At 69.9% G+C, this 112587-nt stretch carries 99 protein-coding genes and 9 tRNA genes (2 of these 108 cut by a window edge); 34 read left to right on the top strand and 74 right to left on the bottom strand.

The annotated features are described in order from the left end of the window. A protein-coding gene (gloB, locus tag ABE505_RS05415) for a hydroxyacylglutathione hydrolase (RefSeq protein WP_346442364.1) crosses the window boundary here: on the top strand, positions 1-481 show its 3' portion. Its footprint begins 287 nt before the window's first position; only the last 481 of its 768 coding nucleotides appear in the window; its start codon lies off the left edge, out of view; the stop codon is at positions 479-481. Further along, complete coding sequence (locus ABE505_RS05410; RefSeq protein ID WP_346442363.1) at positions 478-1701, top strand: transglycosylase SLT domain-containing protein; 1224 nt, start codon at positions 478-480, stop codon at positions 1699-1701. Before gloB ends, ABE505_RS05410 begins: the two co-directional genes overlap by 4 nt. A 342-nt stretch (positions 1702-2043) precedes the next feature. On the opposite strand, the gene ABE505_RS05405 is transcribed toward ABE505_RS05410, so the two are convergent. Then, positions 2044-4023 (bottom strand): SurA N-terminal domain-containing protein, encoded by a 1980-nt coding sequence (locus ABE505_RS05405; protein WP_346442400.1) that lies wholly within the window; start codon positions 4021-4023, stop codon positions 2044-2046. Between the two features lie 247 nt (positions 4024-4270). On the opposite strand from ABE505_RS05405, the gene ABE505_RS05400 reads away from it, so the two are divergent. The 4 genes from ABE505_RS05400 (at position 4271) to ABE505_RS05385 (ending at position 5382) form a co-directional block, all read left to right on the top strand. After that, positions 4271-4549 carry an HU family DNA-binding protein gene (locus ABE505_RS05400; protein ID WP_047136197.1) on the top strand — a complete coding sequence of 93 codons (279 nt, stop codon included), beginning with the start codon at positions 4271-4273 and terminating at the stop codon, positions 4547-4549. A gap of 20 nt (positions 4550-4569) precedes the next feature. After that, positions 4570-4644: transfer RNA gene (locus tag ABE505_RS05395), tRNA-Val, on the top strand. Positions 4645-4663: 19 nt separating this feature from the next. Then, positions 4664-4740 (top strand) — tRNA-Asp (locus ABE505_RS05390). A 565-nt stretch (positions 4741-5305) separates the two neighbouring features. Continuing rightward, positions 5306-5382: transfer RNA gene (locus ABE505_RS05385), tRNA-Asp, on the top strand. Between the two features lie 198 nt (positions 5383-5580). On the opposite strand, the gene ABE505_RS05380 is transcribed toward ABE505_RS05385, so the two are convergent. Then, positions 5581-7152: a serine hydrolase domain-containing protein gene (locus tag ABE505_RS05380; RefSeq protein WP_346442362.1), complete on the bottom strand. Its 1572-nt coding sequence runs from the start codon at positions 7150-7152 to the stop codon at positions 5581-5583. Positions 7153-7155: 3 nt separating this feature from the next. Beyond that, a complete protein-coding gene (locus ABE505_RS05375) occupies positions 7156-9939 on the bottom strand; it encodes a TonB-dependent receptor (RefSeq protein WP_346442361.1) in 2784 nt (927 codons plus the stop codon). A gap of 235 nt (positions 9940-10174) precedes the next feature. Between ABE505_RS05375 and ABE505_RS05370 the strand changes: the two genes are divergently transcribed. The 5 genes from ABE505_RS05370 (at position 10175) to arsC (ending at position 14983) form a co-directional block, all read left to right on the top strand. After that, a complete protein-coding gene (locus tag ABE505_RS05370) occupies positions 10175-11602 on the top strand; it encodes an SH3 domain-containing protein (protein WP_346442360.1) in 1428 nt (475 codons plus the stop codon). Between the two features lie 23 nt (positions 11603-11625). After that, the gene (locus tag ABE505_RS05365) at positions 11626-12726 is read left to right on the top strand and encodes a dipeptide epimerase (RefSeq protein WP_346442359.1); all 1101 of its coding nucleotides are present in this window, start codon (positions 11626-11628) and stop codon (positions 12724-12726) included. A 55-nt stretch (positions 12727-12781) separates the two neighbouring features. Then, complete coding sequence (locus ABE505_RS05360) at positions 12782-13261, top strand: GNAT family N-acetyltransferase (RefSeq protein WP_346442358.1); 480 nt, start codon at positions 12782-12784, stop codon at positions 13259-13261. 67 nt (positions 13262-13328) lie between these two features. After that, positions 13329-14630 carry a cation:dicarboxylase symporter family transporter gene (locus ABE505_RS05355; RefSeq protein WP_346442357.1) on the top strand — a complete coding sequence of 434 codons (1302 nt, stop codon included), beginning with the start codon at positions 13329-13331 and terminating at the stop codon, positions 14628-14630. Next, positions 14627-14983, top strand: a complete 357-nt coding sequence (arsC, locus tag ABE505_RS05350; RefSeq protein ID WP_346442356.1) for an arsenate reductase (glutaredoxin) — start codon at positions 14627-14629, stop codon at positions 14981-14983. Before ABE505_RS05355 ends, arsC begins: the two co-directional genes overlap by 4 nt. A 30-nt stretch (positions 14984-15013) precedes the next feature. Here the strand turns inward: arsC and ABE505_RS05345 are convergent, their stop codons facing one another. The 10 genes from ABE505_RS05345 to ABE505_RS05300 all read right to left on the bottom strand — a co-directional run bounded on the left by ABE505_RS05345 (position 15014) and on the right by ABE505_RS05300 (position 22090). Next, a complete protein-coding gene (locus ABE505_RS05345; RefSeq protein ID WP_346442355.1) occupies positions 15014-15994 on the bottom strand; it encodes a GGDEF domain-containing protein in 981 nt (326 codons plus the stop codon). Between the two features lie 145 nt (positions 15995-16139). Continuing rightward, positions 16140-16226, bottom strand: a tRNA-Leu gene (locus ABE505_RS05340). A gap of 117 nt (positions 16227-16343) precedes the next feature. Further along, positions 16344-16419: transfer RNA gene (locus ABE505_RS05335), tRNA-Gly, on the bottom strand. Positions 16420-16464: 45 nt separating this feature from the next. Then, positions 16465-16538: transfer RNA gene (locus ABE505_RS05330), tRNA-Cys, on the bottom strand. Between the two features lie 80 nt (positions 16539-16618). Further along, positions 16619-16694, bottom strand: a tRNA-Gly gene (locus tag ABE505_RS05325). A 36-nt stretch (positions 16695-16730) separates the two neighbouring features. Then, complete coding sequence (gene pgsA / locus ABE505_RS05320) at positions 16731-17330, bottom strand: CDP-diacylglycerol--glycerol-3-phosphate 3-phosphatidyltransferase (RefSeq protein ID WP_346442354.1); 600 nt, start codon at positions 17328-17330, stop codon at positions 16731-16733. 16 nt (positions 17331-17346) lie between these two features. Next, entirely contained in the window at positions 17347-19230 is a 1884-nt protein-coding gene (uvrC, locus tag ABE505_RS05315; RefSeq protein WP_346442353.1) for an excinuclease ABC subunit UvrC, read from the bottom strand. After that, positions 19227-20654, bottom strand: coding sequence for a hypothetical protein (locus ABE505_RS05310; RefSeq protein WP_346442352.1), 1428 nt, complete (start codon positions 20652-20654; stop codon positions 19227-19229). The genes uvrC and ABE505_RS05310 overlap by 4 nt, the downstream gene beginning before the upstream one ends. A 73-nt stretch (positions 20655-20727) precedes the next feature. Beyond that, positions 20728-21531: a 3-deoxy-manno-octulosonate cytidylyltransferase gene (gene kdsB, locus ABE505_RS05305; RefSeq protein ID WP_346442351.1), complete on the bottom strand. Its 804-nt coding sequence runs from the start codon at positions 21529-21531 to the stop codon at positions 20728-20730. 187 nt (positions 21532-21718) lie between these two features. Further along, positions 21719-22090, bottom strand: coding sequence for a hypothetical protein (locus tag ABE505_RS05300; RefSeq protein ID WP_346442350.1), 372 nt, complete (start codon positions 22088-22090; stop codon positions 21719-21721). A 503-nt stretch (positions 22091-22593) separates the two neighbouring features. Here ABE505_RS05300 and ABE505_RS05295 point away from each other — a divergent pair. Further along, positions 22594-24225, top strand: a complete 1632-nt coding sequence (locus ABE505_RS05295) for an FMN-binding glutamate synthase family protein (RefSeq protein ID WP_346442349.1) — start codon at positions 22594-22596, stop codon at positions 24223-24225. A 24-nt stretch (positions 24226-24249) separates the two neighbouring features. Here the strand turns inward: ABE505_RS05295 and lpxK are convergent, their stop codons facing one another. The 7 genes from lpxK to ABE505_RS05260 all read right to left on the bottom strand — a co-directional run bounded on the left by lpxK (position 24250) and on the right by ABE505_RS05260 (position 33390). After that, on the bottom strand, positions 24250-25239 hold the full coding sequence (lpxK, locus tag ABE505_RS05290; RefSeq protein WP_346442348.1) for a tetraacyldisaccharide 4'-kinase: 990 nt from the start codon (positions 25237-25239) through the stop codon (positions 24250-24252). Continuing rightward, on the bottom strand, positions 25236-27026 hold the full coding sequence (gene msbA / locus ABE505_RS05285) for a lipid A export permease/ATP-binding protein MsbA (RefSeq protein WP_346442347.1): 1791 nt from the start codon (positions 27024-27026) through the stop codon (positions 25236-25238). Before msbA ends, lpxK begins: the two co-directional genes overlap by 4 nt. Positions 27027-27030: 4 nt before the next feature. Next, positions 27031-27483: a biopolymer transporter ExbD gene (locus ABE505_RS05280; RefSeq protein ID WP_346442346.1), complete on the bottom strand. Its 453-nt coding sequence runs from the start codon at positions 27481-27483 to the stop codon at positions 27031-27033. A 3-nt stretch (positions 27484-27486) separates the two neighbouring features. Next, entirely contained in the window at positions 27487-28128 is a 642-nt protein-coding gene (locus tag ABE505_RS05275; RefSeq protein ID WP_346442399.1) for a MotA/TolQ/ExbB proton channel family protein, read from the bottom strand. Positions 28129-28187: 59 nt separating this feature from the next. Further along, positions 28188-30626 (bottom strand): DNA internalization-related competence protein ComEC/Rec2, encoded by a 2439-nt coding sequence (locus ABE505_RS05270; RefSeq protein ID WP_346442345.1) that lies wholly within the window; start codon positions 30624-30626, stop codon positions 28188-28190. Between the two features lie 180 nt (positions 30627-30806). Continuing rightward, positions 30807-31670 carry a DUF4431 domain-containing protein gene (locus ABE505_RS05265; protein ID WP_346442344.1) on the bottom strand — a complete coding sequence of 288 codons (864 nt, stop codon included), beginning with the start codon at positions 31668-31670 and terminating at the stop codon, positions 30807-30809. Positions 31671-31791: 121 nt separating this feature from the next. Further along, positions 31792-33390, bottom strand: coding sequence for a TIGR02594 family protein (locus ABE505_RS05260; protein WP_346442343.1), 1599 nt, complete (start codon positions 33388-33390; stop codon positions 31792-31794). Positions 33391-33538: 148 nt separating this feature from the next. Between ABE505_RS05260 and ABE505_RS05255 the strand changes: the two genes are divergently transcribed. Together ABE505_RS05255 and ABE505_RS05250 are read left to right on the top strand one after the other, a co-directional pair. After that, entirely contained in the window at positions 33539-34045 is a 507-nt protein-coding gene (locus tag ABE505_RS05255; RefSeq protein ID WP_346442342.1) for a DNA-deoxyinosine glycosylase, read from the top strand. 183 nt (positions 34046-34228) lie between these two features. Then, positions 34229-34678, top strand: coding sequence for a hypothetical protein (locus ABE505_RS05250; RefSeq protein ID WP_346442341.1), 450 nt, complete (start codon positions 34229-34231; stop codon positions 34676-34678). A 22-nt stretch (positions 34679-34700) separates the two neighbouring features. Here ABE505_RS05250 and ABE505_RS05245 read toward each other — a convergent pair whose 3' ends face one another. Both ABE505_RS05245 and rlmKL read right to left on the bottom strand, forming a co-directional pair. Further along, the gene (locus ABE505_RS05245; RefSeq protein WP_346442340.1) at positions 34701-35552 is read right to left on the bottom strand and encodes a pirin family protein; all 852 of its coding nucleotides are present in this window, start codon (positions 35550-35552) and stop codon (positions 34701-34703) included. Between the two features lie 185 nt (positions 35553-35737). Next, positions 35738-37945, bottom strand: coding sequence for a bifunctional 23S rRNA (guanine(2069)-N(7))-methyltransferase RlmK/23S rRNA (guanine(2445)-N(2))-methyltransferase RlmL (gene rlmKL / locus ABE505_RS05240; RefSeq protein ID WP_346442339.1), 2208 nt, complete (start codon positions 37943-37945; stop codon positions 35738-35740). 316 nt (positions 37946-38261) lie between these two features. On the opposite strand from rlmKL, the gene ABE505_RS05235 reads away from it, so the two are divergent. Next, a complete protein-coding gene (locus tag ABE505_RS05235; RefSeq protein ID WP_346442398.1) occupies positions 38262-38909 on the top strand; it encodes an oxidoreductase in 648 nt (215 codons plus the stop codon). A gap of 58 nt (positions 38910-38967) precedes the next feature. Here ABE505_RS05235 and ABE505_RS05230 read toward each other — a convergent pair whose 3' ends face one another. Together ABE505_RS05230 and ABE505_RS05225 are read right to left on the bottom strand one after the other, a co-directional pair. Further along, complete coding sequence (locus ABE505_RS05230) at positions 38968-39492, bottom strand: YqiA/YcfP family alpha/beta fold hydrolase (RefSeq protein ID WP_346442397.1); 525 nt, start codon at positions 39490-39492, stop codon at positions 38968-38970. Between the two features lie 17 nt (positions 39493-39509). Continuing rightward, a complete protein-coding gene (locus ABE505_RS05225) occupies positions 39510-40013 on the bottom strand; it encodes an MOSC domain-containing protein (RefSeq protein ID WP_346442338.1) in 504 nt (167 codons plus the stop codon). Positions 40014-40108: 95 nt separating this feature from the next. Between ABE505_RS05225 and ABE505_RS05220 the strand changes: the two genes are divergently transcribed. The 4 genes from ABE505_RS05220 to ABE505_RS05205 all read left to right on the top strand — a co-directional run bounded on the left by ABE505_RS05220 (position 40109) and on the right by ABE505_RS05205 (position 43777). After that, a complete protein-coding gene (locus tag ABE505_RS05220; RefSeq protein ID WP_346442337.1) occupies positions 40109-40681 on the top strand; it encodes an N-acetylmuramoyl-L-alanine amidase in 573 nt (190 codons plus the stop codon). A 76-nt stretch (positions 40682-40757) separates the two neighbouring features. After that, complete coding sequence (gene tesB / locus ABE505_RS05215) at positions 40758-41645, top strand: acyl-CoA thioesterase II (RefSeq protein ID WP_346442336.1); 888 nt, start codon at positions 40758-40760, stop codon at positions 41643-41645. A gap of 1 nt (position 41646) precedes the next feature. After that, on the top strand, positions 41647-42480 hold the full coding sequence (locus tag ABE505_RS05210; protein WP_346442335.1) for a hypothetical protein: 834 nt from the start codon (positions 41647-41649) through the stop codon (positions 42478-42480). A 115-nt stretch (positions 42481-42595) separates the two neighbouring features. Continuing rightward, positions 42596-43777 (top strand): RNA polymerase sigma factor, encoded by a 1182-nt coding sequence (locus ABE505_RS05205; RefSeq protein ID WP_346442334.1) that lies wholly within the window; start codon positions 42596-42598, stop codon positions 43775-43777. 155 nt (positions 43778-43932) lie between these two features. Here ABE505_RS05205 and ABE505_RS05200 read toward each other — a convergent pair whose 3' ends face one another. Then, entirely contained in the window at positions 43933-44595 is a 663-nt protein-coding gene (locus ABE505_RS05200; RefSeq protein WP_346442333.1) for an EF-hand domain-containing protein, read from the bottom strand. A gap of 147 nt (positions 44596-44742) precedes the next feature. Here ABE505_RS05200 and ABE505_RS05195 point away from each other — a divergent pair, with 147 nt between their 5' ends. The 6 genes from ABE505_RS05195 to ABE505_RS05170 all read left to right on the top strand — a co-directional run bounded on the left by ABE505_RS05195 (position 44743) and on the right by ABE505_RS05170 (position 51714). Further along, positions 44743-45495, top strand: coding sequence for an arginyltransferase (locus tag ABE505_RS05195; RefSeq protein ID WP_346442332.1), 753 nt, complete (start codon positions 44743-44745; stop codon positions 45493-45495). Positions 45496-45503: 8 nt separating this feature from the next. Then, entirely contained in the window at positions 45504-46730 is a 1227-nt protein-coding gene (locus ABE505_RS05190; protein ID WP_346442331.1) for an endonuclease/exonuclease/phosphatase family protein, read from the top strand. Between the two features lie 144 nt (positions 46731-46874). Then, entirely contained in the window at positions 46875-48131 is a 1257-nt protein-coding gene (locus ABE505_RS05185) for an HlyD family efflux transporter periplasmic adaptor subunit (protein WP_346442330.1), read from the top strand. After that, positions 48131-50239 carry a peptidase domain-containing ABC transporter gene (locus ABE505_RS05180; protein WP_346442329.1) on the top strand — a complete coding sequence of 703 codons (2109 nt, stop codon included), beginning with the start codon at positions 48131-48133 and terminating at the stop codon, positions 50237-50239. Before ABE505_RS05185 ends, ABE505_RS05180 begins: the two co-directional genes overlap by 1 nt. A gap of 136 nt (positions 50240-50375) precedes the next feature. After that, positions 50376-50534, top strand: a complete 159-nt coding sequence (locus ABE505_RS05175) for a hypothetical protein (RefSeq protein ID WP_183426482.1) — start codon at positions 50376-50378, stop codon at positions 50532-50534. Between the two features lie 73 nt (positions 50535-50607). Beyond that, on the top strand, positions 50608-51714 hold the full coding sequence (locus ABE505_RS05170; RefSeq protein WP_346442328.1) for a hypothetical protein: 1107 nt from the start codon (positions 50608-50610) through the stop codon (positions 51712-51714). 865 nt (positions 51715-52579) lie between these two features. On the opposite strand, the gene pnp is transcribed toward ABE505_RS05170, so the two are convergent. The 30 genes from pnp to tpiA all read right to left on the bottom strand — a co-directional run bounded on the left by pnp (position 52580) and on the right by tpiA (position 84809). Beyond that, positions 52580-54688 (bottom strand): polyribonucleotide nucleotidyltransferase, encoded by a 2109-nt coding sequence (pnp, locus tag ABE505_RS05165; protein WP_346442327.1) that lies wholly within the window; start codon positions 54686-54688, stop codon positions 52580-52582. A gap of 121 nt (positions 54689-54809) precedes the next feature. Then, on the bottom strand, positions 54810-55073 hold the full coding sequence (rpsO, locus tag ABE505_RS05160; RefSeq protein WP_183426485.1) for a 30S ribosomal protein S15: 264 nt from the start codon (positions 55071-55073) through the stop codon (positions 54810-54812). Between the two features lie 150 nt (positions 55074-55223). Continuing rightward, entirely contained in the window at positions 55224-56195 is a 972-nt protein-coding gene (truB, locus tag ABE505_RS05155) for a tRNA pseudouridine(55) synthase TruB (protein ID WP_346442326.1), read from the bottom strand. A gap of 160 nt (positions 56196-56355) precedes the next feature. After that, positions 56356-56718, bottom strand: a complete 363-nt coding sequence (gene rbfA, locus ABE505_RS05150) for a 30S ribosome-binding factor RbfA (RefSeq protein WP_346442325.1) — start codon at positions 56716-56718, stop codon at positions 56356-56358. A gap of 124 nt (positions 56719-56842) precedes the next feature. After that, positions 56843-59446: a translation initiation factor IF-2 gene (gene infB / locus ABE505_RS05145; RefSeq protein ID WP_346442324.1), complete on the bottom strand. Its 2604-nt coding sequence runs from the start codon at positions 59444-59446 to the stop codon at positions 56843-56845. A 225-nt stretch (positions 59447-59671) separates the two neighbouring features. Next, complete coding sequence (nusA, locus tag ABE505_RS05140; RefSeq protein WP_346442323.1) at positions 59672-61183, bottom strand: transcription termination factor NusA; 1512 nt, start codon at positions 61181-61183, stop codon at positions 59672-59674. Positions 61184-61191: 8 nt separating this feature from the next. Beyond that, positions 61192-61815 (bottom strand): ribosome maturation factor RimP, encoded by a 624-nt coding sequence (gene rimP / locus ABE505_RS05135; protein ID WP_346442396.1) that lies wholly within the window; start codon positions 61813-61815, stop codon positions 61192-61194. A 222-nt stretch (positions 61816-62037) separates the two neighbouring features. Then, a tRNA-Met gene (locus tag ABE505_RS05130) sits at positions 62038-62114 on the bottom strand. Between the two features lie 98 nt (positions 62115-62212). Next, complete coding sequence (locus tag ABE505_RS05125; RefSeq protein WP_346442322.1) at positions 62213-63538, bottom strand: cupin domain-containing protein; 1326 nt, start codon at positions 63536-63538, stop codon at positions 62213-62215. Then, the gene (locus ABE505_RS05120) at positions 63535-65868 is read right to left on the bottom strand and encodes a DUF4135 domain-containing protein (RefSeq protein ID WP_346442321.1); all 2334 of its coding nucleotides are present in this window, start codon (positions 65866-65868) and stop codon (positions 63535-63537) included. The genes ABE505_RS05125 and ABE505_RS05120 overlap by 4 nt, the downstream gene beginning before the upstream one ends. Before the next feature lie 135 nt (positions 65869-66003). Further along, positions 66004-67206 carry a hypothetical protein gene (locus tag ABE505_RS05115; protein ID WP_346442320.1) on the bottom strand — a complete coding sequence of 401 codons (1203 nt, stop codon included), beginning with the start codon at positions 67204-67206 and terminating at the stop codon, positions 66004-66006. A gap of 68 nt (positions 67207-67274) precedes the next feature. After that, entirely contained in the window at positions 67275-67454 is a 180-nt protein-coding gene (locus ABE505_RS05110) for a hypothetical protein (protein WP_346442319.1), read from the bottom strand. Between the two features lie 196 nt (positions 67455-67650). Further along, positions 67651-67830: a hypothetical protein gene (locus tag ABE505_RS05105; RefSeq protein ID WP_346442318.1), complete on the bottom strand. Its 180-nt coding sequence runs from the start codon at positions 67828-67830 to the stop codon at positions 67651-67653. Positions 67831-68150: 320 nt separating this feature from the next. Beyond that, positions 68151-69614, bottom strand: a complete 1464-nt coding sequence (nuoN, locus tag ABE505_RS05100; protein WP_346442317.1) for an NADH-quinone oxidoreductase subunit NuoN — start codon at positions 69612-69614, stop codon at positions 68151-68153. Positions 69615-69642: 28 nt separating this feature from the next. Then, on the bottom strand, positions 69643-71154 hold the full coding sequence (locus ABE505_RS05095; protein WP_346442316.1) for an NADH-quinone oxidoreductase subunit M: 1512 nt from the start codon (positions 71152-71154) through the stop codon (positions 69643-69645). A 13-nt stretch (positions 71155-71167) separates the two neighbouring features. Then, positions 71168-73231, bottom strand: coding sequence for an NADH-quinone oxidoreductase subunit L (nuoL, locus tag ABE505_RS05090; protein WP_346442315.1), 2064 nt, complete (start codon positions 73229-73231; stop codon positions 71168-71170). A gap of 7 nt (positions 73232-73238) precedes the next feature. Next, positions 73239-73565, bottom strand: coding sequence for an NADH-quinone oxidoreductase subunit NuoK (gene nuoK / locus ABE505_RS05085; protein ID WP_337245097.1), 327 nt, complete (start codon positions 73563-73565; stop codon positions 73239-73241). Then, a complete protein-coding gene (locus ABE505_RS05080) occupies positions 73562-74215 on the bottom strand; it encodes an NADH-quinone oxidoreductase subunit J (protein ID WP_346442314.1) in 654 nt (217 codons plus the stop codon). Before ABE505_RS05080 ends, nuoK begins: the two co-directional genes overlap by 4 nt. Positions 74216-74218: 3 nt before the next feature. Beyond that, complete coding sequence (gene nuoI, locus ABE505_RS05075) at positions 74219-74707, bottom strand: NADH-quinone oxidoreductase subunit NuoI (RefSeq protein WP_183426500.1); 489 nt, start codon at positions 74705-74707, stop codon at positions 74219-74221. Further along, on the bottom strand, positions 74707-75837 hold the full coding sequence (gene nuoH / locus ABE505_RS05070; RefSeq protein ID WP_346446130.1) for an NADH-quinone oxidoreductase subunit NuoH: 1131 nt from the start codon (positions 75835-75837) through the stop codon (positions 74707-74709). Before nuoH ends, nuoI begins: the two co-directional genes overlap by 1 nt. 2 nt (positions 75838-75839) lie before the next feature. Then, positions 75840-78071, bottom strand: a complete 2232-nt coding sequence (nuoG, locus tag ABE505_RS05065; protein ID WP_346442313.1) for an NADH-quinone oxidoreductase subunit NuoG — start codon at positions 78069-78071, stop codon at positions 75840-75842. Between the two features lie 103 nt (positions 78072-78174). Beyond that, positions 78175-79542 carry an NADH-quinone oxidoreductase subunit NuoF gene (gene nuoF / locus ABE505_RS05060; RefSeq protein WP_346442312.1) on the bottom strand — a complete coding sequence of 456 codons (1368 nt, stop codon included), beginning with the start codon at positions 79540-79542 and terminating at the stop codon, positions 78175-78177. Positions 79543-79556: 14 nt separating this feature from the next. Further along, positions 79557-80084, bottom strand: coding sequence for an NADH-quinone oxidoreductase subunit NuoE (gene nuoE / locus ABE505_RS05055; protein ID WP_346442311.1), 528 nt, complete (start codon positions 80082-80084; stop codon positions 79557-79559). Beyond that, positions 80081-81373 (bottom strand): NADH-quinone oxidoreductase subunit D, encoded by a 1293-nt coding sequence (locus ABE505_RS05050; RefSeq protein WP_346442394.1) that lies wholly within the window; start codon positions 81371-81373, stop codon positions 80081-80083. Before ABE505_RS05050 ends, nuoE begins: the two co-directional genes overlap by 4 nt. Before the next feature lie 20 nt (positions 81374-81393). Then, a complete protein-coding gene (locus ABE505_RS05045) occupies positions 81394-82167 on the bottom strand; it encodes an NADH-quinone oxidoreductase subunit C (protein WP_346442310.1) in 774 nt (257 codons plus the stop codon). Continuing rightward, positions 82160-82738, bottom strand: a complete 579-nt coding sequence (locus ABE505_RS05040) for an NADH-quinone oxidoreductase subunit B (RefSeq protein ID WP_183426506.1) — start codon at positions 82736-82738, stop codon at positions 82160-82162. The genes ABE505_RS05045 and ABE505_RS05040 overlap by 8 nt, the downstream gene beginning before the upstream one ends. After that, positions 82729-83085, bottom strand: coding sequence for an NADH-quinone oxidoreductase subunit A (locus ABE505_RS05035; protein ID WP_183426507.1), 357 nt, complete (start codon positions 83083-83085; stop codon positions 82729-82731). Before ABE505_RS05035 ends, ABE505_RS05040 begins: the two co-directional genes overlap by 10 nt. Positions 83086-83430: 345 nt before the next feature. After that, positions 83431-83515: transfer RNA gene (locus ABE505_RS05030), tRNA-Leu, on the bottom strand. Between the two features lie 61 nt (positions 83516-83576). Further along, the gene (secG, locus tag ABE505_RS05025; protein ID WP_346442309.1) at positions 83577-84017 is read right to left on the bottom strand and encodes a preprotein translocase subunit SecG; all 441 of its coding nucleotides are present in this window, start codon (positions 84015-84017) and stop codon (positions 83577-83579) included. Positions 84018-84056: 39 nt separating this feature from the next. Then, positions 84057-84809, bottom strand: a complete 753-nt coding sequence (gene tpiA, locus ABE505_RS05020; RefSeq protein ID WP_346442308.1) for a triose-phosphate isomerase — start codon at positions 84807-84809, stop codon at positions 84057-84059. A gap of 173 nt (positions 84810-84982) precedes the next feature. Here tpiA and ABE505_RS05015 point away from each other — a divergent pair, with 173 nt between their 5' ends. Continuing rightward, positions 84983-85696, top strand: coding sequence for a DUF481 domain-containing protein (locus tag ABE505_RS05015; RefSeq protein WP_346442307.1), 714 nt, complete (start codon positions 84983-84985; stop codon positions 85694-85696). Between the two features lie 676 nt (positions 85697-86372). Here the strand turns inward: ABE505_RS05015 and ABE505_RS05010 are convergent. From ABE505_RS05010 to trpB, 5 genes are all read right to left on the bottom strand, one after another. Next, positions 86373-87311, bottom strand: coding sequence for a 2-oxoglutarate and iron-dependent oxygenase domain-containing protein (locus tag ABE505_RS05010; RefSeq protein ID WP_346442306.1), 939 nt, complete (start codon positions 87309-87311; stop codon positions 86373-86375). A 17-nt stretch (positions 87312-87328) separates the two neighbouring features. Then, positions 87329-88678 (bottom strand): phosphoglucosamine mutase, encoded by a 1350-nt coding sequence (gene glmM, locus ABE505_RS05005; protein WP_346442305.1) that lies wholly within the window; start codon positions 88676-88678, stop codon positions 87329-87331. Next, positions 88675-89556 carry an acetyl-CoA carboxylase, carboxyltransferase subunit beta gene (gene accD, locus ABE505_RS05000; RefSeq protein ID WP_346442304.1) on the bottom strand — a complete coding sequence of 294 codons (882 nt, stop codon included), beginning with the start codon at positions 89554-89556 and terminating at the stop codon, positions 88675-88677. Before accD ends, glmM begins: the two co-directional genes overlap by 4 nt. 79 nt (positions 89557-89635) lie before the next feature. Beyond that, a complete protein-coding gene (gene trpA / locus ABE505_RS04995; RefSeq protein WP_346442303.1) occupies positions 89636-90466 on the bottom strand; it encodes a tryptophan synthase subunit alpha in 831 nt (276 codons plus the stop codon). Beyond that, on the bottom strand, positions 90463-91680 hold the full coding sequence (gene trpB / locus ABE505_RS04990) for a tryptophan synthase subunit beta (protein WP_346442302.1): 1218 nt from the start codon (positions 91678-91680) through the stop codon (positions 90463-90465). The genes trpA and trpB overlap by 4 nt, the downstream gene beginning before the upstream one ends. A gap of 97 nt (positions 91681-91777) precedes the next feature. Between trpB and ABE505_RS04985 the strand changes: the two genes are divergently transcribed. Beyond that, the gene (locus ABE505_RS04985) at positions 91778-92662 is read left to right on the top strand and encodes a LysR family transcriptional regulator (RefSeq protein ID WP_346442301.1); all 885 of its coding nucleotides are present in this window, start codon (positions 91778-91780) and stop codon (positions 92660-92662) included. Positions 92663-92702: 40 nt separating this feature from the next. Here ABE505_RS04985 and ABE505_RS04980 read toward each other — a convergent pair whose 3' ends face one another. From ABE505_RS04980 to prmB, 7 genes are all read right to left on the bottom strand, one after another. Next, positions 92703-93332: a phosphoribosylanthranilate isomerase gene (locus tag ABE505_RS04980; RefSeq protein ID WP_346442300.1), complete on the bottom strand. Its 630-nt coding sequence runs from the start codon at positions 93330-93332 to the stop codon at positions 92703-92705. Beyond that, the gene (gene truA, locus ABE505_RS04975) at positions 93329-94117 is read right to left on the bottom strand and encodes a tRNA pseudouridine(38-40) synthase TruA (RefSeq protein ID WP_346442299.1); all 789 of its coding nucleotides are present in this window, start codon (positions 94115-94117) and stop codon (positions 93329-93331) included. The genes ABE505_RS04980 and truA overlap by 4 nt, the downstream gene beginning before the upstream one ends. A 7-nt stretch (positions 94118-94124) precedes the next feature. After that, positions 94125-95927: a FimV/HubP family polar landmark protein gene (locus ABE505_RS04970; RefSeq protein ID WP_346442298.1), complete on the bottom strand. Its 1803-nt coding sequence runs from the start codon at positions 95925-95927 to the stop codon at positions 94125-94127. 77 nt (positions 95928-96004) lie between these two features. Continuing rightward, a complete protein-coding gene (locus tag ABE505_RS04965) occupies positions 96005-97033 on the bottom strand; it encodes an aspartate-semialdehyde dehydrogenase (protein WP_346442297.1) in 1029 nt (342 codons plus the stop codon). Between the two features lie 75 nt (positions 97034-97108). Then, entirely contained in the window at positions 97109-98125 is a 1017-nt protein-coding gene (locus tag ABE505_RS04960; protein WP_346442296.1) for a D-glycerate dehydrogenase, read from the bottom strand. After that, entirely contained in the window at positions 98118-99236 is a 1119-nt protein-coding gene (gene aroC / locus ABE505_RS04955; protein ID WP_346442295.1) for a chorismate synthase, read from the bottom strand. The genes ABE505_RS04960 and aroC overlap by 8 nt, the downstream gene beginning before the upstream one ends. A 78-nt stretch (positions 99237-99314) precedes the next feature. Then, positions 99315-100286, bottom strand: coding sequence for a 50S ribosomal protein L3 N(5)-glutamine methyltransferase (prmB, locus tag ABE505_RS04950; RefSeq protein WP_346442294.1), 972 nt, complete (start codon positions 100284-100286; stop codon positions 99315-99317). A gap of 134 nt (positions 100287-100420) precedes the next feature. On the opposite strand from prmB, the gene ABE505_RS04945 reads away from it, so the two are divergent. Together ABE505_RS04945 and asd are read left to right on the top strand one after the other, a co-directional pair. After that, a complete protein-coding gene (locus ABE505_RS04945; protein WP_346442293.1) occupies positions 100421-101086 on the top strand; it encodes an SCO family protein in 666 nt (221 codons plus the stop codon). Next, positions 101083-101931 (top strand): archaetidylserine decarboxylase, encoded by an 849-nt coding sequence (asd, locus tag ABE505_RS04940; RefSeq protein ID WP_346442292.1) that lies wholly within the window; start codon positions 101083-101085, stop codon positions 101929-101931. The genes ABE505_RS04945 and asd overlap by 4 nt, the downstream gene beginning before the upstream one ends. Positions 101932-101982: 51 nt before the next feature. Here the strand turns inward: asd and ABE505_RS04935 are convergent, their stop codons facing one another. Further along, the gene (locus ABE505_RS04935; RefSeq protein ID WP_346458265.1) at positions 101983-103542 is read right to left on the bottom strand and encodes a transglycosylase SLT domain-containing protein; all 1560 of its coding nucleotides are present in this window, start codon (positions 103540-103542) and stop codon (positions 101983-101985) included. Positions 103543-103620: 78 nt separating this feature from the next. Beyond that, a complete protein-coding gene (locus ABE505_RS04930; RefSeq protein WP_346442290.1) occupies positions 103621-104934 on the bottom strand; it encodes a hypothetical protein in 1314 nt (437 codons plus the stop codon). 117 nt (positions 104935-105051) lie between these two features. On the opposite strand from ABE505_RS04930, the gene ABE505_RS04925 reads away from it, so the two are divergent. The 3 genes from ABE505_RS04925 (at position 105052) to ABE505_RS04915 (ending at position 107646) form a co-directional block, all read left to right on the top strand. Then, positions 105052-106542 (top strand): helicase HerA-like domain-containing protein, encoded by a 1491-nt coding sequence (locus ABE505_RS04925; RefSeq protein ID WP_346442289.1) that lies wholly within the window; start codon positions 105052-105054, stop codon positions 106540-106542. Next, the gene (gene greB, locus ABE505_RS04920) at positions 106539-107045 is read left to right on the top strand and encodes a transcription elongation factor GreB (protein ID WP_346442288.1); all 507 of its coding nucleotides are present in this window, start codon (positions 106539-106541) and stop codon (positions 107043-107045) included. Before ABE505_RS04925 ends, greB begins: the two co-directional genes overlap by 4 nt. Positions 107046-107133: 88 nt before the next feature. Then, entirely contained in the window at positions 107134-107646 is a 513-nt protein-coding gene (locus ABE505_RS04915; protein ID WP_346446125.1) for a hypothetical protein, read from the top strand. A 44-nt stretch (positions 107647-107690) separates the two neighbouring features. On the opposite strand, the gene ABE505_RS04910 is transcribed toward ABE505_RS04915, so the two are convergent. After that, positions 107691-108095: a hypothetical protein gene (locus ABE505_RS04910; protein WP_346442286.1), complete on the bottom strand. Its 405-nt coding sequence runs from the start codon at positions 108093-108095 to the stop codon at positions 107691-107693. Then, entirely contained in the window at positions 108092-109444 is a 1353-nt protein-coding gene (gene rimO / locus ABE505_RS04905; protein WP_346442285.1) for a 30S ribosomal protein S12 methylthiotransferase RimO, read from the bottom strand. Before rimO ends, ABE505_RS04910 begins: the two co-directional genes overlap by 4 nt. 176 nt (positions 109445-109620) lie before the next feature. Between rimO and ABE505_RS04900 the strand changes: the two genes are divergently transcribed. Both ABE505_RS04900 and ABE505_RS04895 read left to right on the top strand, forming a co-directional pair. Continuing rightward, positions 109621-110298, top strand: coding sequence for a dienelactone hydrolase family protein (locus ABE505_RS04900; protein WP_346442284.1), 678 nt, complete (start codon positions 109621-109623; stop codon positions 110296-110298). A gap of 13 nt (positions 110299-110311) precedes the next feature. Beyond that, positions 110312-110740: an HIT family protein gene (locus tag ABE505_RS04895; RefSeq protein ID WP_346442283.1), complete on the top strand. Its 429-nt coding sequence runs from the start codon at positions 110312-110314 to the stop codon at positions 110738-110740. 7 nt (positions 110741-110747) lie between these two features. On the opposite strand, the gene ABE505_RS04890 is transcribed toward ABE505_RS04895, so the two are convergent. The 3 genes from ABE505_RS04890 to apbC form a co-directional block, all read right to left on the bottom strand. After that, complete coding sequence (locus tag ABE505_RS04890) at positions 110748-111257, bottom strand: RDD family protein (RefSeq protein ID WP_346442282.1); 510 nt, start codon at positions 111255-111257, stop codon at positions 110748-110750. Positions 111258-111292: 35 nt separating this feature from the next. Beyond that, positions 111293-111868 (bottom strand): dCTP deaminase, encoded by a 576-nt coding sequence (gene dcd, locus ABE505_RS04885; protein ID WP_183426014.1) that lies wholly within the window; start codon positions 111866-111868, stop codon positions 111293-111295. Positions 111869-111944: 76 nt separating this feature from the next. Continuing rightward, a protein-coding gene (gene apbC / locus ABE505_RS04880) for an iron-sulfur cluster carrier protein ApbC (protein WP_346442281.1) crosses the window boundary here: on the bottom strand, positions 111945-112587 show its 3' portion. The gene runs 212 nt beyond the window's last position; the window shows 643 of its 855 coding nt (coding positions 213-855); the start codon falls outside the window, past its right edge; it ends in the stop codon at positions 111945-111947.

Genomic DNA, 112587 nt, shown 5'->3' with positions numbered 1-112587 from the left:
CGGCCCCTGGGCCTTCGACGTGTTGGCCGTCCCGGGCCATACCCGCAGCCATATCGCGTTTGTTGGCCACGGCCACCTGTTCTGCGGCGACACGCTGTTCAGCCTCGGCTGTGGGCGGATGTTCGAAGGTAGCGCGGTCCAGATGCTGGCCTCACTCGACCGCCTGGCGGCCCTGCCCGTCGATACGCTGGTCTGTTGCGGCCATGAATACACCCGGTCCAACGCGGCGTTCGCCCGTGTTGTCGATCCGGACAACGCGGCGCTGCGGCGTCGCGAACAGGAGATCGTCTCGATGCGCAGTGCCCACCGGCCCACGCTTCCCGTTCCCCTGCAGGCCGAGCTGGCCTGCAATCCGTTCCTGCGCGTCGACGCCCCGGCCGTCCGGGCCGCGGCCTGCGCGCATGCCGGCCTCGCCCCTGGCGCTAGCCGCGCCAACGTGTTCGCCGCGCTGCGGCACTGGAAGGACGGCTTCCGCGCATGAGCGCGGGTCCTCGTTTGCGGCTCGTGGCGGGCCTGCTGGCCGCCGCGGTGTCGGCGCTGTGCCAGGCCGGCAACGCCTCGGGCCCGGCCCAACCGCCGCCCACCGCGTCCGCCGGCCAGCGCGCGCATCTCGCACCGCCGGCCACCTCGCCGGCTCCGGCGCTGGATCTGGCGCCGCCCACCACCCGCACCGGACGGGAGATCTACCTGCGCTTTCGCGACGGGCTGGCCGAGCAGGACTGCAGCGACGATGCCAGCGAACGCTGGCGCTCGCATTTTGCGCATGTCCCGCGCCAGCTCGTCTCGCGCAATACCGATGTCCTGCCGCTGTTCGGCTACGTGGTCGATGCGGTGCGCCAGGCGCACCTGCCGACCGAGTACGCGCTGATCCCGTTCGTCGAGAGCGGCTACCGCCCAGGCGCCCGCAGCGCGTCGGGACCAGCCGGGCTGTGGCAGTTCATCGCGGTCACCGCACGCAACCACAAGATCCCGATCCGCGCCGGCTACGACGGCCGGCTGTCGCCCGCCGACTCCACGCGCGCGGCGGTGCGCTATCTCAAGACCCTGCACGGCATGTTCGCCGGCGACTGGCGGCTGGCGGTGATGGCCTACAACGCCGGCGAGTACCGTGTCTTCGGTGCGCTGGAACGTGCCGGCCAGGTTGCCGCGAACGCCGATCCGCAGGCGCTGCCGATGCCTGCGCTCACCCATGCCTACGTGCGCAAGCTCCATGCGCTGTCGTGCCTGATCAAGGAAGCCGAGAAGCGCGAGGACTGGATGGCCGCGCTCGATCGCGAGGTGCCGATCCTGCAGGCGATCCCCGTGCCCGACGGCATCCGCGACCTCGATGGTCTCGCATCGCGGCATGAGACCGACGCCGCCCAGCTCAAGCGCCTCAACCCGGCGCACACCGACGGCCGCATCGCGCGCATCGGACAGCCGACCCAGGTCCTGGTGCCGCAGGCCGCAGCGACACCGCCGGTATTCCTGGCCGAAGCGCCGCCGGAATTCGAACCCCTGCCGCCGGCCGGGGGCACGTCGCGCGCGGCCCCGACACGCGGCGCCACGCCGTCGGTGCATACCGTGACGCGCGGCGAATCGGTCTGGTCGATCGCACGCCGCTATGGCCTGAGCAGTCAGGAACTGCTCCGCCGCAATGGGCTCGATCCCCGCAGCATCCTGCGGCCAGGAATGGAACTGCACATCGGCGACGCGCACTAGGCGCGAAGGCGCGGCCGGCGCGCAGCTGCCGCCGGCTCGGATGCGCGCGCAGCACGGCGTCGATGCGCATGCGCGCCTGCGTGCGGCTCCGCGGTCGAGGCGTGCGGCGGGATACAACGCTCCCACGTTTCCGCGGCTGCGCGAACGGGCGCCCCACTCCGTATCGAGCAACCGCCTGCCCGCCGGACGCCGTCTGCACTGTGCACTGACGGCATCGCAATGCACAGGCGCGCCCGCGTGAGCTTGCGACGCGCATACCAAAACGCCCGGCATCGCCGGGCGTTTTTCGCTGGATCCAGGAGGCCTCGGCGGCGCACGCGCCGCCGGCCCCGAAGGACGGCGTCAGAGCCGCTCTTCGTTGACCGTGATCTTCATCTGCCGGCGCAGGGCGCGCTGCAGCACGTCGGCATCCTCGTTGCCGAGCAATGCGCCGAGCTGCTGCTTGAGCATCGCCTGCTGCTGCGGCGGCGCCTGTGTCGGATCGCCCGGCACCACGCGCTCGACCACGAACACCACGGCGCTGCCGTCAGGCCGCAGCGTGCGACCCGGCGCAGTCTTGCCCTCGGCAGGCGGCATCGTCTGGAAGTACGCCGTGTTCGACGCCGGGTCGGGCACCGGCGCGCCGCGCGGGATACCCGGCACCGACTCCGGCTCCAGTCCGTGCGCCTGCGCCACCGCCTGCAGGGTCTTGCCGGCCTTCAGCTCGGCGACCATCGCATCGGCGGCCTGCTCGGCGCGCTGGCGCGTGCGATCGGCGCGGACTTCGGCGGTCACGCGCTCGCGGACCTCGTCGAGCGTCAACGCGCGCTCGGGGGTGTGTGCGGTCACGCGAATGAAGACGGTGTGGTTGGGCGCGATCTCGATCGGGTCGCTGACCGTGCCGTCCTGGGTCAGCGCTTCGGAGAACGCCGCCTGCTCCACCGCTCGGTTCGCGGCGATGCCGGTGCCGGCACCACGCGCGAACGGCGCGAGCGTGCGCACCTCGACCTGCCCCGCGGCCGCAGCCTGCTCGAGCGACATCGGGTGGCGGTTGATCTCGTCGACGATCCGGCCGATCTGCTCGTTGTAGGCACGCGCGCCTTCGCCGTCGCGCACTTCGCGCTCCATCTCCTCGCGCACATCCTCAAACGCAACCGGCTTGCCGGCCTCGATCTCGCGCAACTGCAACACGTGCCAACCGAAGTCGGTCTTCACCGGCTGGCTGACCGCGCCGGCCTGCATGCCGAACAGCGCGTCCTCGAACGGACCGGTCATCATGCCCTTCTCGACCCAGCCCAGATCGCCGCCGTTGTCGCGCGAGCCCGGGTCGTCGGAATGCGCACGTGCCAGCGCGGCGAAGTCGGCGCCCGGCTGAGCCGCCTTCGCGGCGAGGTCCGCGGCTTCTTTCTGCGCCGCCTGCTGCGTGGCCGCATCGGCATCGGCCGGCACTTCGACCAGAATATGCGAGGCGAGGCGACGCTCGGTGGTCGCGAACCGCGACTTGACCTGCTCGAAATGCGCGCGCGCCTCGGCTTCGTCGACGTCGCCGCCACCGGCCTGCGGCTGGGCCACGACTTCGATGTATTCCAGCGCGACCTTTTCCGGATCGCGGTAGCGGCCGGCGTTCTTCTCGAACCACGCCTGCAGATCCGCATCGGCGACCGGCGCCGCATCGGCCGCCGGCGGCGGCACGACCACGAAGGCGACGTCGCGACGCTCGTCGAGCAGACGCATCATGCGTTCGGCTTCCGACGGCGTCACGAACGCCGATTCGGCGATCGCCTGCGGCACCAGCGCACGCTGCAGGTCGAGGCGGATCGAGGCTTGGAACTCGGCCGGGGTGCGCGGCGGCTGCCCGGACTGCAACGTCATCTGGTAGCGCTGCGCATCGAAACGGCCATCGACCTGGAATGCGGGGATCGACGCGATGATCTCGCGCACCTGCGCATCGCCGACGACGATGTCGGCGCGCTCGGCGGCCAGGCCCAGCACCGCGCGGTCGATCAACTGCTCGAGCACTTCGCGCTTGCTGTCCAAGGTCTCGAACGCGCGCGCGTCGAAGTTCTCGCCTTCGGCCTGACGGCGCTGCTCACGGACCGAGTCGAACGTCTGGCGGAACTCCTCGGGCGTGACCTCGGTCGAGGTCCATACCAGCTTGCGCACCAGCCACATATCGGGCGCCGAGCGCCACCAGGTCGGCGGCGCCTCGACCTTGGCCGCATAGTCGGCATTGTTCTGGAACAGGTAGTGCTCCATCCCGAAGAACGCGAACGGCACCGCCAGCAATGCGACGATGGCGATGGCGATCCAACCACTGGTCTTTTCTCGAAGCGCTTGCAGCATGAGTCGGGGCACGGGATGGGCGAGCCGGGCAGTTTACCCGCAAGCACGGACCCGCGCAGGACCGCGCCGCCAAGCGCTCGCGGCAGCCTCGTCGGGCAGCCATTCAGGCCCGGACCCGCAAGGTCGTAATCGACCGGGGGATGGCGTACCATGCGCGTCCGACCGGCGCCGCCCGGCCGGCGGCGCCGTGCATGCCGGCTCAGCGTCCAGACGCTCAACGTCGAATAATTAAAAGAGGAATTCACTGATGGCCCTTAGCAAGAACGATGTCCTGGCTTCCGTCGCCGAGAAGGCCGGTCTGTCCCGCGCCGACGCTGGCCGTGCGGTCGACGCGCTGCTCGACACCATCACCGAAGCGCTGAAGAACGGCGACGCGGTGAACTTCGTCGGCTTCGGTTCGTTCGTCGCCCGTCCGCGCGCCGCGCGCACCGGCCTGAACCCGCAGACCAAGGAAACGATCCAGATCCCCGCCTCGACCGTCCCGGCATTCAAGGCTGGCAAGGCGCTCAAGGATGCGGTAAAGTAAGCGGCTCGGCTGTTCCGCATGGGTGCTTAGCTCAGCGGTAGAGCGTCTCCCTTACAAGGAGAGGGTCGGGGGTTCGAAACCCTCAGCACCCACCAAGCAACAGGTTTCCAATGTGGAGCGGTAGTTCAGCTGGTTAGAATGCTGGCCTGTCACGCCGGAGGTCGCGGGTTCGAGTCCCGTCCGCTCCGCCACTGGTTGAAAAAAACCCCGCTCTGGCGGGGTTTTTTTTTGCATGTGGGTGCGGGTGTGGCGCGCTGTTGAACATGGGCGTCGAGTCCTACGTCGCGAGCCCTGCCCCCCACCCAACCCTCCCCCGCATGCGGGGGAGGGCTTTTTGCGGTTCGATCAGAGGACGCAGTCGTCGAGCAGCGCACCACCTCCCCCGCTTGCGGGCGGAGGTCGACGCCGGAGGCGTCGGGTGGGGGCGCGGGCTTTTCGCGCTGTGGCAGCTCGAGACGTGCACTCGCATGACGTCACTCTCGATGCGCGTGCCGGTGTAGCGCCCCCGTCACTGTGGCGACCTCGACACGCGGGCCGACGATCCACGCGTGCAGTGACATCGCGCATCGCATGTCGCTGGTCGTCCCCACGTAGCGATCCGGCGACACACCACGCAGCCACGCACGTCGACCGATGCAGATCGCGCGCCTCGCGAACGCGCCGATTCGGGGAGCGCACGCACCGACGAAGGCGAGATGAAAAAAAATCGCGCACCCCCTTCCCAAACGGGCGAATTCGCGTAGAATCTCGCGGCTCGGAGCGGTAGTTCAGCTGGTTAGAATGCTGGCCTGTCACGCCGGAGGTCGCGGGTTCGAGTCCCGTCCGCTCCGCCAGTGTTACGAAAAACCTCTGCAGCAATGCAGGGGTTTTTTCGTTCTGCACGCAGCCGCCCTGCCCCAGCCCAACCTTCCATCCGTAACGAGCGCAATGCCCCGCACGCGAAGGGAAGGAGCAACGCACATCGCACGCATCTCCCAGGCACGCGGGGCCGCGCAGATGCGCCATCGCCGCCAACGGCGACGCTGCATCGCTCAGTCGCAGTCGCCGACGCGCGTCAGTGCCAGGTCTTCGAAGTCGTAGCTGAAATCCGCGTCCGGATCGACCTTGGCCATTTGCAGCGAGACCGTGCGGCCAGCCGCTGGCGTGGGCCACAGCCAGGCATCGACGTCGACATCGGGCGCGCGCCAGCGCACCTGCAGCCCACCATCGACGGCGACGACATCGCCATCGAGTTTGGGCGAACGCGCCGCGATCCAGCGCAGGCCTCCGTCGCGCGGACACAACGCCACGTCACCAAACCAGGGATCGCGGTAACGACCGGCAAGCGAGGCGGCGACCGCGGCCGAGACGGCGACCGCATCGTGGGCGTCCGGCAGTGCGGCATGCGCTGTCGTGCCGCGCTCCGCCTCCAGCCGTCCGGCATAGGCGTCGATGTCGTGCGGACCACCGTCGGTGGCGACGAACTGCTTGACCAGCGCCTGGGTGAGCACCGTGCGCGCGGGATCGGCATCGCCGTTGATCAACACCACGATGCCCACGCGCTGCTCGGGCAGCAGCACCAGCGAGGACACCATGCCCGCCAGCGTGCCGGTGTGCGACACCTTCGCGGTGCCGTCGACATCGGTCAACCGCCAGCCGTAGCCGTAGGCCGAGAAATGGCTGCGGTCCCAGGCGCGCATGCGCGCAGTCAGCGGCATCGGCATCTGCGCGGTCCAAGCGGCCTCGCGCTGCGCAGCCGACAGCCAGGGCTGGCCGGGCGTCCCGGCGTCCGGGTCGAGCCAGGCCTGCGCCCATCGCAGCATGTCGTCGAGACTGCAGCGCAAGCCGCCGGCCGCCATCATCGGTTCGTCGGGAATCGTCGCCTCGTCCCCACGCACGACCGTATTGCGGCCATCGAAGCGGGCGTGCGGCTGGGCGACGTTGCCGACCGCATCGCGCTGCCAGGCGCCGGCCTGGCAACGGTGCATGCCGAGCGGCTCGAAGACCTCGCGGCGCACCAGCGTGTCGTATGGGGCGCCGCCCGCCGCAGCCGCGACTTCGCCAGCGACGATGTAGAGCGTGTTGTCGTAGGCGTAGCGTGACCGGAAACTCCAGCGCGGCCGCAGGTGGCGCAGCCCTTCGATCACCTGGGAGCGGGTGAAGGCGTTCGGCGACGGCCACAGCATCAAGTCGCCGGCGCCCGGGCCCAGGCCGCTGTTGTGGATCAGCAAGTCGCGGACCTGCATCTCGCGCGTGACCCAGTCGTCGTACATGCGGAACTGCGGCAGGTACCGCACCACCGGATCGTCCCAGCGCAGCTGCCCGGCATCGACCAGCCGAGCGAGCACGGCAGCGGTCATCGCCTTGCTGTTGGAGGCGATCTTGAACAGCGTCGCGGGATCGACCGCCTCGCCCTCGCCCGCACGCAGTTCGCCGCGCGTATGCCGCAGCACGACCTCGCCATCGACGACCACGCCGACCGCGATGCCGGGCAGCGCGTAGCGCTCGGCCGCAGCGTCGACCAGCGCCGCCAGGCGCGCAGGCGCGACGGGGGTGGCGGCGACTGCGGGCAGGCCGGCGACCAGCCAGCCCGCCAGCGTCCAGGCCAGGCAAGTGGCGCGCATGCCTCAGAAATCGAACGTGATGTTGGCGAACACCTGGCGACCGATCGCACTGTAGGAACTGGCGAAGTACGGCCACGCAGTGTGGGAATCGTCGCGCGGCGGCGTCTCGTCGAGCAGGTTCAGTACGCTCACGCCGAGCGTGACGTGGTCGGTGATGCGACGCGACACGTCGGCGTTCCAGATCACATAGGCCGGTGTGCGGCCGGGGCGCAGCGTGCCGTTGTAGTTGGGGCGCCCGCCCCAGCGGTAGCCGTAGAGGCTCGTGGTCCAGTCGCCGACCGCCCAGTTGGCGCGCCAGTTGGCGCGGCTGCGGAAGGCGTTGTACTCGACCGTGCTGCGGACGTCGCGCGGCGCCTCGTCGCCGAACTGCGCGACCTCGAACGCGAGCACATGCGTGTAGCCCAATTGCACGCCCAGATCGCCCCAGCGGCCGAGGTCCTGCGCCCAGCGCAAGGTCGCATCGAGCCCTTCGGTGCGCATCAGCGAAGCATTGATCGGATAGGTCGCAAAGCGGGTAATGCGGCCTTCGGGATTGAGATCGGAGACCGTGCGCTCGACCGCCCCGGCGTAGAACTGGCACGCCTGCGAGGTCGTATCGACCGCATTGCCGGCGCGGTCGACACCGAGCCGGCAGTTCGCTTCCTGTTCGAGGTAGTAGCTATTGGACAGCGCCTGGACGCGACCCTCGAGCTCGATCCGGTACCAGTCGACGCCGATCGACAGGTTCGGCAGCGCGTCCCACACCACGCCGAGCGTCGTCGACTTGCCCTCCTCCTCCTGCAGCAGGGGATTGGAGGATTGGGTCATGTAGGTCTGGTAGTTGTAGGCCGAGGTACACGCGGGCGTTTCGGCGGCGATGCCGTTGGCACGGCACAGATACTCGTCGTCGACAAAAGGATTGGAGCCGGTCGTGCCCGCGTAGATCCACAGCAGATCGGGCGCGCGGAAGCTCGTCGCGTGGGCGCCGCGCAGCAGCAGCGTGGTGAAGGGACGCCATTCCAGGCCCGCCTGCCAGGTGATCGCATCGTCGACCGAGGTGATGTCGTCGTACTTGTCGTAGCGGCCGGCCAGCGTGGCTTCGAGCTTGGAGAAGACCGGCACGCGGAATTCGAGACCGGCGGCGTAGCGATTGCGCGGGCCGCCGCCGGGCGTGCTGGTCAGGTTGTAGACGCGATCCGGGCCGGTGTAGTCGACGGTCGTGCGCGGGTCCGGCGTCAGCGTGTACTCCTGCCGCGCAGCCTCGACGACTGCGGCCATCTGCAAGGGGCCGGCCGGCAGGTCAAACAGCGGACCGCTGAAGACCAACTGCGCCTGGTCGGATTTCGACGTGCCGGAACTGACGACGGTCGTGGTCAGCTGGTCGTAGAGCTCGGGCGTGCCGGGTGCGAACAGCCGGTCGACGAGGAACTCGCGGATCTCGGTGCCATTGGCGGTATAGCCCTGGATCGGCCCCATGTAGTAATCGCGCACCGCGCGGGTCAGAAAGCGCGGCCGCCTGGTTTCGATCTCGAAGCGCGACGAAGTGAAACCCACGTCCCAATCGAAGCGGCCGCCGAACGCCGTGCCGCGCACGCCGGCATTGAGGTTCCAGGCGCGCTCGTCGTACTCGATCCGCTTCACCCCGCCGACCTCGTCGGGCAGGAAGATCCGCTGCGCGGTCACCAGCCCCCGCGTCGGATCCTGCACCGTGAACGGGGTTTCGCCGATGTAATAGTGCGTCTGGCTGGAGCTCTTGTCCTGCGAGCGGCTGCCCAGCACCTGGGCGTAGCCAGTCACCGATTCGCTGAAGTCGACGCTGCCCGACAGGTAGGCCGACGTCTTGCCGTAGGCGTTCTGGATCGAGCGGGCGTTGTAGTAATCCAGTGCGCCGCAGCGATTGGGCAGCGGTGCGCTGGTCGCCGAATGGAACGGCACGAAGCTCGGATTGGTTGCCGCGCACGCCTGCACCATCGCGTCGTAGCTGGGGGACAGCACGCCGTTGTCGCCGCGCCACAGATAGTTGGAACCGGCGAGGAAGTACACGCCCGAGATCGATGCGGTCGGACGCTCGGGGTTCGTGCGGTACTGCGGGTGCGCAAGATAGGTCAGGTCGCGTTGCGCGGCGACGATCTCTTCGCGATCCAGTCGCTCGAATGCGTAGGTCAGGCTCCAGCGGTCGCCGCTGCGGCCGCCGCTCCACTGCAGTTGGCCGGTGTCGCCACCGCCGCCGGATGTCGTGCCGCCGCGCAGGCGCACGGTGTCGCCACTGAAGTTCTCGCGGGTGATGATGTTGACCACGCCGGCCACCGCATCCGAGCCGTAGATCGCCGACGCGCCGCCACTCATGACTTCGATACGCTCGATCGCCGCGGCCGGAATGCTGCCCAGGCTCACCGCGGTACCGCTCGAGCCGTAGGGCTGCGGATAGTCGGCCAGACGCTGGCCGTTGAGCAGGATCAGCTGGTAGCCCGGCCCCAGGCCGCGCAGATTCATGAACTGGCCGTTGGGCGCGTTGCCAGTCTGATCGGATTCGTTGAGCGTGTTGCCGGTGAACTGGGTCAGCGTGCCCAGCGACTCCCAGACCGTGCTGAACCCCTGCTTCTGGATCTCCTCGGCCGTGATCACGGTCACCGGCGCCGGCCCCTCGACTTGCGTGCGCGCGATGCGCGAGCCGGTCACCTGGACCTGGTCGAGCGTGTTGACGTGGGCATCGGTCGACTGCGCCGCGGCCGGCATCGCGATGGCCGCCAACAACGCGATGGCGAGCGGACAACGGCTCGAGCACAGATGTCTGGACGATACGGGCATGCGGCGTTCCCCTGGCGATGGCGTGACGGGCACAGCCGGCGGCCACACGCGCCATCGCGCATCGATGCCGGCCTGCCATGTGTGTGCCCGCTCCCCATGCGCGCGACACGATGCCATTGTGATTACACCGCACCCCGAGCCTTGTCAATCGCGTCGGCCGGCTTGTCCGCTGCGCCAAAACACCTATGCTCGAATGCGTCCCCGCGGCCCGTGCGGCCGCCATGCAGGAGCTGCGATGCAGACGACAACGGCCACGATGCGGACGCGACGCGGCGCCTCGCCCGGGCGCCGCCGTCCCTGGCGATGTATGGCCGGCGCGCTGCTGGCCTCGCTGCTGGCGGCGAGCGCATCGGCGACGCCGCCGGCGATTCCCGGAATGACACGCGCGCAGCTCGATCCGCAGTACTGGATCGACCGGCTCGACGCGCCCGATGCGCGCCTGCTCGATCGCGCCGCGATCGCGACCCAAAACGCCGCGATGCGGCGCGTCGATCCCTCGATCCACGACGTGCTCGCATTGCTCGACACGCTCGACCGCGCCACCGTCGCCGGCTGGATCGAGGCGGTGTCGACGCGCCCCGCGCAGCCGCGCTACACGCTCGATGGCCGCGTGCTGGATGCAGCGGCGCTCGCCCGTCTGCGCGCCGATGTCGACCTGGCGGCCCTGCCCGCCGCGCCGTCGCCCCGTTTCGGTCTGGTCGTGCGCCGCGCGGACCTGCGTGCGTTCCCGACCCGCACACGGGTGTTCAGCCGCCCCGAGGACACCGACATCGACCGGTTCCAGGAAGACGCCCTGTTTCCAGGCGCGCCGGTCGCGGTGGTGCACGCGAGCCGAGACGGCGCCTGGTACTTCGTCGTCAGCGAGCGCTACGCGGCCTGGATCGACGCCACGCAGGTCGCACTGGGCACACGCGACGCGGTCGCCGACTACGTCGCGCGTGCAGCGCACGGGCCGATCGTGACCGGCGCGACCGCGCGGACCGTCTACACGCCGCAAGCGCCCGAGGTCTCCGATGTGCAGTTGGAGATGGGCGTGCGCGTGCCCGCCCTCGACTGGCCCGGCGATCGCGTGCTCAATGGCCAGATTCCGTGGTACGGCCGCGTCGTGGAGCTGCCGGTGCGCACCGCGACCGGCGGCCTGGCGTTCGCGCCTGCGATGCTGCCGCAGGCGGCTGACGTCGCCGACGACGCGCTCGCGTTCACCCGCGCCCAGCTGATCCGTCAGGCGTTCAAGTTCCTCGGCGAGCGCTACGGCTGGGGGCATTCGTACAACGCGCGCGACTGCAGCGGCTTCGTCTCGGAGGTCTACCGCAGCCTCGGGATCCTGCTGCCGCGCAACACCAGCGCACAGGGCACCAGCCCGGCGCTGGACCGGATCGCCTTCGCGCCGGCGATGTCGCGCGAGGCGCGCCTGCGCCTGCTGCGACAGACCGATGTCGGCGATCTGGTGTTCATCCCGGGCCACGTGATGATGGTCATCGGCCATGTCGACGGCGATCCCTATGTGATCCACGACACCGCCGGCACCTCGCTGCGCGGCGCCGACGGCGCGCTCGCGCGGCTGGCGCTCAATGGCGTGGTGGTGACCCCGCTGCTGCCGTTGCTGGGCAGCGACGGCGAGGCGACGATCGACCGCATCACCAGCATCCAGCGCGTGCGCTGAACGCCCTGCCCGGACCTGTCGCCATGAAGATCACCGACATTCGCCTGAGCATGCTGCGCGTGCCGCTCCGAACGCCGTTCAAGACCGCGCTGCGCACGGTCGAGCGGGTCGAGGACATCGTCGTCACGATCCACACCGATACCGGTCACGTCGGCCACGGCGAGGCCGCCGCGACCGCGGTGATCACCGGCGACACGCACGGCGCGATCGTCGCGGCGATCGCCCAGGTCATCGCACCGCGCCTGGTCGGCCGGGAGGTCGGGGATCTCAACCGCCTCGTGCGCCTGGTACAGACCGCGCTGCTGCGCAACACCAGCGCCAAGGCCGCGGTCGAGATCGCGCTCTACGACCTGTTCGCGCAGCTGCACGGCGCGCCGCTGTACCGCATCCTCGGCGGTGGCGGCGAGCCGGTGCTCGCGACCGACCTCACGATCAGTGTCGGCGATGTCGACACGATGGTCGCCGACGCGCAGGCCGCGCTCGCACGCGGCTTTCGCTCGCTGAAGGTCAAGGTCGGCCAGGACACCGCGCTGGACCTGGACCGCGTCCGCGCGGTCCATGCTGCGGTCGACGGCCGCGCCACGCTGCGGCTCGATGCCAACCAGGGCTGGACGCCCAAGCAGGCCGTGCAGACGATGCGCCGGCTCGAGGCGGCCGGTATCCATCCCGAACTGCTCGAGCAACCGGTCCCGGCGCACGACCTACACGGCCTGAAGTTCGTCACCGATCGGGTCGCCGTGCCGGTCATGGCCGACGAAAGCGTGTTCGGCCCGCTCGAGCTGATCGACTTGATCCGCATGCGCGCGGCCGACATCGTCAACATCAAGCTGATGAAGACCGGTGGCCTGTCGAACGCGATCCGGCTGGCCGACATCGCCGCCCTGCACGGCATCGACTGCATGATCGGCTGCATGCTCGAGAGCAGCATCAGTGTCGCCGCGGCCGTGCACCTGGCGGTTGCCAAGGCCGACGCGATCACCAAGGTCGATCTCGATGGTCCGTCGTTGTGCGCGTACGACCCGGTCGAGGGTGGCGTCCATTTCGACGGGCCGACCATCCGCATCAGCGAGGCACCGGGCCTTGGCATCGTGTCGATCCGCGATCTCGCCCCGCTTCCCGCCTGACGCTCGTTCGCCCACGGGCGACAATGGGGCGTCTGTCGTTGTCTGGAGTTGTCCGATGGTGCTTCCTGTCGATCCGGCGCCGCTTGCGCGCGACGCTACCGCCGCCGATCGCGCACATGTGCTGGCGATGATGCGTGCGTTCTATGCGGAGGACCGCTTGGTGTTTGACCCGGTCCGCGTCGGTGCCGGGCTCGATGCGCTGCTGGCCGACCCCGCGCACGGCGTGGTGTTGCTGCTCGGCGATGCCGGCGAGGACGGCTATCTGGTGCTGACCCGGGGCTTCAGCCTCGAACAGGGCGGCGCGTTCGCGCTGCTCGACGAGCTCTATGTCGCGCCGCAGGCGCGCGGCCGCGGCCTGGGGGCGCAGGCGCTGACCCTGGCAGCCGAACGCAGCCGCGCCTGGGGCGTGGCGATGCTGCGGCTGGAGGTGCATCACCACAACCCGCGCGCCAAGGCGCTGTATCTGCGCGCAGGCTTCGTCGACGGCCATCGGGACATGCTGACGCTGTCACTGGACGCCCCTGCGGCGCGATGACCGCCCTGCATCGCAGGCGGCCGCCGGCATGGCATGCTCGCCGGGTCCGCCGCTGCCGACCCGACCGATGACGCCCAGCCCGTCCGCGCCCGCTCGCTTCCGCCTGTCGATGCCCGCGCGCGTGCTGCTCGCGCTGCTGGCCGGCGCCGTCATCGGCCTGTTGCTGGCCGCCTGGGACCCGGCGATGGCGGTGCGCACCGCCGACATCGTCCAGCCGATCGGCACACTGTGGCTGCACGCACTGCAGATGACCGTGGTCCCGCTGGTCGCAGCGCTCGTGGTCGTCGGCGTGAACGCCGCGTCCGATGCCGCGGCCTCCGGACGCACCGCGCGCCTGGCGATGACCACCTTCGTGGTGATGCTGGCGCTGTCAGCGACGTTCGCCGCACTCGCCGCGCCCGCGCTGCTGTCGCTGGTGCCGCGCGACGAGACCCAGACCGCGCTGTTTCGCGCCGCGATCGGCGCGCCGGACGTACTGCCGCAGGCGCCAGCGTTCGGACTGTGGATCACCAGCCTGATCCCCAGCAATGCGATCGCCGCGGCGGCCGCCAGCGCGATGCTGCCGCTGGTGGTGTTCTCGATGTTCTTCGGCTTCGCGCTGACCCGCCTGGAGGCCGCGCGTCGCGAACGCATGCTCGACCTGGTGCGCACGATCGCCGATGCCATGATCGTGGTCGTGCGCTGGGTGCTGGTCGCCGCGCCCTTGGGCGTGTTCGCGCTGGTGCTGTCGGTGTGCGCGCATGTCGGGCTGGGCGTGTTCACCGCGCTGGGCACCTACATCGCGCTGCAATGCGTGCTGTATGTGGCGATCACGCTGTTGATGTACCTCATCGCCGTCGTCGTCGCCGGCGAGCGTCCGGCGCGCTTTGCCGCAGCGCTGCTGCCGGTGCAGGCGATCGCGGCGAGCACCCAGTCGTCGCTGGCCGCGTTGCCGGTGATGGTCGACAGCGCGCGCAGCCGCCTGGGCTATCCGCTCGCGGTAACCTCGCTGGTGCTGCCGATGGCCGTGTCGCTGTTCCGCATCGCCAGCCCGGTCCAGTATCTGAGCGTGGTCAGCTTCATCGCCTGGATCTACGGGATCGAGCTGGGCGCCGGCCAGTTGGCGATCGCGGTCGCACTGGCCATCGTGATCAGCATGGGCTCGGTCGGCCTGCCCGGTCAGGTCAGCTTCATGACCAACAACCTGCCGGTCACCCAGGCTGTCGGCCTGCCGGTCGAACCACTGGGTGTGCTGCTGGCGGTCGACACCCTGCCCGATGCGTTTGCGACCGTCACCAACACCACCGCCGACGTCACCGCGACCGGCGTGGTCGCACGACGCAGCGGCGTGCCTCCCTCCGCCTCCGATCCCGAAGCTCCCCCGACATGACCGATTCCTTCGTCCTCTATCACAACCCCCGCTGCTCGAAATCGCGTGCCGCGCTCGAGCTGTTGCAGGCGCGCGGCATCGCGCCGCAGGTGGTGCTCTATCTGGAGACCCCGCCCGATGCCGCGGCGCTGCGCGACCTGCTCCAGCGCCTGGACCTCGCACCCCGGGCGCTGCTGCGCACCGGTGAGGCGGTCTATGGCGAGTTGGGCCTGGCCGACCCGGCGCTCGATGACGACGCGATCATCGCGGCGATGGCGGCGCATCCGCGCCTGATCGAACGCCCGATCCTGCTGCACGGCACGCGCGCGGTCGTCGGTCGCCCCACCGAGCGCCTGCTCGACCTGCTGCCCTGACGCCGCAGCGCCGGGCGAGGCGACACCGCGTCAGTCCAGCCCTTTGGCGATATGCGTGCGGTTGCGCCCTGCGCGCTTGGCAAGGTACAGCGCGGTATCGGCCCGCCCGAACCAATCCTGCCAGTCCTGCTCGGCGGCGAGCATGGCGCCACCGATCGACACCGTGATGGGGCCGGCGGGACTGCGCAGGCGCCGCTCGACCTCGACCCGCACGCGCTCGGCCGCGGCCGTCAACCCCGCATCGTCGTCTGCGGGCAGCACGAGGACGAACTCCTCGCCGCCGAATCGGTAGACGGCATCGCCCTCGCGCAGCGTGTCGCGCAGGATCGTGCCCAGTTCGACCAGCACCGCATCGCCGACCGCATGGCCGAAGGTGTCGTTGACCGCCTTGAAGCGGTCGAGGTCCAGGACCAGCAGGCCGATCCCGGGCTGCCGGCGATCGTCCACGAGGCTGCGCAGATGCGCTTCCATCGCGCCGCGGTTGGGCAGCCGGGTCAACGGGTCGAGCATGGCCCGACGCTCCAGCGAGTCGCTGTAGTCGCGCAGGCGGCGCGAGAACGCGAACGAGAACGCATACACCAGCGACCAGGTGATGACGGTCGCCCACCGTCCCAGACTGGCATCGGGCACGATCAGCAGCGTCGTCGCGCCCACGATCAGCAGCGCCCCGCACCACGCGGCGATCTCGGTCCGCGCAATGTAGAAGTTGGTCATCAGCACCACGTACACCCAGCCGCTGGCGGCATCGCCGATCAGCACGCAGGCGGTGAGGCAGAAGCCGGAGTTCAGAATCGCCATCAACCCGCCGGCCGCATTGGTCCGGCCCGTGCGCCAGGCGCGCCCGACGATCAAGGCGATCACCACGATCACCAGTGCGTCGAACGCAGCCAGCGTCCATTCCCCACGCAGGCAGCGCCAGAGCATGAAGCCCGACAGCGTCAACAGCGTCGTCAGCCCGAGCAAGGAGACGATCGCGAGTTGGAAATCGTCGCGGACTCTGGAGACGGCCATACGTTGCATCGCATCCGCGGTCGCGATGCGCCTCGATCCCCAGTGAGCGTCGACAGGGAATCTAGAGCCCGCCGGGTGAAGGGGGAATGACACGATGCGCGGGCACGCCGCGGGTCCACGCGGCCGCCGCCCGCAGGGCTTGCGATGGTGCCCAGAGCCGGAATCGAACCGGCACGGCCTTGCGGCCAACGGATTTTAAGTCCGGTGCGTCTACCAGTTTCGCCATCCGGGCATGCGGCGCCAAGCGTGCCTGAGCGCCCGGGGAATTGAAACCCGAACCCCGGCAGGCCGGCGACGTCACGTGTCGCACAGACGAAAAACCCCGCTTGCGCGGGGTTGTTCATCGAACTGGAGCGGGAAACGAGACTCGAACTCGCGACCCCGACCTTGGCAAGGTCGTGCTCTACCAACTGAGCTATTCCCGCATGACTTCAATTGTACCCTGCCTGCGACCTGTGTGGTGCGCCGGCTGGAGGCCTGGGTCGGAATCGAACCGGCGTACACGGATTTGCAATCCGCTGCATAACCACTCTGCCACCAGGCCGGTGACCCGTCGCCGGGATCCGGAGGATCCTGCCGACAAAACGAAACCCCGCGTACCACCCGGGGTTTCGCGTTTGAAACTGGAGCGGGAAACGAGACTCGAACTCGCGACCCCGACCTTGGCAAGGTCGTGCTCTACCAACTGAGCTATTCCCGCTTGGGAGGCGAAATTCTACCGTTCGCCGGCAGGGTGTCAATACTTGTTGCGTTCGGCGGCGCGCATGATCGGCCAGGCCGCGCGCAGATACGCCAGCCCCGACCACAGCGTGAGCAGCGCGGCGAGCGCCAGCAGCCAGTCGCCGACGACGAAGATCTCGCGCCCCAGCCACGGTGGCGGCGGTACCGGCCGCTCGGGCGTGACCGAGTACAGCAGGCACAGCAGCGCGACCATCTGCGCGATCGTCTTGATCTTGCCGATCGCCGCGACCTTGACCGTCGCCCGCTGCCCCAATTCGGCCATCCACTCGCGCAGCGCCGACACGGCGATCTCGCGCCCGACGATCACCGCCGCCCAGATCGCCATCCACGGCGACGGGTGCCCCTGCACGATCAGAAACAGCGCCACGGCGACCATCAACTTGTCGGCGACCGGGTCGAGAAACGCGCCGAACGCAGAGGACAGGCCATAGCGACGCGCGATCCAGCCGTCGAGCCAGTCGGTGACCGCCGCCAGCCCGAACACGAACGCGGCGGCGAAGTTGGTCCATTTGAACGGCAGGTAGAACACCAGCACCAGCACCGGGATCATCAGGATCCGCAGCAGTGTGAGCCAGGTGGGAATCGTCAATTTCATCGCAAACTCGTGGCAATCAGTCCTGGCCGGCACCCGATGCGCCGGCATCGAGCCCGTGTAGGGTCGCATAGATGCGCTGCGCGAGCGCTGCATTGACGCCCTCGACCTGCGCGATCTGCTCGGCACCGGCCGCCTTGAGGCCGCCGAGTCCACCGAAATGCTTGAGCAGGTTCGCACGGCGCCGCGGGCCGATGCCCGGGATGTCTTCCAGCCGGCTGGTGTTGCGCGCCTTCTGGCGTCGGCCGCGATGGCCGGTGATCGCGAAGCGGTGGGCCTCGTCGCGCACCTGCTGCACCAGTTGCAAGCCGGGCGAGGCGGCGCCGGGCTTGAGTTCGCGGGCCGGCTGCCCGTCGGTGGCGGGCAACAGCAAGGTCTCGTCGCCCGGCTTGCGCGCCTCGCCCTTGGCCACGCCGACCAGACAGATGCCGGTGATGCCGTAGCCGTCGAGCACCGCGCGCGCCTGGGCGACCTGGCCGGCGCCGCCGTCGATCAGCAGCACGTCGGGCATCACGCCGCCCTCCTCGGCCACCTTGCGGAAGCGCCGGGTGAGCGCCTGGTGCATCGCCGCGTAGTCGTCGCCCGGTTCGATGCCGGCAATGTTGTAGCGCCGGTACTGGCTGCGCACCGGCCCTTGCGCATCGAACACCACGCACGAGGCCACGGTGGCCTCGCCCATCGTATGGCTGATGTCGAAGCACTCGATGCGCTGCGCCGGCTCGGCCAGGCCCAGCATCTGACGCAGCGAGTCGGCGCGCGCCTGCTGCGCGGCCTGGCTGCCGAGCTCGCTGGCCAGCGCGATCTCGGCATTGCGCCGCGCCAGGTCGACGTAGCGCGCCCGGTCGCCGCGCACGTTGCACTTGAGCTGCACCCGGCGTCCGGCCGCCTCGCTGAACGCCTGCTCGAGCAAAGCGACATCCTCGATCGCGCGATCGAGCACGATCTCGCGCGGCGGCACCTGCTCGGCATAGTGCTGGGACACGAACGCGGCGAGCACCTCGGCCGGGTCCTCGCTGCCGTTGGTGCGCGGGTGGAACGCCCGCGTGCCCAGGTTGCGGCCATCGCGGAACGACAACAGCAGCACGCAGGCATGGGTGCCGCGCATCGCGCAGGCGAGCACGTCGAGCTCGGCGACCTTGCCGTCGACGTACTGGCGCGCCTGCATGCCGCGCATGTTGCCCAGCAGGTCGCGCAAGCGCGCGGCCTCTTCGAAATCCAGGCGTTCGGCCGCCGCTTCCATGTCGCGCGTGACCTCGTCGGTCAGCGCATCGCTGCGACCTTCTAGGAACATCGACGCGCGCCGCACCGCGTCGGCGTACTCGCGCTCGGACACCAGCCCGACGCACGGCGCGGTGCAGCGGCCGATCTGGTGCTGCAGGCAGGGCCGCGAGCGGTTGCGGAACACGCTGTCCTCGCAGTTGCGCAGCTTGAACAGCTTCTGCATCAGGTTCAGCGTTTCGCGCACCGCGGTCACGCCCGGGTACGGCCCGAAGTAGCGTCCGGGCACATTGCGCGGGCCGCGATGGACCGCGATCCGCGGCCAGGTATCGCGGGTGACCAGCACGTAGGGATAGCTCTTGTCGTCGCGCAGCGAGACGTTGTAGCGCGGCTTGAGCGACTTGATCAGCTGGTTTTCCAGCAGCAGCGCCTCGGCCTCGGTGCGGGTGACGGTGACTTCCATGCGCGCGATCTGCGCGATCATCGCCATCGTCCGCGTCGCCTTGGGCGTGGCGTTGAAGTAGCTCGCCACGCGTTTGCGCAGGTCCGCGGCCTTGCCGACGTACAGCACCGCATCGTCGGCCGCGATCATGCGATAGACGCCCGGTGCAGTGCTCAGGCCTGCAACGAAGGCCTTGCCGTCGAATGTCGGCCGCGCGCCGCGCGCTTTCGTCGTGCCGGTCATTCGCCCACCGGGACGCGGCGCAGCGCGCCGGTGGTCGGGTCCAGCCGCAGCACGGCATGGGCATCGGTGTCGGCGATCCACAGCCGCCCGTTCCCGACGGCCAAGGCCGCGGGCCCATGCAGGCGCTGGGGCAACGCGAGCGTCGACAGCGCGCCGCCGCCCAGACGCAGCTGGCGCAAGGTGTCGTTGCCGCTGTCGGCGATCCACAGCACCGGCGCCTCGGGATCGAGTGCCAACGCCTGGGGCGCCTGCAACTGCGCATCGTCGCGCGCGCCGTCGACGGCCCCAAATTGCCACGGTCCGCCGCCGACCAGCGTGGCGACCTGCCCGGTCGGCAGGTGCACACTGCGGATCGCCGAGCCCGCGGCATCGCAGACGTAGAGCGTGTGCTGCACGCACGCCAGTGCCACCGGCTCGGCGAATGCGGCCTGCGCGCCCACACCGTCGCGCGTGCCGAGCGCGCCACTGCCGCACAGCGGCGCAATCCGGGTCTGGCCCAGGTCGAGCTGCCAGATGCGGTTGTCGCCGGCGGTCGCGACATACAACCGGTCGCCCGACAACACGACGGCACGCGGCTGGTCGAGCGCGACCGCGCGCGGGTCGGCCAGCGATCCGGGCACGGTGACGCCGGGTCGGCCGGCACCGCACACTGTGGAGACGTCGCCGCTGCGCAGGTCGATCCGGCGCACGGCATGGTTGCCGGTGTCGGCGACATAGAGCGCGCCGCGCGCCAGACACAGCCCGTGCGGCCGGGTCACCGCGGCCAGTTCCATCGGGCCGTCGATGAAGCCGGCGCGTCCGCTGCCGAACTGGCGCAGGATGCGCCCGCGGGCATCGCATTCGAGCACGCGGTGATGGCCGCAGTCGGCGATATAGAGCAGATCGCCCGACACCGCCAGCCCTGCCGGGAACCGCAGCGGTAGCGCCGACTCGCTGTCCCGGCGCAAGCGGATCGGATCGCCGGCAAGCGGTTGCGGGGTCAGGCCCTCGACCAACATGCCGATCCGCGCATCGAGGTCGCGGATGCCGTTTTCGCCGACGATGCGCTCGCGCACCCGCCCTTCGCCATCGATCAACAGGACCGTCGGCCAGGCATCGAGCCCGAAGTGCTGCCAGGCCGTCCAGTCGCCGTCATGCGCGACCGGGAAGTCGTACTGCTGCAGGTCGACGCGGTGCGCACTGCGCCTGGCGTCGCGTTCGGCATCGAAACGCGGGACGTGGACGACGACCACCTGCAGGCGCTCGCGATGGCGCGCGCGCAGGTGGCCGAGATCGGCGAGCCGTTGCTGGCACCAGGCCGAGCTCAGATTGACGAACGCCAGCGCGCAGACCCGCCCGCGCAGCTGCGCCATGCGCAGCGGGTCGCGCAGGTTCAGCCAGGCCAGGCCGGCCGGGAATTCGGGCGCTGCGACAGCGTCGTTCATGACGCAATTATGCGGGATCCCGCCGCGGCGCCCTGTCGAGAGCACTTCGGTCAGCGCAGGCCGCCGAACGCGTTCAGGCAGGCGCGCCGGAGCCGGTGCCACGCCCGGCATCGGCACCCGACAACCGCGCCTGGGCCCGCGCCAGATCCTCGGGGGTGTCGACGCCCGGCGGGAACGGTGCAGGGGTCGGGCCGACCGCGACCCGAAGCCCGGCTTCGATCACGCGCAACTGCTCGAGCATTTCGATCTGTTCCAGGCGCCCGGGCGCCATCACGGCGAACCGGCGCAGGAAACCGGCGCGATAACCGTAGATTCCGATATGCCGCCACCACTCGCCGGCCGGCATCGTCGCGCGGTCGCGGGCGAACGCATCGCGCGGCCACGGCACCGGCGCCCGGCTGAAATAGAGCGCATCGCCGCCCGCGCCGAGTACGACCTTGACCGCGTTCGGGTCGAGCAGCGTCTGGACATCGTCGATCGGGGCGGCCAGCGTGGCCAGCGCGACCTGCGGCTGCGCCGCGAGTGCCGCGACCGCACGGATGCCGGCGGCCGGCGCGAACGGCTCATCGCCCTGCAGGTTCACGACCACCCGCTCGTCTGCCCAGCCTGCAAGCGCCGCGCATTCGGCCAGCCGATCGGTGCCGGAGAGATGCGCGGACGAGGTCATCGCCACGTGGACGGGTGTACCGGCCAGCGCATCGCGGACCCGGACATCGTCGGTGGCCACCCACACTTCGGCAGCGCCGGCCTCGAGTGCACGCTGGGCCACGTGCAGCACCAGCGGGGCATCGCCCAGCGGCTGCAGCGGCTTGCCGGGCAGACGGGTCGAGGCATAGCGGGCCGGAATGGCGACAATGAAATCAGCGGGGACGTCCATGGCGCGATTCTCGCATGGCGGCCGATGTACGACGCGGTGGTTCTAGGGGTGTGCGCGACCTCGTCGCCGAGCCCGCCGCGCGGTGCGCGTCACAGGTTGCGCGCCTGTCGGTTGCCGCCCCGGATGGGAGCGGCACAGGTGCGCCGGTATGGGCCGCGATGACGCACGACAGGACCGCCGTACTGGCTCAGGAGCGGATTCCCGCTGCCTGCGCGTCCGGTTCCTGCTCGTCGACTACGGCGGCGTCAGCAGGTGCGCCACGCATCTGCGCCCACAGCGCGCGCGCGGACGAACGGCGGCGGCCTTCCGCGGCACGGACGCGGGCATGCCGCACCGCGCGGCGCATCGTCGCCAGTCGCCGACGCCAGCGGACAAGCCCGCCTACAGCCAGCGCGACGGCCAGCATCACCGAGACCGCCAACGCCCACGGCGCAAGCCCAGCCATCGCCCCGATGATCGAACCCTGCGTGCGGGCGAGCGCGAATGCAAACACTGCACCGGCAATCAGGACATACGACGGCAGGATGAGGATCCGCCAGACGGCACGTGCGGGCCTCATGGCCGTGGCGCCTGTCGGGACAAGGATGACGCGGGCCGAACCAGACCGCGTCCGCCCCCCTCGACACAAGCAGCGAGACCGGACTTGCGCACCGGCGGTGCCAGCACCAACGCCGGACACGGATACTGATCGCCCGACCGCCAATGCGTGGCGGCCTGCGGCCGCACCTGTTCCCAGCTCGCGCCGCGCGTGGCCGACTCCCAGACCTGACGCATCATCGGCTCGACTTCATGCCAATCCGCATCCGGATGTCCGGCCCGGGTCGCGCGCGCCAGTTCGGCGAGGATGACCTGATGCTGGGCTTGGGGGACGGCGCGGTGCATTGGGGGTCGAAACGTTCTGGGAATGTGGCGTCAGCCTAGGCAAGGCGACGCCAATCCGCCGTGAAGTCATCGCCGGGTCGGCGAACCGTTCAGATCCGGGGTGGCCGGCCGGTCGCGCCCTCTCCTACCATGGCTATCCGCATCGGGATCGGCATCGGCCGGGCCGCACGAAGGAGTCGGATGATTCGTTACCTGACATATGGCGTCTCGGTCCTGATGACGATCGTCGCACTGGTCTGCGCATGGACCTTGCGTTCGGGCGGTTGGGCGGTCGCGGCGGCGGTGTTCCTCGCGCTGGCGTGCCTGGGCACGCTGGACCTGCTGCAGCGCCGGGCGACGTTACGCCGGCTCTATCCGCTGACCGCGCATTTCCGCTACGGCCTGGAGTCCTTCCGACCCGAGATCCGCCAGTACTTCATCGAGGACGACCAGGACGAAGTGCCGTTCTCGCGCCAGCAGCGCGCGTTGGTCTATCAGCGCGCCAAGAACGTCAGCGACGTGGTGCCGTTCGGCAGCGAGTTGCCGATGTACGGCACGCAGTACGAATGGATCAACCACTCGCTGGTACCCGCGCACGCCCCATCGCACGATTTCCGCATCCCGGTCGGCGAGGAAAGCGCGCAGCCCTACGCCGCCAGCGTGTTCAACATCTCGGCGATGAGCTTCGGTTCGCTGTCGGCCAATGCGATCCGGGCGTTGAACCTGGGGGCGCAGCGCGGCGGCTTCTATCACGACACCGGCGAAGGCGCGATCTCGCCTTACCACCGCGAGCACGGCGGCGATCTGGTCTGGGAGATCGGCTCGGGCTACTTCGGCTGCCGCGACGAGCAGGGCCGCTTCAACGAGGCGCGCTTCGCCCGGCACGCCGCCGAGGCGCAGGTCAAGATGATCGAGATCAAGCTCTCGCAAGGCGCCAAGCCGGGACACGGCGGGCTGCTGCCCGGCGCCAAGGTCACGCCCGAGATCGCCCAGACCCGCGGTATCCCGGTCGGGATCGATTGCGAATCGCCGGCGGCGCATTCGACGTTTTCCACCCCGCGCGGACTGCTGGACTTCGTCGCGCGGCTGCGGACGCTGTCGGACGGCAAGCCAGTGGGCTTCAAGCTGGCGATCGGCCATCCCTGGGAATGGTTCGGCATCGCCAAGGCGATGCTCGAAAGCGGCATCCTGCCCGACTTCATCGTCGTCGACGGTGCCGAAGGCGGCACCGGCGCCGCGCCGTCGGAGTTCATCAACCACGTCGGCCTGCCGCTGCAGGAGGCCCTGATGCTGGTGCACAACACCCTGGTGGGCATCGGGCTGCGCGAACGCATCCGGGTCGCCGCGGCGGGCAAGATCACCAGCGGCTTCGACATCGCCCGGCAACTGGCGATGGGCGCGGACTGGTGCAATGCCGGCCGCGGCTTCATGTTCGCGCTCGGCTGCATCCAGTCGCGCAGTTGCCACAACGACCGCTGCCCGACCGGCGTGGCGACCCAGGACCCGCGTCGCTGGCGCCTGCTCGACGTGCCCGACAAGGCCGAACGCGTGTTCCATTTCCACCAGAACACCTTGCGCGGGCTGCGCGACATGCTCGGCGCGGCCGGGCTCGAGCACCCGATGCAGATCGGGCCGGAGCACATCCTGCGCCGGGTCACGCCGACCGAGGTCCGCTCGCTGGCCGCGCTCTACCGGTTCCTGGAGCCCGGCGAATTGCTGACCGGCGTGCCCGAGCACGCGGTGTTCCGGACGTTCTGGCCGGTGGCGCGCGCCGACAGCTTCGCGCCGCCCGAGCGCGCGCGCGCGATGGCCGCGGTCAAGCGCGCCTCCTGACCGGCGCTGCGGCCCGCGCCGCGTTCAAGCCTTGCCGGCCGGGCTGCGGACCGCCTCGAGACGGTCGAGCAATGCGATCCAAAACGCTTCGGGCAGCCGCGCGGCGACCGGCACGCTGTAATGCCGCTCGCCGGCGAACCGCATGCACTTGACCGCGTCCTTCTCGGTCATCAGCACCGGCAGGTCGCTGCCGAAGCGCAGGTCCTCGGGCGTGTAGCGATGGTGATCGGCGAACGCATGCGGCACTACGGCGATGCGCTGGCGGCGCAGCGTGTCGAAGAAGCGTTCGGGATCGCCGATGCCGGCGACCGCATGCACGCGCTGCCCGGCGAAGGCCGACAACGGCCGCGCCCGCCCGCCGGCCAGTGGCAGCGCGTGCGCGGTCTCCAGCCGCATCGGCCACTCGCCGAAACCAGGCTCGAGGCTGTCGTCCATGCCGGTGTTGAGCACGCGAAAATCGCAGCGTGCGCCGCGCTCGGCCGGCTCGCGCAGCGGTCCGGCCGGGATCAGGGCGCCGTTGCCGTAACGGCGGCGGCCATCGATCACCTCGATCTCGACGTCGCGCTGCAGGCGGTAATGCTGCAGGCCGTCGTCGCAGACCACGATGTCGCAGCCCGCTTTGATCAGCGCTTTGGCGGCCGCGACCCGGTCGGCGTCGACGCGGACCTTCGCCCCGGTGCGGGCAGCGATCAGCACCGGCTCATCGCCCGACCAGCGCGGGTCGCTGACCGGCTCGACCCAGCGCGGTGTCCCCGCCTCGTCGCGGCCGTAGCCGCGGCTGGCGACGCCGGGCGTCCAGCCCGCGGCCTGCAGCCGCTCGACGATCGCGATCGTCAACGGCGTCTTGCCGCTGCCACCGGCGATCAGGTTGCCGATCACCAGCACCGGCCGCGCGACCTTGCGGGTGCGCAGCCACGCGCGTCGCCAAGCACTGGCGCGGGCGTACACGCGGGCGAGCAAGCGCGCGTGCAACGGTGGGCGGCTGCCGTCGAACCAGTAGTCCGGTGCCTTCACGCGCCCTGCTCCGCCGACGGCTCGGGCTCGCGGAACTGCATGCGATGCAGATGCGCGTACAGGCCGCCGCGCGCGAGCAGTTCGCGATGGGTGCCGTGCTCGACCAGCCGGCCATGATCGAGCACCAGCACCTGGTCGGCATGCTCGATCGTCGCCAGCCGATGGGCGATGACCAGCGTGGTGCGGTCGGGCATCAGGTGCTCGAGCGCGTCCTGCACCAGGCGCTCGGATTCGGCGTCCAGCGCCGCGGTCGCCTCGTCGAGGATCAGGATCGGTGCGTCCTTGAGCATCGCGCGGGCGATCGCCAGGCGCTGCCGCTGGCCGCCCGACAGACGGCCGCCGCGACTGCCGATGCCGCTCTCGAGCCTGCCGGGCAGCTTGTCGACGAACTCCATCGCGTTCGCGCCGCGGATCGCCCCCTCGAGCGCGGCGATCGGCGCGCCCGCCATCTCGCCATAGGCGACATTGGCTGCGACGGTGTCGTCGAACAGCATCACCTGCTGGCCGACCAGCGCGATCTGCCGGCGCACGTCGGCCAGCCGGTAGTCCTCCAGCGGATGGCCGTCGAGCAGGATCTCGCCGGTCTCGTGTTCGTAGAAGCGCGGCAGCAGTTTGATCAGCGTCGACTTGCCGCTGCCCGAGCGGCCGACGATCGCGGTGACGGTGCCCGGACGCGCGACGAAGCTCACATCCTCCAGCGCCGGCTCGGCCTGCCCCGGATAGCGCGCGCCGACGTGGCGGAACTCGATCTCGCCGCGCGCGCGCGCCAGCGGCCGCACGCCCGGGTCGTGCTCGTCGGGCGCATCGAGGATCTCGAACAAGCGCTCGGCCGACGCCACCCCGCGCTGGAGCATGTTCTGCACGTTGGTCAGCTGCTTGAGCGCGGGGATGATCGCCATCATTGCGATCATCAACGCGACGAAGCCGCCTGCGGTCAGCCGGCCCTGCGAGGCTTCATAGCCGGCGATCAAGAGCAGCAACGCCAGACCGATCGAGCCCATCAGCTGGACCACGCCCGAGGAGATCGCGCGCGTCGCCTCGACCTTGAGATTGAGCCGCATGTGCCGCTCGGCGACCTCCGCATAGCGCGCGTTCTCCGCGGCCTGGGCGCCGTAGATCTTCACTTCCTGCTGGTTGCTCAGCGACTGATCGGCGGTCTGCATCAGCATCGCGGCGCTGTCCTGGATGCTGTGGCTGACGCGGCGGTAGCGGCGCGCGACCTTGCCCATGATCCACGACAACGGGGGCGCGATCGCCAGGATGGTCAGCGTGACCTGCCAACTGGTCATCAGCATCACGATCAGCGAAGCGATGATCTGCAGCGACTGCTGCAGCATCACCTTGGCCGCGTCGATCGCGGCCTGCGAGACCTGGTCGCTGTCCGAGCCCAGTCGGACCAGCATCGACGGCACCGGCTCGGCATCGAAGCGCATGCCCGGCAGCCCGAGGTACTTGGCGAGCACGCGCACGCGCAGATCCCGCGCAATGCCGCGCCCGGACTTGGCCATGTTGTAGTCGGCCAGGTAGCCGGCCAGGCCACGGACCACGAACAGCGCGATGATCGCCGCCGGCAACCAGAGGTTCACGCCGGCATTGGCCGACACGAACGTCTCGTCGATGATCGGTTCCATCATCTTGGTGAAGGCGCCGCCGGCGGCGGCCTCGATCAGCATGCCGACCAGCGCGACCGACAGCAGGCCGCGATAGGCGCCGGCGAAAGTCAGCAGCCGGCGGTAGACCGGCCAGGCGCGATCGGCGCGTGTCGCGCCTTGGGGGGGAGAAGCCATGACGTCAACGTTCCTGTGAAGCGGGCTCGGCAACGCGTCCGGCCGTCTGCGGCGCGGTCGCGTTGGCGATGCGGGTGAAGCCCAACTGGCCGAGCGCATCGTAGGCGGTGACGACCGCCTGCCAGGGGGTGCGGGCGTCGGCGCGCAGCAGCACCACGCGCTCGCGGTCGTCGCCGGCGACCTCGACGATCGTGCGCTTGAGCGCGTCGACATCGGTGCGCAGCGCCTCGCGGTCCTGGACGAAGTAGCGGCCATCGGCATTGATCAGCAGCGTCAGCGTATCGCCCCGGGCGTCGTTGCGCTCGCCGGTGGCCTGCGGCAACTCGAGCTTGAGCACCGAGCGCGCGTCGAACGTGGTGGTGATCACGAAGAAGATGATCAGCACCAAGATCACGTCGATCAACGGCACGAGGTTGATCTCGGGCTCGTCGCGCGCGCGCCGGTCGCGGATGCGCATCGCTCAGCCCCGCCCCGGCGCGACGGAAGGCGGGCGGCGCGCCGTGCGCGGGTCGATCGCGTCCATCAGCAGGATCGCCTCGTGCTCCATCGCCACGATGTAGCCGTCGATCCGCGCGCGGAAATGCCGATGGAACATCAGCGCCGGCACCGCGACGATCATGCCCGTCGCCGCGCACACCAGCGCCTTGCCGATGCCGCCGGCGAGCTGGTCGACATCGCCGATGCCGTGGTCCATCACCCCCAGGAACATCTGGATCATGCCCACCACCGTGCCGAACAAGCCCAACAGCGGGCCGGCCGCGGCGATCGTGCCCAGCGCGTTGAGATGGCGCTCCATCGCGAAGGCGACATGGCGGCCGACGTCCTCGACGCGCTCGCGGATCTCCTCGCGCGGCCGGTCACGGACATCGAGCGCCGCCGCCAGCAATGCGCCCAGCGGCGCGGTCGCGCGCAGCGAGGCGATGTGCGTCGGGTCGAGCGCGCCGCGCGCAGCCCAGGCCCGGACTTCCTCGCCCAGCCCGGGCGGCAGCACCGCGCGGCGACGCAGGACCCAGAAGCGCTCGACGATGATTGCCAGCGCGAACGCCGACAGCAGCAGCAGCGGCATCATCGGCCAGCCGCCGGCCTTCACCAGTTCGAGCACGCAAACCCCTTCGGCCACGGGGCCGGTCCACTCGGGCGACTAGGATAACGTAGCGCGACTCAGCCCCCCGCGCCGCGCTCGCTGCGGCGGGCCGCGTCCCAGAGCCGCGGCGTCCGGGTGCGCTCGCCGGCCACGCGGACCCCGCCCTGCCCCAGGCGCACCCGCAGCGCGCCGGCCTCGGCCGTGCCCGGCGTGGCAGCCCCCCCGTGCGTCCAGCGCGCGAGCGCCTGGGCATGTGGATGGCCGAACCGGTTGCCGTGGCCGGACGACATCAGCGCATGCCCCGCCCCGGTCGCGGCCACGAACGCCGGATCCGACGACCCGCTGCTGCCGTGATGCGCGGCGACCACGACGTCCGCCGCCAGCGCTTCGGCGTCGCGGTGCACCAGCAGCCGCTCCACGAGCGTATCGATGTCCCCGGGCAGCAGCGCCGTGCCATAGGCGGTCTCCACGCGCAGCACGCAGCTGGATGGATTGCGGAACGGCGGGAAATACAGATCCGGATGCAGAAAGCGGAACACGACGCCGTCGGCGCGCCAGGCCACGCCCATCAGACACGGCGAAGCCCCCGGTACCCGGTCCCATTGCGGCGCGAACACCACCGGGGCGGCGAAACGCCGCTGCACCGCATCCAGGCCCCCGGCGTGGTCGGCATCGCCATGGCTGACCACGATCGCGTCGAGCCGGCGCACCCCCAGGGCGTGCAGTGCCGGCACCACGACCCGTTCGCCGGCATTGTAGCCATCGGGCATCGCCGGCCCGGTGTCGTAGAGCACCGTGTGGCTGGCAGTGCGGATCAGCACCGCCAGCCCCTGGCCGACATCGAGTACCACCAGTTCGGCCTCGCCGACGCCGGGCAAGTCCCGGTCCGGCCACAGCAACGGCAGCCACAACAGCACGGCGAGCCCCTTGCCCGGCACGCCGCGCGGCAGCAGCAGCCAGAACGCGGCCAGCAGCGCCAGGGGCAGCGCGAGCCGGTGCGGGGCCGGCAGCCACCACAACGCGAACGGCGCGGCCGCGAGCCAGTCGAACAGCCGCCAACTCGGCGCGAACGCCCACGCCGCCAGCCGCCAGGCCCAGTCCCCGGCGCCGGCATGCAGCGCTTCCAGGCCGGTGCCCAGCACCGAAAGCGGCACCACGACCAGGCTCCACCAGGGAATCGCGACCAGGTTGGCCAACGGACCGGCCAGCGACGCCTGGCCGAACAGAGCCGCGGTCAGCGGCAACAGCCCGAGCGTCGCCACCCACTGCGAGGCCAGCAGCCCCCGCGCCGCCGACAGGGCGCGCGCGTCGGGCAGACACCACACCAGCCAGGCAACGCCGGCGAAGCTGAGCCAGAAACCCGCCGACAGCACCGCCATCGGATCGACCAACACGACGGCGGTCGCGGCATAGGCCAGGGCATCGGCGATGCGCAGCCGACGGCGCACCAGCCGGGCGACGACGGCGACCGCGATCATCAACACCGTGCGCACGGTCGGCAGCTCCCAGCCGGCCGCCGCGGCATAGAGGCTGGCGGCGGCCAGCGCGACCAGCGCCGCCGCCTGCGGCCGGGGCAGCAGGCGCCCCAGCGACGGCAGACACCACCACACCGCGGCCGCCAGCAATGCGAACGCACCGCCGACCATGCCGACGTGGAAGCCCGATATCGCGATCAGGTGGGTCAGGCCGGTGGCGCGCAGCGCTTCCCAGTCGAGTTCGCCAAGGCCGCGCGTATCGCCGACCGCCAGCGCCCGGACAAAGCGCGCGGCGTCCCCGTCGACCACCCGCTCGATCCGCTCGGCGGTGCGATGCCGCCAGCGGTCCATGCCGCCGGTCGCTTCGAGCCGCGTCATCGGCTCGCCGGTGCGCAGGTAGCCCACGGCGGTCACGCGCCGCGCCATCGCGTGCTTCTCGCTGTCGATCCAGCCGGGATTGCGCAGGCCGCGTGGCGCGCGGATGCGCGCGGTGAAGCGCCAGCGGTCGCCGGGTTCGAGCGCCAGCCGGCGCGGGTCCGGGGCCGCGTCGCGGGCATCGAACCACGACAACCGCAGCAGCCGGCCGCGCAAGGCCGCAGGCGCCGCATCGGCGTCGACCCGGAACTCGAACCAGGTCCGTTGCGCCTCGTGCACCGGCAGGCCGACCAGGCGCCCCGACACCACGACGTCGCTGCGCGCCATCGCGGCCGGCCACTGCAGCGAGAGCGCGTGCGTCGCCTGCAATCCGCACAGGGCAAGGCCAAGGACGCTCGCGCCTGCCACGCGCAGCGCCACACGCCCGAGGGCCCAGGCCACCGCCCCGAGCGCGAGCAGGCCCCACAGCACCCACATCGGCAGCAGCGCCGGCAACGCGAGACAGACGGTCGCGCCGAGCACCAGCGCCGCGGCGGTCGCGGTGCCGAACGTCGCGGCCGACGGACCCGTCGCGCCGACCTCGATCCGGCCCGATCCACCGCCACTGCTGTCACTGTCGCAGGCGCCTCCATGCGGCCCGGCGACCGCAGCCTCGTCCTGTTCCATCGCGCGCGTCCTGCACTGTCCTGGTGACAGCCTGCGGTGCGGCGCGGCCGCGCGCAGTCCGGCAACGGTGCACCCCGGGGTCGGGAATCGCCGCGTCCGAGCCCGTGCGCACAGGGGGCCGGCACTGACCGGTCCGGCCGGAGGGCGGCACCGGCTTCACCGCGCCCCGCCCCTGCGAGGCTACTGCCGGTAGTACGCCGTCCAGCGCCAGCAGCCGGACTCCCGGACGAACATCAGCGCACCGACGCGCGCTTGGTCGTCGACGCCAGGCGCGATCCGCCAGTTCGGCATCGCACCCTCAGACGAGGCCGCGTAATCGACGAGCGGACGCGAGGCCCTCGGCAGGCCGGCATCGTCGTCGAGCCAGGCCGGGCACGCCGCCAGCAGCGCGGCGCGGTCGAGGGTCTGCACCGGATCGTCGTCCAACAGGCCCGGCGCGTGCAGCGGGAGCCGGGCGTGATCGACCAGGGCGGCACAGTCGCGCCGGGCCAACGCGTCTCGGAATACCGGCCACGCGGCGTCGAACGGGCCCGCCAGACAAGGCGCGGTGGCCGCGCCGGTGCGCGTGCAGGCGTTGGAGGGGGCGCTGTCGGCCACCTGGATCAGCACCTCGGTGTAGTGATGCCCGGTCTCGGCGGGGAACAACGTGCCGCGCACGCGCCGGCAACCAGGCTCGATCCCGCTTGCGCCGCTACCGGCGAGCTGCAGGGCGTCCACCCGCCGTGTGGTCGCGCCGTCCTCGACCTCGATCGGCGCGTCCAGCTGCAGCACCGGCACCCGCACCACCGGATCGTCCGGCGATTCACCGAAGTCCGGCGGGCCCCGCTCCTCGCGCATCGCCACCCGGCCGGTGACGACCGACACTTCGGGCTCGAGGCGATAGCGCACAGGCGCTGCGGGCGCTGGTGCTGACGCGACAGCCGCTGCGGCCTCGGCTTCTGGCGGCACAGGTGGCGCCTGGGCCGGCGCTGCCGGTTGCGGCCCGCAGGCCACGAGCCCGGCCAGGGCCAGCATCCAGGCGAATCTGCAGTTGCGAACGGCCATGCGGCAGGGTCCGAACCGGGCGATGGCCCAGCCTAGAGGCCGGCGCGCCGGCGCGCCAGATCCCCACAGCTGTGCGCCGCACGCACCGGCCGGACTGCGGCCGGCAACGCGTGCCGCGCCGTCATGGCGTGCGGGTCACGTGGCCTTCCTGCCAGCCCTCGACCACCTGGATCGCGCCGACCACGCGCGCCAGTTCGGCGGCCGACAGGCTGGCGATGCTGCGGCCACTGTCGAGCCCGGTCAGGCGTTCGATGGTGCGCTGGTAGGCGTTGGTGTCGTTCTCCACCGGCGGTGCGTAGCGATGGATCGCGTTGTTGATGCTCAGATCGCGATAGCTCGCCCCCTGCAGCAGCGCGCCGATGGCCCGTTCGCCGGTGGCACGATCGGGGAAAACCGCAAATCCGCCCGGCCCTGTGCCCAGGGCGCCATGGGCATTGGCGAAATCGCCGGCGCGGATGTTGCCTGGATTGTGGTTGCGCCAGGCCAGCGTGCCGCCGCTGCGGGTCTCGACCGAACCGTCGGCGTGCGTGATGACGGTATCGCGTCCTTGCGCGCGGGCGCGCGCGCCGCCCTCGCCCGTCGCCGCCGTGGCATCCGGGCCGGACGCGGTGGACGTGGACGACGTGGACGCCCCTCCGCTGGGCACCCGGACGAACTGCCCGGGATGGATGAGGTCCGGGTTCGCCGCCAGGTGCGGATTGGCCTGCAGCAGCGCCGGCAGGCCGACGCCATGCCGGCCGGCGATCCCCGACAGGGTATCGCCGTCGCGCACGGTCAACGTGGTGCTCGCCCCTGCCGGCAGCGCGACGGTGTCGCCAGGATGGATCCGGTCGGGCGCCGCGGACAAGCGTGGATTGGCCGCCAGCAGCGCATCGAGCCCGATGCCATGACGATGCGCGATGCCCGACAGGGTGTCACCGGCGACCACCGTGACCTGCCCACCGCGCGGAGCCGGCGATGGATCGGGCGCGGGAGCCGGCGCGTCCGGCGTCGACGGCGGCGCGACCGGCGCCCCGCTGGGGCGGCGGATCGCGATCGCGTTGCCCAGGTCGTACGGGGCCACGTTGACCGCATTGCTCTGATTGCCGCCGAGCAAGTGCACGGTGTCGCCCTCGACCCGATCGACGAAGCCGACATGGTTCGGGAACACGACCACGTCGCCGCGCTGGATCTCGGCGCGCGGCACCGCGTCGCCCCAGTTCGCCCACTCGCGTGCGCGGTAGGCCTCGTTGGCGATCGGATGACCCGCCGCCTTCATCACGAAGGCGACGAACGAGCCGCACCAGGCGTTGTCGCGGCCGCTGTCGTCCTTGCCCCAGAAGCCGGACGCGGCGTGGTACTCCATGATCCGCGGGTTCGCGCGCGTCCCCGAGACCTCGGCCTGTCCGAGCTCGCGCTCGGCGATGGTCATCCAGTCAGCGCCGCCGTCGTTGGCCGCCGGCAACTGCGCGCGGATGCTCGGGTGCACGCTCGACAACGGCTCGGAGCTGGCATGCGCCGCCGGTGCCGCGGTCCCGGCGACCGGTTCGGGAATCGACAGTGTCTGGCCGCCGGCGATCCGATCCGGATCGCGGACCTGCGGATTGGCGGCGAGCAGCGCATCGACGCTGACACCATGCTGCTGCGCGATGGCCGAGAGCGTGTCGCCCGGACGGACGGCGTAGTCGCTGCCGGCACTGCGGTTGGCGTGGCTGGAAAGCGATGAGACGGCATTGACCATGGCAGCAGGCTCGCAACGCGATAGCACCACCCTCGGCGACCCGCACAGCCGGCACAATCCGGGGCCGACCCCAGCCCGGGTCGACCCCAGGAGCGCAGGCGTCATTGCAGGCATGGCAGCATGCGGGCCCCGCCTCAGTTCCACACCGATGCCAGATCCCGTGCTCCGCAGCTTCGCTCCCGTCGTCGGCCCCGGCGCACGCGTGCTGGTGCTCGGCAGCATGCCGGGCGTGGCCTCGTTGGAGGCCAGTCGCTACTACGCGCATCCGCGCAACCTGTTCTGGCCGATCATGGGCGCGCTGTTCGACGCCGGACCCGAACTGCCCTACGCGCAGCGGCTGGCGCGCCTGCAACAGGCAGGGATCGCTTTGTGGGACGTCGCTGGCGAATGCGTGCGGCCGGGCAGCCTGGATGCCCGGATCGAGGCCGGCAGCGTCGTCGCCAACGACATTGCCGGCCTGCTGGCGGCCCATCCGGGCATCGACCGCATCCGCTTCAACGGCAGCGCCGCGCAGACCCTGTTCCGTCGCCACGTGCTGCCGGCACTGCTGCGCGTCCCGGACTTGGCGCGGCTGCCCTCGACGAGCCCGGCGCATGCGGCGCTGCGGTTCGACGCCAAGCTCGCCGCCTGGCGCACCGGCCTGTGCGACGCCTGACCGGCCGTGGGCGCGCGCCCGTCGCCAACGCGAGAGCGCGACTGCCGCGATGCGGATCGCCGGCACACGCGCAGCTCTCCGATCCGCGGACGCGGCGCTTTCCCAAGCGCGTTCTCTTCGTTTCCCATACGCGCTCGCCGGGCCCTGCGCTATGGTCTGTTCAAGTCACACAGGGAGCCAATGATGCATCGCATCCGAACGCTGGCGTTGCTTGGCGCATTGGGTTGCGGCGCCAGCGCCGCGCAGGCCGAGACCACCAGCGCCTGTCCGCAGTTGCCGGTCATCGCCAACGTGCAGTGGATCGTGCAGGAGAGCGACGATTTCGTGTTCTGCCGCGCGATCGAGTTCGACACCCAGCGTCAGCCGTTCGCAGTGGCGATCGGACGCACGCCGACCTTCCAGCCGCGCCGGGGCGAACGGATCGGCCAACCGATCCGCATCGACGGGCTGTCGGCGTGGTGGCACGCACCGCAGAACGACCTGACCAGCGCCATCGTGCGCGAGACGCTGCTGGAGCTGGCCTCGGGCGACTACGCCCACATCATCGTGCGGGCCGACGACCCGGCGCAGCTGGCACGCACGCTGCGCCAGGTCGAACAGTTGGAATTCGCCGACGTGCGCCTCGGCAACTGAGAGGGCGTGCCTGGGGCCGGCTTTAGAACCGGCCCTCCTGGAAATCCACGAAGGCCTGCATCAGTTCTTCGCGGGTGTTCATCACGAATGGGCCGTGGCGGGCCACCGGCTCGCGCAGCGGACGACCGCCCACGACGATCAGCTTTGCGCCGTCCTCACCGGCGCGCAGTTGCAGCCGCGCGCCGCCGCCGAGCACGCCCAGCTCCTGCGCGGCGAGCGGGCGCATCTGTTCGCCCTCGCCCACCGTCGTCTGGCCTTCGTAGACGTAGGCGAAGACGTTGTGACCTTCGGGCAGGTCGAACGCCCAGGCGCTGCCCGGCGCCAGCGCGATGTCCAGATACAGCGGCTCGGTCGCCGGCTGCGCGATCGGGCCAGCGGTGCCGTCCACGCTGCCGGCGATGAGCTTGACCGTCACGCCGGGCGCAGGCTCGACCACCGGCAGCCGCTCGGGCGCGAACTCCTGGTAGCGCGGCGCGGTCATCTTCTCGCGCGCGGGCAGGTTCACCCACAACTGGAAGCCACGCATCCGTCCGGCCTGCTGCTCGGGCATCTCCGAATGCACCACGCCGCGCCCGGCGGTCATCCACTGCACGCTGCCGGGGACCAGCAGGCCCTCGTTGCCGTGGTTGTAGCGGTGGCGCATGCGCCCGTCGAGCATGTAGGTCACGGTCTCGAAGCCGCGGTGCGGGTGCTCAGGGAAGCCGGCCAGGTAATCCTCGGCGCGATCGGTGCCGAACTCGTCGAGCATCAGGAACGGATCGAGATCGGGCAACTGCGGCGTGCCGATGACGCGGGTGAGCTTGACGCCGGCACCGTCGCTGGCGGGCATGCCGCGCACGGTGCGCACGACGCGGGCAGTCTGGGAGGCAGTCATCGGGAACTCCGGTCAGGGTCGGAATGCACACGATGCGGGTGCGACAGGCCAATTCCATCGGCGCGGATGGAACGCAAGGTTTCCGCCGGCACCACGCGCAGCGCATCGTCGTCATGACGGGCCAGGTCCATCCCCGGCCGCATCGCCGAGGTCCATGACCGGGCGCGATCGCACGCCCGGCCGCGTCAGCGCGCGGTCAAGCGCCAGGCACGATGGATGCGCGGGTTGCGCTCGAAGTCGGGCGCGATCGTCGCCGGCGTAATGTCCTCGCAGTGCGCGAATGCAGCCACGGCTTCGGCATCGAGCCGGAACCGGCGGAAATTGTTGGAGAAATACAGCGCGCCGCCCGGCGCCAGCCGCGCAACGGCCGCGCGCAGCAGCCGGACGTGCTCACGCTGGATGTCGAAATCCTTGGCCCGCGCCGAGTTGGAGAACGTCGGCGGGTCGCAGAAGATCAGGTCGTACTGCGCGGTCTCGGCCTCCAGCCACTGCAGCGCGTCGGCATGCACCAGCCGGTGCCGCGCGCCGCCCATGCCGTTGGCGGCGAGATTGTCCGCGCACCACTGCAGGTAGGTCGCCGACAGGTCGACGGTCGTGGTCGTACGCGCACCGCCAGCCGCGGCATGCACGGTCGCGGCCCCGGTGTAGCCGAACAGGTTGAGAAAGCGCGTGTCCGCCGCCTCCTCTGCGATGCGCAGGCGCATCGGGCGATGGTCGAGGAACAGCCCGGTATCGAGATAGTCGAACAGGTTCACGCGCAGACGCACCTGACCCTCGTCGACCAGCATGAACGCATGGCGCGCGTCGAGGCGGCCGTACTTGCTGCCGCCCTTGCCGCGGCTGCGGGTCTTGATCGCGATGCGCTCGCGCGGCATGCGGAACACCTCGCGGGCCGCGCTCAGCACGTCGCCGAAGCGGCGCCGGGTCGTGGCTTCGGGAATCTCGGCCGGCGCGGCGTACTCCTGGACGTGCAGCCACAGCGGCGCGCCGTCGGCGGCCGGATCGGATGCGGACTGGATATAGACGTCGATCGCGGCCGCGTACTCGGGCAGGTCGGCGTCGTAGACGCGATAACAGGTCACCGCTTCGCGCTCGCGCCAGGCCTTGAACCTGCGCAGGTTCTTGCGCAGGCGGTTGGCAACCATCGTCGCGCCTTCGCTCAGCGCCTGCGGCGCGTCGTCGACCTCGCGCTGGGGCGGGCGCACCGGATCGCAGACGATCAGGCTGCACTCCAGCGCACCGTTGAAGACCTGATACTTCTTCTTGGCGCGCAGGCCGGTGGCGTGCGCGAGTTCGGCATCGCCGCACAGCAGGCTCGCGCGCCAGTCCGGCACCGCGCGCGCCAGCGCATTGCCGAGACTGCGGTAGAGCGCAGCATCGGCAGCCAAACGGGCATCGTAGGGCGGATTGCAGACGACCAGGCCGCGCGGCGCGGCGGCATCTGCTGCGACATCGTCGGACGGCGCGGACGCCGGCGGCGCCTGCAGGGCGACAACGTCGCCGACCTGCCAATCGATCGCATCGCGCAGCCCGGCCGCGGTAGCGTTCTCGCGGGCGGCATGGATCGCGTGCGGGTCGAGGTCGCGGCCGAAAAACGCCTTGCGCAGGCGCTCGCGGCCGCTGCGCTCGCGTGCCAAGGCCTCGTCGCACAGGGTCCGCCAATGCCCGGCGTCGAAGCCGTGCCAGCGGCTCGGGGCGCGGCCTGCGGTCGCCGCGCCGCCATCCCGTGCCAGGCCCGGCGCGACATCGGCGGCCATCAGCGCGCCTTCGATCAACAGCGTGCCGCTGCCGCACATCGGGTCGAGCAGTGCGCCGCCCGCGGCGTACAGCGCCGGCCAGCCGCCGCGCATCAGCACCGCGGCGGCGAGGTTTTCCTTCAGCGGCGCCTCGCCCTGGGCGCGGCGCCAGCCGCGTCGGTGCAACGGCCCACCGCCCAGGTCCACCGAGAGCAGCGCGCGCCCCTTGCGCACCACCAGGCTCAGGCGCAGGTCCGGCGCCTCGACATCGACATCCGGGCGCGCACCAGTGGCCTCGCGCAGGGTGTCCACGATCGCATCCTTGACCCGCTGCGCGGCGTAGCGCGCATGGGTGATCGCGCTGCCCGAGACATGGGCATCGATCGCCAGCGTCATCGACGGGTCGAGATGGGCCGCCCAGTCGACCGCGCGCGCGCCGGCGTACAGCGCGTCCTCGTGGTCGCAGGCGTAATCGGCGATCGGCCACAACACCCGGCTGGCGAGCCGCGACCACAGCACCGCGCGCTGCGCGTCCTGCAGCGTGCCTTCGGCGTTGACCCCGGCGACGGTAGCGGTGGCCTGGACCGCGCCCAGCGCGAGCACCTCATCGACGAGCAGGTATTCCAGGCCCTTGGCGCAGGAGACGAAGAATTTCACGGACAGGCGGTCCACAACGAAAGGGAAAAGGAGGATGCGGCGCACGCCGCACGCGTGCGCATCGCCAGCAGCCGCGCCGGATCCTCGGCGGCCGCAGCGATGACCACGGATCGGGAATGGCGTGCAACGGACGGCACGACGATGGCGCGCAAAATACCACAGGGCCCTGCTCGCCTCGGCTGCAGGGCGATACGACGCGCAGGCCGCCAGCCATCGCGAAGACGACCGCGGCGCGCACCTGGAGACCGCAGCGCGGTCACGCAGCCGACCGTCCCGCGCAACCCGGCGCCCCGGCCGATGACGCGCGTGCGGCCCGATCGTCACGGCCGGCGTCGTCGACGCGATCGAGGCCGACATCGGGCCGCTGGACGTGCTGGTCAACAACGCGGGCTACGGCCACGAGGGTGTGCTGGAGGAATCCGCAATGGACGCGTTGCGCCGGCAGTTCGACGTCAACGTGTTCGGCACGGTCGCGATGATCAAGGCCGTGCTGCCCGGGATGCGCCGGCGGCGGCGCGGACACATCGTCAACATCACTTCGATGGGCGGTTTCATCACGATGCCTGGCATCGCCTACTACTGCGGCAGCAAGTTCGCGCTGGAAGGTATTTCCGAGGCACTGGGCCAGGAGGTTGCGCCCCTGGGCATCCACGTCACCGCGGTTGCGCCCGGGTCGTTTCGCACCGATTGGGCGGGCCGCTCGATGGTGCGCACGCCGCGCAGCATCGCCGACTACGACGCGCTGTTCGACCCGATCCGCGAAGCGCGCCGGTCCAGGAGCGGCCACCAGCCGGGCGACCCGGCCAAGGCCGCGCGCGCCATCCTGGCCATGCTCGACGCGCCGCGTCCGCCGACGCACCTGCTGCTGGGCAGCGATGCACTCGACCTGGTGCGCGGCAAGCTCGCCACTCTCGAAGCCGAACTGGCCGCCTGGGAGACGGTGACCCGATCGACGGACGGCTGATCGCCGCGCCTCGCCCCCCCGCAGCCTGGTGTTCGGCGCAAGCCCTGCGCGCGCCGCCCTAGAGCCGCACCAGCAACTCGGCAAAGGCCTGCGCCGAGGCCGCGACGTGCGCGCCCAGGCGGTGGTCGTCGTCGACCAGCAGCAGCCGACCCCGGCGCGCGCGGGTCCAGTCGACGACATCGGCGGCCGGGATCAGCTCGTCGTGCCAGCCATGGATCACCGACAGCGGCACCTCGGCGGCCTGCAACGGATGCGCGGCGTCGAGCCGGACCGGCGGCGCCATCAGGAACAGCGCCGCGACCGGCACCCGTTGCGAGACGTGCCCGGCGATCCAGGCGCCCAGGCTGGAGCCGGCCAGCACCAGCGGGCCGCGCGCGGCGGCGGCGGTCGCGGCCTGCATCAGCCGCTCGATGCGCGCGGCAACATCGCCCAGCGGGCTCACCTCGCGCCGCGCGTCCAGATCGGTGTAGTCGGGCCGCTCGTGGGTCCAGCCCAGCGCCTCGGCCGCCTGTGCCAGCGCGGTCACCTTGGTCGCGTCCGGCCCGCTCTCGAAGCCGTGCGAAAGGATGCAGTGGCCTCGCATCGGCATGCGCCGCGCGCTCATGCGGCGGCCTCCCAGTGCACGGCGTCGCCGACGCGCAGCGTGCCGCCTTGCACGATCCGCGCGCACAGCCCGCCCATGCCGCGCATCGCGTTGTAACCGCCCGCCCCCAATGCGGTCTCCATGCGCGAGCACGGGTCGCAGGGATCGGTGCCTTCGAACACGACCTCGCCGATCCGAAAGCGCCGGCCCTTGAACGCGATCAGCGGAATGCCCGAGACCACCAGGTTGCGGCGCAAGGTCATCGGCGCGACGGCGTCCCGGCCGCTGAATGCAGCGATCGCCGGCAAGTGCTCGGCCTGGATCAGGGTGGCGCCGCGCTTGCCGCTGCCACCGGCGTAGCGGTCGCCGGCCAGGCCTGCGCCCGCATGTGCCTGCGCGGTCTCGACGACCGTCATCGGCACATCGCGTGCCGGACGCAGGCCGATCCAGTCGAGCCGGCCGGCGCGGGGAAACTGCGTCATCAAGGCGTGGAGCGGGGAATCGGCGGGCGGAAGTCTCATCGCGGCAATGGTAGCCCGGAACGCCTTTCGGACACGCGCACGTGCCAAGTCCAACAGTGCGTTCGCGCCGTGCGATCCGGGCTACCATCCGCGCCATGTCCACCGCCGCGCCCTTCTCGACCATCGTGCAGCAGCCGCTGCCCTACGTGGACCGGCTGCCGCGACGTGCGCGCACCGACATCGCGCTGGTGGTGATCCACTGCACCGAGTTGCCGGACCTGGCGACCGCCCGCAATTACGGCGAGCGCGTGCTCTACGCGGCCGGCACCGGCAACAGCGGACATTGGTACATCGACCGCGACGGCACGATCGTCGAGTACGTGCCCGCCGAGCACGTCGCCCACCATGTGCGCGGCCGCAACGCCGAATCGGTGGGCATCGAGCTGGTCAACCGCGGGCGCTTCCCGCACTGGCTCGACTCGCGCCATCAGGCGATGGACGAGCCCTATACCGACGCGCAGATCGAGGCCCTGGTGGCGTTGCTGCGGCAGCTGTGCGACACGTTGCCGTCGCTGCGCGAGATCGCCGGCCACGAAGACCTCGATGTCGAGCAGGTGCCGGCCAGCGACGATCCGCAGCGCCGTGTACCGCGCAAGCGCGACCCCGGCCCGCGCTTCCCCTGGGACAAGGTGCTGGCGCAGGTGCCGTTGCGGCGCGCCGTCGCCTGAACGACGCGATCGGGGCCGGGCATCGGACGCCCCCTATAATCGTCCGCCCGGTGCCGCCCGCCACGACCCTGCCGCGATGACCCCGCCCGTTTCGGAACTGATCGACCTGCTTTCGCTCGAGCGCCTCGAGGACAATCTGTTCCGCGGCCAGAGCCGCGACATCGGCACCAAGTACGTGTTCGGCGGCCAGGTGCTCGGCCAGGCGCTGTCGGCCGCGCAGGCGACGATGACCGCGCCGCGCCCGGCGCATTCGCTGCATGCCTATTTCCTGCGCGCCGGCGATGTCGACGCGCCGATCGTCTACGACGTCGACCGCACCCGCGACGGTGGCAGCTTCTCGGTGCGCCGCGTCACCGCGATCCAGCACGGCAAGGTGATCTTCTTCTGCGCGGCCTCGTTCCAGGAGGCCGAAGCCGGCGCCACGCACCAGTTGACGATGCCCGAAGTGCCCGCGCCCGAGGACATCGCCCCGCAGGACCCGCTGCCGGCCGAAGTGCTGGCCCGACTGCCGGTCAAGGTCCAGCGCTGGCTCGACCGCAGCGGCCCGTTCGAGTTCCGCCACGTATATCCGCGCGACGAATTGCAGCCGCCCAAGCGCCCGCCGTTCCAGCAGGTGTGGTTCCGGCTGTCGGAGCGCGTCGGCGATGCGCCCTCGCTGCACCGTGCGCTGCTGGCCTACGCCTCCGACTTCCACCTGCTCGGGACCGCGACCTTCCCGCACGGCATCAGTTACTACCAGCCGAACGTACAGATGGCCTCGCTCGACCACGCGCTGTGGTTCCATCGTCCGTTCCGGGTTGACGAGTGGCTGCTGTATTCGCTCGACAGCCCGAGCGCACAGGATGCGCGAGGGCTGGCCCGCGGCCAGATCTTCGACCGCACAGGGCGCCTGGTCGCCAGCAGCGCGCAGGAAGGCATGATCCGCGTGCGCCCCGACGCACCGCCGGCCCCGGCGGCCGACTGACATGCGCCAGGTCTTCTCCAGCGCGCGCCTGGAAAACGTCGAGCGCGTCGCCGAGATGCTGCGCGCCGAAGGCATCGAGGTGCAGATCAGCAACGGCCGCTCCTACAAGGGCAACCGGCGCGGCACCTTCAGCTATCGCGACCAGGCCGCCGGCCCCCGCCCCGCGGTCTGGGTGACGCGCTCGGAGGACCAGCCGCGCGCCCGCGCGCTGCTGCGCGACACCGGCCTGCTGCAGACCCAGCCCTCGACGCGCAGCTACCTGACGCAGGGCGAACTGACGTTCGCGGCCGACAACGCACCGCCGCCCCGCCGGGGCCTGAGCCGGGCGGCGAAGATCCGCTACGCATTGCTGGGCGGCGCAGTCGTGGTGATCGGGCTGTCCTGGTGGTCGCGGCCGTCACCCGAGGCACCGGCGCCGGCACCCGCCGCCACGCCGGTCGCCGAGCAGGGCCCGGCGCTGGACATGCTGCCGCAGACGGTCGAGGCCGGCGTATTCCGCATCCCGGTGCCGCAGGCGTTGGTCGCGACGGTGCTCACCGATGCGCTGCGCGCGCAATCGGGCCCGGTCTGCGTGGCCGTCGACGGCGATACCCCGACCGCCCCGCTGCTGGCCGAGCTCGAGGCCGGCTATGCGCAGGTGCTGCCAGCCTCGGCATGCACGGGCGGCGACGGCCAGGCCGCGTGGCTGGAAGTACGCAACTACCGCACCGACGGCTCGGGCCGGGGCACAGTGGAGTTGTCGAGCGGGGGCACCGACGCCGCCCAGGGCGTGATCACGCACACCTTCGACGTCCAGCGGCAAGGCCGCGACTGGCACTTCGCGCCGGCCAAGTAGCCGGGACTCGTCGCCGGTCGCTGCGCGCGGCCGCCGGGATGGGGCATGATCGGCGGGTCGGTCACATCCGGCCACCGGGCTGCGTCCTGGTCAGATCCTCCGCTGGAAGCGACCGATGTCCGCGATTGCCGTCGACCCGAGCCTCGAAGACCGGATCCACCTGGAGCTGCCCGCCGCGCGCGACGGCGACCAGGCCGCGTACGGTCGCATCGTGCGGCTGAGCCAGAACGCGACAACCGCGATCGCCCTGGCGATCACCCGCGACGTGCAGGCCAGCCAGGACATCGCCCAGGAAGCCTACTTCAAGGCCTGGCAGCAGCTCGGGCGGCTGCAGAACCCCACCAGCTTCCTGCCGTGGCTGCGCCAGATCACCCGCAATCTCGCGCGCGATCACCTGCGCGCGCGCCGCGACCGGCTGGTCGCCGGCGAGGCTGCGGAGCTCGCGATCGCGCAGGCCGCCGATCCCGATGGCTGTCCGATGCAGCAGATCATCGACGACGAGAGCGGGCGCGTGGCCGCCGACCTGATCTCCGAATTGCCCGACGACAGCCGCGAAGTGTTGTTGCTGTACTACCGCGAGGGCGGCAATTCCCGCCAGGTCGCCGCCCTGCTCGGTCTGTCGGATGCGGCCGTGCGCAAGCGCCTGTCGCGCGCGCGACGCAGCCTGCGCGAGGACCTGATGGCGCGCTTCCGCGAGTTCGCGACGAGTTCCGCGCCTGGCACGGCGTTCACGCTGCTCGTGACCGCAGGCCTGATGAGCTTCGCCAAACCCGCCACGGCGGGCACCGCCGCGGGCGTCGCCGCCGGCGCTGCATTCGGCACGAGCATCGCGGGCAAGGCGGCGCTCGGCAGCGCCAGCGCGCTGGGCGCGGCCGGCGTCTCGCTGGTCTTCGGCGGCCTGACGCTGTGGCTGTGCCGGAAGATGGTCGCGCGCTATGCCGACACCGAGGCCGAGCGCCGGGCGATCCTCAAGCTCTACGACAGATGGTTCGTGTGGGGCTCGCTGGCCGGCGGCCTGCTGAGCGCCGGCATCGGCTTCATGACGGCCAGCAGCCGCATCGCGGACGGCTGGATCCTGCTGTCGGTCGCGATCGCGCTGTTCCTCTACAACTATCCGCTCCTGACCAGCATGCCGCGCCTGATGAATCCGCTGATTGCGCGCGACATCGCACGCGATCCCAAGGGCGGCGCGCGGCGTGCACTGGGCTATCGCCTGATGTTCGGCTCCAGCGGCCTGATCCTGACGAATGTCGGCCTGATCGGCGTGCTGCTGATCTTCTGGCTCAGGACGGCCTGATCGGACACACGCGCGACGCAGGCCGGTGTCGCGTGGCGCGCGCCGTCCATCGAAGATTCGCGGTCGCCCCGATCCGCACGAAGAAGTCCGTCCGCCGCTGAAACAGGAGAGGCCGCGCAGTGCGCGGCCTCTTGCTGACGACTTGTTCTGCCGACTCAGCGCTGCGGACGCGCCGGACGCAGTTCCTCGCGGCTGAGGAAGCCGTCGCGGTTGTCGTCCAGCCAGTCGAAGCGTCCGGCCAGTCGCGGCATCTTCTCGGCGACTTCGACGCGGCTCAGCTTGCCGTCGTTGTTGAGGTCGGTCTCGCGGAACTTCGCATCGAAACGACGCTCGCCCTCGGCGCGGCGCTCCGCGGCCTTCGCGATGTGCCAGGTACGCAGTTCGCTGCGGGTCAGATAGCCATCGCGGTTGGTATCGATGGCATCGAAGTTGGCGACCAGATCGAAGCCGTCGCCCTTGTGCGAACGCGCGCCGGGCCCGCGCTGCGGGCGTTCGCCGCGTGCCGCCGCCGGCGGCTCCGCGCGCGGTGCGTCGCCACGTGCCGTACGTTCGGCGCGGTGCGCGTCGCGACGTGCCTGCATGGCCTGCTGCGCAGCCTGCGCTTCGGCGCGGCTGATGCGGCCGTCCTTGTCGATGTCGAATCGCGCGATCGCGTCGACGCGATCGCCGCCGTGACCGCGCATGCCGTGGCCGCGATGACGCTCGCCGTCGGGCTTGGTCGCCTGCGTGCCGGCTGCAGGGTTCTGCGCAGCCGCAGCGCCGATGGTGGTGATGGAGAGTGCCGCCAGCAGTGCGGTGGTGATGAGGCGCTTCTTCATGTTGATATCCCGTTGCCGCGGCACCGTGCCGCTATGCAGGGATCAACGCGCCGGCCATGCGATCCGTTGACGCGGCGTCGGCCTGGTTCAGCCGGCAGCCGGCGAACCGGTCGCGCCGCCTGCGACGCGCGTCGGTATCCTCGCCGCATGCACGACGCCCCGCCGCCCGATCCCGCCCCCGACGCTGCGGCCAGCGATCTGCGCCTGTTCCACACGGCGCCACATGCCTGCGGGTACTGGCCTGAACGCGAAGCCCGTGATCTGGTGCTCGACCCGCACGATCCCCGCCTGGCCCATGTCTACACCCAGGCCCTGCGCTGGGGCTTCCGCCGCTCAGGCGACATCGTCTATCGCCCGCACTGCGCGCACTGCCGCGCGTGCGTGGCGGTGCGCATTCCGGTCGAGGACTTCACGCCCAACCGCAGCCAGCGCCGCGCACTCGCGCGCAATGCCGACATCGAATCGCGCGTGGTGCCGGCCGAACGCAACGACGAGCGCCTGGCGCTGTACCGGCGCTATCTCGTCTCGCGACATCCGGCCGGCGGCATGGACGACCATGGTGCGCACGAGTTCGACCAGTTCCTGATCGGCAGCTGGAACGAGGGCCGCCTGCTGGAACTGCGCCTGCACGGGCAGCTGGTGGGGGTTGCTGTGACCGATCTCATCGAGGATGCGCTGTCGGCCGTCTACACTTTCTACGACCCCGACTTCGTGTCACGCGGCCTCGGCACACTGGCGATCCTGCGCCAGATCGCCTGGGCGCAGCGCGACCGCAGGCGATACCTGTATCTCGGTTACTGGATCGAAGGACACCGCAAGATGGACTACAAACGCAATTTCCAGCCGCTCGAAGGCTTCGATGGACTCCAGTGGCGCGCGATGACGGCGTGGGCACGATGAGGCGCGGCATGCTCTGGCTGCTGCTCGTCGTCGTCGCGCTGGGACTGGCCGCCTGCGTCCGGGTGCATGTGCACGGCGACCGCCCGACCACGGCCTCGCCGCCCGCGCCGGCCGCCGGCGCGCTGCGCATCGCGACCTACAACACCTCGCTCAACAGCGACGCACCCGGCGGCCTGCTGCAACGCCTGCAGGGTGACGACGCGGGCGCGCGCAAGGTCGCCGCCGTGCTGCAACGGGTGCGCCCGGACATCGTGCTGCTCAATGAGTTCGACTACGTCGCCGACGGCAGCGCGGCGACGCTGTTCCAGTCCCGCTGGCTCGAGCGCACACAACCGGGCGGCGGCGCACCGCTGCACTATCCCTACCGCTACCTCGCGCCGGTCAACACCGGTGTGCAGAGCGGGCTGGACCTCGACGGCAACGGCACGGTCGGCGGCGAGGGCCGCGACCGCGGCAACGACGCCTGGGGCTACGGCCTGCATCCGGGCCAGTACGGCATGCTGCTGCTCTCGCGCTATCCCATCGACGCCGAGGCCGCGCGCACGTTTCAGTTGCTCAAGTGGAGCGCGATGCCCGATGCGCAGCGCCCGCGCGACCCGGCGACCGGCGCGCCGTTCCATCCCGACGCGGTGTGGGCGCAGCTGCGACTGTCGTCCAAATCGCACTGGGACGTGCCGGTGCGCACGCCCACCGGCGTGCTGCACGTGCTCGCCTCCCATCCCACGCCACCGGCGTTCGACGGGCCGGAGAAGCGCAACGTTGCGCGCAACCACGACGAGATCCGCTTCTGGCAGGACTATCTGTCGCCGGGCGCGCACGACTGGCTGTGCGACGATGCGGGGCGCTGCGGTGGCCTGGCCGCCGGTGCCCGGTTCGTGATCCTGGGCGACCTCAACAACGACCCGGTCGACGGTGCCGGTGCGCACGAGGCGATCGTCGGTCTCCTCGAACACCCGCGCGTGTTGCGGATGGCCACGCCGCGCAGCGAAGGCGCGGTCGAGGCGGCCGCGCGCGATGGCGGCGCCAATCTCGAGCACCGCGGCGCGGCCGCGCACGACACCGGCAGCTTCGGCCCGCGGGTGGGCAACCTCCGGCTCGACTACGTGCTGCCGTCGGTGGGCCACGTCCCGCTCGCCAGCGGCGTGTTCTGGCCGCCCAGCGACACCCCGCATGCCGAGATCGTCGACGGGACCGACCACCGCCTGGTCTGGGTGGACGTCGCCGACGGCGGCTGACGGCCGGCCATTGCGTCCCGGCCAAGCGCCGTGCGGCGATCGCGACAGTGCGACCGCCGCCATGCTGGCGATCACGGCGCCGCCCGTGCACCATCGGGGGATGCCGCCCGCCGCACCGCCCCGCCAGCACGAGTCCTGCGCCCGATGAGCACGGGGCTGTTCCGCGACGAGGTGCTGCGCGCGCGCCGCGAGGCCTGGCTCGGCACCGTGAGCCTGCCGGTGCCGCGCCGCGGCTGGCTGCTCGCCGCGCTCGGTGGCGCTGCGCTGCTGGTGATCGCCGCGACGCTGGCGTTCGGCAGCTTGCACCGGACGGTGCGCGCCTCGGGCACGCTGCAACCCGCCGAAGGCCTGCAGCGTGTGCAGGCGCCCGAGGCCGGCGTCGTCGTCCGCGTCCACGTGACCGACGGCGCGATCGTCGCAGCCGGAGATCCCTTGCTCGACATCGCGGTCGATCGCGACCTCGCTGATGGTGGCGCGCCACTGTCGGCACGGGTGGCCGAGAGCCTGGAGGCCGAACGCACGCGCCTGCGCGCGGCGCTGCAGACCTTCGACGTTGCGCAGCCGGCCCGCGAAGCCGACCTGCAGGCGCGGCTGGCGACGCTGGTCGACGAGGCCGGCTCGGCGCGCGACGAGATCGCGCTGCGCGAGCGCCAGGCCGCCAATGCCGAAGATGTGTTCGCACGGCTGCAGCCGTTGCGCGAGGCGCGGATCGTCAGCGAGGTCCAGGTCCAGCAGTACGAGAACCAGGCCCTGGAAGCGCGCGCCGCGCTCGGCGCTGCCCGGCGTGCGGGCCTGGAGGCCGAGCGCCGGCTCGCCGATGGACGTCGCAGCCTGCGCGAGCAGGCACTGTCCCAGGCCAACGAGCGCGGCACGCTGGCCCAGGCGTTGGCCGACCTGGACCGTGGCGATGCCGAGAACCGCGCACGCGGCACGATCCGGCTGCGCGCCCAGCGCCCGGGCGTGGTCAGCACCTCGGGGTTGTCGATCGGCAGCCCGGTGGCCGCGGGCGAGCCGTTGCTGACGATCGTGCCCAATGACGCGCGCTTCGTCGCCGAACTGTGGGTGCCCGCGCAGGCGGTCGCGCACCTGGCGCCGGGGCAGCGCGTGAAGATGCGCTACGACGCCTTCCCGCACCGTCGTTACGGCCAGCAGCCGGGCACGATCGTCAGCGTGGCCCGTGCTGCACAGTCCGCACCGCCACATGCGCGCACCGGCGCCGACGCCAGCGTGCCGCTGTACCGCGTGCTGGTGCGGCCCGACCATCAGAACGTACCAGGCGCTGACGCCGCGTTGCGCACCGATATCGGGGTCGACGCCGACTTGATTCTCGAACGCCAACGGCTGTACCAGCGCCTGTTCGGCGATCGCTTCGCCCGCCCCACCGCCGCCCGAGCCGACTGATGGCCCTGTCTTCCCGTCGACGCGTGCCCGTCGTGCAGCAGAACGAGATCGCCGAATGCGGGCTGGCCTGCCTGGCGATGGTCGCGGTGCATCACGGCCACGATCTCGACCTGGCGGCGATGCGCCGGCGGTTTCCGATTCCGATCCAGGGCGCGAGCCTGTCGCGGCTGATGGCGATCGCCCGCGAGCTCGGTCTCGAAGCGCGCCCGTTGCGCACCGAACCCGAGCATCTGCACACGCTCCAGGCGCCGTGCGTGTTGCACTGGGACCTCAATCATTTCGTCGTGCTCGTGCGCGTGTCGCGCGGCCAGGCGCTGATCCACGATCCGGCACGCGGCGCGGTGACGATGCCGCTGGCCGAACTGGGCCGGCACTTCACCGGCGTGGCGCTGGAACTGACGCCAGCCGCCGATTTCGCCCCGGTCTCCGACCGTACCCGCGTGCCGCTGCGCGCGCTGTTCGGCCGAATCTCCGGCATCGGCCCGGCGGCGACGCAGATCCTGCTGCTGGCGCTGTCGCTGGAACTGTTCACGCTGCTGCTGCCCCTCGCCCTGCAGTGGACGATCGACGGCGTGCTGGTCACCGCCGATACCAGCCTGTTGACGCTGATCGGGCTGGGTTTCCTCGGCGTGGTCGCGTTCCAGGCGACGATCGCGGCGGTGCGCGGCTGGCTGGTGGCCGACCTGGGCGCCTCGCTCAATGCGCAGTGGATCGGCAACCTGTTCGCGCACCTGTTGCGGTTGCCGCTGGACTACTTCGAGAAGCGCAGCGTCGGCGGCGTGCTGTCGCGTTTTCTGTCGGTGCAGTCGGTCCAGCAGACCCTGACCGGCAGCTTCGTCGAGGCGGTGCTCGACGGGCTGACCGTGCTGCTGGTGTTCGCGCTGCTGCTGTTCTACAGCGGGCCGCTGACCGCCCTGGTGCTGCTGGCCTTCGCGCTGTACGCGCTGCTGCGCTGGCTTGCCTACCGGCGCCTGCGCGACCTCAAGGAGACCCAACTGGTCCACCTGGGGCGGCAGCAGAGCCAGATGATCGAGTCGATCGGCGGCATCCAGACCATCAAGCTCGCGGGCCTGGAGGCCGCGCGCCTGGCGCGACTGCGCAACGCGACGCTGGAGGTCGCCACGCGCGAGGCCGCGATCGCGCGCACGACTGCGACCTTCGGCGCGCTCTCCAAGCTGATCTTCGGCTTGATGCGCGTGGGCCTGATCTGGCTGGGCGCGCTGTTGGTGCTCGATGGCCGGTTCACCGCGGGCATGATGGTGGTCTTCGTCACCTACGCCGACTTGCTGGCCACGCGCGGCGGGGCGCTGGTCGACAAGTTGGTCGAGTTCCGCTTGCTGGGCATGCACGGCGAACGCATCGCCGACGTCGCGCTGGCCGCGCCCGAGGCCGATGTCCAGGCTGTGCATTCGGGCCCCGACCCCGCGCCCGAGCTCACGATCGAGGGCGTGTCGTTCCGCTACGACGAGAGCGGCCCCTGGGTGCTGCGCGACTGCTCGCTGCACATCAACGCCGGCGAGTCGGTGGCGATCACCGGCGCCTCGGGGTCAGGCAAGACCACGCTCGCCAAGCTGATCCTCGGCCTGCTGGCGCCCAGCGAGGGCCGCATCCTGATCGATGGCGTCGACATCCGGCACCTGGGCCTGGCGCGCTACCGCGCCCGCTTTGGCGTGGTGATGCAGGACGACGTGCTGTTCGCCGGCTCGATCGCCGACAACATCAGCGTGTTCGATCCCGATGCGACGCTGGACCGGATCGAGAACGCCGCACGGATCGCGCAGATCCACGACGACATCGCCGCGATGCCGATGGGCTATGAATCGCTGGTCGGCGACATGGGCTCGGCCTTGTCGGGCGGCCAGAAGCAGCGCGTGATCATCGCCCGCGCGGTGTATCGCCAGCCCGATCTGCTGCTGCTCGACGAGGCCACCAGCCATCTCGACGTGCCGCGCGAGCGCGCGGTCAATGCGCTGATCGCCGACCTGCACGCGACCCGCATCATCATCGCGCACCGCACCGAGACCGTGCGCAGCGCCGATCGCGTCGTGCGGCTGGTGAATGGGCGCGTCGTCGAAGACGACGGCGCGGACGACACCAACGGTACCTGACCGTCGGCATCGAAAGTCCGGAAACACGACGTAGGTCCGGAATCCGGGGTTCCGCATCGTCCCTGCAGGCGACTAGCATCGAAGACGCCGGAACCGGACCGGCCCCTTTCGATCCGGACAAGCCACTGGAGGAAACATGAGCCATCAAGACGCGCAGCATGTCCGCCCCATCGCACGCCTCGCGGCCCGCGAGCTGACCGAGGACGAGGTCGCCGCTGTCGCTGGCGGCAAGCCCGACCACACCCACGCCACCGGCCCCAACGGCGACGATCCGGGCGACCCGGGCGTCGTCTGACCCGCTGCGAGCCATGCGCGGCCGGCCGTCCCCCGACGGTCGGCCGCATTGCATTCCAGATGCCGCCAACGCCATGACCGCCCCTCTGATCGTGTCGTCGCTCGCGCACGACATCCATGCCGCCGCCGCGTGCTGGGGGCTGCGCCGCACGGGCCTTGCGCCGCGCTGGATCGCCGGCTGGCACGCTGGCGCGCCGACGCTGGAGATCGCGTCCGACGGCGCCCCGACCGTCGACGGCTGGGGACCTGACGGCATGCCGCGCAGCGTGTGGTTCCGACGTCCGATGCCACCGCCGCAGTTGCCGGGCGTGGCCGAGCCCGACCAGCGTTTCGTCGGCGACGAGTGGCGCCGCTACGCCGGCAATCTGCATGCGATCGCCGGCGACGTGGCCGGGCCACTATGGGTCAATCCGCCGGCATCGGCCCTGCGCGCCGAGCACAAGCTCGTCCAACTGCAGGCCGCCGCGCAACTCGGCCTGCCGGTCCCAGCCACACTGATATCCAGCGATCCGGCGCGCATTCGCGCGTTTGTCGCGCGCCACGGCCGGGTCGTCTACAAACCATTCCAGACACACAGTTGGCAGGATGCCGACGGTCGGTTGTTCAGCACCTACGCGCGCGTCGTCGATGCGCAGATGCTCGCCTCCGACGCGAGTCTGCAGCTGTGTCCGGGGATCTACCAGCAGGCGATCGACAAGGTCTGCGACCTGCGGGTGACGGTGATCGGCGCGCACGTGTTCGCCGCGCGCCTCGACGCGCCGCACGATGACGACGTGGTCGACTGGCGTTCGGCCTCGATCGCCGGTGCGGTGGAGACGTCCGCTTACGCACTCCCCGCCTTCTGGCACGACGGTCTGCTCGCGCTGCATCGCAAGCTCGATCTCGCGCTGGGGTGCGTCGACCTCGTCGTCGATCGCAGCGGCGCGCTGCACTTCATCGAGGTCAACCAGGCGGGGCAGTTCCTGTTCCTGGAGCAGGCGTCACCGGAGCTTCCGCTGCTGCGCACGCTATGCGCATTGCTCGCGCAGGGCCGGCTGGATTGCGATCCGGCCGCGATGCCGGACGATGTCGGCTTCGCGTCCTATCTCGACAGCGCGGTCTACGCCGACTGGTGGGCCGAGGTCGCACCGCGCCTGCACACCGCCGGCACCGTGCCGCCAGGCGTCAGCCTCGAGGACTGAGCGGCGCACCCGCACTTTCTCGCACGTCGAAACGAGCACGCAGTGTTGACACAGGGCGCTCTACTTCGGATGGGCAGCCGCCTGCCGGCCGGAAGCCGTTTTCACCTCGGTCAAGGCCGCTTCGCGGTCCAGCCACGCGAAGCACGCGTGGCGTTCGCATGGATGCGCGGCAGTGCCGCGCATGCCATCCATGCTCACCCTGCCTTGACTCGGGCGCGCGCCCGCTCCGCTTCGCGGATCGGTCCGGCCCGGCGCAGCACGCCGGGCGTTCGCCCGCTCGCGCGGCATGCCGCGCAAACAGAGCGGGCTCACCCATGGCGCGCTCGACGCGGCCACCGGCCGCCAGTCCGCTGCAGCAGACATTGGCAACCCTACTTCGGTTCAATGCGGAGTCGCCTGCTTGAAGAAGTCGCTCACCATGGGCCTCAGTGCGTCGTACTGGTCGAGAATGGGATTGCGATAGCGAGCAAGGGGTGAGCGAAGATCGCTTGCGCTGCTCTGCCGCGCGACTTCGCGAACGCCCCCGCGTTCTTCGTCGGTGCCAAACTGGGGAGCGGGCTGATCGGGCCGGTGAGCAGTCCCCGACCGGCGCGACACACCGAGACTACAGTGCACGATTTCTTCCACCGGACGACGCCTCTGTCCAACCGAAGCCGGATTGCGAACGTTCACAGCGGCGGACTGGCGGCCGGTGGCCGCGCCAAGCGCACCATGGATGGTGCGCGCCCGAGTCAGGACAGGATGTCCTGCCGAGGGGGAAGCGGCTTCCGGCCGGCAGGCCGCTACCCATCCGAAGTCGCCGCTCTCATATGGAAAAAAAGCGGGCCTTTCGGCCCGCTTTTTCTTCGTCTCGTAACGCCAGGCCTTACTCGGCCGGCGTGCCCTCGCCTTCGGCAACGGCCTTCATCGACAGGCGGATGCGGCCCTGCTTGTCGACTTCCAGCACCTTGACCTTGACCACGTCGCCTTCCTTGAGCACATCGCCAACCTTCTCGACGCGCTCGTTGGAGATCTGCGACACGTGGACCAGACCGTCCTTGCCGGGGGAGATCGTCACGAACGCACCGAAGTCCATCAGCTTGACGACCTTGCCCTCGTAGATACGGCCCGGCTCGACGTCGGAGGTGATCTGCTCGATCCGCGACTTCGCGGCCTGACCGGCAGCGCCGTTGACCGAGGCGATCGTGATCGTGCCGTCGTCCTGGATGTCGATCTGGGTGCCGGTCTCCTTGGTGATCGCCTGGATGACCGAACCGCCCTTGCCGATGACCTCGCGGATCTTGTCGGGGTGGATCTTCATCGTGATCAGGCGCGGCGCGAACTCGCTGAGCTCGGCACGCGGGGTGGTCAGCGCGCTGCTCATCTCATTGAGGATGTGCAGACGGCCTTCCTTCGCCTGGGCCAGCGCGACCTTCATGATCTCCTCGGTGATGCCCTGGATCTTGATGTCCATCTGCAGCGCCGAGATGCCGTTCGTGGTGCCGGCGACCTTGAAGTCCATGTCGCCGAGGTGATCCTCGTCGCCCAGGATGTCGGACAGGACGACGAAGTCGTCGCCTTCCTTGATCAGGCCCATCGCGATACCCGCGACCGGCGCCTTGACCGGCACGCCGGCGTCCATCAGCGCCAGCGACGAACCGCAGACCGAGGCCATCGACGAGGAGCCGTTCGACTCGGTGATCTCCGACACGACGCGGATCGTGTACGGGAACTCTTCCATCGTCGGCATCACCGCGAGCACGCCGCGCTTGGCAAGGCGGCCGTGGCCGATCTCGCGACGCTTCGGGCCCATCATGCGGCCGGCCTCACCCACCGAGTAGGGGGGGAAGTTGTAGTGGAACAGGAAGTGTTCCTTGTACTCGCCGGCGACCGAATCGATGATCTGGCCGTCGCGGGCGGTGCCCAGGGTGACCGCGACGATCGCCTGGGTCTCGCCGCGGGTGAACAGCGCCGAGCCGTGGACGCGCGGCAGCACGCTGACCTTCGAGCTGATCGGACGCACGTCCGCCGGGCCGCGGCCGTCGATGCGCTTCTTGGTCTTGAGGACCGAGTTGCGCATGGTCTGGTATTCCTGCTCGCCGAACTCCTTCGACAGCTCACCCTGCGACCAGGCATTGGCCTCGGCGTGCGGCGCGATGGTTTCGAGGATCGCCTTCTTGAGCTTGGAGATGGCGTCCTTGCGCTCGAGCTTGTCGCGCACCTGGAACGCGCCCGCGAGCTGCTCGCCGATGGCGGTGCGCAGGGTCGAGATCAGGCCTTCATCGGCGGCCGGAGCCTGCCAGTCCCACTTCGGCTTGCCGGCTTCGGCGACGAGCTCGTTGATCGCGGCGATCGCGACCTGCTGCTGCTGGTGACCGAACACCACCGCGCCAAGCATCACGTCTTCCGACAGCTCCTTGGCTTCGGACTCGACCATCAGCACCGCCTTGGCGGTACCGGCGACGACGAGCTCGAGCTCGGAATCGACCAGCTCGCTGGTCGTGGGGTTGAGCAGGTACTGGCCGTTCTTGTAGCCGACCTTCGCCGCGCCGATCGGGCCGTCGAACGGCGCGCCCGACAGCGACAGGGCGGCCGAGGCGCCGATCAGGGCGAGGATGTCGCCGTCGACCTCGGGGTTGAGCGACATCACCGTGGCGATGACCTGAACCTCGTTGCGGAACCCTTCGGGGAACAGCGGGCGGATCGGACGGTCGATCAGGCGCGCAGTCAGCGTCTCCTTCTCGGTCGCGCGACCTTCGCGCTTGAAGAAGCCGCCCGGGATCCGGCCGCCTGCGTAGAACTTCTCCTGGTAATCGACGGTCAGCGGGAAGAAATCCTGCCCTTCGCGCGCGGTCTTGTTGGCGACCGCGGTGACCAGCACCTGCGTGCCTTCGCACGAGACCATGACCGCACCGCCGGCCTGGCGGGCGATCTCGCCGGTTTCGAGCGTCACCGTCTGGTTACCGAACTGGAAGCTCTTTGTCACTTTTGCCACGTTGAATTCCCTTGATGACTCTTGCGATGGACCGGACGGAACCCTTGCCCCGACCGGGCGGACGCTGCACGCGCCCAAAAAACGACCGCGGCGCATTTCTGCGCCGCGGGGGGAGACGGGTTTAGCGACGCAGGCCGAGCTTCTCGATCAGCGCCTTGTAGCGGTCTGCATCCTTGCGGTGCAGATAGTCGAGCAGACTGCGACGGCGATTGACCATCATCAGCAGGCCGCGGCGGCTGTGGTGGTCCTTCTTGTGCGTCTTGAAGTGCTCGGTCAGGTGCACGATACGTGCGGTCAGCAGGGCGACCTGGACCTCCGGCGAGCCGGTGTCGTTGTCGCCGCGCTTGTGTTCTTCGATGATCTTGCTGTTGTCGATCGTGGTCATGTGTTCGCTCTTGACGCGCGTCCCGCAGAGACAGCGACGGATCAACCGTCACGTACCGCCCGGACCGCCTGTGGATGGAGAGTGCATTTCGCCTGGAAAAAGGCGGCCAAGATTGTATCGCCTGCGGCCTGCCCGAACAAGGCGACCTATTCAGTCCGGCACGCCCGCACGCCGGAACATGCGCCGCGGCCACAGGCTGCCGTCGCCCTGCACCTGCGCCAGCCCCTCGGCCCGTGCGTTCGGCCCGAAGACCGCGACCTCGCCGGTCGCCGCGAACGGGCCGGGCAGCGACTGCCCGTTCTGCAGCCGGGCCGCCTGGCGGGCGTCGACGTGGACCGCCGGCCAGGCCAGCATCCCGGCCTCCAGGTCCAACAGGCAGGCCTCGAGCTGGTGCTCGCCGCGCGCGGCGAGCGCCTGGAGTTCGTCGAGCGTCCACATCCTGGGATCGCGGAACGGGTCGACCCACAGCCGGCGCAACTGCGCGACGTGCGCGCCGCAGCCCAGCAGTTCGCCAAGGTCGCGGACCAGGCTGCGCACATAGGTGCCCGAGCCGCACTCCACGTGCAGGCGCAACTGCGGCGCCCCCCCTGGGTCGAGCACGCCGTCGAGCAGGTCGGCCGCCGACTGCAGTTCGAAGGCGTGCACATCGACCGGCCGCGACTCGACCTCCACGGCCTCACCGCGGCGGGCCTTGGCGTACAGCGGTTCGCCGCCGCGCTTGAGCGCCGAATAGATCGGCGGGCGCTGGTCGATGCGACCGGTCAGGCGCCGCAGCGCGGCGTCGATCGTGGCCAGATCCAGCGGCGGCACCGGCCGCTCGCGCAGCAGTTGGCCGGCCGCATCGTCGGTATCGGTGACCTGGCCGAGCCGGGCGACGGTGGTATAGGCCTTGCGGGCGCCCAGCAGCCCGCCGGCGATCTTGGTCGCCTCGCCGAAACAGACCGGCAGCAGCCCGGTCGCCAGCGGATCGAGGCTGCCGGTGTGGCCGCCCTTCTCGGCGCGGAACAGATGGCGCACGCGCTGCAGGGCCTGGTTGGAGCTCAGGCCGCCCGGCTTGTCGAGCAGCAGGATGCCGTCGAGCTTGCGGAACTTGGTGCGCGGGCGGGACTGGGGACGGCTCATCGGATATCGGCGGACGAAAACAAGAGCGACGTCCCGCAGGACACGGGCGGCGTCATGGCCGCAGCGTGGGCGTCCGACGCCCTGCGTGCGGCCTCGTATCGAGCCCCGACGACCATGCGGCACCGACGAACGCCGGGCCGCCGGTTCACGACGATCGCGGTCAGACCCGCTCGCCGCCGTCGTCGAGATCGCGCAGCAAATGGTCGATGCGCTCGCCGCGATCGACCGAATCGTCGTAGTGGAAATGCAGCTCGGGCACGTGGCGCAGCTTGACCGCGCGCGCGAGACGGAAGCGGATTTCGGGTGCGACCGCCTTGAGCCCCTTCAGCGCCTCGGCCGCGCGCTCGGACTGCAGCGCGGTCACGAACACCTTGGCGTGGGCCATGTCGCGCGTGACCTCGACGTCGGACACGCTCACCGACGGCAGGCCGTGCTCGGACACGGCCTCGCGGACAAGGGTGCCGAGTTCACGGCGAAGCTGGGCGGAGACGCGGTCGGTGCGGTGGAAGGATTTGGTCGGCACGTGATTCGTAGTTCGTGATTCGTCAGGGGGGTGCGAAAAGCTTGCTCGATCCTGCGATGGAGTGCGGACCCGTGACCCGCGTTCGCGGATCACGAATCCCTCATCGCCGATCGGTCGCGGACGCTTACAGCGTCCGCTGCACCTCGATGCGCTCGAAGCACTCGATCTGGTCGCCGGCCTTGACGTCGTTGTAGGCCTTCACGCCGATGCCGCACTCGGTGCCGTTGCGCACCTCGTCGACGTTCTCCTTGAAGCGGCGCAGCGATTCGAGTTCGCCTTCGAACACCACGGTGTTGTCGCGCAGCACACGGATCGGCTTGGAGCGCTTGACCACGCCCTCCACCACCATGCAGCCGGCCACGGCACCGAACTTGGAGCTGCGGAAGACGTCGCGGACCTCGGCGATGCCGATGATCTCTTCGCGGATCTCCATGCCCAGGATGCCGGACGCGACCTGCTTGACCTGGTCGATCACATCGTAGATCACCGAGAAGTAGCGCAGGTCCAGACCGTTGCCTTCGATGACCTTGCGCGCCGAGGCGTCGGCACGGACGTTGAAGCCGATGATCGTCGCCTTCGCCGCCGCGGCCGAGTTGGCATCCGACTCGGTGATGCCGCCCACGCCCGAGACGATGATGTTGACGCGGATCTGATCGTTCGACAGCGCGGTCAGGGCCTGCTTGAGCGCCTCCACCGAACCCTGCACGTCGGCCTTGACGACCAGGTTGAGCGACAGCTGCTGCTCGGCCTGGCCCATCTGCGCCATGATGTCTTCCATGCGGTTGCCCGCTGCCTGCACAAGACGCGTCTCGCGGCGCTTGGCCTCGCGCTGCTGGGCGACGTCCTTGGCCAGGCGCTCATCGGCGACGACGACGAAATCGTCGCCGGCGTCGGGCACGCCCGACAGGCCGAGCACCTGCACCGGGATCGACGGCCCCGCGGTCTGCACCTGGGTGCCGGTCTCGTCGAACAGCGCACGCACGCGGCCGTACTGCACGCCGCAGACCAGGTAGTCGCCGCGGGCCAGCAGGCCCTGCTGCACGAGCACCGTCGCCACCGGGCCGCGGCCCTTGTCGAGCGAGGACTCGATGACCGTGCCGCTGGCACGGCCTTCGGCGACCGCGCGCAGCTCCAGGATCTCGGCCTGCAGCGAGATCGCATCGAGCAGGTCGTCGACACCGTCACCGGTCTTGGCCGACAGCTCGACCATCTGCGTGTCGCCACCGAAGTCCTCGGCCACGACCTCGTGTTCGAGCAGCTCGTTCTTGACCCGGTTCGGATCGGCATCGGACTTGTCGATCTTGTTGATCGCCACGATCAACGGCACCTTCGCCGCCTTCGCGTGCTTCACCGCCTCGACCGTCTGCGGCATGACGCCGTCGTCGGCCGCGACCACCAGCACCACCAGGTCGGTGAGCTTGGCGCCGCGGGCGCGCATCGAGGTAAACGCCGCATGGCCCGGGGTGTCGAGGAAGCTGATGACGCCCTTGTCGGTTTCGACATGGTAGGCGCCAATGTGCTGGGTGATGCCACCGGCCTCGCCCGAGGCGACCTTGGTGCGCCGGATGTAGTCCAGCAGCGAGGTCTTGCCATGGTCGACGTGGCCCATGATCGTGACCACCGGCGGACGCGCGGCCAGCTCGCCCTGCGACTCGCCGACGTGGGCGATCAGCTCGCTCTCGGCGTCATCGGCATCGGCGCGCACGGCGGTGTGGCCCAGTTCCTCGACCACCAGCACCGCGGTGTCGTGATCGATCGACTGGGTGATCGTCGCCATGACGCCCATCTTGAACAGCGCCTTGACCACATCGCCGCCCTTCATCGCCAGCTTCTGGGCGAGATCGGCCACGGTGATCGCCTCGCCGATCGCGACTTCGCGCACGACCGGTGCGGTCGGACGCTCGAAGCCGTGCGGACCTGCGCCGCTGCGCGCTGGCGCACTACCGCGGCGCTGCGGGCCACGGGTCGGCCGGCCGCGCGTGCTGGTGCTGCGGCGCGCCCGGTCGGACGCACTCAGGTGCAACTGTCCGGCGAAGCGCGCGGTGCTGTCGTCGTCCTCGACGCCCGACACCATCGCGTGCGAACCGCGGTTGCCCTTCTTGGCATTGGCGTTGCGGTCGTCGCTGCGCGGCGCCGCCGGCGCCTTGTGCGCATGCGCGTGGCCACCGGCCGGCTTGCGGGCGGTCGCGGCATCAGCGACGTCCGGCGCGGCGGCCGCAGCCGCGGCAGCCTGGCGCAGCCGCTCGGCTTCGGCCTCGGCTTCGCGCTTGCGCTGCTCGGCCTCGTCGGCACGGCGCTTGTCTTCCTCGGCCAGGCGCTGCTGCTCGGAGAGGTTGCGCTGGCGCGATTCCTCGAGCTTGCGCAGGATCTCGGCGCGCTCGCTGTCGGGATCGACCGGCGCCCCGCCATCGGCAGGCCGGCTGAGCGTGACCTTCTTGCGCACGACCACGTCGACCGTCTGGCGGTTCTTGCCGCCGCCGACCGTCAGTTCCTGCTTGCGGCTGCGGCTGAGCGTGATCTTCTTCGGCGCGGAGGTTTCCTCGACCGGGGCATCGCCCTTGCCATGGGCGCGCTTGAGGAAGCCGAGCAGCTTGAGCTTCTCGGCACTGGTCACGACCTGATCGGGGTTGCTGAACTGCATGCCCGCCTCGGACAGCTGTTCGAGCAGTTTCTCGACCGGCGTGTTCACCAGTGCGGCCAGCTTACGGATGGTGGTTTGTTGCGACATTCGTGATTCCGATTCCTTGCGCGCCGCCGCAGGGGGCGGCGCAGTGGATTTGTCATTCTAGCGCTGCATGGGGTGCATTCCGAACGCGACCGCCTACCGGGACCGGGCGACTGCAGGCGCGCCCCTCGAAGGAGCCTGCGACCTGCGCCATCACTGCGGCCTTCCCGACGGTCCGACTACGACTTCGGGTCGTCCTGCCCGGCCTTCACACGACCGGGCGGCAGATCACCCCTCCCGTTCCAGACGTGCGATCTCCTCGGCACGCGCGGCCAGGATCAACGCCGCGGCGCGCGCCTCGTCCAGGCCCTCGATGCCGAACTCCAGCACCTCGTCGGCGCCCAGGTCGGAGAGGTCCTCGCTGGTGCGCACGCCGTGGGCGGCGAGCGCAAACGCGGTGTCCTCGTCCATGCCCTCGAGTGCCAGCAGGTCCTGGGCCGGCGCGTTCTCGTCGGCTTCCTCCTCGACCGCGAGCGCGTCGTTGAGCAGGGCGTCGCGGGCGCGCGAGCGCAGCTCTTCGACGATGTCCTCATCGAAGCCCTCGACGGCGAGCAATTCGCCGACCGGCACGTAGGCGATCTCCTCGACGGTGCCGAAGCCCTCGGACACCAGGATGCCGGCGATTTCCTCGTCGACTTCCAGCTTGTCCATGAACAGCTGGCGCGCGGCGGCCTGCTCGGCTTCCGACTTCGCGGTCACCTGGTCCTGGGTCATCACGTTGAGCTGCCAGCCCGCCAGGCGGCTGGCCAGGCGCACGTTCTGCCCGCCCTTGCCGATCGCCTGCGCCAGCTTGTCCTCGGCGACCGCCAGGTCCATCGAGTGCTTGTCCTCGTCGACGACGATCGACTGCACCTCGGCCGGGGCCATCGCATTGATGACGAACTGCGCCGGGTTGTCGGACCACAGCACGATGTCCACGCGCTCGCCGTTGAGCTCGTTGGACACCGCCTGGACGCGCGAACCGCGCATGCCGATGCACGCGCCGATGGGATCGGTGCGGGTGTCGTAGGCGACGACGGCGATCTTGGCGCGGTCACCCGGATCGCGGGCGCAGGCCTTGATCTCGACCAGGCCCTGGCCGACTTCCGGCACCTCGAGCTTGAACAGCTCCATCATGAATTCGGGCGCGGCGCGGCTGATGAACAGCTGCGGGCCACGGGGCTCGCTGCGCACGTCGTACAGGTAGCCGCGCACCCGGTCGCCGGCGCGCACGACATCGCGCGGAATGGCCTTGTCCTTCTGGATCAGCGCCTCGGCATTGCCGCCCAGGTCGACATAGACATTGCCGCGTTCCACGCGCTTGACCACGCCGGTCACCAGCTCGCCCACGCGATCCTTCCACGCATCGACGACCTGCTGGCGCTCGGCCTCGCGCACGCGCTGCACGATCACCTGCTTGGCGGCCTGCGCGGCGATGCGGCCGAAATCGACGTTCTCGATCTGCTCTTCGATGTAGTCGCCGACCTCGACGCCGTCGGCCTCGTCGACCGCGTCCATCAGGCGGATCTGGCGATCGGGCGACTCCATCACCACGTCGTCGGCCACGACCTCCCAGCGGCGGAAGGTCTCGTAGCTGCCGTCCTTGGGATCGATCGCCACGCGGGTCAGCACGTCCTGATCGACATAGCGCTTCTTGGCCGCCGTGGCCAGCGCGGCCTCGATGGCCTCCAGGATCACGGTTTCAGGGACGCCTTTTTCGCTGGCGACCGCATCGACGACCAGCAACAGTTCCTTGCTCATCTTTTCATTCACTCCGCACCGGCCGGCTTGCGCGGCCGCTTGTTGTCACGTGGTGTGTTGTCAGCGTTGCGGGCCGCGCCGGCGGCGCGGCCCTTCTTGTCCTTCGACGGCGCCAGGCCCAGCGCGGCCCAGTCGGGGACCAGCCGCGCCTTGTCGATGTTGTCGATGCGCACCGTCAGCGGCGTACCGTCGACGTCGAACGTGATGGTCTCGCCGTCGACCGCGTCGATGCGGCCGGTCAGGCGGCGGCGCCCGTCCTGCGGCAGCTTCAGACCGACCTTCGCGGCCTGGCCGGCGAAGCGCGCGAAATGCGCGGCCTCGAACAGCGGCCGGTCGACGCCGGGCGAGGACACCTCGAGCGTGTAGTTGCCGCTGATCGGATCTTCGACGTCGAGCTGCGCGGACACTTCGCGGCTGACCGCCTCGCAGTGCTCGATGGTCACGCCCTGCCCGGCCTCGCCGTCGGTCGCGTCGCCTTCGGCGGCGTCCGTATCGGTGGCCGGCAGATCGATATACAGCCGCACCAGCGCGCCACCGGGCGCAGGCAGGTACTCGATGCCCAGCAGTTCGAGGCCGAGGGATTCGACCGTCGCCGCCAGCATCGTCTTGAGTTGTGTCGCCTTGTCCGCCACTCGTCCCTCGCGTTGTCCGGTACCGCGTCCGATCGCCTGCACGTCGACGACCTGCCGACGCGCGCGTCGGTTTTTGCGGTCGTGGAAAACGACAAGGGGCCCGACGGGCCCCTTGTCCGATACCACTGGATGTCGGCGCCGAAGCGAAGCAGGAGCTTCGGCAAGCCCAGACTTTTCGCTTCCGGGCGCCTTGCGGACACCCATCGAACAACGCGAAAAATTTGGTAGCGGGGGCAGGATTTGAACCTGCGACCTTCGGGTTATGAGCCCGACGAGCTGCCAGACTGCTCCACCCCGCATCAGGAGTGCGATTATGAAGCGAGCGGTGCGGAATTGCAAGCCAGAACACCCTGGCACATCCCGCTTCGCATCGCTCGATCGTGTGCCGGTGGCCGGATCACGAAAGACCGCGCCGGCATGATACCGCATGCGCATCGGCGCCGCCATCGCGCGTCGACGCCGATGCCGATGCAGGGACCAGCGCGCGCGTGGACACCAGCCATTCGAGCAATGCCCGCGCCTGCGTTTGCTGCAGCGTCACGCCGGTCGCCGATGCCTCGGGCGCGGTGCCGGCGAAGGGCGCGAGCAGTTCGGCGACGCCGACGCCCGCCCCCGAATCGAAACGGCGCAGCAGCGCCGCAGCCCTGTCGTCGAAGCCCTCGACGCGGCGCACATGGCCGGCTGCGCCGCACAGCGCACTGTCGCCGTCGTGCATCCAGGCGAGTGGAAACGACGGGTCGGCGAGCCGCCATCGCCCCTGCGCATGCAATGGCGCCACAGGCGACGCCGGGGGTGGCGGCACGAAGCCGCCGCCCGTGCGCAACGCCAGATAGCCGGCCGAGGCGGCGCTGCGCAGCGCCGCCGGCGTGGCCAGGCGCCGGACCGTCGCCAATGCCCCAGCGACCTGGTCGGCCGCCCCCGCGTCGTCTCCGCACGCATCGCCTGCAGCGGCGGCCTGCGCATCCAACGCATCGGCCGCACGCACGATCGCATCGAAGTCGTAGAGCAGCGCATGACCGTCACGCGGGATCCCCACGTTGACACTGGTCGCCACCTCGACGCCGAGGGTTTCGCCGACGTGGTAGTACGCCGCGGGCCAGTAGAGCAGATCGCCCGGCCCGACATCGATCGCGAAGGAGTCGGCCAGATGCTCGGCGTAATCGACCCGCGTCGCCACCGCGTCCTGCCAGGGCCGCGTGGGCCAGAACCGCATGCGCTTGCGCCCCTGCAGCACGAATACGAAGGTCGCGAACCGGTCCTTGTGCACCCCCACCGGCGTGCGTTCGTAGTTACCGTGGAACAGCGTGGTGATCGCCCCGGTCGACGGTAACCCGACCTGCGCGAACAGGCCCTGGAAAAAACGCCGCCCGCCCTCCCAGATACGCCGATCGTGTCGGTGGAACTCGTTGACGATCAGCGCATAGCTGCGCCCGCCGCCCTCGCGCAGTATCCGCTGCGCGTAACGTTCGAACGTGGCGTCCTCGTGGCGCGGCAACCAGGCACCGGGCTGCCGCCGCTGGCGATCGTCGAGCACGAACCGGCAGGCCTGCTCGTCGCCGTTGGCCGTGCGCGCGGCTGACGCCGCTGCCGCCAGTGCCGCGTCCAACGGATACGGCGCCGCGCCATGGCGCCGGAACACCACCGGCCGGCGGTCCCAACACGTCGCAACGAACTGCGCCCAGTCGATCGGTCCCTGCGCTTGCAGGTAGGGCATGGCCTTCATTCCCCTCCTCCCCCGTAGACACGTTGCAGCAGCGCCCGATACTCGGCCAGGGGCGGCAGGCCCATCTGTCGCCGCCACGTATCGACCTGCGTCGGCGACTGGAGCGGATACGGCACCAGCCGCCCCTGTCGCCGCCTGAACTTCGTCCCGTAGCGTTGCCGGCGGCCCGCGTTCACGCAGACCGCGTCGGTCAAGTAGGCGAGGTGGCGCAGCGGCACGTCCCCGTCGGCCGCAGCGGCCTGCACCAGCGCCAGGCATCGTCGCTGCAGCGTCGCGCCACGGCGATCGGCATGCTGGGCGAGTGTCACCGCGGCCTCGCAGGCACGGGGGCCGACCCGGGCCACCGTGGGCCAGCCGTGTGCGTCGAGCACGGACTCGAGCCAGGCCAGCGCGGTCTGCGTCAGTGCCCGCAGGCGCGCAGCGGTCTCGCGATCCCGGAAACCGTCGGCCGCCCATTGCCGACGCAGCGCGCCGTCGAGTCGCTGAATCGCCAGCAGCCGCCGGCCTATCGCGCGCAGGCGCGGCGGACCGGCAGGCAACGGCAGCGCCTGCACCTCGATCCGCTGGCGATTCCAGCGGTAGGCCACCCGGCAACCGGCCTGGGCCCAGTCGAAATGCACGCTGCCGGCCTGGGTGCTGCGGATGCGCAGGTCCACGCCAAGCGCTGGGTCGCGCAGCCGCCAGCCGGCGCCGTCGCGCCATGCGTCGGGCGCATCGCGCGCCAATTCTGGAAAGGCGTGCGCGATGGCATCTTGGATCAACGTCGCCAGATCGACGAAATCGAGCTCGCGTGCCAGCAGCCCGTCCAGGTCGGGCAACAGCGACGGTACCTCGACAGACAACGGCCCGACCCGCCGCGCGCGTGCGAACGACGGCGCCGCCAGCGCGCGCGGGGCGCCGCCGTCGAGGGGCGCGAAGAAGTACGGCACGTCGCCGCGCGCCAGCTGCGCGCGCTCCTCCTCGCACAACGGCACGCCCGCGTCCGCGCGCTCCCCGCCGTCGGCGCCGCGCTCGAGTGCGCGCGCATAGGTCGACGTGAGTTTGGGCAAGACGCGGACCCGGCCGCCGCGCAGCGAGGCGCGCAGGCGCGCGTGCAGCGCCTGGCGATGCTGCAGCAGGCAGGTCCACGTGTCGAACATGCCGCGCAGCATCGCCGGCAGTTGGCGCGCCGGCCCGAGGTTGCCGACGGCGTCGGCAACCGCCGCACGGGTCTCACGGCGCGCCCAGGCTGCTATCGTGCGCCGCAGCTGCAACGTCCCGCCCGGGGCGGCGAAGAATGCTACGGCCGGCCCTTCGACGTCGTCGGGCCGCAGTTTCGACGCAAACCCCGGATGGCCCCCGCAACGGTGCGCGGGCGAGGCGACCAATCCGGTGCCGGTCATTCGCTGCATCCGGCACCCGAACACTTCCAGATCGACGACGTGCGGCATGGGATCGCGCGCACCCGACCGCACTCCGCACAACACGTTGCTCTCGCCCAGGTCGGTCGCGCCGACCACGTGACAGGCCACACCCAAGGCACCGGCCGAGCGCCAGTACGCGCGCACTGCAGGTGGCGACAACCGCGCCCCCTCGATCGCCGGACGCGCCTGCGGGTCCAACATGCCCCAGTCTCGCGGCCGCTCCACCCAGTCCTGCCAACTGTAGGTCCAGCGATCCCGGCCGACGCCGCGCCACACGCGCAACGTGGGCAGGCGGATCGGACCGGACACCGGCGCCAGGCCATTGAGCCAGGCGAAGATCGACACGCGCCCGTCGACCGGCGCGTCCGCCAGGAAGATCCGCTCGCCATCGACCGGCCTGGGTTTGTAGGCGATGCGGGTGCCATTGCGCAGGCGCAGACACAGCACCCGCTGGCCGCCATTGTGGGTTTCCGAGGGGCTGGCCCACAGCCCGACGACGGGGCCACGCACTGCATCGCCGAAGACCCCGGCCTGCAGGTCGCGGCGCAGGCGCGCAATAAACCGCATGAGGAAGGTCCGGAACAGGCGACAGCGCTCGGCGACCTCGTCACGATGACCGGCACCGCCGATGGCGCAACGGACGAAGGCCTCGCTGACCAACGGCGCAAACAAGGCCGCATTGCCGAGGCCGAGCACGCGAACGCCGAACAGGTCGGCATGTGCCCGTCCCAATGCCCGGCACCAGGGACCCAGCGTTTCGAGCATCTCGACGAATGCCGCGAACTCGGGCCGCGCCAGCACCACCGCCAGCGATCGCGCATCATCGCCCCCCCGCAACGTGCGCAGCGGTTCGATTCGTCCGTCGGCGCGATGACGCGCGACCGGCGGCAACAGCGCACCCCCATCGCCGCGAGCGATCCTGCGCACGAGGGCCCGGGACTGGGGCGGTAGTCGGACCGGGCGCGCCGACCGTGGCAGCGATACCAGTGCGTCCTGCAGCGCGGGGCGATCGAGCGCGTCCCGAATGCGCCCGGCGCGCGCCCCGTCCGGCCGGCCAAAGCCTCAGGGCCCCCCGTCGCGATGGCCGACGGCCGCCGGGACATCCGGCACGACGCCACGCACGCTCTGGAGTTGCGCCAGCACGGCGCGCAGCGCGGGATCGGCGCCGCAGAGCGCGTCGACCGTCCAGGCGCCACCGCCGGCAAGCGTCATCCGCAATGCGCGACTGGCTGGGGTGTCGTCGACGGCCAGCGTGTGACCATTGACCGCCCACAGCCGCACCCCCTCGCCGGCCGGGATCTCGAGAATCCGCGCGCCAGGCACCGTGCGAACACGATCTGCCGACGCCAGTGCGGGGAGCGCCAGACGACCGGGCACCGGTTCGAGTGCGCACGCACTGGCCCGAGCGAGTCGATGCACACGGTCGGCCAGGTCGGCCGACGCGCCGGCCACCCATGCGCCCAGCGCATCTGCGTTGCGCGCGAGCGCGGCCGGCAACTCGAGCGCGCCGTCGACGCCCGTGCCGCGGACCGGCAGCGACGGCACGGCGTCCCCGTCAGGGCGTTCTGTCGGCAGCAGGGAAGCGAACAGATCGAGCAGTTCGCGAGTCGCGCCGACGCGATGCCGGGGTATGCCCAAACGAAGCGCGACGCAGCTCCCGTCGCCGGTCTCCTGCCAAGCCTCGCCGCACGGGCGATACAGCAGCGCGCCGGCACCCGCGGCCGCGACTGGGTGGCCGCTGCGCGCGCAGGTCAACGCGACCTGCCCCGACAACGGAAAGATCAGCGCCGCGTCCCGATGCGCGGCCGCCTCCCGTCGATACCGGCCCAGCAGCAAGTGCGCCACGATCGGCCGTGCGGGGCAGCCGAGATGCGCACACCAGGCCCACAGGAAGTTTCGGACCCGCCTCCATGCCGCGGCATCGGCGATCAGCGGCGCCTCGATCTCCAGCGACACCGGGTCGTCCGGCGCCCAGGCCTGCAACCGACGCAGATACCCCTCGCCCGACCGGTCCCGCTCGTCGGGCAACAGCGCGCCCGGCGCGCGGATCTCGGCCTCGCCAACGAACAAGCGCACTGCGGGCAGCGTGAAAAAGCGGATGCCGGAGCGCGATGGCCCGCAGATCGCGACCGCCAGGCGATACGCCGCGGCGGCCGACCAGGGCGCGACCGCGCGAAACAAGCCCGGCGCCTCGCTGCGATGACACAACGCCAGACGATTCCAGTCCAGTTGGGCGGGCTGCGCCTGCGCTGCTGCCGTGTCCATGGCCGATGCCTTCCGATCCGCAAGAGCCGCACCCGGCGGGCGTCGCCAGCCGGGTGCGGCGGCTGCGCTCAGACGCAGTAGATCGTGCGCGAACAGGTCGCCTGCGGCGCGACGCCCGCGTTGTCGAGGGCGGTGCCCTTGGGCGCCGACTTCTGCATCTGCCCGATCAGATGGTCGAGTGTCGACTTCGCATCGCCTGCCCGATCGTGGGCGGCGCCCTGCTCCTTGCTTGCGCTGACCTTGTGCATGCTCGTCTCCTTCGCTGTTGGGATGAGGTCCGCCCGCCGTCTTTGACGGGCCACCATCGAGATCGCGCGCGCCCACGGCACGACGCAAATGAATGCGATGGCCGCGAGCCCGCGCCATGGCCGGCGTCACATCGCCTGGGCCAGCGTGCTTGGCAACACCCGCCCCAGACCGCCGGCTCGACGCGGCGACAGGCGCCTAGAAGCAGTAGATCGTCCGGAAACAGGTCGACTGCGGTGCGATACCCGCGTTGTCGAGTGCGGTCCCCTTCGGCGCCTGCTTCTGCATCTGCCCGATCAGCCGATCGAGGTTGGTCCTCGCATCGACGGCCGGATTGCAACGAGTCCCCTGATCCTTGCTTGCCTTGACCTTGTCCATGATCGTCTCCTGTGCTCGGTTGGGTGACATCCCGGGGCGTTCTTGCGATCACCGGCGGATCCGGCGAGTCGCGTCGCACCGGCCCGCCGTCCTCGACGGGCGGTTCCGGAGTAGCACGCCACAGCGGAGCCATGCAAATGAATGCACCGCACACAAGCGCGAGCCATGACAGCGGTCACACCCTGGACTCGCCGGCATCACCCAGATGCCAGTCTCCGATGGCCCCCACGCGAACAGGCGTACAAACGACGCCGGCCGGGTCGAAGACCCGGCCGGCGTTGGTGACATCGAGGGTCAGCGCGACTGCGCGCGGCCCTGGGTCAGGCGAACGCCTGCTGGCACCAGGCCATCAGCGGGCTCCAGAACAGCCCCAGGCCCAGTAGCGCCAGCGCATTGACCGCGAACACGATGCGCAGCAGCTGGCCCGGGCGCTGCGCGACCGGCGCGGCGTTGGGCGCATCGAAGTACATGACCTTGATCACGCGCAGGTAGTAGAACGCGCCGATGACCGCGAACACGATGCCGACGATCGCCAGCCACAGCAGGTCGCCTTCCAGCGCGCCCTGCAGCACGACCAGCTTGGCCCAGAAGCCGAGGAACGGCGGCACGCCGGCGAGCGAGGCCATGATGCACAGCACCAGGCCGGCCATCCACGGGCTGCGCTGGTTCAGGCCCTTGTAGTCCTCGATCCGCTCGGCCTCGAAGCCGGCGCGCGAGAGCATGACGATCGCGCCGAACGAGGCCACCGACATGATCGCGTAGCTGATCGCATAGAACATCGCCGCCGCATGTCCGGTCTCGCCACCGCCGGCCAGGCCGAGGAACAGGAAGCCGACGTGCGAGATCGTCGAGTAGGCGAGCATGCGCTTGAGGTTGGTCTGCGCGATCGCGAACAGGTTGCCGACCGCCAGCGACAGCGCCGCGAGCAGCGCCAGCAGCAGCTGCGACTGGTCGTGCACCTGGCCCAGCGCGGTGTCGAGCAGGCGCCAGGCCATGCCGAACGCAGCCAACTTGGGCACCGAGCTGATGAACGCGACGATCGGGGTTGGCGCACCGTGGTAGGTGTCGGGCAGCCACATGTGGAACGGCGCGGCGCCGAACTTGAACGCGATGCCCACCAACACGAAGACCATGCCGGTCAGCAGCAGCACGCGCCCCTCGCCCACCAGCCCACCGACCGCCTGGTCGATGCCGGGCAGCGACAGCGTGCCGGTCGCACCGTAGATCAGCGACATGCCGAACAGCAGCATGCCCGAGGCCAGTGCGCCGAGGACGAAGTACTTCATCGCCGCTTCCGACGACAATGGGTTGTCGCGGTCGCAGGCCACCAGCGCATACGAGCACAGCGCCAGCAGTTCCAGGCCGACATAGACCATCGTCATGTTGTTGGCCGAGACCAGCAGCATCATGCCGGCACTGGTGAACAGGAACAGCACCGGGATCTCGCCCTGGTACAGGCCCCGCTCGCGCAGGTACGGCCATGCGTAGCCCAGCGCGATCGCGCCGACGATCAGACCGGCGACCTTGAGCACATCGGCGCCGGCATCGCGGACGAACATGTCGGCCAGGATGGTGCCGTGACCGCCGACGCCGGCGGCGATCAGTGCGGCCGCGCCGAGCATCGTGGCCACTGCCAGCGCATGGGTGACGATGCGGCGGCGCGGGTCGAGGAACAGGTCGAGCATCAGCAGCGCGAACGCGCCCAGGATCACGACGAGCTCGGGCACGATCGGGCCGAGCTCGGCCAGCGTGCGGACGGGGGGCGTCATCGGAGCGGAAATCATCGCGGCACGGCTCTCATTGAATATGGACTCACAGCTTGCTGGCGGCGATCACATTCGCCAGTTGCGCGATGGACGGCTCCATCAGGTCGGTCAGCGGCTTGGGATAGACACCGATCAGCAGCGTGCCCGCAGCGAACACGCCCAGCACCAGCGCCTCGCGGCCGTTGATGTCCTTGAGCGCGGCGACGTGCGCATTGGCGACTTCGCCGTAGAGCACCCGCTTGACCAACCACAGCGTGTACGCAGCGCCGATGATCAGCGTCATCGCCGCGAAGAAGCCGATCAGCGGATGGTTCTGGAACGCGGCCAGGATCACCATGAACTCGCCGACGAAGCCCGACGTGCCCGGCAAACCGGAGTTGGCCATCGCGAACAGCACGTAGAACGCCGCGAACCAGGGCATCACATTGGCGACGCCGCCGTAGTCCTTGATCATGCGCGTGTGCATGCGGTCGTACAGGATGCCGATGCACGAGAACATCGCACCGGACACGAAACCGTGCGAGACCATCTGCACCATCGCGCCCTGCAGGCCCAGACGGGCCGCATCGCCGGCGTCGACGTCGCGCACCAGCGCAAACGCGATGAACACGCCCAGGGTCACGAAGCCCATGTGCGAGACCGACGAGTACGCCACCAGCTTCTTCATGTCCTGCTGGACCAGCGCGACCAGGCCGACGTAGACCACCGCGATCAGCGACAGTGCGATCACCAGCCACGCCCACTCGTGGCCCGCATCGGGGGTGATCGGCAGGTTGAAGCGCAGGAAGCCGTAGCCGCCGATCTTGAGCATGATCGCCGCCAGGATCACCGAGCCGCCGGTCGGCGCCTCGACGTGCGCATCGGGCAGCCAGGTGTGCACCGGGAACATCGGCACCTTGACCGCAAACGCGGCGAGGAACGCGAAGAACAGCCAAGTCTGCTCGGTCGCCGACAGCCGCACCGCGTACAGGTCGGGCAGCTGCCAGCTGCCGGCCTGCAGATACAGGTAGATCAGCCCGACCAGCATGAACACCGAGCCGAGGAACGTGTAGAGGAAGAACTTGACCGAGGCGTAAACACGCCGCGGACCGCCCCACACGCCGATGATGATGAACATCGGGATCAGCATCGCCTCGAAGAACACGTAGAACAGCATCGCGTCCACGGCGCAGAACACGCCGATCATCATGCCTTCGAGGATCAGCATGGCGGCGTAGTACTGGTGCACGCGCTTGCTCACCGACGTCCAGGCGCCGATCAGCACCAGCGCGGTGGTCAGCGTGGTCAGGATGATCAGCGCCACCGAGATGCCGTCCGCGCCCAGGTGGTACTCGATGTCCAGCGACGGGATCCACTCGCGGCGCTCGAGGAACTGCATCCCCGCATTCGCGTAATCGAAGCCGGTGAACAGCGGCAGGCTGAGCACGAACACCGCCACGGCGACCGCGAGCGACACCCAACGCACGGCATCGGCGCGGCGATCGCCCAATGCGAGCACGCAGGCGCCGCCGAGGATCGGCAGCCAGATCAATAGACTGAGAAGAGGCCAGTTCGACACGTGGGTATTTCCGTCAGCGCCAGTACTTGATGAGGACGGCCAGGAGCACGATCAGGCCGACGATCATCGCGAATGCGTAGTGGTAGAGAGCGCCGGACTGCAGCCGGCGGACGAGGCCCGAGACCAGGTCGACGACGCGCGCCGAGCCGTTCACGAACAGGCCGTCGATGACCTTGGTGTCGAACACGCGCGACAGCTTGCCCAGCGCGACGCCGCCGCCGGCAAAGCCGCCGATCCACAGGTCGTCGGCGAAGTACTTGCGCTCCAGCACCCGGATCGGCAGCGCAAACACGCGCGCGGCCTTGGCCGGCAGCTCCGGCTTCCACCAGTACATCACCGTGGCAAGCACGAAGCCGGCCACGACCAGCCAGAACGCAGGTGCAACGAAGCCGTGCAGCGCGAAGCCGACCGGGCCATGCCACAGATCTTCCTTCAGCGCCGCCAGCACGTCGTTGGACGCCAGCACGTGGATCACGCCATCGAAGAACCCGGTACCTGCATGGTGGCCGCTCCAATCGGTGCCGAAGAGCATCGGCCCTGCGGTGAAGTAACCGATCAGGATCGACGGGATCGCCAGCAGGATCAGCGGCAGCGTCACCACCCACGGCGACTCGTGCGGCTCGTGTGCGCCATGGCCGTGATGACCATGGTCATCGTGCGCATCGTGCGCATCGGAGGCGTGCGCGTCGCGGAAGCGCTCCTTGCCGAAATAGGTCATGTACAGCAGGCGGAAGCTGTAGAACGAGGTCACGAACGCACCCAGCAACACCGACCAGTACGCGTACTGATACACCCAGCCGCCGTCGCCGGCATGCTTGGCCGCCTCGATGATCGTGTCCTTGGAGTAGAAGCCGCTGAAGAACGGCGTGCCCACCAGCGCCAGCGTGCCGATGACGCTGGTCCAGAACGTGATCGGCATGTACTTGCGCAGGCCGCCCATCTTGCGCATGTCCTGCTCGTGGTGCATGCCGATGATCACCGAGCCGGCGGCCAGGAACAGCAGCGCCTTGAAGAACGCGTGCGTCATCAGGTGGAACACCGCGGCCGAATACGCCGACACGCCCAACGCCACCGTCATGTAGCCAAGCTGCGAGAGCGTGGAGTACGCGACCACGCGCTTGATGTCGTTCTGCACGATGCCGATCAGGCCGGTGAAGAACGCGGTGGTCGCACCGATGAACAGGATGAACTGCAGCGCGGTCTCCGACAGTTCAAACAGCGGCGACATGCGCGCCACCATGAAGATGCCGGCGGTGACCATCGTCGCGGCGTGGATCAGCGCCGAGATCGGGGTCGGGCCTTCCATCGAGTCGGGCAGCCACACGTGCAGCGGGACCTGGGCCGACTTGCCCATCGCACCGATGAACAGGCAGATGCAGACCAGCGTGGCCACCGACCACTCAAAACCGCCGATGATCTCGACCGTCTGCCCGCCGCCGATCGTGGTGTCGGCGGCTGCGAACACGGTCGCGTAGTCAAGGCTGCCGAACCAGTACAGCACGCCGGCGATCCCGAGCAGGAAGCCGAAGTCGCCCACGCGGTTGACCAGAAACGCCTTCATGTTGGCGAACACCGCGCTGGGCTTCTTGAACCAGAAGCCGATCAGCAGGTACGACACCAGGCCCACCGCCTCCCAGCCGAAGAACAGCTGCAAGAAGTTGTTGCCCATCACCAGCATCAGCATCGAGAAGGTGAACAGCGAGATGTAGCTGAAGAACCGCTGGTAGCCGGGGTCCTCGGCCATGTAGCCGATCGTGTACAGATGCACGAGCAGCGACACGAAGGTCACCACGACCATCATCATCGCCGTCAGGTTGTCGACCAGGAAGCCGACATGCGCCGAATAGTTGGCGACCTCGAAGAACGTGTAGACGTTCTCGTTGAACGGTGCGGCGCCCTGCAGCAGCTGCCACAGCGTGTAGACCGACAGCGCACAGCTAACCGCGACACCGGCGATCGTCGCCACGTGCGCGCCGACGCGCCCGACCTGGCGTCCGAACAGGCCGGCGATGACCGAGCCCAGCAGCGGGGCCAGGACGATCGCGACCAGGATGCTCTTTGAAATCGTGTACTCCATGCCCGGCTCAGCCCTTCAGCGTGTCGAGTTCGGCGACGTTGATCGTGCGCCGGTTGCGGAACAGCGTGACCAGGATCGCCAGGCCGATCGCGGCCTCGGCCGCGGCCACGGTCAGGATGAAGAAGACGAAGATCTGGCCGGCGGCATCGCCGTACTCGCGCGAGAACGCGACGAAGTTGATGTTGACCGCGAGCAGCATCAGCTCGATCGACATCAGCAGGATGATCACGTTCTTCCGGTTGAGGAAGATGCCCGCCACGGAAATGCAGAACAGCACCGCGCCCAGCGACAGGTAGTGGCCCAGCGACAGGCCGGTTCCGAACAGCTCGGTCATTTCGCTTCTCCCTCGGTCGGCAGGTCGCCGGCATCGGCCGGCCCCTCGACCACCGGACGCACCGCGTCCATCTTGACCACGCGCATACGGTCCTTGGCACGCACGCGCGCCTGCTCGCCCGGGTTCTGGTGCTTGGCGCCCGGACGGCGGCGCAGCGTCAGCGTCACCGCGGCGATCACCGCAACGGTGAGGATCACTGCGGCGACCTCGAACGGCAGCAGGAAGTCAGTGAACAGCCGGCGGGCCAGCCACACCGTGTTCGAGGCCCCGGCCGCGTCGACCGCATCGACCGCGAATGGCGTCATGCGGCTGCGCACGCCGATCAACGCGAGGATCTCGAGCAGCATCACCACCGCCACGATCAGGCCGACCGGCAGATAGCGCACGTAGCCTTCGCGCAGCGGCGCGACATCGATGTCGAGCATCATCACCACGAACAGGAACAGCACCATCACAGCGCCGACATAGACCAGCACCAGGGCGATACCGAGGAACTCGGCGCCGATGAGCAGCCAGGTGCAGGCGGTGGAGAAGAACGTCAGCACCAGGAACAGCGCCGCGTGCACCGGGTTGCGGGCGCTGATCACCGCAACCGCGGACATCACGGTCGTCGCGGCGAAGACGAGGAAGAAGATCAGGGCGAGGTCCATGGCTTACCTGTACGCGGAGTCGGCGGCGCGGCGTTCGGCGATCTCGGACTCGAGACGGTCGCCGATGGCCAGCAGCTGCGGCTTGGTCACGATGTTCTCGCCGCGGTTCTCGAAGTGGTACTCGTGGATATGCGTCTCGACGATCGAATCCACCGGGCACGACTCTTCGCAGAACCCGCAGTAGATGCACTTGAACAGGTCGATGTCGTAGCGCGTGGTGCGGCGGGTGCCGTCGGCGCGCTGCTCCGAATCGATCGTGATCGCCAGCGCCGGGCACACCGCCTCGCACAGCTTGCACGCGATGCAGCGCTCCTCGCCGTTGGGATAGCGGCGCAGCGCATGCAGCCCGCGGAAGCGAGGCGACTGCGGCGCCTTCTCCATCGGGTACATCAGCGTGTACTTGTCCCGGAACAGATACCGGAACGTCAGTGCCATGCCGCCGAGCAATTCGAGCAGCAGCAGGCTCCTGAACCATGCAACGAACTTGCCCATCACTGCCCTGCCTCGAATACACCGAAGTACGCCATCAACGCGGTGACCACGATCCAGCCGATGCTGATCGGGATGAACACCTTCCAGCCCAGCCGCATGATCTGGTCGTAGCGATAGCGCGGGAACGACGCGCGGAACCAGATGAAGCAGCTGGCGAAGAAGAACACCTTCGCAAACAGCCACCACCAGCCGTCGACCGCCAGCCATTCGAGCACCGGCACGCCGTCGAACCAGCCCTGGAACGGCGACAGCCAGCCGCCAAGGAAGAACGTCGCGGTCAGGAAGCTGATCAGGATCATGTTCGCGTACTCGGCCAGGAAGAACAGCGCGAACGCCGACCCCGAGTATTCGACCATGTGACCTGCGACGATCTCCGACTCGCCCTCGACGACGTCGAACGGCGAGCGGTTGGTCTCGGCGACACCGGACACGAAATAGATCACGAACAGCGGCAGCATCGGCAGCCAGAACCAGTCGAACAGGCCCTTGCCGCCGGACTGCGCCATGACGATCTCGCTCAGATTCAGGCTGCCGGCGCCGACCATCACGCCGACCAGCGCGAAGCCCATCGCGATCTCGTAGCTGATCATCTGCGCCGAGGCGCGCATCGCGCCCAGGAACGCGTACTTGGAGTTCGACGCCCAGCCGGCCAGGATGATCCCGTAGATGCCCAGGCTGGTCATCGCCAGCAGGTACAGCAGGCCCGCATTGGCGTTCGACAGCACCAACTGGGTATCGAACGGCACCACCGCCCAGGCCGCGAATGCCGGCGCAAGGGTGATCAGCGGCGCCAGCACGTACAGCACGCGCTGCGCGTTGGTCGGCTGGATGACTTCCTTGAACAGCAGTTTGAAGACGTCGGCGAAGGCCTGGAAGATGCCCATGCCGACGTACATCGGCCCGTGACGCACGTGCATCCAGCCGATCAGCTTGCGCTCCCAGACCACGTAGAACGCCACGGCGATGATCACCGGCATCGCGATCACGAGGATCTTGAGCACGATCCACAGCACCGCGCCGATGCCGCCCAGCGACAGCAGGGCCTCGTGCAGCGGCGCGGTGAGATCGCCGAGCAGCGTTGCAGTGTTCGTGACGCCGGCCTGCGAAGTGCCGGCTTGCAACATAGGCATGCTCATGCCGCCACCACCTTGACCTTGCCGGCCACCAGCGCCGCGGTGGCGCCGTAGCCCGATTCGATCCATGCCGCACCGAGCGCGACGCGATCGTCGACGACGACCTGCAACGTGCCGGTGCCCACTGCGTTAGTGACCTTGGCCATGCGTCCGTCGGCCACCCCATGCGCCGAGGCGTCATCGGGATGCAGCGCGATGCGCGGACCCAGGGTCAGCGGATGGGACTGCAACGCCGCAGCGCGACGGGTCAGCGCATCGACCCGGTAGATCGCCTGGGTCACCGCCAGCTCGAGCCCGTCGCCGTCCACCGTCGGGGCCGCGGAGGCCGCAACCGCCACGGTCCGCGGCTGCAGGCTGGCACGCAGGCCGGCCAGATCGGTGAACTCGAAGCCCGGCACCGCCAGCTCGCCGCCGAGCGCACGCAGCACACGCCAGCCCGCCCTGGCATCGCCCGGCAGCTTGCCCGCTGCGGTCGCATGCTGCGCGCGTCCGTCGAGGTTGGTCAGCGTGGCATCGATCTCGGCGAGCGCGCCGATCGGCAGGATCACGTCGGCGACGCTGCGGGTGGATTCGCAGGCGAACTGGCTGAAGGCCACGACCTGGGCTGCACCCAGTGCCTGCATCGCCTGCGCCGGATCGGCGAAGTCCAGGCCCGGCTCGATGCCGTAGATCACATAGGCGCCGCGACGCTGCGCAAGCATCGCGTTGGCATCGCGCGTGGTCGGCAGCACGCCGGCCGCCGTCAGGCCAACCGCGTTCGCGCCCTGCGGGATCCGGCACAGCGCGGCCCCGGTCGACTGCGCGAGCGCGGCCGCGGCCTTGCGGATGTCGGCGGCGTGCGCGCTGGTTTCCGCCTGCGCGCCGACGATGATCGCCGCATGCGCGGCGCCGCGCAGTGCGTCGGCGAGCTCGCCGACCTGCAGCGTCTGGGCGATACGCGACGGCGGCACGATGGCCTTGTCGGCGATGTCGAAGGTGAACTCGAAATCGACCGGATTGACGACGTAGACCTTCGCGCCGCGCTTCCATGCCTGGCGCACACGGTGGTGCAGCAGCGGCACTTCGTGGCGCAGGTTGGATCCGACGATCAGCACCGCGTCGGCCTTGTCGAGCTCGGCGACCGGCATCGCGAAGGCTTGCGCGACGGCGCCGTCGGACAGGTCGCGCTGGGCGATGCGGTGGTCGAGGTTGCCCGTACCCAGGGCATCGGCCAGACGCGCCAGCAGCGCGCCCTCCTCGTTCGAGGTGGCCGGATGCACCAACATGCCGAGTTCGTCGGCCGGGTTGTCGCGCAGGATCCGGGCCGCGCGCGTGAGCGCCTCGTCCCAGGTCGCCTCGCGCCACTGGCCACCGTCCTTGATCTGCGGATGCAGCGCCCGGTCCTCGGCCGCCAGCCCCTGATGCGAATAGCGATCGCGATCCGACAGCCAGCACTCGTTGACCGCTTCGTTGTCACGCGGCACCGCCCGCATCACTTCACCGCGGCGCAGATGCAGGAACAGGTTGCTGCCCAGCGCGTCATGGCCGCCGAGCGACTCGCGCGCGATCAGTTCCCACGGCCGCGCGCGGAAGCGGAAGACCTTGTTGGTCAGCGCGCCGACCGGGCACACGTCGATGACGTTGCCCGACAGTTCGGTCGTCAGCGGCTTGCCGTCGTAGGTGCCGATCTGCAGGTTCTCGCCGCGCTGCATGCCGCCCAGCTCGTAGGTGCCGGCGATTTCGGCGGTGAAGCGGATGCAGCGCGTGCACTGGATGCAGCGCGTCATCTCGGTGGCGACCAGCGGACCGAGGTCTTCGTCGGGCACCACGCGCTTGCGCTCAGCAAAACGGCTGACCGAGCGGCCGTAACCCAGCGACAGGTCCTGCAGCTCGCACTCGCCACCCTGATCGCAGATCGGGCAATCGAGCGGATGATTGATCAGCAGGAACTCCATCACGTTGCGCTGCGACTTGAGAGCCTTTTCGCTGCGCGTGACGACCTTCATGCCGTCCATCACCGGCGTGGCGCAGGCCGGCGCCGGCTTGGGCATCTTTTCGACTTCGACCAGGCACATCCGGCAGTTCGCCGCGATCGCCAGCTTGTCGTGATAGCAGAAGCGCGGGATCGCGATGCCGGCCTTGTCGGCGGCCTGGATGATCATCGAGCCCTTGGGCGCGGCCAGCTCGACGCCGTCGATGAAGACGGTGACGTGGTCGGGCGGCAGATTCGGATTCACAGGTTGCGCGCTCATGCGGCGACACCCTTCAACATTGTGACGACGCCCCTCGAGTCGAGGGGCTGGGCGCGTTCGCGCAGAGCGCGAATGCGTCCGGGGAGCTGGAGACGTGCTGCGCTCATGCGGCCACCGCCTTCGCCACCACGGTGCCGTTGCGCTGATCGTCGACCAGGAAGCGCCGGTTGACGATCGCGTACTCGAACTCGTCCCAGAAGTGGCGCAGGAACCCCTGCACCGGCCACGCAGCGGCCTCACCGAACGCGCAGATGGTGTGTCCCTCGATCTGGCCGGCGGCCGCCCGCAGCATCTGCAGGTCGTCGACGGTCGCCTTGTGTTCGGCGATGCGGGTGAGCATGCGGTACATCCAGCCGGTGCCCTCGCGGCAGGGCGTGCACTGGCCGCAGGACTCCTTGAAGTAGAAACGGGCGATGCGCTGACAGGCGCGCACCATGCAGGTGGTCTCGTCCATCACGATGACCGCACCCGACCCCAGGCCCGAACCGGCCTTCTGGATCGCGTCGTAGTCCATCGTCAGACCCATCATCGTCTCGCCCGGCAGCACCGGCATCGACGAGCCGCCCGGGATCACCGCCTTGATGCGGTGCCCGTTGCGCATGCCGCCGCACAGGTCGAGCAGTTCGGAGAACGGCGTGCCCAGACGGATCTCGTGGTTGCCAGGACGCGCGACGTGGCCGGAGACCGAGAAGATCTTGCAGCCGCCGTTGTTGGGCTTGCCCAGGTTCAGGAACCACTCCGGGCCGTTGCGCACGATCGCCGGCACCGAGGCGTAGGTCTCGGTGTTGTTGATCGTGGTCGGCTTGCCATACAGGCCGAAGTTGGCCGGGAACGGCGGCTTGAAGCGCGGCTGGCCCTTCTTGCCTTCGAGCGATTCCATCAGGGCGGTTTCCTCACCGCAGATGTAGGCGCCCGCGCCCAACGCGTTGTAGATGTCGATATCGATGCCCGAACCGAGCACGTTCTTGCCCAGCCAGCCATTGGCGTAGGCCTCGGCGGTGGCTTCCTCGAGATGCTCGAACGGCTCGTGGTGGAACTCGCCGCGCAGGTAGTTGTAGGCCACGCTCGAGCCGGTCGCGTAGCAGGCGATCGCCATGCCCTCGATGACCGCGTGCGGGTTGTAGCGCAGGATGTCGCGGTCCTTGGCGGTGCCGGGCTCCGACTCGTCGGAGTTGCAGAGGATGTACTTCTGCATCTCGCCCTTGGGCATGAAGCTCCACTTCAGGCCGGTCGGGAAGCCCGCGCCGCCGCGGCCGCGCAGGCCCGACTGCTTGACCATCTCGATGACGTCGGCCGGCGGGATCTTCTCTTCGAGGATCTTGCGCAGCGCGCTGTAACCACCCGTCTTGAGGTAGTTCTCGTAGCTCCACGGCTTGTCGAAATGCAGCGTGGTGTAGACCGCCTGGTGTTCCTTGGGCGCAGGCCCGACGGGCCCGTAGCCTTCGGAAGACTTGGGATGGTGATGTGCCATGTCCGCGCGTTGCCCTACTTCAGACCATCGAGCAGCTCGTCGACCTTCTCGGGCGAGAGCTTCTCGTGGTAGTGACCGTTGATGACCACGACCGGCGCGCCGCAGCACGCGGCGACGCATTCTTCCTCGCGCTTGAGGAAGACGCGGCCGTCGGCCGTGGACTCGCCCAGCTTGCAGCCGAGCTTCTTCTCGGCGTGCGCAACCAGGTCCTCGGCGCCGTTGAGCCAGCAGCTGATGTTGGTGCAGAAGGCGACGTTGTTGCGGCCGACCTTCTCGGTTTCGAACATCGAGTAGAACGTCGCGACTTCGTAGGCCCACACCGGCGGCAGGTCCAGGTACTTGGCGACGCCGGCGATGATCTCGTCGGTGAGATAACCGCCATTCTGCTCCTGCGCCGCGAACAGGCCCTGCAGCACCGCCGAACGCTTGCGGTCGGGCGGGAACTTGGTCAACCAGTGGTCGATGTGCGCGCGGGTGTCCTCGCTGAGCACGACCATCGGGTCGACGTTGCGGGCGTTCTCGAAATTTCCGGTCGCCTTCATCGGTCGACTTCTCCGAACACGATGTCGTAGGTGCCGATCATCGCGACGACGTCCGAGAGCATGTGGCCCTTGGTGATCGCGTCCATCGACGAGAGATGCGCAAAGCCGGGCGCGCGCAGATGCACGCGGAACGGCTTGTTCGCGCCGTCGGAGACCAGGTAGCAGCCGAACTCGCCCTTGGGCGCTTCGACCGCGCTGTAGGTCTCGCCCGCGGGCACGCAGTAGCCCTCGGTGAACAGCTTGAAGTGGTGGATCAGCGCTTCCATGTCGTCCTTCATCTCCGCACGGGAGGGGGGCGACACCTTGTAGTTGTCGAGCATGACCGGGCCGGGGTTGGCCTTCAGCCACGCGACGCACTGGGCGATGATCCGTGCCGACTGGCGCATCTCGAAGACGCGGACCAGGTAGCGGTCATAGCAGTCACCGTTGACGCCGACCGCGATATCGAAGTCGACATCGGCATAGCGCGCATACGGCTGGGTCTTGCGCAGATCCCACTCGATGCCCGAACCACGCAGCATCGGGCCGGTCATGCCCCAGGCCATCGCCTGTTCGGGCGGGATGACGCCGATGCCGACGGTGCGCTGCTTCCAGATGCGATTGTCGGTGAGCAGGGTCTCGTACTCGTCGACGCGGCTGGGGAAGTCCTTGGCGAACGCCTCCAGATAGTCGAGCATCGAGCCCTCGCGCCAGGCATTGAAGCGCTTGAGCTTTTCGCCCTTGCGCCAGCGCGATTCCTTGTACTGCGGCATGCGCTCGGGCAAGTCGCGGTAGACACCGCCGGGTCGGTAGTAGGCCGCATGCATGCGCGCGCCCGAGACCGCCTCGTAGACGTCCATCAGCTCCTCGCGCTCGCGGAACGCATAGAGCATCACCGCCATCGCCCCCAGATCGAGCGCGTTGGAGCCGATCCACATCAGGTGATTGAGGATCCGCGTGACCTCGTCGAACAGGGTGCGGATCCACTGCGCGCGCTCGGGTGCCTCGATGCCCATCAGCGTCTCGATGGCGCGCACGTAGGCGTGCTCGTTGCACATCATCGACACGTAGTCGAGGCGGTCCATGTAGCCGATCGACTGGTTGAACGGCTTGGACTCGGCCAGCTTCTCGGTCCCGCGATGCAGCAGGCCGATATGCGGATCGGCGCGCATCACCGTTTCGCCGTCCATTTCCAGGATCAGGCGCAACACGCCATGCGCGGCCGGATGTTGCGGGCCGAAGTTGAACGTGTAGTTGCGGATCTCCTGCTTGAGGACATCCGCGCTCGGCGTGGTGTTCGCCTGGTGCAGGGAGGTAGTCGGCACGGCACTCATTTGGCGTCCTCCGCGCGGCGGGCCATCTGCTCGCCGCTGGCGGTCGCGTAGCGGGCATCGTCGCGGATCACGCGCGGCACGCCGACGCGCGGCTCGACCGAGGTCACCGGCTCGTAGACCACGCGCTTGCGCTCGGCGTCGTAACGCACTTCGACGTTGCCGATCAACGGGAAATCCTTGCGGAACGGATGACCGACGAAGCCGTAGTCGGTCAGGATGCGGCGCAGGTCCGGATGGCCTTCGAAAATCACGCCGAACAGATCGAACGCCTCACGCTCGAACCAGTCGGCGACCGGCCATAGCCCGGTCAGCGAGGAGACGACCGGCAGGTCGTCGCTCGGCGCGAAGCAGCGCACCGTCAGGCGGCGGTTGTGGCGGATCGACAGCAACTGCGCGACCACGACGAAGCGACGCTGCGGGACCGGGATCTCGGCGGTCGCATCGGGCTGGCCGACCTGGCGGCTCGGCGCCTCGCCGAAGCGGAAGCGCCCCGGACCACGACCTTCGACGCCGCGGCTGAAGCCCTCGGAGGACACCTCGGTGTCCCACTCATCGCTGCCGTAGCCCAGATAGTCGACGCCGCACAGGTCGATCAGCGACTCGAAGCCGAACTCCTCGCGCAGCACGCGACAGGTGTCGAGCCAGTCGCCGGCGGTGGTGATCGCCACCTCGCCACGCGGCAGCGCGACGGCGACCTCGGCATCTGCAAAGCGGGTGCGCAGGCGCGCGGCGAATGCGCTCGCCGATTCCCGAACAGGTTGGTCACGCATCGCGCAGCCCCGTCTTCTCGTCGCCGAAATTGGTGGCGCGGCGGATCTTCTTCTGCAGCTGCAGGATGCCGTAGACCAGCGCCTCGGCCGTCGGCGGACAGCCCGGCACGTAGACGTCGACAGGCACGATGCGGTCGCAGCCGCGCACCACGGAATAGGAATAGTGGTAGTAACCGCCACCATTGGCGCAGCTGCCCATCGAGATGACCCACTTCGGGTCGGGCATCTGGTCGTAGACCTTGCGCAGTGCCGGCGCCATCTTGTTGACCAGGGTGCCGGCCACGATCATCACGTCGGACTGGCGCGGGCTGGGACGGAACACCACGCCGTAGCGGTCCAGGTCCAGACGCGCCGCGCCGGCGTGCATCATCTCGACCGCGCAGCAGGCCAGGCCGAAGGTCATCGGCCACATCGAGCCGGTCCGCGCCCAGTTGAGCAGCGCGTCCGAACTGGTCGTGACGAAACCACGCTCGAGCAGCGGATTCTCGCCTTCGGGGCGCAGGATGTCGTCGACCCGGCCTTCCGGCAGCGGGTTGTTCATCAGGCGCGCAACGGTCTGGCTCACTCCCATTCCAGCGCTCCCTTCTTCCACACGTAGATGAAGCCGAGCAGCAGCATGCCGGCGAAGATGCCCATCTCGATCAGGCCGAGCATGCCGAGTTCGCGGAACACGGTGGCCCAGGGCACGATGAAGATGATTTCCAGGTCGAAGACGATGAACTGGATGGCGATCAGGTAGTAGCGCACATCGAACTGCATGCGCGCGTCCTCGAATGCTTCGAATCCGCACTCGTAGGGCGACAGCTTCTCCAGCGACGGGCGCTTGGGCCCGAGCAGGTTGCCAACGACCAGCAAGGCGATGCCGATCCCCGTGGCAACGATCAGGAACAGCAGGGTCGGCAGATATTCGGCCAGCACTGGATTGTTCTCTCGGCTACAGCCGCACGATCGCGGCCTTGGCTCGACGTCGTGACGTCGCACTCACAAGGCGCCTGGGCGCCTCACGCATATCGGGGACCGCCGCCTTGGCGACGCCTCCACCGATCCCCCTAATTGTACCGTTTTCAGAACTGGCGAGTAAACGATTACCCCGGCGGACACAGCATTTCGACCGCCCGCAGCGCGCCGAGCACGGGCCGACCGGACCCACGCCGCAAGATCCCGCCCCAACGACGCCCAAGCGCGCCCGATGCAAACGAAAAACCCCCGCTTTCGCGGGGGCTTTTCGCCGGTGCGACACCGTGTGCCGACGTCCGTACTTCCTGGTGCCCAAGGGGGGACTCGAACCCCCACGACCTAAGCCGCTACCACCTCAAGGTAGTGCGTCTACCAATTCCGCCACCTGGGCAAACCTGAAACTTTCCCGGCGCGATACCGAAGCGCTCGGGAGCCGCGCATTGTAGCGCGAATTATTCCGTCTGGGGAGCCTGCGGTGCAGGGTCCTGCGCCGGCGCCGGCGCCGACGGCACGGTCGCGGCATCGGCCGGCGCCTGCGGAACCGCATCCGAGGCCGCAGGCGCTGCGGGCACGGCGGCATCGCCCTGCGGCGCTGCCGGAACGGCCGGCACCTGCTGCGCGCCCATCACGCCCAGATCCATGTCCAGCGCATTGGGGTTGGCGCGATGCATCGCGTACCAAGCCATGAACAGGGTGATCGAGAAGAACGAGATCGCCAGCCACTTGGTGGCCTTGGACAGGAAGTTCGACGAACCGCGTGCGCCAAAGACCGTGGCCGAGGCGCCGCCGCCAAAGCCCGAACCGGCCGACGCGCCGGCGCCGCGCTGCATCAGGACCAATGCAATCATCGCGATCGCGATGATGACAAACAGAATGTTGAAGACGAACAGCATTGCGTGGGCGCTCGCAGAACGTGTGGTACGAGGGGCCGCTCAGCGCGCGGCTGCAGCGACGATGGCCAGGAAATCGGCGGCCGACAGCGAGGCTCCGCCGATCAACCCGCCGTCGACATCCGGCTGCGCGAACAGCTCGGCCGCGTTGGCGGGCTTGACGCTGCCGCCATACAGGATCGGCAACGAATCGGCGATCTTAGCATCCCGTGCCGCGATTTCGCTACGGATGAAGGCGTGGACGGCCTGGGCCTGGTCCGGGGACGCGGTCCGGCCGGTACCGATCGCCCAGACCGGCTCGTAGGCGACCACCGCGTCGGCGAAGGCGGCCGCGCTGACCAGATCGAGCACCGGGCGCAGCTGGGCGGCGATGGCGTCCTCGGTGAGGCCCGCGTCGCGATGCTGCAGCGATTCGCCGACACACAGGATCGGCCGCAGCCCCGCGTTGACCGCCGCCAGGAACTTGCGCCCCACATGCTCGCTGCTCTCATGGTGGTACTGCCGGCGCTCGGAATGGCCCACCAGCCCGAAGCGCGCGCCGACATCGACGAGCATCGTCGCCGAAACCTCGCCGGTATAGGCGCCTTCCTGGTTGCTGCTGACATCCTGGGCACCGAACGCGACGCCCTGGGCACCGGCGAAGGCTTTGGCCAAATCGCCCAGATAGGGCAACGGCGGCAGGATCACCACCTCGACCCCTGGCGTGGGGGTCGCGGCGATCCGCGACACGAGCGCGCTCGCGAATTCGCGACTGCCATGCAGCTTCCAGTTGCCGGCGACGATGCGTGGACGCATGGGGCGATCCTCATGAATGCGGAACAGGGGATTCTAGGCGCTGGACCCCGCAGGGCATAGCGCAAGCGCCCTGCCGGGCTTCAAAGCGCGTCCTTCACATTGCAGAATACGCACAGCCGGCAGATGCCGGCTTTTTTCGTTCCGCGACACACCTGCGATTACTGGAGTCCTGCATGCGCCCCTACCCCATCCTCACCGCCCTGGCTTGCTGCCTCGCACTCGCCCCCGCCCACCTCCTGGCTGCCGACGGCTGGAGCGGCACCGGCGAACTCGGCGTGGCGATCTCCAAGGGCAATACCGACAGCGAAACCGTCGTCGGCAAGCTCGCGCTCGCCCGCGAGGATGCGCTGTGGAAGCATGCCGTGAACGCCGCATTCCTCTACGGCACCGCCGACGACGTCGAGAATGCGCGCCGTTACGAGTTGTTCGGTTCGTCCGGCTACCGCCTCGGCGAGCGGCACTATCTGTTCGGGTCGGCACGCAACGAACGCGACCATTTCAGCACCAACGAGTACCAGACCACGGTCGCGGGCGGCTACGGTTTCGAGGCGTTCATGGACGAGCGCACCAAACTGGTGTTCGAGATCGGCCCCGGCTACCGCTGGGCCAAGGAGCAGGACGTGCGCGTGCACAACAACGAGGCGATCGTCCGCGGCTTCATGGACTTCAGCCACCAGCTCAACGACAGCACCCGCCTCTACGACATCCTGCTGATCGAATCGGGCAGCGACAACACCTTTGCCCGCAACGAGCTCGGCGTGCAGGTGAAGATGACCGACGCCCTGGCGCTGAAGGCCGGCTTCGAGATCCGCCACAACACCGAGGTCACCGACGACCGCCAGCGCACCGACCGCCTGACGACGGTGAACGTGGTGTACGGGTTCTGAGAGGCTTTTGATGGGTGCAGGGGCGATCCGAAGGGGCAACAACGCCCGAAGAAGGTTCTCCGCCGAGATCAGGGGATCCTACTTCTGCTCGCTCGATCATGGGGCCATCTCCGGAGCGAGCGTCGCGCCGGCCGGGGACTGCTCCCCGGCTCGGTCAGCCCGCTCCGCGGTCCGGCCCGGCGAAGCACGCCGGGCGTTCGTGTGGGCTGCGCGGCATGCCGCGCGAGCAGCCCGCACTCACCCATGGCTGACTCGCCGCCGCGGGCCATCCATGGCCCGCTATCGCAATCCCCGACCAGCACGACGCACTGAGGCCGACAGTGCGCGACTTCTTCCAGCGGGCGACTTCACATCCACCCGAAGTCGGGTTGCAAACGTCTATGGCAGCGGACTGACAGCCGGTGGCCGCGTCGAGCGCGCCATGGAGGGCGCGCGCCCGAGTCAAGGCAGGGCGAGCATGGATGGCCTGCGCGGCACTGCCGCGCATCCATGCGAACGCCACGCGTGCTTCGCGTGGCCGGACCGCGAAGCGGCCTTGACCGAGGGAAGAGCGGCTTCCGACTGACAGGCCGGTGCCCATCCGAAGTGGACTCTCATCCGCAGTTGAGAGAAGCACCAAAAGAAACGGCGCCCAAAAGCGCCGTTTCAAATCAGCTATAACGCATCGCGAATCTCGTTACTTGAGCTTGATCTCGCGCAGCCGCTCCTCGAGATAGCCCTGGGCGGTGATCGGCTCGGGATAGCGGCTCGGATTGTCGGCGGTGACCGTCGAGGGCAGCACGTCGATCACGAAGTCCGGATTGGGATGCAGGAAGAACGGGACCGAGTAGCGCGGCTGGCGTGCGGCCTCGCCCGGCGGATTGGTCACCCGGTGGGTCGTCGACGGATACACGTGATTGGTCAGGCGCTGCAGCATGTCGCCGATGTTGACCACGATGGTGTCGGCGTCCGAAGTGAACGGCACCCACTCGCCCTCGCGCGAACGCACTTCCAGCCCGGCAGCACTGGCACCGACCAGCAGCGTGATCAGGTTGATGTCCTCGTGCGCGCCGGCGCGCACATTCGGGATGTCGTCGGCGGTGATCGGCGGATAGTGGATCGGGCGCAGGATCGAGTTGCCGAAGTCGGTCTTGTCGGCGAACCAGTCCTCGGGCAGGCCGATGTGCAGCGCCAGCGCCGACAACACCCGCGCGCCCAGCGCGTCGAGCGCCTGGTACAGCCCGTAACCGTGCTCGCGGAAGCCCGGCACCTGGGATGGCCACAGGTTGGGCGGCATCACGTCGCGATACTTCGAATCGTCGGGAATCTCGCGGCCGATGTGCCAAAACTCCTTGAGATCGAAGTGCTTCGCGCCCTTGGCGGTCTCCACACCGAAAGCGGTATAGCCCCGCGCGCCGCCGCCGCCGGGCACGTGGTACTGCAGCTTGGTCGCCTCGGGCAGCGCGAAGAACGCCTTGAAGACATCGTAGGCGGCATCGATCTGCGGCTGCGCAATGCCGTGACCCTTGATGCCCGCAAAGCCCCACTGCCGGTAGGCGGCGCCGAGTTCGGCGACGAAGGCGTCTCGGTCTGTGTCGAAGCGTCGGATGTCGAGGGTCGGAATGCGGGCGGTCATGACAGGGTCTCCAGGCATCAGGCAGCGGCCGCGCGCACGGCGTCGGCCAGTCGATCGAGTGTGGTTTGCATCAACGCGGCATCGTCGGCCTCGACGGTCACGCGCACGACCGGCTCGGTGCCCGACGGCCGCAGGAACGCGCGGCCGCGGCCCTCGACCGCCGTCTGCGCCTGCACCAGTGCAGCCTGCACCGACGGCGCCTGGGCCGGCTTCGCATCGCCCGTATAGCGGACGTTGACGGTGCGCTGCGGCACCTTGACCAGGCCGTGCAGCGCCTGTTGCAGCGAAACGCCACGACGGCGCAGCACTTCGAGCACCTGCAGCGCACTGATGATGCCGTCGCCGGTGCTGGCGCGATCCAGGCACAGCAGGTGACCGGAGGTCTCGCCGCCGAGCACGCCGTCGTGCTCGATCAGCGCCTGGTGTACGTAGCGATCGCCGACCTTGGCGCGCAGGAAGCCGATTCCGGCCTCGCCGAACGCGCGCTCCAGGCCATAGTTGCTCATCAGCGTGCCGACGACCGGCCCTTGCAGGCGGCCCTGCTGCTGCCAGTCGCCGGCCAGCACGTACAGCAGGTCGTCGCCGTCGCGCACGGTGCCGTTGCTGTCGACGAACAGCACGCGGTCGCCATCGCCGTCAAAGGCGATGCCGAGGTTCGCACCGCTGTGGCTGACGCGTGCGGCCAGGCCTTCGGGATGGGTCGAACCGACGCCGTCGTTGATGTTGACGCCATTGGGCTCGGCGCCGATCACCTCGACCTGGGCGCCGAGTTCGCGCAGCACGATCGGCCCGACCTGGTAAGTCGCGCCGTTGGCGCAGTCGACGACGATGCGCATGCCATCGAGGTCGAAACCGCGCGGCACCGAGGCCTTGCAGGCCTCGACATAGCGGCCGACCGCATCGCGCGTGCGCACCGCCTTGCCCAGCCGCTCCGACGCCACGGTGCGGAATGGCTGGTCGAGCGCGGCCTCGATCGCCAGTTCGGTGGCATCGTCGAGCTTCTCGCCCTGCGCGCTGAAGAACTTGATGCCGTTGTCGTGGTGCGGGTTGTGCGAGGCGGAGATCACGATGCCGCCGTCGGCGCCGAGCGAGCGCGTGAGGTGCGCGACCGCAGGCGTGGGCATCGGCCCCATCAGCTGCACATCGACGCCGGCTGCGACCAGGCCGGCCTCGAGCGCGGCCTCGAACATGTAGTTGGAGATCCGCGTGTCCTTGCCGATCACCACTTGCGGGCGCCGCCAGTCGGCGCCGCGCGCGCGCAGCGAATGGCCGTAGGCATTGCCCAGGCGCAGCACGAAATCGGCCGAGATCGAGCCTTCGCCCACCCGGCCGCGGATGCCGTCTGTGCCGAAGTATCTGCGGCTCACGCGGCGGCCTCGACTGGCGCGTCCTGCCGGGTCAGCAGCGCCAGCAGGTGTGCGATGCGCGGACGCAGTTCGCGGCGGTCGCAGATCTGGTCGATCGCGCCGTGCTCGAGCAGGAACTCGCTGCGCTGGAACCCCTCGGGCAGGGTCTCGCGCACGGTCTGCTCGATCACGCGCGGACCGGCGAAACCGATCAGCGCCTCGGGCTCGGCCATGTTGATGTCGCCGAGCATCGCGAACGACGCCGAGGCACCGCCGAAAGTCGGATTGGTCAACACCGAGATGTACGGCAGGCCGGCGTCGCGCAAGCGGCCGAGGGCGGCCGAGGTCTTGGCCATCTGCATCAGCGAGAACATGCTCTCCTGCATGCGCATGCCGCCGCTGGCGGCGAAGCTCACGAACGGGGTACCGGCGGCCAGCGCCTGTTCGGCGGCGCGCGCGAACTTCTCGCCGCCGACCGAGCCCATCGAGCCGCCCATGTAGGCGAAGTCCATTGCGCTGGCGACGATCGGGCGCTGCAGCAGCGTGCCTTGCATCGCAACCAGGGTGTCGCGCTCGCCGGTCGAGCGCTGCGCGGCCTTGATGCGGTCCGAATACTTCTTCTGGTCCTTGAACTTCAGGATGTCGGTCGGGCCGAGATCGGCCGCGATCTCCTGCGTGCTGCCCGGATCCAGGAACGCCTTCAGGCGCGCGCGTGCGCGGATCGGGCGGTGGAAACCGCACTTGGGGCAGACCTCGAGGTTCTCTTCGAGTTCGGGGCCGTAGAGCACGGCGCTGCAGCGCTCGCACTTCTCCCACAGGCCCTCGGGGACGCTGCGCTTGCGGACCGCGGCGGCATCGGTGCGGATGCGCGGCGGCATGATCTTCTGCAACCAGGACATGGCTCGTGTACTCCCGCCGGCCCGTACGGGGCCGCGAAGCGCGGAAGTGTAACCGACGGCCGGGGCCGGGCCGCGTCGTTCAGGCAGCGTCGAGCGCGGCCCGCAACGGCGCCAGGAACGCCCCGGCGCGACGCGCGGCTTCGCCCGGATCGGCGGCCTCGGCAATCTCGGCGACCAGGGCGCTGCCCACGACCACGCCATCGGCGTCGGCCGCCATTGCCGCGGCCCCGGCGGCGTCGCGAATGCCGAACCCGGCGACGACCGGCGCGTGGCTGGCCCGGCGCAGGGCCTGCAACCGGGTCGAGGCCTGCGTCGGATCGAGCCGGTCGGACGCACCAGTGACCCCGGCGAAGCTGACGTAGTACAGGTAGCCCTGCGCCTGGGCGCACAGGCTCTCGATGCGGGCGGCATCGGTCGTCGGCGAGGCCAGCAGGATCAGCGCCAGCCCTTGGGCATCGAAGGCGGCGCGGTACTCGCCGGCCTCCTCCGGGGGCAGGTCCACCAGCAGCACGCCGTCGACGCCGGCATCGCGCGCCTGCGCAGCGAAGGCCACCGGGCCGCGGATGTCGACCGGATTGAGATAGCCCATCAGCACGACCGGCGTGGCGACATCCTTCGCCCGGAACGCACGTACCGCATCGAACACCCAGGCCATGCCCGCGCCACGCTGGAGTGCGCGTTCGGAACTGCGCTGGATCGTCGGGCCGTCGGCCATCGGGTCGGAGAACGGCACGCCCAGTTCCAGGATGTCCGCGCCTGCTGCGACCAGCGCATGCATCACCGGCACCGTCGCCTCCAGCGACGGATCGCCGGCGGTGATGAACGGGATCAGCGCCTTGCGGCCGCTGGCGCGCAACGCGGCGAAGCAGGCGTCGAGGCGGGACGTGCGAGATCCGGTGGCCGCGCTCACAGCGTGAACCCCTCGCGCCTGGCGATCGTGTGCACGTCCTTGTCGCCGCGGCCCGACAGGTTCGCGAGCACGATCGCGTCCTTGGGCAATTCGCGCGCGAGCTTCATCGCCTGCGCGATCGCATGGCTGGATTCGAGTGCAGCGAGGATGCCCTCGGTCCGGGCGAGCTGGTGGAACGCGGCCAACGCTTCGTCGTCGGTGACGCCGACGTACTGCGCGCGGCCGGCGTCGGCCAGGAACGCATGCTCGGGGCCGACGCCCGGGTAGTCGAGGCCGGCCGAGACCGAGTGGGTCTCGGTGATCTGGCCGTCGTCGTCGCAGATCACATAGGTTCGGTTGCCGTGCAGCACACCTGGCCGGCCGGCCGCGATCGAGGCGGCGTGGCGCCCGGTCGCGATGCCGTCGCCAGCAGCCTCGGCACCGACGATGCGCACATCCCGGTCGTTGAGGAAGGCATGGAACAGGCCGATCGCGTTGCTGCCGCCGCCCACGCACGCGGTGATCGCGTCGGGCAGCCGCCCGTACTCGGCGAGCATCTGCGCGCGCGCCTCGCGGCCGACGATGGCATTGAAGTCGCGCACCATGCGCGGGTACGGGTCGGGACCGGCGACGGTGCCGATGATGTAGAAGGTGTCGGCGATGTTCGTGACCCAGTCGCGCATGGCCTCGTTGAGCGCGTCCTTGAGCGTCGCCGAGCCCGAGGTCACCGGTACCACCTGCGCGCCGAGCAGGCGCATGCGGTAGACGTTGGTCTTCTGCCGCTCGATGTCGGTCGCGCCCATGTAGACCACGCATTCAAGCCCGAGGCGCGCGGCGACAGTCGCCGAGGCCACGCCGTGCTGGCCGGCGCCGGTCTCGGCGATGATCCGGGTCTTGCCCATGCGGCTGGCGAGCAGCGCCTGGCCGATGGTGTTGTTGATCTTGTGCGCACCGGTGTGGTTGAGGTCCTCGCGCTTGAGCAGGATGCGCGCTCCGCCGACCGCGTCGCTGAGCCGCTGCGCGTGATAGATCGGACTGGGCCGACCGACGTAATGCGCGAGGTCAGCGTCGAACGCCTGCTGGAAAGCGGGATCGACCTTGGCGGCATCGTAGGCGGCCGCAAGCTCGGCGACCGGCCCGACCAGCGTCTCGGCGATGAAGCGGCCCCCGTAGCGACCGAAGTGGCCGGCGGCATCGGGATAGGCGTGGAAATCGGTGATCGGAGCGTTGGACATCGAACAGACACGGGGGAGATGATGGCTTGCACTCTAGCGCACACGTCCAGGCCCAGGAACCGATAAGATCTGACCATTCCGTCAGGAAATCTCACAGATGACCGATGCCGACCTGCCGTCGCTCAATGCCGTGCGTGCATTCGAGGCCGCCGCCCGGCTGGGTAGCCTCACCCGGGCCGCCGAGGCCCTGCACGTGACCCACGGCGCGGTCAGTCGCCAGGTGCGACTGCTCGAGGACGCGCTGGGCACGCCATTGTTCGTGCGTGCCGGCCGCGGCCTGCGGCTGACGCCGGCCGGGGAACGCCTGCGCGACGCGGCCGGCGATGCCTTCGCGCGCCTGCGCGGCGCGGTCGCGACGATCCGGCGCACGCAGGGCGATGCCGCATTGGTGCTCGGTTGCCCGGGCAGCCTGGTCGCACGCTGGATGATCCCGCGCCTGCCGCGGCTGGCCGGGGCGTTGCCCGAGCTGCGCTTGCACCTCTCGCCGCACGAGGGCGCGTTTCTACCCACGCTCGCCGGCTTCGATGCTGCGCTGCTGATCGGCCAGGCGCCTTGGCCTGCCACCTGGCGCGTGCGCCCGCTGGCGCCCGAACGCATCGGGCCGGTGATCAGCCCACGGCATCCGGAGGTCGCGCGCCTGCGCACGCTCGCGCCCGACGCCCTGCTGCGCGAGCCGCTGCTGCACACGATCTCCCGGCCGCAGGCCTGGCCCGCCTGGGCCGCCGCCGCGGGCGCAGCGCCACCCCAGGCCCTGGGCACGGGATTCGAGCATCTCTACTTCTTGCTCGAGGCCGCGGTCGCCGGGCTCGGCGTCGCGATCGCGCCGCAGGAACTGGTCGCCGACGATCTCGCTGCCGGCCGCCTGCTCGCCCCCTGGGGCTTTGCCACCACCGGCGCGCAGTGGGTGCTCGCGAGCCCGCGCGACGGCGACGATGCGCGCGCCGACGCCCTGGCGGACTGGCTGTCGCGGGAACTGGCATGACCACCGCGCGCAAGCGTCGCCAGCCCTGCGCCGAACCCGGCTAGGACGCGATCCCCCGCACCGCCGCCACGAACGCACGCATGCGCTCGGCGTCCTTGCAGCCGGGTGCCGATTCGATCCCGCTCGACACATCGACCCCCGCCGGCCGCGCGGTCGTGATCGCCTGTGCCACATTGGCGGCATCCAGGCCACCCGCCAGCCAGAACGGCCGGTCGAGCGCCGCGGGCAGTGCCGCCCAGTCGAAGCGCGCGCCGCCACCGCCCGGCTCGCCGGCCGCATGGCCGTCGAACAGGAACGCCGCGGCATCGGGCCAATCGGCGAGCGTGCGCAACGCGGCCGCCGGATCGCCGCCCATCGCGATCGCCTTCCAGTAAGGCCGCCCGAAGCCACGACAGAATGCGGCGTCCTCGTTGCCGTGGAACTGCAACACATCGGGCGCCAGGGCCGCGACGATCGCCGCGACGTCGGTGGCGGCGTTGTCCATCGTCAACGCGACCACCTGCACCTGCCGCGGCACGATCGCGCGCAGCGCCTGGGCCCGATCGAGATCGAGCCGGCGCGGGCTGCGCGCCGCGAACACGAAGCCGACATGGTCGACGCCGAGTGCGACCGCAGTCTCGACGTCCTCGCGCCGGGTCAGCCCACAGAATTTGATCTGGACCGCACTCATGGCGTTAGCGTGACCTCCGCCGGCAGCTCCCACTCCGGCGGATACAGCGGCCCGAGGAACACCAGGCCGGCGGCAGGGGCGGTCGGGCCAGCGAGACGTCGATCGCGGCCGGCCAACACCTCGGCGATCCAGCTTTCCGGCTGCGCCCCGGCACCGACTTCGAGCAGCGAGCCGACGATGTTGCGGACCATGTGGTGCAGGAACGCGTTGGCCTGCACCTCGACGACGACCTCGTCGCCATCGCGGCGGACCGCGATGCGCTGCAGGTCGCGGCGCGCGTGCGGCGCCTGGCAGTGCACGGTGCGGAATGCGGAGAAGTCCTGCTCGCCGACCAGCGCCTGCGCCGCACGATGCATCGCGGCCGCGTCGAGTGGCCGCAGTTCCCACGACAGGTACTGCCGGTGCAGCGCCGGGCGCACCTGACGGTTGAGGATGCGGTAGCGGTAATGCCGCGCGCGCGCGGAGAAGCGCGCATTGAATGTCTCGGGCACTGGCTGGCACCAACGCACGCTGACCTGCGGCGGCATCAGCGTGGTCGCACCGAGCATCCAGGCGCGCGGCGCGCGCGCAGCGTCGGTATCGAAATGCACGACCTGGCACTGCGCGTGGACGCCGGCATCGGTGCGCCCGGCGCAAACGGTGGCCACCGGATGCGCGGCGATCTTCGACAGCGCCGTCTCCAGCGCGGCCTGCACCGACTCCTGCCCGCCCTCGCCGGCCTTGCTCAGCCGTTGCCAGCCCAGAAAGCCGTTGCCGTCGTACTCGACGCCCAGCGCGAATCGCATCGCGCGATCAGCCGAGTGTGCGCAGCAGGCGCGCGGCCTCGGCCGCGGCGGCTGGGTCGCCGCCATCGACCACATCCTGCAGCAAGCTGCGCGCGGTCTCGACATCGCCCAGATCGATGTAGGCACGGGCGAGTTCCAGACGCTCGATGCCGGGCGGCGGCTCGACCACATCGCCGCGATCGAGCTCGACCGGGGCAGACACATCTGGCGCTGCAGCAGGCGCGGCGTCGGCCGCCGAAGGCGCATCGCCGACATGCCAGGTCGGCCCACCTGCGGCCGGCACAACGGGCGCAGGTCCCGGCGCTGCGGCAGGCGGCGCCGACCGCGCGAACGCGGGCACAGCGTCGGCCGGCTGCGCGGCGGTCGGCGAGCCGTCCGCGGCACTTGCGGTCGTCCGCGCCGGTGCCGCCCGGCGGCCACGGCGACCGAGCAGGAATGCGAGCGCGCCGACCACCAGCAGCGCCGGGGCCAGCCACAGCCAGGACCAGGGCGCGCCCTGCGATGCCGTGGCCGCGTCCAGACGCTGCTGCGCAGCCGCGAGGTCGGCGTCCTTCATCTCGATCAGCCGCTGCTGCTGGCGTTGCAACTGCTCCAGATCGTCGAGCCGGGACCGCAGTTCGGCAAGTTCGGCGTCGCGCGAGATCGCGGCTTCTTCGGCCTGGTGCGGGTCCTGACGCAGCATGTCTCCTCCAGCGCCGGCCGCGATGCCCGACTGTGTCGCTGCCGACGCAGCGTCGCCGACCGGCGGTGTGATCTCGAGCCGGGCCGATGGCGCGGCAATCGCCGCCGGTGCGGCACGGGGCGCAGCTGGTGGCGGCGTCGTGGCGGCGGGCGTCGCCGTCGCGACCGGCGACCCGGCCTCGGCCGGTGCAGACGCCGGCCGGCGCATGTCGCGCCACTGCCCCACCTGCTGTCGCACCAGCGCATCGGCCTCGGCGGTGCCGGCCTCGGCCCAGTCATCGCGCGGGGGCACGCGCAACACGGCGCCTTGGCGGATCAGGTTGAGATTGCCGCCGATGAAGGCATCGGGGTTGTGCCGCAGCAGCAACACCATCGCCTGGTTGACGCTGATGCCGGCCTCGCGCGCCAAGGGCGCGGCGATCGTCGACAGCGTCTGGCCGGGGCGGACGGCCGGCAGCGTCTGCGCGCGATCGGCGGTCGCCGGCTGGACCGCGTTGGCTGCGGGCGGCGCAGGCGCGGGCCTGGGCGCTGCACGCACCGGCGGCGCGGGCGCCGGCGGCTGCGCCTGTTGTGTCGCGCCTTGCGCCTGTGCCTGCACCGGGCCGGTTCCAGCGGGCGTGTCGGCGGCAGCAGCGGCCGGCGGCCGCACGATCGCATCGGCCGGCACGGCGACCGGCGCCTGGATCGCCGGCTGCGCTTCGGCCGCGACGGTGTCGGGGACCGCGAGCAGCGCCGAGTACTCGCGCACCAGCTTGCCCTGCCCCCAATCGACCTCGACCAGGAAAGCGAGCGCCGGTTGCTGCACCGGTGCGGCACTGGTGACGCGGATCACCGGCCGGCCACGGGCATCGAGCGCGACGCCGAAACGCAGGTCCGACACCACGCCGCGCGGCGGCGCCAGGCCGATGCGGGCGAAGGTCTCCGGAGACGCCAGCCGGGCCTGCAGTTGGCGCAGTTCGGCCGGGTCGCTGGAGATCACCGGAATCTCGGCCAGCAAGGGTTCGCCCTGCTGCGAGCGGACCTCGATGCGCCCCAGTCCCAGCGCCAACGCTGGCCCGGCGACGCCCAGCAACACGCTCGCCACCAGCAGGGGCTGCACGATGCGCGACACGATCTTCCCCCGATCCATCGGACGACTGTAGCGGCCGGCCGCTGCGCTGCGCAACGTCGGCGACGTCGCGCCCGGCGAGCAGCCAGCGCGCATGCTCAGCGCTCCGCTGCGACCAGTTCGGCCACCTGCACCGCATTGAGCGCGGCGCCCTTGCGGATGTTGTCCGAGACGATCCACAGGTTCAGGCCGTTGGGATGCGAGAGATCCTCACGGATGCGGCCCACGAACACCGCGTCGCGGCCGGAGGCGTGAGTGACCGGGGTCGGATAGCCGCCCGCGCGCCGCTCGTCGACGACCTCCACGCCGGGCGCCTGCGCCAGCAGCGCACGCGCCGCCTCGACAGTGAGCTTGTCGCGCGTCTCCACCGCCACCGCTTCCGAGTGCCCGTAGAACACCGGCACGCGGACCGCAGTCGGGTTCACCAGGATGCTGTCGTCGCCGAGGATCTTGCGCGTCTCCCAGACCAGCTTCATTTCCTCCTTGGTGAAACCGTTGTCCAGGAAGTCGTCGATGTGCGGGATCAGATTGAAGGCGATCTGCACCGGGAACTTCTGCGGGTCGAGATCGCGGAAGTTCAGCAGGTCGCCGGTCTGGCGGCCAAGTTCCTCCATCGCCGAGCGCCCCGCGCCCGAGACCGACTGGTAGGTGGCGACGTTGATCCGCACGATGCCCGCCTGCCGGTGCAGCGGCGCCAGTGCGACCAGCATCTGCATGGTCGAGCAGTTGGGGTTGGCAATGATGCCGCGCGGGCGATTGCGGGCCGCCTCGGGATTGACCTCGCTGACCACCAGCGGCACGTCATCGTCGTAGCGGAACGCCGAACTGTTGTCGATGACGACCGCACCGGCCGCGGCGAACTTCGGTGCGTACGCCTTGCTCGTATCGCCGCCGGCCGAGAACAGCGCGATGTCGACGCCGGTCGGGTCGAACGTCGCCAGGTCCTGCACGACGATGTCCTCGTCGCCGAACTTGACGGTGGTGCCGGCCGAGCGCTCGCTCGCCAGGGCGACGAGTTCGGACACCGGGAAATCGCGTTCGGCGAGGATCGACAACATGGTGTCACCGACGGCACCGGTGGCACCGACGACAGCGACGCGGAAGGCGCGGGAGGGAGACTGGGACATGACAGGCACTCTCGAAAAAGGGGACGTGGGAGACGCGGGCACTGATCGGGGTTCGGGGAACCGCTCGCCGGGAACTCAGGCGGTTCCCGGTCGTTTCGCATCCTGGCCGACCGGCGCGATCGGGCTCGGCGGATGACCGGCATCGGGGCCGGCGCCCAGTGCGGCGATCAGGTTGTCCACCGCCAGCGCGACCATCGCCCGGCGCGTGGCCAGGCTGCCGCTGGCGATGTGCGGGGTCAGCACCACGTTGTCGAGCGCGAGCAAACGCGGGTCGACGTCGGGCTCGCCCTCGAACACGTCGAGCGCCGCCGATGCCAGGCGGCCATGCGCCAGCGCGTCGGCCAGCGCGCCCTCGTCGACGATGCCGCCGCGGGCGATGTTGGTCAGCGTCGCCGTCGGCTTCATCCGCGCCAGCGCGGCCGCATCGACGATGTGGTGGCTGGCAGCCGAGTACGGCAACACCAGGACCAGGTGGTCGGCCTGCGCGAACAGCGCATCGAACTCGACGTAATGCGCGTTGCAGCTGCGCTCGACCTCCGCCGGCAGGCGGCTGCGATTGTGGTAGCACACGCGCATGTCGAAACCGGCGGCGCGCCGGGCGATGCCCTGTCCGATCCGCCCCATGCCCAGGATGCCCAGCGTGCTGCCGTGCAGATCGGCGCCCAGCAGGCCCTTGAAGTTCCAGCCCTGCCAGCGGCCCGCGCGCAGGTGGCGTTCGGCCTCGGTGATACGGCGCGCGGCGGCCATCATCATCGCAAAGCCGAAGTCGGCGGTGGTCTCGGTCAGCACGTCGGGCGTATTGGTCGCGACGATGCCGCGCGCGTGCAGCGCGGCGATATCGAGATTGTTGTAGCCCACGCCGACATTGGCGATCGCACGCAGGCGCGGCGCCGCGGCGATCTCGGCCTGGCCGATGCGCTCGTTGAGCGTCACCAGCGCGCCGTCGGCGTCGCGCAACGCGGCGGCGACCGCGGCCGCGTCGTGCTCGACGACCGAGGGCACCTGCACGACATCGAAGTGTGCATGCAGCCGCGCGACGATGTCGTCGAACAGCGGCTGCGCGACCCAGACCCGCGGACGCGGCTCAGCCATCGAGGCGCCCCGGGATCCGCGGCCCGACCTCGCCGACATCGCCGCACTGCGCGCGATGGCGCAGGGCCTGGTCCATCAGCACCAGCGCCAGCATCGCCTCGCAGATCGGCGTGGCGCGGATGCCCACACACGGATCGTGGCGGCCGGTGGTCACCACCTCGACGACGTTGCCGTCGACGTCGACGCCGTCGGCCGGCAGGCGCAGGCTCGACGTCGGCTTGAACGCGGTCGAGACCACGATCTGCTGGCCGGTGCTGATGCCACCGAGCACGCCGCCGGCATGGTTGGATGCGAAGCCGGCCGGCATCATCAGGTCGCGGTGCACGCTGCCGCGCTGGGCGACCGCTGCGAAGCCGTCGCCGACTTCCACGCCCTTGACCGCATTGATCGACATCATCGCCGCCGCCAGGTCGCCGTCGAGCTTGCCGTAGATCGGCGCGCCCCAGCCCGGCGGCACGCCGTCGGCGACCACGGTCACGCGCGCGCCGACCGAATCGCCGGACTTGCGCAAGGCATCCATGTAGGCCTCGAGCTCGGGCACCTGCGCCGCATCCGGCCAGAAGAACGGGTTGGCCTCGACCACGGCCCAGTCGATCGCCTGGGGGTCGGACACCGACGGCTTGAGTTCGCCCAGTTGCGACAGCCAGCCGTGCACCTGGACCCCGTGGCGCTGCGCGAGCCACTTCTTGGCGATCGTGCCCGCCGCCACGCGCATCGTCGTCTCGCGCGCCGACGAACGTCCGCCGCCGCGCGGATCGCGGATGCCGTACTTCTGCCAATACGCGTAATCGGCATGGCCGGGCCGGAACTGCGCGGCGATGTTGGCGTAGTCCTTGCTGCGCTGGTCGGTATTGCGGATCAACAGCGCGATCGGCGTCCCGGTGGTGGTGCCTTCGTAGACGCCGCTGAGGATCTCGACGGCATCGGCCTCGCGACGCGCCGAGGTGTGCCGGCTCTTGCCGGTCGCCCGGCGCGCCAGATCATGGACGAAATCCTCAGGCGCGAGCGCGATGCCCGGCGGGCAGCCATCGACCACGCAGCCGATCGCCGGCCCGTGGCTCTCGCCGAAGGTCGTGACGCTGAACAGCTGGCCGAAACGATTGCTGGACATGGCACCACGGCGCGGGCGCGCCGTCGAAACGGAGGGCCGCCAAGCTTAACGCGCTGAGCCGGCCCGTGGTGCGGTGCGTCAGAACAGGTCGCTGGCCGAGCCGCCCGCCACGTCGGGGCCCGCGACCGGGGTCGATTCGCGCGCGGCCGCAAGCTCGGCAATGCGCGCATTGTGTACGGCCAGGTCGCGGCGCTCGACGACGAACACGCCCATCTGCCCGACCTGGAACTCGACCCACAGCAGGGGCAGTTCGGGCAGCAGCTTGACCAGATGCTGCTCCGATTCGCCGACTTCGCAGATCAGCAGCCCGTCTTCGGTCAGGTGCAGCGGCGCATCGCGCAGGATCTTCAGCACCAGGTCCAGACCGTCGTCGCCGGCGCGCAAGCCCATCTCGGGCTCGTAGCCGTACTCGCGCGGCAGCGCATCGGTCTCGTCGTTGGTCACGTAGGGCGGATTGGTCACGATCAGGTCGTAGTGCTCGCCCTGCAGGCCCGCGAACAGGTCGGACTTGAGGAACCGCGTGTTGCGCACCTCCAGCCGGGCCTCGTTCTCGGCTGCCAGCGTCAGCGCCTCGTCGCTGAGGTCGACGCCGTCGACATGCCAATCGGGGTTGTGGTGGGCCATCGCGATCGCGATGCAGCCCGAGCCGGTGCACAGATCCAGCGCGCGGCGCACCTCGCGGCCGCCCAGCCACGGCTCGAAGCCGGACAGAATCAGCTCGGCGATCGGCGAACGCGGCACCAGCGCACGGCGGTCGGACTTGAAGCTCAGCCCGGCGAACCACGCCTCGCCGGTCAGGTAGGCCGCCGGGACCCGCTCCTCGATACGACGCAGGAACAGGCCCAGCACGTCTTCCTTCTCGGCCAGCGTGACCCGCGACTGCCCGTAGACCGGGCTCAGGTCATGCGGCAGGTGCAGCGCGTGGAGGGTCAGTTGGGTGGCCTCGTCGATCGCGTTGTCGTAGCTGTGGCCGAAGGTCAGCCCGGCGGCGTTGAAGCGGCTGGCGCCGTAGCGGATCAGGTCGACGATCGTCTGCAGTTCTTCGGTCATGGCGCGCGCGGCTCGGGGGACGGCTTGATGGCCGGCGATTATAGGTCAGCGGCCGCCGCGCTCCCGCGTGCCGCCAGGCGCGCACGTGCGGCGAGCTATGATGCCCGGTCCCTCGACTCGGCGGCCCCAGACGGATGTTCAACCGCACCACCCTCGTGATCCTGTGCATCGCGCTCGCTGGCGGGCTCGGCCTGCTCGCAGCGCAGCGCTACTTCACCGGCGGCGCCGACGCCGATCGCCCACCGCTGCAGGTCGTGCAGCTCTACCCCCAGCCGCGTGCACTGCCGGAGATCGAACTGCAGCAGGCCGATGGCACCGCGCTGCCGACCCGCGCCCTGGCCGGGCACTGGACCTTGGTGTTCATCGGGTTCACCCAATGCCCCGACGTGTGCCCGATGACGCTGACCCAACTGGCGCAGGCCCAGCGGCGCTGGGAGGCGCTGCCCGAGGCGACCCGGCCGCGCGTGCTGTTCGTGTCGGTGGACCCCGAGCGCGACACGCCGCAGCGACTGGGCGACTACGCGCATGCCTTCCACCGCGACACGCTCGCCGCGACCGCCGACCTGCCGACGCTCGAGCGCTTCACGCGCGCGCTGTCGATGGTGTTCGCCAAGGTGCCGCTGCGCGGCGACGCGCCGGCCGACGCCTACACGATCGACCACAGCGCCTCGATGGCGGTGCTCGACGCCCAGGGCCGCATGGCCGGCGTGGTCTCGGGCAGCGTGCTCAACGGCGAGGCGCCACGGCCCGACGCCATCGCCGACGACCTGTTGCGCCTGACCGCGGACACCCGCCCATGAGCCTGACCACCACGCTGACCTATGCGCTGCCGCACCGCCTGCTGTCGTCGATGGCGCGCCGACTGGCCTACTCGACCCATCCGGGCACGCGACGCTGGCTGATCGACACGGTCGTGCGCCGCTTCGGCGTCGACCTGTCGGAGGCGGCCAATCCCGATCCGGCGTCCTACGCCAGCTTCAATGCGTTCTTCACCCGCGCGTTGCGCGAAGGCGCGCGCACTGCCGATCCGGACCCACGCGCGCTGCTGATGCCGGCCGATGGCCACATCAGCCAGTGCGGCGCGATCGACGGCGACCGCATCTTCCAGGCCAAGGGCCAGTCGTTCACGGTCGCCGAACTGCTCGGCGATGCCGACGACGCGGCGCCCTATCTCGACGGTCGCTACGCCACCGTGTACCTGTCGCCGCGCGACTACCACCGCGTGCACATGGCCTGGACCGGCACACTGCGCGAGACCGTGCACGTTCCGGGCCGGTTGTTCAGCGTCGGCACCGATGCGGTCGCCAACGTGCCGCGGTTGTTCGCGCGCAACGAGCGGCTGGTGTGCCACTTCGACACCGACTTCGGGCCGATGGTCCAGGTGATGGTCGGCGCGCTGCTGGTCTCGGGCGTGGAGACGGTCTGGGCCGGCGAGGAGATTCCCGCCTACGGCGACCGCATCCAGCGCAAGGACTACCGCGGGCGCGGCATCGTACTCGAGCGTTTCGCCGAGATGGCCCGCTTCAACTACGGCTCGACGGTGATCGTGTTGTTGCCGCCTGGCGTGGCCGAACTGGCACCGGCGCTGCACGCCGAGTCGCCGGTGCGCCTGGGCGAACGGCTGGCCACGCGCCTGGGCGCGTGACCGTGACCGCGCCCGGCCCGCACGTGCGGGCCCGGGCGCCGCACGCAAGGTTCAGCGCGCGCAGCCCTGCAGCGTCAGCGTCTGTCCCGGCTTGAGTGCGTACGCAGGCGCGCGCAGGCCGTTGGCGCGCGCGAGCGTCGAGATATTGCAGCCGTAACGCTGGGCGATCTTGCCCAGGGTGTCGCCGCGAGCGACGCGGTGGCTGCGCGCGGGCGCCGGGGCAGCCTGCGGCGGACGCGGGGCGGCGGGCGCGGCCGGCAGGGCCGCCGGGGCGTCGGCGCTGACGTCGGGCAGCACCTCGATCGCGCCGGTCCGCACGATCGCCGCGCGCGGGTCGCTGTTCACCAGTTCGGCCGCCAGGTCGGCGCGTGCACCGCGCACGCACCACTGGCGATACAGCCCGGCCATGCGCACGGTGCCGTTGAGCACGGTGCCGACCGGCAGCAGGCTCTCGGCCTCGTAGCTGGGATTGAGATTGCGCAGCGCGCGCATGTAACCGTCGCGGGTGTTGCCGTTGCCCAGACAGATCGTCAGCTCGTAGATCGACGCCGGCCGCTCGAGACGGAACGTCGCCGGCCGCGCATCGACCTTGGGGAAGCTCAGCCCATACTCCTGCGGGTGCAGGTACAGCCACGCCGCGGCGATCACCATCGGCACATAATCGCGGGTCTCGGGCGGGAACTGGTTGTAGACATCCGGGTCCCAGAAGCGCCGACCGGCGGCCTCGCGGTAGACGCGCAGCGCGCGCCCCTCGCCGCCGTTGTAGGCGGCCAGCCAGTACTCGATCTCGTTGCCGTGCTGGGCGAACCGCTCATTGAGATAGACCGCCGCCGCATCGGCCGCCTGACGCGGGTCGTAGCGCGTGTCGAAGCCGCTGCCGTCGGGACCCAGGCCGAACCGGCGCCCGGTCGCCGGCATGAACTGCAAAGGCCCGGCGGCGCCGGCGCGCGAACGCGCGTGCACCCGGCCATTGGATTCCTTGGCCATGATGCCGAACAGCAGCGCCTCGGGCAGTCCGCTGCGCTTGAAGGCCGGGGACATCAAATGCCGCATGTACTGGTAGTTCTCGTGACTGGTGATCAGCGACACGCGCATGTCGGTGAGCCAGCGGCGGATGCCGGCCTGGACGGCGGGGTTGAGCTCGACCATGCGCTTGAACCGCTCGTCCTCGCTCAGCAGCGCCGACGCGCTGGCGCCCGCCGGCACCTCGGCGGTCGGCAGCGCGACGTCCAGCGCATCGGACGGGGCGTCGTCCTCGCCCTGCCCGGCCTGCGCGTCGGCGTCGGCCTTGAGCAGGCGCTTATAGCTGGTCAACAGCTGCGGAACGCTGCAGCCGCGCTGCTTCTCGCAGGCCACCATCACGTCTTCCATATCCTCGAGCGCCGCATTGCTCGCCTCGACCCCGGCCGGGTCGTCGTTGGCGATGCGCACCAGGGCTTCGCGGTAGCGCCCCTCGGCATCGAGCATGCGCTGATTCAGCGCCTCGGCAGCCTCGCGGTCGCGGCGCGACTGCGCCTTTGCATCGGTGGCATGGCAGGACAGCACCAACGCCAGCGCCAGCGCGCCCAGGTGCGCGAACGGGCGCGGGAAGGAGAACCGGGAATCGGGCATGCGGGGCTTCGCTCTGAGGGGCCGGCAGGGTAGCCCCCGCCGTCGCGCCGGGGCAAGGCAATCGACAACCGCCGGGACTCAGCCGCCCGGTGGCCCGGTCCGGGCCCGCGAGCGGGCCCAGTCGCGCGTTTGCGCCGGGTCGTGGCGCGCGAAGCCGGCCGCCTCGATCGCCGCATCGAGGTCGGCCGCCGGCGCGGCCTCGAGATGGCGGGCGAGGAACGCGCGCGTCACCGCGGCGACACCGCGCGCGGTCGCCGCGGCATCCGCATCGCCGAAGTGCGCCTCGTGCACCGGCTCCGTCATCAGCAGCGGCAGGTCGCTGAAGGCCATGTGCCGGGTGCCGGGCACGCGCAGCCGGATCACGTCCGGCGTCAGCCCGACCTGCGTCCAGCGCTCGTAGGCGTAGTCGTTGTGGTGGAACGCAGCGTCGGCCGGCGTGCCGTCGTAGAGCGGAAACCGCACCCAGTCGCTGGCCAGCGCCAGCAACGGCCGACCGAGGTCGGCGTCGTAGAGCCCGGGGTCGAAATTCAACCCGTCCAGACTCACCGCCGCACGGCAGCTCGGCAGGCGCTGGCAGGCGGTCGCCGCGGTCGACCCGCCGAAGGACATGCCTGTGATCGCCAGCCGCTGCGGATCGGTCGCGGCGAGCACCGGCGCGAACGCCGGTGGCACATGCCCGGCCTGGAGCGCGCGCACCGCGAACAGCACATCCTCGCGCCAGGTGGCCTGGCTGGCGCCCAGCCGGCTGCCGGCCAGCGCCTGGGCGTAGCCGCCGATCAGCGTGGTGCGCGTGGCGTGATCGTCGGCGGCATGGAAACGTCGGCGCCATTCCAACAGGGCCGGCGCCTCGGCGGTCATGTCGGTGGGCACCACCCGACCATCGGCCAGCGCGAGATCCACCGCGTCACCGGGATGCCCCAGCGCCACCACGACGTAGCCGTGGCTGGCCAGCGATTGCGCCAGCGCGGTGTTCTGCGCCGGATACAGGAAGAAGCCGTGGCTCAGGACCACCAGCGGGAAGCCGCCGTCGGGGCGCGGGGCCACCCCCGTTCCGGCGCCTGCGGCGGTGCAAACGGCGATAGCGTGGGTGTCGTCGACGGCGTAGCCCAGATTGCGTGCCAGCGCCGGCAACAGCCGCACCGCCTCGTCCTGCGGCAGATACGGGCGCAGCGGCGCGGCCTGCGCGGCGGGGTACCAGGCGACGACAGGCAAGGTCCGCACCGCGTCGGGGGCCTCGCCTGCCACCCCGCGCCGCGTCGTGTCAGCCAGTTCGAAGCGCTGCTGGCCCACGGGCAGCGGTCCGTCCGGCGCGGGCAGCGCGCAGGCCCAGACCAGCGCGGGCAGCGCCGCAACGATCAGGCAGACCAGACGCGACGGGAGTCGAGAGGGCATGGCGACATTCCTTGAGAACATCCGTCCATTGTGCGCGCGCCGTGGACCGCAACGGCCGCCCGGCACCGGCGGCGGCCACGTCCTAGAATCACCACTTCCTCCAAGCGCTCTGAATCCATGGATCCGATCCTCATCGGCAAGGCCATCACCACGCCCGACGGCGGCCCCGTCCACCTGCTGCCCGCGCTGGGCAACCGTCACGGCCTGGTCGCCGGCGCGACCGGTACCGGCAAGACGGTCACGCTGACCACACTGGCCGAGGGCTTCTCGCGCCTGGGCGTGCCGGTGTTCATGGCCGACGTGAAGGGCGACGTGGCAGGCCTGGCGATGCCGGGCGAGATCGGCGAGGCGCTGCGCGAGCGCGCCGCGCGCATCGGCGTGCCCGACTATGCCGGCGAGGCCAGCCCGGTGGTGTTCTGGGACCTGTTCGGGGTGTCGGGCCACCCGGTGCGCACGACGGTCAGCGAGATGGGGCCGACGCTGCTGGCGCGCACCCTCGAGCTCAACGATACCCAGGCCGGCGTGCTCGACATCGTGTTCAAGCTCGCCGATGACCGCGGCCTGCTGCTGCTCGACCTCGACGATCTGCGCGCGCTGCTGGGCTTGGTCGCCGAGGAGCGCAAGGCGGTCTCATCCGAGTACGGACTGGTCTCGGCACCGTCGGTCGCGGCGATCCAGCGCGCGGTGCTGCGGCTGGAACAGGACGGCGGCGCGCCGTTCTTCGGTGAGCCGGCGCTGGCGCTCGACGACCTGATGCGCACGCGCACCGACGGCCGCGGCGTGATCGGCATCCTGGCTGCCGATCGGCTGATCCTCAAGCCCCGGTTGTACGCCACCTTCCTGCTGTGGCTGCTGTCGCAATTGTTCGAGACGCTGCCCGAGGTCGGCGATCTGGACAAGCCGCGGCTGGTATTCGTCTTCGACGAGGCGCACCTGCTGTTCGGCGACGCGCCGGCCGCGCTGCAACAGCGGATCGAACAGGTGGTGCGGCTGGTGCGCTCCAAGGGCGTGGGCGTCTACTTCTGTTCGCAGTTCCCCGACGACGTGCCGCAGGCCGTGCTCGGCCAACTCGGCAACCGCGTGCAGCACGCGCTGCGTGCGTATACGCCGCGCGACCAGAAGGCCGTGCGCACCGCCGCGCAGACCTTCGTGCCCAACCCGGCACTCGATGTCGCCGCCGCGATCTCCACGCTCAAGACCGGCGAGGCACTGGTCTCGATGCTGCAGGCCGGCGGCGCACCGGCGCCGGTCGAGCGCACGCTGATCGCGCCGCCGCGCTGTCGGATGGGTGCGATCACCGAGGCCGAACGTGCGCGCGTGCGCGCCGGCAGTCCGGTCGGCGCCAAGTACGACACGCCGGTCAATCGCGAATCGGCCGCCGAACGACTGGCGCAGCGTGCGCAGGCCGCGACCACCGCCGGCGACGCGCCACCGGCGAAGTCCCGCGACGCCGACGAGGCCGAGGGCGGCCTGGAACAGAAGCTCAACGAGTTCCTGTTCGGCACCAAGCGGCGCCAGGGCGCAGTGCAGGCCGCCGGCAAGCAGGCGGTGCGCTCGATCACCAACCGGATCGTGCGCAACCTGCTGGGCGGGATCGGGCGCCGATGAGCCGCTGGCGCCCGCCACCGGAAAAAAGCACCGCGCTGATCACCCCGAGCGGCCACGCAAGACTCAAGGCCGAGCTCGACGATCTGTGGCGGGTGCGCAGGCCCGAGGTCGTGCGCGCACTGTCGGCGGCGGCGGCCGAAGGCGATCGCTCGGAGAATGCCGAGTACACCTATCGCAAGAAGCAATTGGGCGAAATCGACCGCCGCGTGCGCTACCTCGGCAAGCGGCTCGAAGCGCTGCGGGTGGTCGACACCGTGCCGACCGATCCCGAGGCGGTGTTCTTCGGCGCCTGGATCGAACTCGAAGACCTCGACAGCGGACAATGCAACCGCTACCGCATCGTCGGTCCCGACGAGACCGACGCGCGCGAAGGCTGGATCAGCATCGATTCGCCGCTGGCGCGCGCATTGCTCAAGAAGCACATCGACGACGAGATCGCGGTCGAACTGCCGGGCGGCCCGCGCACGTTCGCGATCGTCTCGGTCGACTACGCCGCCGACTGAGATGGGCCGCAATCGCCGACACGGTGGCCGGGCGATCGCGGCTGCGAACAGAGGGATCCCCGCGCGCGGGACCTGCGCCGGCCTCATCTTGCTGGCGACCGCGCTCGCCGCCTGCAGCCCCGGCGCCGCCCCCACATTGCCGGCGGCCGCAACCGCCCCGACGCCTGCTGATACAACGCTCGACGCCCATGCGGCGCTCGCCATGCGGCTGCGGCCATTCCTGATCGAACGTGGCACGGGTCCATCGGGGCGCAACGCGCGCGCGGCCGATGACGAGCGGTTCCGGCTCGGCGCGTTCTGGAAGGCCCGGACCGACACCCACCACTTCGACGCCGCGTTCCGCGCGCGGGCGCAGGCCGCGCTGTCGGTGCACGAGGATGGCACGGCGGACGCGGCGCTGCGGCGGTTGCTTGCGACCGTCGAGGCGCGCTTGCCGGCCTGGCAGGCCCTGGTCGACTACAACGCCTCAGGGCAGATGCGCGACGATGGCGGCGACGGCGGACGGGCCTTGCTGCCCGGCGCGATCGCGGCGATCGACGCGATCGAGGCGGCGGCCTGGGCTTATGTCGAAACGGTCACTCAGACCGAGCCCGCACCGTAGATCCGCCGAGGGCACGCGCGCCGGACCTGCGCCCGGCCGGGCGCTCAGTCGATGCGCTGCAGCTCGTGGATCTGCGTGTCCGAGAACGCGCTGAAGTACCCGGTCGTCGAGGTGAACTTCTGCTCCGGGAACACGGTGCCCGGTGCGACGCGGCACATCAGGAACGCGCTCGACGACGCGCACTGCAGCCCGGCCTCGGGCGGAACCCCGGGAAACAGCCCGGCCTGCTCGCGCGCGCTGAGCGGCAGCATGGCCAGCCCCTCGCCCCGGAACATCGCCAGCCAGCCGCGGCCCTCGGCCCGCAACGTCAGCTGCGCGTCGGCCGGCACCGTCGCCGGATCCTCGTCCACCGGCCGGTAGGTCCCGCTCAGCCCGTCTGCTGCGGCTGCGACGCCGGCCACGAGCGCCAGCACCAGCCCCATCGCCATCTCCCTCGACCATCGCCTCATGCGTCCGTCTCCACGACTTCGCCGTAGAGATCATGCTCGTCGCTGCCCATGATCGCCACCTCGACGAAATCGCCAGGGCGCAGACCGGCCTCGCGGCCGTCCTGGATCTGCACCACGCCGTCGATCTCGGGCGCATCGCCCATCGTCCGCGCGATCGCCAGGTCGCCGTCGACGACGTCGACCAGGCAGGACTGCACAGTGCCGACCTTGGCCTCCAGGCGCGCTGCGGAAATCTCCGCCTGCTTGTCCATGAACCGCGCCAGCCGCTCCTGCTTCACCGCTTCTGGCACCGCATCGGGCAAGAGGTTCGCGGTTGCGCCCTCGACCGGCGAATAGGCGAACGCGCCGACGCGGTCGAGCTGGGCCTCGTCGAGGAAGTCCAGCAATTGCTGGAAATCGTCCTCGGTCTCGCCGGGGAAGCCGACGATGAAGGTGCTGCGGATCGTCAGGTCCGGACAGATCTCGCGCCACCGCGCGATGCGCTCGCGGGTACGGTCGATCGCGCCGGGCCGCTTCATCAGCTTGAGGATGCGTGGGCTCGCATGCTGCAGCGGCACGTCGAGATACGGCAGCAGCTTGCGGCTACCGTCGGCATGGCGCTCGGTCATCAGCGGGATGATGTCGTCGACATGCGGGTACGGATACACGTAATGCAGCCGCGTCCACACGCCCAGTTCCGACAGTCCCTCGCACAGCGCCTTCATCCGCGTCTGGTACGCGCGATCGCGCCATGTCCGCTCGGCGTAGCGCACGTCCACGCCGTAGGCCGAGGTGTCCTGGGAGATCACCAGCAGTTCGCGCACGCCGCCGCGCACCAGGCGCTCGGCCTCGCGCAGCACGTCGTCGACCGGGCGCGACACCAGGTCGCCACGCATCGACGGAATGATGCAGAAGCTGCAGCGGTGGTTGCAGCCCTCGGAGATCTTCAGATACGCATAGTGCCGCGGCGTCAGCTTGACCCCAGTGTCAGGCACCAAGTCGAGGAACGGATCGTGCCGCGGCGGCAAGGCCGCATGCACCGCGCCCATCACCGAGCCGTAGTCCTGCGGCCCGCTGATCGACAGCACGCCCGGATGCGCGTCGCGGATCATCTCCTCGCGCTTGCCCAGGCACCCGGTCACGATCACCTTGCCGTTCTCGGCCATCGCCTCGCCGATCGCGTCGAGCGATTCGGCGACCGCCGAATCGATGAACCCGCAGGTGTTGACGACCACCACGTCGGCATCGTCGTAGGTCTGCACGATGTCGTAGCCCTCGACCCGCAACTGGGTGAGGATGCGTTCGGAATCGACGAGGGCCTTCGGACAGCCGAGACTGACGAAACCGACCTTGGGACTGGCTGCGGACATGGGAACCGTGGCGGGTGCAGGAGGGAGGAGCCCATGCGCGCCGCCAAGCGACCGGACTGGGCCGGTCCGCGGCTGCGGGCACGAGGGGCCGCGCAGTATAGCGGCGGCGGCCGGGGCGGTCCTGCGGCCGCCGGCCTGGGGTAGACTCGGACCGTTCACGTGAACAGGACGCTGCCATGGGCCGGGACATCGTCGTCGCCACCGCGTCGGGGGCGGTCAACGCCTGGCGGGCCGACCCGCCCCATGGCGCCGCCGCGAAGGGCGCGATCGTGGTGCTGCAGGAGATCTTTGGCGTCAACGCCCACATCCGCAGCGTCGCCGACGGCTACGCCGCCGCTGGCTACGTCGCGATCGCCCCGGCCCTGTTCGACCCGGTCGCGCGTCATGTCGAACTGACCTACGAGGCCGCCGACTTCGAGCGCGGCCGCGCGCTCGCCGCAGAACTGGGTTTCGAGCGCGCGGTCGGCATTGTTCGCGCCACCCGCGACCTGTTGCGCAGTGAAGGCCATCGCCAGATCGCGGTGGTCGGGTTCTGCTGGGGCGGCAGCCTCGCCTTCCTCGCCAACACCCGTCTGGGCCTGCCCGCGGTCAGCTACTACGGCGCGCGTACCGTGCCGTTCCTGGATGAGCCTTTGCTGGCGCCGATGCTGTTCCACTTCGGCGTCGACGACGCCAGCATTCCCGAAGCCGACATCGCCGCCCACCGCGCGCGGCAGCCGGACGCCGAGATCCACGTCCACCCGGGCGGCCACGCCTTCAACCGCGACGTCGACCCCGCCCACTACCACCCCGACAGCGCCGCCGAGGCCCGCCGGCAGACGATGAAGTTCATCGCCGCGGCGCTGCTGCGCTGACCGGATGCCGACCATGCCGCACGCCACCGCCCCTGCCCACTACGCCCTGCACCCGCAATTGGCCGACGACACCCACCCTGTCGTCACGCTCGCGCTGAGCGAGGTGCGGTTGATGGATGATGCCAACTATCCGTGGCTGATCCTGGTCCCCCGTCTGCCCGACGCCCGCGAACTGATCGACCTGAGCCGCGAACAACGCAGCCGGCTGACCGAGGAGATCGACATCGTGGCCCGCGCGATCCGCGACGCGTTCCGGCCGTTCAAGCTCAACATCGCGGCGCTGGGCAACCAGGTGCCACAACTGCACGTGCACGTGATCGGACGCAACCAGGGTGATCCGGCATGGCCGGCTCCGGTCTGGGGCCGCGTCGCGGCCCGCCCCTACTCTCCCGAACTGTTGGTCGAGCGCATCACCCGCCTGCAGGCCGTGTTGCCCGACTGATCGCGCGTCAACGCACGCGGACCACGCGCGTGCCGGCCACGAAATCGTGCCCGCAGCGGCGGTCATTGCGGAAGATCATGCACACGCTGCCCAGGACCGCGAGCGCCCCCAGGCACGGGATCCCGCCCACCGCCTGCAACGGCAGATAGCGCGCGAACAGCGCACGCGCCACCGTCACCGGCCGGCCATCGAGCGTCACGATGCGGATCCCCAGCCACCGCTTGCCCCAGGTCTGGCCACCGACATGCAGCGGCCAGGCATGGATCGCCGCGAACACCAGCAGGCCGATCCCCATCCACAGCAGTTGCAGGCCGAACCCGACCTGCTCGCCGCGCTGGGCCGCCGCCATCACCGCAGACCAATAGCCGCCAAGCCACATCACCGGCGTCATGACCGCCAGGCCGATCAGCCCATCGATGACCACCGCGCCCAGCCGGGTGCCGCGCTCGGCCAGCACCTGACCTGCATCGGCCTGCAACTCGGCCACCGGGGCCTGGTAGGGATTGGACTCTTGCATCGCACGTCCTTGTTGGAGAGGAAAAGACAGCCCGCTCAGGTGCGCGGCAGCGTCACCCCGGTCTGGCCCTGATACTTGCCACCGCGATCCTTGTACGACGTCTCGCAGACGTCGTCCGCATCGGACTGGAAGAACAGCATCTGCGCGACGCCCTCGTTGGCATAGATGCGGGCCGGCAGCGGCGTGGTATTGCTGAACTCCAGCGTCACGTGGCCTTCCCACTCCGGCTCGAGCGGCGTCACGTTGACGATGATGCCGCAGCGCGCATAGGTGCTCTTGCCCAGGCACACCACCAGTACATCGCGCGGAATGCGGAAGTACTCGACCGTACGCGCCAGCGCGAACGAATTGGGCGGAATGATGCACTCGTCGCCGACCACGTCGACGAAGCTCTTGGGGTCGAACCGCTTGGGATCGACGATCGTCGAGTTGATGTTGGTGAACACCTTGAACTCGCGCGAGCAGCGCACGTCGTAGCCGTAGCTCGAGGTGCCGTAGCTGACAATGCGCTGGCCGTCGACGTGCTTGACCTGCCCGGCCTCGAACGGCTCGATCATGCCCCCCGGCTGCTCGGACATGCGGCGGATCCAGCGGTCGCTCTTGATGCTCATAGGGTGTTCCCGGGGGCGAATGCGGCAGTGAATACGCATTGTAGGGCCGTCACCGACCCGCCGCACCCCGCCGCGGTCACACCAACGACGCGGAGATCGACATCGGGGCGCGCGGGCGCTTCTCGAGTTCGGCGACCATGGCCCGTGCGACCGCACGGTAGGCCGCAGCCGCCGCCGAGCCGGGGGCGGAGGCGACGATCGGCGCACCGGCATCGCCCTGCTCGCGGATCCCGATCTCCAGTGGCAGCGCGCCGAGCAGCGGCACGCCATAGCGCTCGGCCATGCGCTCGCCGCCGCCCGAACCGAACAGATGCTCGACGTGCCCGCAGTTCGAGCACACGTGCTGGGCCATGTTCTCGACCAGACCGAGCACCGCGACTTCGACCTTCTCGAACATCTTCAGCGCCTTGCGCGCATCGAGCGTCGCGACTTCCTGCGGCGTGGTCACGATGACCGCACCGGCGACCGGGATCTTCTGCGCCAGGGTGAGTTGGATGTCGCCGGTACCGGGCGGCAGATCGACCAACAGGTAGTCCAGGCCGTCCTCGCCGCCCCAGCGCGTGTCGTTGAGCAATTGCTGAAGGGCCGACGTTGCCATCGGCCCACGCCAGATCATCGGCGTGTCCTGGTCGACCAGCAGGCCGATCGACATCGCCTCGATGCCATGGGCCTGCAGCGGCAGGATCGACTTGCCGTCGGGGCTGTCCGGCTTGCCCGAC

It is taken from the genome of Luteimonas sp. TWI382, assembly GCF_039674545.1.
Taxonomy (GTDB): Bacteria; Pseudomonadota; Gammaproteobacteria; order Xanthomonadales; family Xanthomonadaceae; genus Luteimonas.
The sequence above is the reverse complement of the archived record's forward strand: the minus strand, read 5'-3'. Positions and strand labels throughout refer to the sequence as shown.

What these genes read in the sequence shown, in the direction of transcription:
- tesB (WP_346442336.1), top strand. Translation starts at nt 40,758, where the DNA reads ATGACCCCGCCCGTTTCGGAACTGATCGACCTGCTTTCGCTCGAGCGC.
- prmB (WP_346442294.1), bottom strand. Translation starts at nt 100,286, where the DNA reads ATGACCGAAGAACTGCAGACGATCGTCGACCTGATCCGCTACGGCGCC.
- ABE505_RS05125 (WP_346442322.1), bottom strand. Translation starts at nt 63,538, where the DNA reads ATGAAGGCCATGCCCTACCTGCAAGCGCAGGGACCGATCGACTGGGCG.
- ABE505_RS04900 (WP_346442284.1), top strand. Translation starts at nt 109,621, where the DNA reads ATGGGCCGGGACATCGTCGTCGCCACCGCGTCGGGGGCGGTCAACGCC.
- ABE505_RS05310 (WP_346442352.1), bottom strand. Translation starts at nt 20,654, where the DNA reads ATGAACGACGCTGTCGCAGCGCCCGAATTCCCGGCCGGCCTGGCCTGG.
- accD (WP_346442304.1), bottom strand. Translation starts at nt 89,556, where the DNA reads ATGTCCTGGTTGCAGAAGATCATGCCGCCGCGCATCCGCACCGATGCC.
- ABE505_RS05115 (WP_346442320.1), bottom strand. Translation starts at nt 67,206, where the DNA reads ATGGACACGGCAGCAGCGCAGGCGCAGCCCGCCCAACTGGACTGGAAT.
- ABE505_RS05410 (WP_346442363.1), top strand. Translation starts at nt 478, where the DNA reads ATGAGCGCGGGTCCTCGTTTGCGGCTCGTGGCGGGCCTGCTGGCCGCC.
- secG (WP_346442309.1), bottom strand. Translation starts at nt 84,017, where the DNA reads ATGCTGTTCGTCTTCAACATTCTGTTTGTCATCATCGCGATCGCGATG.
- ABE505_RS04945 (WP_346442293.1), top strand. Translation starts at nt 100,421, where the DNA reads ATGTTCAACCGCACCACCCTCGTGATCCTGTGCATCGCGCTCGCTGGC.
- nuoE (WP_346442311.1), bottom strand. Translation starts at nt 80,084, where the DNA reads ATGAAGGCGACCGGAAATTTCGAGAACGCCCGCAACGTCGACCCGATG.
- trpB (WP_346442302.1), bottom strand. Translation starts at nt 91,680, where the DNA reads ATGTCCAACGCTCCGATCACCGATTTCCACGCCTATCCCGATGCCGCC.
- ABE505_RS05405 (WP_346442400.1), bottom strand. Translation starts at nt 4,023, where the DNA reads ATGCTGCAAGCGCTTCGAGAAAAGACCAGTGGTTGGATCGCCATCGCC.
- ABE505_RS05175 (WP_183426482.1), top strand. Translation starts at nt 50,376, where the DNA reads ATGAGCCATCAAGACGCGCAGCATGTCCGCCCCATCGCACGCCTCGCG.
- rimO (WP_346442285.1), bottom strand. Translation starts at nt 109,444, where the DNA reads ATGTCCGCAGCCAGTCCCAAGGTCGGTTTCGTCAGTCTCGGCTGTCCG.
- ABE505_RS05355 (WP_346442357.1), top strand. Translation starts at nt 13,329, where the DNA reads ATGACGCCCAGCCCGTCCGCGCCCGCTCGCTTCCGCCTGTCGATGCCC.
- ABE505_RS05250 (WP_346442341.1), top strand. Translation starts at nt 34,229, where the DNA reads ATGCATCGCATCCGAACGCTGGCGTTGCTTGGCGCATTGGGTTGCGGC.
- ABE505_RS05365 (WP_346442359.1), top strand. Translation starts at nt 11,626, where the DNA reads ATGAAGATCACCGACATTCGCCTGAGCATGCTGCGCGTGCCGCTCCGA.
- ABE505_RS05230 (WP_346442397.1), bottom strand. Translation starts at nt 39,492, where the DNA reads ATGCGAGGCCACTGCATCCTTTCGCACGGCTTCGAGAGCGGGCCGGAC.
- msbA (WP_346442347.1), bottom strand. Translation starts at nt 27,026, where the DNA reads ATGGCTTCTCCCCCCCAAGGCGCGACACGCGCCGATCGCGCCTGGCCG.
- ABE505_RS05045 (WP_346442310.1), bottom strand. Translation starts at nt 82,167, where the DNA reads ATGCGTGACCAACCTGTTCGGGAATCGGCGAGCGCATTCGCCGCGCGC.
- ABE505_RS04980 (WP_346442300.1), bottom strand. Translation starts at nt 93,332, where the DNA reads ATGAGTGCGGTCCAGATCAAATTCTGTGGGCTGACCCGGCGCGAGGAC.
- ABE505_RS05015 (WP_346442307.1), top strand. Translation starts at nt 84,983, where the DNA reads ATGCGCCCCTACCCCATCCTCACCGCCCTGGCTTGCTGCCTCGCACTC.
- ABE505_RS05400 (WP_047136197.1), top strand. Translation starts at nt 4,271, where the DNA reads ATGGCCCTTAGCAAGAACGATGTCCTGGCTTCCGTCGCCGAGAAGGCC.
- ABE505_RS04960 (WP_346442296.1), bottom strand. Translation starts at nt 98,125, where the DNA reads ATGGCTGAGCCGCGTCCGCGGGTCTGGGTCGCGCAGCCGCTGTTCGAC.
- nusA (WP_346442323.1), bottom strand. Translation starts at nt 61,183, where the DNA reads ATGAGCAAGGAACTGTTGCTGGTCGTCGATGCGGTCGCCAGCGAAAAA.
- ABE505_RS05360 (WP_346442358.1), top strand. Translation starts at nt 12,782, where the DNA reads ATGGTGCTTCCTGTCGATCCGGCGCCGCTTGCGCGCGACGCTACCGCC.
- ABE505_RS05220 (WP_346442337.1), top strand. Translation starts at nt 40,109, where the DNA reads ATGTCCACCGCCGCGCCCTTCTCGACCATCGTGCAGCAGCCGCTGCCC.
- ABE505_RS04965 (WP_346442297.1), bottom strand. Translation starts at nt 97,033, where the DNA reads ATGTCCCAGTCTCCCTCCCGCGCCTTCCGCGTCGCTGTCGTCGGTGCC.
- nuoI (WP_183426500.1), bottom strand. Translation starts at nt 74,707, where the DNA reads ATGGGCAAGTTCGTTGCATGGTTCAGGAGCCTGCTGCTGCTCGAATTG.
- ABE505_RS05105 (WP_346442318.1), bottom strand. Translation starts at nt 67,830, where the DNA reads ATGGACAAGGTCAAGGCAAGCAAGGATCAGGGGACTCGTTGCAATCCG.
- ABE505_RS05295 (WP_346442349.1), top strand. Translation starts at nt 22,594, where the DNA reads ATGATTCGTTACCTGACATATGGCGTCTCGGTCCTGATGACGATCGTC.
- ABE505_RS05280 (WP_346442346.1), bottom strand. Translation starts at nt 27,483, where the DNA reads ATGCGCATCCGCGACCGGCGCGCGCGCGACGAGCCCGAGATCAACCTC.
- ABE505_RS05040 (WP_183426506.1), bottom strand. Translation starts at nt 82,738, where the DNA reads ATGGGAGTGAGCCAGACCGTTGCGCGCCTGATGAACAACCCGCTGCCG.
- ABE505_RS04985 (WP_346442301.1), top strand. Translation starts at nt 91,778, where the DNA reads ATGACCGATGCCGACCTGCCGTCGCTCAATGCCGTGCGTGCATTCGAG.
- greB (WP_346442288.1), top strand. Translation starts at nt 106,539, where the DNA reads ATGAGCCGCTGGCGCCCGCCACCGGAAAAAAGCACCGCGCTGATCACC.
- ABE505_RS05190 (WP_346442331.1), top strand. Translation starts at nt 45,504, where the DNA reads ATGCTCTGGCTGCTGCTCGTCGTCGTCGCGCTGGGACTGGCCGCCTGC.
- ABE505_RS04910 (WP_346442286.1), bottom strand. Translation starts at nt 108,095, where the DNA reads ATGAGGCGATGGTCGAGGGAGATGGCGATGGGGCTGGTGCTGGCGCTC.
- ABE505_RS05200 (WP_346442333.1), bottom strand. Translation starts at nt 44,595, where the DNA reads ATGAAGAAGCGCCTCATCACCACCGCACTGCTGGCGGCACTCTCCATC.
- ABE505_RS05225 (WP_346442338.1), bottom strand. Translation starts at nt 40,013, where the DNA reads ATGAGACTTCCGCCCGCCGATTCCCCGCTCCACGCCTTGATGACGCAG.
- rpsO (WP_183426485.1), bottom strand. Translation starts at nt 55,073, where the DNA reads ATGACCACGATCGACAACAGCAAGATCATCGAAGAACACAAGCGCGGC.
- ABE505_RS05265 (WP_346442344.1), bottom strand. Translation starts at nt 31,670, where the DNA reads ATGGCCGTTCGCAACTGCAGATTCGCCTGGATGCTGGCCCTGGCCGGG.
- ABE505_RS05185 (WP_346442330.1), top strand. Translation starts at nt 46,875, where the DNA reads ATGAGCACGGGGCTGTTCCGCGACGAGGTGCTGCGCGCGCGCCGCGAG.
- asd (WP_346442292.1), top strand. Translation starts at nt 101,083, where the DNA reads ATGAGCCTGACCACCACGCTGACCTATGCGCTGCCGCACCGCCTGCTG.
- ABE505_RS05195 (WP_346442332.1), top strand. Translation starts at nt 44,743, where the DNA reads ATGCACGACGCCCCGCCGCCCGATCCCGCCCCCGACGCTGCGGCCAGC.
- truA (WP_346442299.1), bottom strand. Translation starts at nt 94,117, where the DNA reads ATGCGATTCGCGCTGGGCGTCGAGTACGACGGCAACGGCTTTCTGGGC.
- ABE505_RS05180 (WP_346442329.1), top strand. Translation starts at nt 48,131, where the DNA reads ATGGCCCTGTCTTCCCGTCGACGCGTGCCCGTCGTGCAGCAGAACGAG.
- nuoN (WP_346442317.1), bottom strand. Translation starts at nt 69,614, where the DNA reads ATGATTTCCGCTCCGATGACGCCCCCCGTCCGCACGCTGGCCGAGCTC.
- nuoG (WP_346442313.1), bottom strand. Translation starts at nt 78,071, where the DNA reads ATGAGCGCGCAACCTGTGAATCCGAATCTGCCGCCCGACCACGTCACC.
- ABE505_RS05010 (WP_346442306.1), bottom strand. Translation starts at nt 87,311, where the DNA reads ATGACCGCCCGCATTCCGACCCTCGACATCCGACGCTTCGACACAGAC.
- ABE505_RS05375 (WP_346442361.1), bottom strand. Translation starts at nt 9,939, where the DNA reads ATGCCCGTATCGTCCAGACATCTGTGCTCGAGCCGTTGTCCGCTCGCC.
- infB (WP_346442324.1), bottom strand. Translation starts at nt 59,446, where the DNA reads ATGTCGCAACAAACCACCATCCGTAAGCTGGCCGCACTGGTGAACACG.
- ABE505_RS05345 (WP_346442355.1), bottom strand. Translation starts at nt 15,994, where the DNA reads ATGGCCGTCTCCAGAGTCCGCGACGATTTCCAACTCGCGATCGTCTCC.
- uvrC (WP_346442353.1), bottom strand. Translation starts at nt 19,230, where the DNA reads ATGACCGGCACGACGAAAGCGCGCGGCGCGCGGCCGACATTCGACGGC.
- ABE505_RS04970 (WP_346442298.1), bottom strand. Translation starts at nt 95,927, where the DNA reads ATGGATCGGGGGAAGATCGTGTCGCGCATCGTGCAGCCCCTGCTGGTG.
- ABE505_RS05255 (WP_346442342.1), top strand. Translation starts at nt 33,539, where the DNA reads ATGCCAGATCCCGTGCTCCGCAGCTTCGCTCCCGTCGTCGGCCCCGGC.
- ABE505_RS04925 (WP_346442289.1), top strand. Translation starts at nt 105,052, where the DNA reads ATGGATCCGATCCTCATCGGCAAGGCCATCACCACGCCCGACGGCGGC.
- ABE505_RS05245 (WP_346442340.1), bottom strand. Translation starts at nt 35,552, where the DNA reads ATGACTGCCTCCCAGACTGCCCGCGTCGTGCGCACCGTGCGCGGCATG.
- kdsB (WP_346442351.1), bottom strand. Translation starts at nt 21,531, where the DNA reads ATGGACGTCCCCGCTGATTTCATTGTCGCCATTCCGGCCCGCTATGCC.
- ABE505_RS05380 (WP_346442362.1), bottom strand. Translation starts at nt 7,152, where the DNA reads ATGCGCGCCACTTGCCTGGCCTGGACGCTGGCGGGCTGGCTGGTCGCC.
- ABE505_RS04890 (WP_346442282.1), bottom strand. Translation starts at nt 111,257, where the DNA reads ATGCAAGAGTCCAATCCCTACCAGGCCCCGGTGGCCGAGTTGCAGGCC.
- ABE505_RS04895 (WP_346442283.1), top strand. Translation starts at nt 110,312, where the DNA reads ATGCCGCACGCCACCGCCCCTGCCCACTACGCCCTGCACCCGCAATTG.
- tpiA (WP_346442308.1), bottom strand. Translation starts at nt 84,809, where the DNA reads ATGCGTCCACGCATCGTCGCCGGCAACTGGAAGCTGCATGGCAGTCGC.
- ABE505_RS05300 (WP_346442350.1), bottom strand. Translation starts at nt 22,090, where the DNA reads ATGAGGCCCGCACGTGCCGTCTGGCGGATCCTCATCCTGCCGTCGTAT.
- ABE505_RS05210 (WP_346442335.1), top strand. Translation starts at nt 41,647, where the DNA reads ATGCGCCAGGTCTTCTCCAGCGCGCGCCTGGAAAACGTCGAGCGCGTC.
- ABE505_RS05080 (WP_346442314.1), bottom strand. Translation starts at nt 74,215, where the DNA reads ATGGACCTCGCCCTGATCTTCTTCCTCGTCTTCGCCGCGACGACCGTG.
- truB (WP_346442326.1), bottom strand. Translation starts at nt 56,195, where the DNA reads ATGAGCCGTCCCCAGTCCCGCCCGCGCACCAAGTTCCGCAAGCTCGAC.
- ABE505_RS04930 (WP_346442290.1), bottom strand. Translation starts at nt 104,934, where the DNA reads ATGCCCTCTCGACTCCCGTCGCGTCTGGTCTGCCTGATCGTTGCGGCG.
- ABE505_RS05270 (WP_346442345.1), bottom strand. Translation starts at nt 30,626, where the DNA reads ATGGAACAGGACGAGGCTGCGGTCGCCGGGCCGCATGGAGGCGCCTGC.
- ABE505_RS05260 (WP_346442343.1), bottom strand. Translation starts at nt 33,390, where the DNA reads ATGGTCAATGCCGTCTCATCGCTTTCCAGCCACGCCAACCGCAGTGCC.
- nuoL (WP_346442315.1), bottom strand. Translation starts at nt 73,231, where the DNA reads ATGGAGTACACGATTTCAAAGAGCATCCTGGTCGCGATCGTCCTGGCC.
- ABE505_RS05170 (WP_346442328.1), top strand. Translation starts at nt 50,608, where the DNA reads ATGACCGCCCCTCTGATCGTGTCGTCGCTCGCGCACGACATCCATGCC.
- nuoK (WP_337245097.1), bottom strand. Translation starts at nt 73,565, where the DNA reads ATGACCGAGCTGTTCGGAACCGGCCTGTCGCTGGGCCACTACCTGTCG.
- ABE505_RS05110 (WP_346442319.1), bottom strand. Translation starts at nt 67,454, where the DNA reads ATGCACAAGGTCAGCGCAAGCAAGGAGCAGGGCGCCGCCCACGATCGG.
- aroC (WP_346442295.1), bottom strand. Translation starts at nt 99,236, where the DNA reads ATGTCCAGCAATCGTTTCGGCCAGCTGTTCAGCGTCACGACCTTCGGC.
- ABE505_RS05205 (WP_346442334.1), top strand. Translation starts at nt 42,596, where the DNA reads ATGTCCGCGATTGCCGTCGACCCGAGCCTCGAAGACCGGATCCACCTG.
- ABE505_RS04935 (WP_346458265.1), bottom strand. Translation starts at nt 103,542, where the DNA reads ATGCCCGATTCCCGGTTCTCCTTCCCGCGCCCGTTCGCGCACCTGGGC.
- pgsA (WP_346442354.1), bottom strand. Translation starts at nt 17,330, where the DNA reads ATGAAATTGACGATTCCCACCTGGCTCACACTGCTGCGGATCCTGATG.
- nuoH (WP_346446130.1), bottom strand. Translation starts at nt 75,837, where the DNA reads ATGCCTATGTTGCAAGCCGGCACTTCGCAGGCCGGCGTCACGAACACT.
- ABE505_RS05370 (WP_346442360.1), top strand. Translation starts at nt 10,175, where the DNA reads ATGCAGACGACAACGGCCACGATGCGGACGCGACGCGGCGCCTCGCCC.
- dcd (WP_183426014.1), bottom strand. Translation starts at nt 111,868, where the DNA reads ATGAGCATCAAGAGCGACCGCTGGATCCGCCGCATGTCCGAGCAGCCG.
- arsC (WP_346442356.1), top strand. Translation starts at nt 14,627, where the DNA reads ATGACCGATTCCTTCGTCCTCTATCACAACCCCCGCTGCTCGAAATCG.
- nuoF (WP_346442312.1), bottom strand. Translation starts at nt 79,542, where the DNA reads ATGGCACATCACCATCCCAAGTCTTCCGAAGGCTACGGGCCCGTCGGG.